Consider the following 83,707-nt stretch of genomic DNA (forward strand, 5'->3'; position numbering starts at 1 on the left):
AGCTGGTCGAGCGGACGCGGGCCGTTGCCGGGGCCGACTCCGGCGCCCGGGCCGTTGGCGTTCATGTCATAACTCATGGGGTCCACTATAGTTCAGCGGCGTCGTCAGGCCGGAGGATATGTGGATAACCTCTTGGGCTCACTCGAGCGCCAGCGTCGCCAGCAGGGCCGCGTGATCGGAGCCGGCGATCCGCTTGACCTGCATCTGCCCGGCGATGATCCCCCTGTCCACGACCACGTGGTCGATGCCGGCGAAGGCGGGAGGCACGACGCGGTCGGCCGGCCAGGTGAACGTGAAGCCGTGTCCGGCCTGCCGCGCGGCGTCGGAGAACCGGTCGCCGAGGAACTCGCGGAACGGCGTGTGGTCGTACGTCGCGTTGAAATCGCCCATGAACACGTACGTCGAATCCGTGTGCGAGCGCATCAGCGCCAACTCGTCGAGCGAGCGCTTCCACTGGCGCCAGTAGCCGGGGACGGGCGCGGTGGTGTGCACGGAGACGAACCGGACGTGTTTCGCGCCGCCGGAGAACGCGACGGTGCCGCCCGGCATGAACGAGGCGCTGGAGGTCACGTCGTCGTCGGCCGGATCGGCGAGCGGCGTCGCGGACCACAGGCCGTTGCCGTACACGCCGTCGGAACTGGAGACCTGCGAGTACGGCAGGTAGTCCTCGATGCCGGCGGCCTTGAGACGGGAGACGAACGCGTCGGTCGTCTCCTGCAGGGCGAGCACCTCGACGCGCTGGTCGCGCACCGTGTCGACGATCGCCTGCGCGTCGGCGCGTCCTTTATATACGTTGAACGTCATCACACGCGCGTATGCGTCGTCGGTGATCGGATTGGGCTGCGCGACGGCGGACATCGCGCGGCCGGGCAGTTTCTCCTGCGTGTGGAAGAACGGGTACTGCCACCAGACGTTGAGCGCGAGCAGCGCGATCGCGACCACGGCGGTCACGACGCGGCGGGAGACGAACGCGAGGATCAGCGCGAGCGCGGACAGGAGGATGAGCCACGGCGCGGCCGACACGATGATCGGCACGTAGGGCAGCTCCTGCAGGTCGGACGGCAGGGCCCGCGCGAACGTGCCGACGACCGCGAGGATCGCGAGGATCGTCGAGAGCACTCCAAGCACAAGGTGACGGCGTTTGCCGTCGCGTCCACCGTATCCGTTCATATTGCGCTTCCTTACCGAGGTCTTTCTCGCCGCGGCCGCGCCGCGCGAGGTGCCGCGCGGCTTCCCGGAGCCGCGCGACGAGCCTGTGCGGGCGCGGTCACGGGCGTCGGCTTCGGCGCGGGCGATCAGTTCGTCCCTGCCGGAGTCGAACCTCGCCGACGAGCGGGACGAACGGGACGAACGGGTTGGGCGAGGCGAACCCGCCGAACGGTATCCGCCGGACCCACCCGTCGAACGCGACGCGCCGCGTCTGTTTCTTCCCGCCGATCGCCCTGCCACCGCACCTCCTTGCATCTTCGGTCACATTACCGTGCACGCGATGCCCGCGGACTCGTTCCGCAGGACGATTTCACAGTTCGATCGCACGCGGGGCACGACCGCAGGGAGGCGCGCGGGATGCGCGTTGACCGCACCCCGTGTACAATGGACCGCTGTCGCCTCGGTAGCTCAGGGGATAGAGCACCGCTCTCCTAAAGCGGGTGTCGTCAGTTCGAATCTGATCCGGGGCACCACAACCCCTTGGAACCAGTGAGTTCCAAGGGGTTTCTGCTTATTCGGCGCTGTCGTCCGGGGTGTGATGGGGTGTACTGACCGCAGTATCTTGCCTGACAGCAAACCCAGCTCACTGCAATCCAGTGAATCATCCATCGCGGCCGTTCCCCGAGGACCTGTCATGTCGGGAGGATTGGTTCGATGCTCTCGTTGGCTTTCGCCCAGCACGATCAGAGCCTGCCGGCGATTCTTTCGTCCATTCCCTCGACAGTTTCGGGCATGCGCGCGAGTACGAGGCCGGCGATGTGGCGGGCCGTGTCCACGACCCTGTCCGGGTCAAGCCCGTGTCTGGACGCCAGCGCGGCCCAGTCCTGGGGTGTGGTCCATTCGGCGAACTGGTGCTCCGGAAGGACGTGTCCCCGTCCCCGTCGCGCGTGAACACGCCCACAAGACGGTCACCGTCCCATGCGTACGATCTTCTGCTCATCGCCCCGGCTCCCGTTCTATGGCGTATTCGATCGGGAACACATGACTGCGTATTCCGAGCGCATCGAGCACGGCGCGCGCGTCGGCGATCGGCACCGGTTTCTCGCCGAGCATGTCGGTGACGACGTCCACGGACACACAGGCCATGGCGGCGAGACGGACGGCATCCAGACCCCGCTCCCCCATGCGCTGCGAGACCGCTTCCGCGACCTTGTTCATGTCCGACAGGTAGCGCAACGGATTCGACTCGACGACTATTCGCGCCCCCTCCGGGGGTTGCAGCCGGTCGTACTTCTCCAGCGACTCCCGTGGAAATCCCATCGGATCACGTCCCATGCCTGTATCGCCCGTCATACACCGTATCGTACCCGTCAGGGACGGCGTCCATCGGAGCACTCGATCAGCTACAATGTATATACTATGATATACATATCGTTTATGTTGAGAGGTGATGGACAATGGCCACACTGACCCTCAGTAAGTGGGGCAACGCCCAAGGCGTGCGTCTGCCGAAGGACATGCGAGAACAAGTGGGTATGACCGATGGTTCTCGCGTTGAGGCCACCGTCAAGGATGGCGCCATCGTGCTTCGCCCGATTCACACCAACATCAGAATCGTTCGAGTTCCGCGCCTTGCCGAGGTGTTCCGCGACCGCACCGAGGAATACAAGACGACCGAAGAACTCACCGGACCAGCCGTAGGCGGGGAGGCGCTGTGACCTCGTGGCGTTATGGGGACGTGCTCCTCGTTGATCTCGATCCTGCCAAGGGACATGAGCAAAAGAAGCGTCGGCCCGTCATCGTGGTGAGCAACGATGATTTCAATCGCAATTGCAGTCTCACCGTCGTTATTGCGATCTCGCACGGCAGGGGCGACTTCGAACTGCACCTGCCCGTCACCGCGGTTCGACGCGATGACGGCGATGGTTGGATCGACGGTTACGCGCAAGTCGAGCAGATCCGCGCTCTCGACCTTGCAGAGCGCAACCCCGTACACATCGGACGACTCAAAGATGACGACATGGACCGCATCACCGGGCTCCTCATCAGCTGCTACATCCAGCCCGAAATGATGGTCATCCCGAATTACGCGCAGCAGGGTTAGCGCAACATCCTCCCCACACGCACCGCGATCACACGTCCACGGCAACGCCCCGGTCGGCCAGCCATCGCCTTGTCTCATCCGCGCCCGTGAAGCGGATCGCGCGCAATCCCGCCGCACGGGCGCCGTCCACGTTGTACGGCGAATCGTCCACGAACACGGTGCGTTCGCGGACAAGCCCGAATCGCGAGACAGCCAGATCGAAGATCCCGCGATCCGGCTTTTTCAAGCCTTCGATTCCCGAGACCACGACGCCGTCCAGCAGTCCGACGAGCTCCGGGAACCGGCGTTCCATCACCGGCCAGGTGTCCCGACCCCAGTTGGTCAGCCCCCACACGCCGACGCCGCGCGCCTTGAGATCGGCGATCAGCGGCATCATGCCCGGCATCGTCCCGACCAGCGTGCGGTCGATATGCCGGGCGTATGCACGCATCATCGCGCCGAGACGCAGGCCGTACTCCTCCTCGTACGCGTCGCACAGCCGGTCATAATCCATGCCGCCGTCGTGCAGGTCGTCGAAATACATGAATCCGCAACGATCGTCGTCGGCGAGGAAATCGTCGATCGACTCCTGCGGGAACAGCCCCTCCAACGCGAGACGCGGACGCCAATCCACCAGCACGCCGCAGAAATCGAAGATCACATCGTCGATCGTCGACTCATGCGGCGAGCCGCTCGTCCGCGCGACACTGTTCACGCCATCCATGCCACCACCCATCCATCCACCATCCTTCAACCGGTCTGACCGGGCGAACGCCGGCAGCGGCGACAACCGCTCTACGCCACTACGACGCGCCCGTCACTGCATATCACCGCCCATCACCGCACGTCACTGCATGTCGAGCGGCTCCTTGTCCGTCGGCGCGGGGAAGGCGTCGTCCAGCGCCGCGAGCTCGCCCTCCGTCAACTCGACCTCCCGCGCACGCAGGTTCGCGAGCACATGGTCGGCGCTTCCGGAACATGGGATCGCGATGACGTCGTCACGGCGCAACACGAACGCGAGCAGGATCTGCATCGGCTCCACGCCGTGCGCTTCGGCGATGCGTCGCACGACCGGCGAGGAGAGCAGACCGTCACGCAACGCGCCCGCCTGCGCCAGCGGGCAGTAGGCCATGAGCGGCACGCCGTGCGCGTCCATCCAATCCAGCAGCGAGAACTCGACACCGCGCGAACCGAGATGGTACAGGTCCTGATTCACCGCGCAGGCGTCGCCGCCCGGCACGCCGAACAGCTCGCGCATGTCATCGATGTCGAAGTTGGAGACGCCCCAGTTGCGGATCAGCCCATCGGACTTGGCCTCCTCCATACACGCCACGGTCTCGGCCAGCGGGATCGAACCGCGCCAGTGCAGCAGGTACATGTCGAGGTAATCAGTGCCGAGCCGGTCGAGCGACGCCTCCAGACTGCGCCGCAGCCGGCCGCGGCCCGCGTTGTGCGGGTAGACCTTGGACACCAGGAACAGCCGCGACCGGTCGTATCCGACGATCGCGCGCCCGGTGAGGCTTTCCGCCCGGCCGTCCGCGTACATCTCCGCGGTGTCGATCAGCGTGATTCCCGCGTCGAGTCCGGCGCGCAGCGCCTCGACCTCCCGCCGTTCGGACCGTCGTCCCTCGGCCAGATGCCACGTCCCCATGCCGAGCCGCGGCATCGACGTGCCGTCATGCAGCGTCACCGTCTCCTTGAATGCCATGTTGCTCCCCATGTTCGTTTCGCCGATCGTCGCAGATTGCCACCAATCGACGACCGGATACGTTTGATCCCGATCATAGGACAAGTTTCCGCTCCTCCACCCTGCGACGCCTGTCTCGTGGATCACAAGACGGACCCGACATGGGACGAAGCCGGATCGGATGGCGAGACATCGGATGAACGCACCGATTCCACACACCTATACGGATTCCCGTTCCACGATCGTCGTAGGTAGCAGCTCTACGTGATAGTCGGGCACACAAGTTCCATCCATCATCGAAAGCAGCAGCCGCGCCATGGTCTCGCCGTGGAGCGCTGAATCCTGATGGACCGTGGTCAGCGGCGGTTCGCAGAGCGCAGCCAGAGGAGCATCGTCAAACCCCGTGACGGCGATGTCATCGGGCACACGGTAACCGAGACGTTTCAATGATCGGACCGCTCCTACGGCGATGCTGTCGTTGGCGCAGACGATCCCGTCAATACCGTCCAGCATCGGCCGCAGATCACGGACCGACTCCTCACCACTGCTCATCTCCCAGTCCCGCGCACGACGGACAAGGGTTTCGTCGAACCGACCGCTCATCGCCTCACGGAAGCCGCATAGGCGTTTGGCCGCGGCGGGAGAATACTCCGGCCCCGCGATGTAAGCCAATCGGCTCCTCCCCGCAGCAAGCAGATACCGTGTGATGTCCCGTTGGCCTTCCATATTGGTGAAATCGACGGCCGGATACGGCAGCACGGAGTCGCGGCCGCTACCCGATTCCGAACGCACGGCCGGCCGATCGACCCGGCAGAACGCACGTGCCAGCGAATCGTTTTCGATCAGGGAGAACAGCAGGTACCCGTCCGCGAAGTCGCTGTATGCGAACCGCATGATCCGACGGGTCGATTCCTCAGTATTGGCGATGAGTGTGACCATCTGGTAGCCCGCTTCGCCAAGCGTCTGGTTGGCGCCGGCGATCGCCTCGGAAACGCTGTGCTGCCCTATCGTCTCGTTGGATTCGATCTGGATGATCATCGCCACCGTCGACGTCCGCTGCCTGACAAGCGCGCACGCCGCGTTGTTCGGCGTGTAATGCACGACGGCGATGGCCGAGGCGATGCGTTCGGCCGCCGACTGCGACACATACCGGTTGCCGTTGAGATACCGGGATACCGTGCCATAGGAGACGCCCGCCAGACGTGCCACATCATGAATGGTCGCACGCTTGCGCCCCCGCTGCGTATCCTGCGATTCCACCGGCGTATGCCGTGGTTTCCCTTGGGCGGTGGGCTCACTGGCACCGTCGTCTCCTATGTACATGAAAATTCTCCGATCCCGGGCTCCATCGCCCTGTCTGTTCCACATCTTAACACCGTTCCTTCGATTGTTGTGATCGTTTACAACCTGCGCTATCATTGTCTGTAATCGATCACAGAGCGTTGATCGAGACGACTCAACGGAGAATCGAACATACATTGCACTCGACAACCCGGAGACTCAACGAAGAGAAAGGCAGTCACATGAAGTTCACTACGAAGAAGGCCGTCGCCGTGATCGGCGCCGCGGCCATGTTGGTATCGGTCGCGGCCTGCGGAGGGAGCGCGGGCGATTCGGATTCCCAGTCGTCCTCAGGAGGCAAGACCGAGATCACCGTCTGGGGATGGGAGCCGACACTCAAGCAGGCGACGGCGGCCTTCGAGAAGAAATACCCCGACATCAAGGTCAAGGTCACGAACGTCGGCACCTCGGCGCAGACGCAGACCGCGCTGACCAACGCCAAGCAGGCCGGCTCCGGCCTGCCCGACGTCACGCAGCTCGAATACCACTCCATGCAGCAGTATGTGTATGAAGGCGTCCTCAAGGACATCACCGACAAGACCAGCGGCTATGAGAGCTTCTACAACGAAGGCCCATGGAAGGACGTGCAGGCGGGCGGCAAGGTGTACGGTCTGCCGATGGACTCCGGCCCCAACGCATTGTTCTACAACAAGGAGATCTTCGACAAGGCGGGCGTGACCGAGGCGCCCAAGACCTGGGAGGAGTACTACGAGGCAGCCAAGAAGATCCACGCGCTCGGAGACAACTATTACATCACCTCCGACGCCGGCGACGCCAGCCAATCCACCACCTTCTTCTCCTATCTGTGGCAGGCCGGCGCCGATCCGTTCAAGGTCGACGGCGAAAATGTATCGGTCGATCTGAAGAACAACGACAAGGTCAAGACCGTCACCGACTACTGGCAGAAGATGATCGACGAAGGCCTCATCGACACCAAGACCACCTCCTGGAGCGACGATTGGAACCGCGGTCTGGGCGACGGCACTATCGCATCCCTCGTGATCGGCGCATGGATGCCGGCGAACCTGCTTTCCGGCGCCCCGAACGCCTCCGGCAAATTCCGCGTCGCCACCACCCCGCAGTGGAATGAGGGCGATGACTCCAATGGCGAGAACGGCGGCTCCATGCTCGGTGTCGTCGAAGGCACCAAGAACGAGGACGCCGCGTGGAAGTACATCGAGTTCGTCAACCACGACGCCGAGGGCATCAAGGCACGCACCGACGCCGGAGCGTTCCCCGCCGACAAGGCCACTCTCTCGAGCGACGACTTCCTCAAAGGCTCCGATGAACTGACCGAGTACTTCGGCGGGCAGGAATACGCCAAGGTCCTCGCTGAGGCCGCCGGCCAGAAGGTCCCCGACTTCCAGTTCCTTCCCTACTGGGGCTGGGCGCAGACCTCCTTCGGCGACTACTTCGGTCAGGTGTACAGCTCCAAGAAGGGCACGCTGAGCGATGCGGTCGCATCCTATCAGAAGGCCATCGTCGAGCACGGCAACCAGCAGGGCTTCACCGTCAAGGAGAGCTGAGCGTCCACGGTTGGTGATCCGCAACGATCGCACCAGTGTGAACTACCCATGGACAATGGTGGGGCCATTATACTCGTAATTAGATGAATACTTCGCGTTAAGCATATTTCATAAATGTGTGGAATATTGACATGGGTCTATGTTTGAATTGATGTCACTATTTCAGTTGTGTAAAGACACTCAATTTAATCCAATTGATTGCAATTTGGGTGCGGTTTGAAAGATGAAGCTTCGATAGAATTCGACTAACATAGCGTTTGACTGATTTGGTTTCCAGAAATAGTTTTTTTGCTATGTCGTCATTACTGAGTCCTTGTGCAATTAAGGCACATATGTCACGCTCTCTAGTAGTAAGACTCTTGAATGATTCAATAAATATATTTTGCTGGTCTTGAAAAATGAATTTGCTTTGTTGATATTCTACTAGTTTCTTTGTTATTCGTGGAGTAAGAATTTTACCATTTCCAAAAACAGCTTTTATCGATTCCATTAATTGTGATTTACTTATGTCTTTCAGTAGGAAGCCGCTGGCTCCGGCGTCGAGTCCGCCGAAGGCGTAGTCGTCTTCGTCGTAGGTGGTGAGGATGAGGATTCTGATGGTGGGCCAGTGTTCGGTGATGTGTCGGGTTGCTTCGATGCCGTCCATGTCGGGCATGCGCACGTCCATGAGGATCACGTCGGGCAATGGTTGGTGATCGGCGTCCAACTGGTTGAGTGCGTCGATGGCGGTTTGCCCGTTTTCCGCCGAGGCGATGACAGTGATGTCGGTCATGTCGTCGAGCATGAGCCGGAAACCGAGCCGTGCCAGTTTCTGGTCGTCCACAAGCATCACGCGGATCATGGTCGGACCTTCCTTTCAATCGGCTGTTTCCCGGTCGGGGGAATGACCGCTTTGACCTGCCATTCGATGCCATCGACCGGCCCATATGCGAACGTGCCGCCAACGTCCCGTACGCGCTGTGACAGTCCGGCCAATCCGGTGCCGTCATCGGGTGCGACGGCTTGCGCCGCACCGGTGGCTCCGTCGTTGCGGATGATGACGGTGACTCCGTTGGGCTGGTGGTTCCATGAGACGTTGAGATGCGTGACGTGTCTGCAGTGGCGGATGGCGTTGGTTATGGCCTCGCGTGTCACGTCGAAGCAGAGGTCCGCCTGGGGTTCGTCGTCGGCACGGATGCCGGTTTCGGTGAATACAGTGATGATGTCGAGCGTGCGGGCGTGTGCGAGGATCGGACGGATGTCATCCCATGAATGCATGCTCCGGGAACCCGGCCTGGCGGGATCCTTGTCTTCGTCGATCGTGTCGGTTTCGGTCAACGCGCGCACGGCCTTGCGCGTGTCCTCCAGGCTTTCCCGTGCGATCTCGTTGATGCCTTTCAGAGCCTCCTCCACGCGCGAGTCGCCGGTCTTACCGGTCAATCCTTCGGATAGGGCGATGATCGCGGTCAACCCGTGCCCCACGCTGTCGTGCAATTGTCCGGCGATGCGCGAACGACGCACGGCGGCGTCACGCTGCTTGGCGGCGGTCTGCGCGCGCCGGTGTTCCAGGCCGGCGGCGGCCGTGGCGTTCCTGGCTTGGACCATGCCGCGGCGTGCCAGGGCGATCGCGCCGGCGAGGGCGAGCAGGAGGATGCGGCCGGGCCATTCGCCAAGGAACCGGCTGGCGGGCCATGACATGAACGTCGCCAAAGTTACGGTCAACGTCGTCGCGAGGGATCCGATGTACATGCGGCGTTCCCCGGCCGTGCGCATGAACGCGTAGAACGCCGCGACCAGCTGGACCAGCAGGATCGAGTCCGCATGCCAGAAGGACAGGGCCAGGGTCAGGATGAGCTGCGATGCCAACGTGACGGATGGGGCCCGGTAACGGAACACCAATGCCAGGCATGACAGGAGCTGGAACAGCAGCAGCATTATGAATCCGCCGGTCTGCTTGGCGAGTGTGTACATCGGATCCAATGGGGTGCCGATCATGCGCTCCCACGTGAGCATCGCCATCTCGACCGCGAGCACGCATAATGGCATGGCTATGGCAGTGACCCTGCCGACGTTCACCGTTTGTCGCTCCATACGATCCACTGTGCCACCTCGTCGGGTCATCGGCGTATTCACTGTGCGAGGCAGTCCGCGCCGGGCATCAGGCAGCCGAGCATCGTGACCGAACCGGTGAACAGCACAGTGGACACGATGATGATGGCCAGCCATACGAACGGCGAGAGCAGCGCCCCGATCCATGCGGCGACGCGGCCGCCATGCTCCCATCCGTGTCCGTCGCGGACGGTGATCCACGCGATCAGCACGCCGGGCAGGGACAGGAACAGGCCGAGCAGCAGGAAGCTGATAATCGAATCGTTCGGCGTGTTCGCGGCTGGCAATGGCCGGGGCGGGTTCGGCCGGCCGGGTTCCGGGATGGGCGGTGGCGCCGGCAGGGGCTTGCCGGATGACGGTTCGTGATGTGTGGGAATGTCCATGAGTGCCGATCCTTTTGAGTGTCATGGGAGCTTGTTGATGTTGATGGTGCCGTTGTCGCCAGGCAATGCACTGATGGAGACCTTGACGGTGCCGTCGTCGGCCGTGTAGTCGTATACACCGGCCTGTTCCTCCTCGGTGGCGTTGCGGGTGAAGCCCGCGTCCTTGATCTTTCGCGTATAGTCCTTCGCCTCGGCGATGGTCCATGACACGTCGATCAGATAGCCGTTGTCGGTCTCGTCCCTGATACGGGTCGTCACCCGATCGGGTTCGGGCACCCGGCCGGCATACTGGCCGTCCGGCCAGGAACCTTGGACGGAGCCACACGCCGCCAGCCCGAACAAGGCCGTCAAAATCAGCAAGAACGCGAGCAGCATGGATGCCGGGGCGCGCCTCGGCATTGCCGTGTATCGGACAGGCATTATCATCCTCCTTTTCCGAATCTGATGCCGTCAACGGCTTCTGATCGCGTCGGCCACGCTGCGGCGCAACGCGGGCCGGATCTGCATGTACTGGATGAGGAACAACGCCAGCCAGCAGGCCGCTCCCGCGCCGATCACACCAGCCCACGGGATCCCGGCCACTGGAACGCCGACGAGCGTGATGGAGCGTGTTGCGAGCACGAGCGAGCTGACGGCGACCGGGATGAGCGCGAGGACGACCGCGCCGGCGGCCAGGTGCAGGCTCTGCCACAGGATCATGCGCGTCACCCGGCGCGGCGACATGCCGATGCTGCGCAGCAGCGCCTGATCGGCGACCATGCCACGGTTCGACAACGCGATGACGGCCAGGCTCGTGGCCAGGGACACGATGCACAGCATCGCGATCATCAGCAGCGAGTCCGCGTAGTTCAGGCTCGTCGGATGGCCGCCCAGGGCCAGTATCCGCCCGTAGGACCGCGCGCAGGTCAGCAGGGTCGTGGACAATCCCAAGGCCAGTGCGAGCGGGGCGATGATGTTCATACTGGACACGGCCTTCGCCTTGGCGGCACGGGCCGCGAGCACGCCGGTCGCCGACCCGCACAGGCGGCACACGGCGCGTCCCGCATCCAGCAGGATTGGGACCAGCACGCCAGTGAGGACGTACATGCCGAACGACGCGATGATCCCGGCCCATAATGCGCTGTTGAACGTCTGGCCGGCCTCCTGCCCGAACGCGTGGGCGCGCGGCATGCCCATGCCGGAGAACGCCAATGCCAATGCCGCCGCCATGACGACCAGTCCCAGCGCGCAACGCGCCCAATACCGCCATCCACGTCTTCCAATCTGTGCGTCCCCGCCACGGATCGCCTCGATGGGACGAACCTTCGCCGCACGCATCGAGGGCACGAACGCGCCCAGCATGCACGTGGCCACGCCCAGCAGCAGCGAGCCGAGCCATGCCGTCGCGGACGGCGCGAACGCGGGAGGGACGAACGAGCCGAGCCCGCCGGCGAAGCTCTCCGCGGCCATCGCGTTGAACTCGGGAACCGCGAGCAGACTGGCCGGCATCGCGAGCAGTGAGCCGAGCAGCGAGCCGGTGAGGCTAGCCACGCCCACGAGCATCCACATGCCCGCGCGCACCTGACTCGGACTGGCGCCCATGAGACGCCATTGCGCGAACGTGCCGCGGATGCGGTCAACCGTGGCCGAACCGACCACCGTCAGCGAGAAGAACGCAAGCAACGCCACCACGACATAGATCGTGGCCGACACCATGCCGAACTCGGCCGGGTCCAGACCCGCCAGCCGGGCGGCCGATGCGAACGACGGCGACGAGGTCCACACGAACTGGTTCATGCACACGCCCACCAGCGTGGTCACCACCGCGACCACCATGATCGTGGGCACCCAACCCGCGAGATTATCGCGGAACACGCGAAGCACATACCTACCCACGACGGGCCTCCTGACCGTGCTGCGGCATGGCCGGCTCGAACGTGCGGCGCATGCCCTCGACGATCTGCCCAGCGGTCAGTCTGCCCGCGATGTGGGTGATTCCGCCGTCACGCAGGAAGACCACGCGGTCGGCCAGGGCGGCGGCGTCCGTGTCATGCGTGACCATGACCACGTTGGAACCCGAATCCGCCAGCTCGCGCAGCACCTGCAGCACGAGCTCGCTGTTCGCGGTGTCGAGCGCGCCGGTGGGCTCGTCGGCGAACACCACCGCCGGGCGCAAGAGCAGGGCCCGGCACAGGGCCACGCGCTGCTGCTCGCCGCCGGACAGGGCGCTCACCACGGTCCTCGCCCTCCGGCGCAGGCCGAACCGGGACAACAGCTGCGTGACCCGAATGTAGTCGGCCTTGCGATGGGCGAGCGAGAGCGGCAGCATCACGTTCTCCTCGACCGTCAGATACGGCACGAGGTTGTACTGCTGGAACACGAAACCGATATGCCCGCGGATGAACCGCGAACGACGCTCCTCGTCCAACGCGTAGATGTCGGTGCCGCCGATGACGACCCGACCCGAGTCGGGCCTGTCCAAACCGGACAACACGTACAACAAAGAGGTCTTACCCGCACCCGAAGGCCCGACGATCGCCGTCAACCCGGCACCGGGAATATCCAACGAGACATCATTGAGAATCACACTCGGACTGGAACCATCAGCGGAAACCACACGCTTGACCAACCCACGCGCCTGAACCAATAAATATGTATTTACCCCAATGAAGTCATTTGGTTGTTTTTTCATGGACGAGAATCCTTCCTACGAGAGTGCTACTGCCGACAGTATCCATAAAGACAAGTCAATCGTCTATGCCGGAGAGACGATTGACATCAAAAGATGTCAATCTGTCCGGGGAGATAACCGGAAAGCCCCACCATTGGTGTTTCATGCCGTCAATGCCATCAGGCAGGGAGGGGACGTACGGCAATGGATGGAAAAAGACATGTTTCTTTGGATGGGGATCGGTGGACTCGCGATGGTCCTCGGACTGGTCCTCATCGTGATCTCCGTACGCATCGGCAGGCGTCGGGCCGAACGGAGGTCCCGTTGCACCAGCGTCACCGAAGGCGTGGTGTCGCGGCTGATCGAACACGATGACAGCGACGGGGCACGCTGTGGAGTACGGCACACGGGACAGCGATTCACCTACTCATTCACTTGGACTTGGCGGCCTGCGAGTCGATCCACTGGTTGGCGGCGTCGACGGCCTCCTGCAAGGTGACGGCGGCGGCCTTGTAGTAGCGCGAGTCCTTCACACCGGAGTCGTCGAACAGCTGCTTGGCCTTCTCGTAGGCGGCCTGCAGCACCGGCTTGATCGCGGCCGCGGCACCGCCGAGCCGGTCGAGTTCGCCGAGCGATTCCTGCGCCTCGGAAAGCGTCGCCTCCAGCGCGCTTTTCGCGGACTGCAGGTCGGTGGCCGCGGAACCGTCAGTGCCGCCCTGCTGCGACTGCGCCTCCTCCTGCGCCTTGCGCTGGGCCTCCTGCGCGGCCTCGCGCTCGGCCTTCAACTCCGCGGCGCGCGTGCGCAGCCGCTGCGCGCCCGACTCCAGCTGGGAGGCGTACTGGCGCAGGTCCGATCCGAACGCGTTCGACGGGCAGACGGCCGGCGGATCCTCCCGCTTGGCCCCCGCGGCCACGGCCGCCGCGGACGCCTCGGTCCACTCGCTTTCGGCGGCCATGCACGCGTCGAACGCACGACGCTGGTCCACGACGAACAGGATCGCCGCGATGACGGCGAGCGCCACCAGCACCGCGATCACGCGGATCGTCCAGTTGCGCCCGCGGTTCCCGTTCCGACCGTCGCCGAGTCCTCCGCCGGCACCGCCGTCATACCCGGCGTCGCCACTCCGTCCGACGACGGGGAACACGACGGTCGGCGTGTTGTCGGATCGCTCACCGGATTCACTGGCCATATCCTCTTGACCTCTCTTCGGTCCCTTCCGGCCTGTCACGCCGGTCGACGATGACTACCACTCTATATCCCACTCCCCCGCCATACGGGTCTTCATCCCACATAACCGGACAACGCGCGACGCCGACAGGTCTTTCACTCGCAAGCATCGCCACCGCGTTCCGGAAGGCGTCGCAGACTGTCATGAAACGCCGACTGGAAACAGGCGGGTGCTGCTGGATTGTGGGGCAAATTGTGAGAGAATGGTAATGGGAGCTGTCGGTCTCCTCGGGGAAAGGCCCTGGGGTCGCACGTTCGAGTCGTGCAGGAGATCCTCGGCCGGGCGCAATAGGGCGGCCGGCAGAAGGGAGAAAGGCGACAGCCATGTCCGACGACAAGAACCAGTCACAGGTTCCATTCGATTCCCGGCCTTCCCAGCCAACGACGGCCGAGGAGACACAGGGCACGCAACCGCTGCAGCCGTTGCCGCAGCAGCCGATTCAGGAGACGCAGCCGTTGCCGACGCAACCGGCCCCGGAGGAGCAGCCCACGCAGGCGATTCCGTCGTTCGCGCAGCAGCCGACGAGCGTGTTCCCGCCCGCCGCCGACGCGACGCAGCCCATGCAACCCGCACAACCCGCGCAACCGCAGTATCCGGCGGCGAATGTTCCTCTCCCCTGCACCGCCGCGCCGACCGGGGCCGCGCCAGCCGCCCAATCGAACGGCGTTCCGAACGGCGCCGCGCCGTATCCGCCTCAGCCGGGTGTTCCGGGCGCTCCCGTTCCCGGCGCCCCGGGCGTCCCGTACCCGCCGCAGCCGAACGGGCAGCAGCCCTACTATCCGCGGGCCGGCAAGTGGAACGTCTGCGCGATCATCGGCTTCATCCTCGCGTTCCTGTTCTCGCTGATCGGCCTGATCCTGTCGATCGTGGGCCTGAACCAGATCAAACGCACGCATGAGAAGGGCCGCGGGCTCGCGATCGCGGGCATCATCATCAGCATCATCATGATGGTCGGCGGCGGCGTGGGCGCGTACTACACCGTCTCGCAGGCGATGAAGGTGGCGTCGTCCCAGTCCGCCACAGCGAAGGGCGGCACGAGCTCCGATCAGATCGGCGAGGACCTCGACAAGGGTCTCGACGAGCTCGAGCAGGATGATTCCGCCGGTCTGGACGGCACCGGCTCGGACGGCACGGATGGCGACTCCACGACCGACGGCACCGACTCCGGCTCCGACGACGCATTCGACTATCGCTACCCGTCGATGAGCGAGATGGTCGCCGATCCGACGTTCCAGAGCGAGATGCAGTCGTCGATCGGCTCGTCCTTCGACGGCACCGGCGCCACCGTGACCACGCGCGCCGAGGGCGACACGCTCGTCATCGACATCCACCTGCCCGCCCAGTACGACGCGGCCGCGAGCGAACTCGCCGCGCAACTGGCGTCCACCTCGGATCAGGCGATACAGCCGATGGCCGACAGCCTGCCCGACATGGTCAAGACCACCGGCCCGGCGCAGGCGCGCATGTACGTGCACACCGACGCGCAGACCATCTTCGACAAGACCTACACGGCCTCGTCGTCTTCCGCGCAGTAAGTGCGGCGGCACGTGCCGCAGGTCTCTCCCCCAGTCAGCTTCACTGACAGCCCGTCCCGCAATTACGGACGCGCTGCGCGCAGCTGACTGGCTCGCCTGTCGGCTCGCACGTTGCCTACAAACAGCTCTGCTGTTTGCTTCACGGCAACGTCCCGTCAGAGGGGGCCAAACCAGTTGAAGCCCTAGAAGCCGAGGCGGGTGCGGCCGAACTGGTCGAGCCAGCGCAGGATCGCGCCCTCGCGCAGCGCCCACGGGCAGATCTCGATCTCCTGGATGTTCAGGGCCTTCATGATCTCGTCGGCCACGACACCGCCTCCGACGATCTGCATCGTGCGCTCCGGGGTGATGCCCGGCAGGGCGACGCGCTGCTCGGGGGCGATCGCGGCGAGGCGCGGGATCCAATCCTCGAGCTGCTCACGCGTCATGATGAGCGTGTCCTCCCGTCCCGGCTGGCGCAACACGGCGCCGGCGAGCCGGGCGAGCGAACGGAACGTCTTCGACGTGCCGACCGCGTGGTTCGGGTGCTTCGACTTGGGGAACGCCTCGACCATCGGCTCGAGGATCTTGCGCACATGCCGACGCACCTCCTCGAGCTCCTCGGGCGTGGCCGTGCCCTCAGGCAGGTACTTGGTGGTCACGCGCCCCGCACCGGCCGGCACGGACAGCGCCACGGTCGGCTCCTCGTCGGAACCCATCGCGACCTCGAGCGAGCCGCCGCCGATGTCGAGCATGAGCAGTCGGCCGGCGTCCCAGCCGTACCAGCGTCGGGCGGCGAGGAACGTGAGCCTCGCCTCGTCGGTGCCGGACAGGACCGTGACGCCCTGACCGATGCGTTCCTCGATCTTGCGCAGCACCTTGTTGCCGTTCGGCGCCTCGCGCAGGGCGCTGGTCGCCATCGCGAGCAGCTGCGTGATGTCGTACTCCTCGGCGAGCTTCATGCTTTCGTCGATGGCCTCGAGGATCGCGTCGATGCCGGCCTTCTTGATCGAGCCGTCCTCCTTGAGGTACTTCATCAGGCGCACGGTGCGCTTCGTGCTGGCCTCCGGCTCCGGTCGGGCGCCGGGCGCGGCGTCGACGATGAGCATGTGGATGGTGTTCGATCCGATGTCGAGCACGCCGAGTCGGGTGGTGTGCGAGCGCAGGTTGACCATGTGGGTTGGATTCCTTCTTCTTGTTCTCTGATCAGATATGAAATCTTACTTCAGGGTCGGCAGCCAGCGGCCGAGACGGTCGAGGCCCTCGGCGAGCGCCTCGCGTGACGCCGCGTAGCTCAGGCGCACATGCGTGTCGGCGGTGGCGGCGCCGAAGTCGCGTCCCGGCGTCAGGGCGACGTGGGCCTCGTCGAGCGCGCGTTCGCAGAACGTCCATGCGTCCAATCCGGTGGAGGAGATGTTGAAGTACGCGTAGAACGCGCCGTTCGGCTCCACCTCGACCGGCAGTCCGATGCGCTTCAGGCCTTCGACGACGATATGACGCCGGGCGAGCAGCTCCTGACGTCGGCGTTCGCATTCGGCGAGGCTGTCGGGGGTGAAGCAGGCGAGCGCGGCGTGCTGGGTGGGCGTGTGGGCGCACAGGTAGTAGTTGGTGGCAAGGTCGTCGACCGCGTCGAGCACGGCGTCGTCGTCGGGGACAATGGCCCAGCCGAGCCTCCAGCCGGTCATGCCGAAGAACTTGGAGAAGCTGTTGCATACGATCGCCCCGTCGTCGCAGGCGAGGACGGACCTGACCTCGCTGCCGTCGGGTTCGCGGTCCGCGAGATCGAGGTAGGTCTCGTCGACGATGCGCCATGCGCCGTGGTCGCGCGCGTACGCGGTGACGTCCTTCAGGACGTCGAAGTCGATGGTGGTGCCGGTCGGGTTGGACGGCGACGTGATCATCACGGCCTTGGTGCGATCCGACCAGTGGGCGGCGACCAGTTCGCGGTTGAGATGGAAGCGGGTGGCGGCGCTGGTGGGCACGTCGACGACCCTGCCCTCGAAGCTGTTGACCAGTTCGCGGTTGCACGGGTAGGAAGGGTCGGCGACGATGACCTCGTCGCCCGGGTCGACGGTCAGGGCGGTGGCGAGCAGGAGCGCGGCCGAGCCGCCGGAGGTGATGACGATACGTTTGGGGTCGATGTCGAGGCCGTGGCGTTCGCGGTAGAAGTCGGCGATCGCGTGGCGCAGTTCGGGCAGGCCCATCGCGGCGGTGTAGGGCAGGGCGCGGCCGTCGTACTGTTCGCGCATCGCGTCGCGCACGGCCGGGGGCGCGCCGAAGTCGGGTTCGCCGAGGGAGAGTTTGATGACGCTCACACCGTTGGCGATCATCTCATCGGCCTTCGCGCCGAACACCATCGCGCGGAAGGGCTGCGCCTCGCGGGCGCGGCGGGACATCATGGGCTGCTTCGCTTCACCACTGGTCATACGCCCGTTGTATCGGCATGGCCCGACAGAACAGGCGCGACGACGGTAGGATGGGGATGTCCGCACGCGACCACTGATTCAAGGAGGAACGATGAGCAGGTTGAACGGCAAGCGCGCCGAAATCGAGGCGAACGGCGAGAAGGTGAACGTCGCGATCCTGGGCGCAGGTTCGATCGCGCGCACGATGGCGACGACGCTGGTGAGGATGGCCGCGGACGACCGCTACGCCGGATGGATCCACCCGTACGCGGTGGCGGCGCGCGACTACGATCGCGCCGAGGCGTTCCGCGGCGAATACGGCTTCGACCGTGCGTACGGCTCGTACGAGGAGCTGGCCGCCGATCCGCTGGTCGATCTCGTGTACATCGCGACGCCGCACGTCTTCCACGCCGAGCAGGCGATCCTGTGCCTGAAGGCCGGCAGGAACGTGCTGGTGGAGAAGTCGTTCACCGCGAACGCGGCGCAGGCCCGCGAGCTGCTCAAGGTGGCGGACGAGACCGGGTTGCTGGCCACGGAGGCGATCTGGACGCGCTACCAGCCGAGCCGCGCGATCATCAACGACCTCATCGCCTCGGGCGAGCTGGGCGACGTGCGCGTGGTGCGCGCCGACCTGAGCTATGAGAACCACGGCCGCGACCGCATCACCAACCCCGCGCTCGCGGGCGGCGCGCTGCTCGACGTGGGCGTGTACGCGCTGAACTTCATCGACATGGCCGTCGGCGCCGACCACGGGCGTTCGATCGCCTCCCTGAGCACCGTGATGACGCCGTACGAGTCGGGCGTGGACCGGTCGAACGCGACGATGATCGTCTATGACGACGGGCTGATGGCGGTGGCGACCAGCTCGCGCGCGGTCGCCTCGGATCGCGCCGGCGTGATCGAGGGCGACCAGGGCTATGCGGTGGTCGACAACATCAACAATCCGACCGGCATCGACGTGTACGGGCTCGACCACGCGTTGAGGCGCCACATCGACGTGCCGGCGCAGTTGACCGGCTACGAGTATGAGGTGGCGGCCGCCGCGAACGCGATCCTCGACGGTCGCGGCGAATGCGCCGAGATGCCCCACGCGGACACGCTGCGCATCATGGAGCTGATGGACCGCATCCGCGGGGAATGGGGATTGGTGTATCCGTTCGAACGGTGAACCGCCAGGAAGTCACCGACGTTTGGCGAGGGCCCAGCCGAGGAGGGCGAGCGGGACAGCGCAGGCGGTGAACGTGGCCGGCAGCAGCATGCCCATGTGCGGGCCGGCCGCGTCGAGCACGACGCCCGCCGCCGACGAGCCGATCGACGTGCCGACCGTGCCCGCCGTGGTGACCCAGCTCAGCCCCTCGGTGAGGCTTTCGGGCGGCACGAGGTCCTTGACGATGAGGTTGCCGGTGGTGAACAGCGGCGAGACGAACAGGCCGGTCAGCACCTCGACGGCGCCGAGCAGCAGCAGGTTGTCCATCGCGAGGCGGAATCCCACGTAACCGACCGCCAGTAGGCACAGGAACAGGATCATGTGCCCCCAATGGGAGCCCTTGAGGCCGCGCGAGCCGAAGACGATCGCGCCGATGCACGAGCCGAGCGCGAACATGGCCAGCTGCAGGCCCAGGAACTGCTCCAGCCCCATCGATTTGATGGTCGCGGTGATCGACACGTCGAACGCGGTGAAGCTCATGTTGAACACGATGAAAACCACGAGCAGGGGCAGCACGCCGCCGTAGAGCAGCACGCTCTTCGGCTTGGCGCCGGGCCTGCGCAGCGGGTCGAGGGTGAGCCGGTCGACACCGGTCGCGGCTGTGGCGGCTGTGGTGTCCCCGTCCGCGTCCCCCGCCTTCGTCTCGGCTTCAACGGGCACGTCGACGGACTCGGTCATGGCCGGCGGCTGTGTGGACTTCAGCGAGAAGAACACGAGACCGCCCAACCCGCAGGCGAGCGTCGGCACGAACAGCTGGCTGACCGGGTGCACGGAGGTGGCGAGCCACGCGGCGAGGATCGGGCCCAGGATGAACACGACCTCGTCGATCGCGGCCTCCATCGCGTACGCGGTGTTGAGCAGGGACTCGCCGTCGTCGACGCCGCGCAGCGCGTACGCCCAGCGGGTGCGCACGAGCGCGCCGAACGAGAACTGCGTCAGTCCCATCACGACGGCGAGCGCGAACAGCAGCGGGATCGGCACGCGCACGAGGGCCGCGAACGCGAAGGCGAGCATCGAGACGACCTGCACGGCGAGGGCGATGCGTCCGACGCGGCGCTGGCCGAACCGGTCGAAGGCGCGCGCGTAGAACGGGGTCACGCATGACAGGGCGAACACGTAGGCGGCGCTCATCGTGCCGGCGATCGTCCAGTTGTCGTACAGGTGGTTCAGGGCGAGCACGATGCCGAGGCTCATCATGGAGATCGGCAGTCGGGCGACGGCCCCGGAGACGCAGAACGCCTTCGCACCGGGGATGCGGAACAGGCGCGCGTAGGGGGATCCGGCCGTGGCGGCCGCGGGGGTCGAAGAAGTCGGGGAGGTCACGGGGGTCATGCTCACGCCCGCACCTCGCCCTCGTAGATGAAGACGTCCTCGCCATTGCCGGCGGGCTCGTCGGGGTGGTCCTTGGCGTAGCGTTCGGCGACGCGTTTCAACCCCTTGTGGTCGTAGAAGCCGACGTCGCAGCTGGAGTCGGTGTGCAGGTAGTAGCGCGGAACGCCTTCGGACGCGAGATAGGCGAGCATCCGGCGCCACAAGGTGCCTCCGACGCCGTGGCCGCGGGCGGCTGGCGCGACGAGGAACAGCTCGAGTTCGGCCGTGTCCCGCTCGTTGATGGCGAGCTCGTCCTCCATGCGGGTTTCGAGCGCGTGCCATGCGTTGGTGCGCGCGAGCGCCGTGACGCCTTCGGGCGTGGCGTTGAGTTCGGCGTCGACGTTCGCCAGCTCGTCGGCGGTGTCGTCGAACAGCGTGGGCCGGCCGGCCACGCGGGTGAGGGTGACGCCCATGAACGTGCCGTCGGCCCCTTCGGCGATGTCGCCGCGTGTGGCGGGTTCGAGGTAGTGGAGGGTGAAGTGGCGCGAGGTCATGCGCGCGATGGCGGGGTCGCCGGGTTCGTCGACGCCCCAGGTGAGGTAGAACTGTTCGACGATGGTGTCGATGTCGTCCCGGCGGATCGGCCGGTAGGTGACGGCCGTGGCCTTGACCCCGGATTCATCCTTGGGTGCGGCCACGATGCCGTCGGTTGCGGTTGCGGTGGTGGTTGCGTCGGTTGTCGCAGCCATGGTGCCTGATACTCCTTCATGGTTGGTCGTTCGGCACGTGCGCCCGCCCACACGTGCACGCACGAGGGTCGCGGCTTCCCCCGACGGGACGTTCACGGCGCGTTCCAGCCGCGGGACCCGCTGTCCCGCCCTCAGGGGCGGGATGGGTCTAGTCGTCGTCGGATTGCTCGGGAACTCCGGAGCTCAACTCGGCAATGATGTCCTGTTCTGTTTTCGCCTCGGCGTCCAGCTGTCGCAAGCGTTCGTCGGGCTCACTGACATAGTAGAGAGCCGCGTCGATGCTGTCCAGCGGCACGCCTTCGATCGCGCTGAGCAGAAGCCGGTACAGGTCGAGCTGCACGAGTTTTTCGGCGACCTGCTTGGCGCCGTGGGGCCGGTGGCCGGTCTTCCAGTCGATGATCGTGTAGCGCTTGGTCGCGTCGTCCGGATCGAGGCCGCCGACGAACACCGCGTCGAGCTTGCCGTTGGCGATGATGCCGTCGAGTTGCGGCAGGGCGGCGACGAGCTGGCGTTCCGCCCACGCCGGGGTGCGCGCGGCCCACGCCGATCCGGCGAGGCGACGCTGCCAGACGGCGAGGTCGCGTTCCACGGCGTCCGCCGGGCCGAGTGCGCTCTCGCGTTGTGCCAAGTCCTCGAGCAGCGCGGCGCGGGTGACGCCCGACGCGCCGCCGGCCACGTCCGACACACCGACCCCGGCCACGGCCGTATCAAGGAGCACGCCGGGGATCGCGGCGTCGACGAAGCGTTCGGCCCACGCGTGGAAGCGGGTGCCGGCGGACGCGGCCGGCGAGGCGACGGACGGGATCGGGCGGACGATGCCGCGCCAGTAGCGGCGTTCGTCCTTCTCCGTCATGCTCCCCGCCCTCGCCTGCAGGCTGGTGACCGACTGGCGCGAACCGGCAAGGATGCGCTGCGCACGGGCCTTGACCGTCTTGTCCACGTCGGTGTCGTCGCCCTCGCGGGAGGCCGCCATGAGGTCGGCGTCGGCGGCCAGCACCTTGGCGCGGGACAGCAGTGCGCCACCGCCCGGCAGGCTCTTCGAGACCTCGTCCAGCGCCCTGTCGAACGCCTTGGCCTGTCGCTCGGCGTCCGATTCTTCGGGCGTATCGGATGCATCGGATGCCTTCGCCTTATCGGAATCGGCGAGTTCCTTGGCCCGCTTGGACAGCCGCCCGCGGATCGAGCGCACCGCGTCGGCGGCGTCGGCGAGTCTGGATTCGACCGTCTCGCTCAGCGAGGCGGGCCAGGGCAGGACGGCGTCGCCGTCCCGGCGCTCGACCGGTTCGAGCATCGCCTCGCCCACGACCGCGTCCTCGAACTCCTGCGCCCGTTCCCCCACGAAGTAGCCATCCGGTGCCATGTCCCTGGACTGCATGCTCTCGGGCACGTTGTCGGGCTCCCACGCCACGTCATCACGGGAGTGCAGCGCGTCGTGCACCTCCAGCCAGAAGTTGGACGGCTTGGCACTACGCGAGCCGGATGCCACACCGTCGTCCGCGACGCGATCGAGGCTGTTGGCGCGCGAATACGTGAGCAGCACCTCCTCTTTCGCACGCGTCAGGGCGACGTACATGAGACGGCGTTCGTCGGCGTGCAGGCGCCGTCCGTACTCCTCGCGCTGCGTCAGATGCCAGGAGTCGGGGTCGACCTCGTCGACGCCGTCGCCGATGCCGCGCAGCGTGCCGTACACCTCGTCGTCGATCGCCTCGACGCCGTCCAGCTCGTCCAATGCGGTGATCGGGTCGACGTCGGCCGGCGCGTCGTGCGGGAACCGCGGCAGGATGCCGGCGTCGGCGCGCACGGGCACGGGGGCCGCGGTCGGGTCGTCGAGCCATGTGCGGGCCGTCTCCCGGTATTCGGGCGCCCGCCACGCGCCATCCGACGTGCCGCCGGGGTGGTTCTCGTCGAGTTCGACCTTCAGATGGTCGCCCTTGTTGCTGGGGAACCCGCCGTCGGTGAGCCCGACGACGGCGACGGCGTCCCATTCGAGGCCCTTGGACTGGTGGATGGTCATGAGCGACACGTCGGCGTGACGGTCGGCGTTCAGCGTCGAGGTCTCGTCCTCGATGCTCCTCAGCGCGTCGACCCACGCCATGAACCCGCGCAGCGTGGGGGTCGAACCGGCCGCGATCTCAGCGGTGTACGTGTCCACCAGATCGATGACCGCGTCCATCGGGATGTGCGCGAGCGTGGGGTTGACCCGGTCGGCGTCGCGCAGCGCCTGCGCGAGCACGGTGTCGACGTCCAGGTCGAGCGCGCGCACGGCCTCGCGCACCACGTCCGCGAGGGGGCGGCCGACCATGTCGTGCACGCGGCGCAGCACCGCCGAGGCGCGCAGCACGATCCGCTTCGCCTCGCCTGTGAGGACGGGCCGCTTGCCGTCACCGGGATCGAGGAGCCGCTCGAGGTCGCCCCTGAGCAGCACGTCCGGCAGGAACACGGCGTTGGCGACCTCGTTACGGTGCTCGCGCACGATCGCGGCCCACTCGCCGCGGGGCGCGTCCGCGGGGGCGATGCCGGCGGCGACGAGCGCGCGGTACCGGGTCTCCATGTTGAGCCGTTCGGCGGTCGACGACAACGCGGTGAGCGTCCTCGCGTCGAGGCCGAACCGCGGGGTCGCGAGCAAACGCATCAGCGAGGCCGAATCGGTGTGATCGGCGGCCACATGCAGCAGGGCGAGGACGTCACGCACCTCGGGGCGATCGAGCATCGCGGAATAGCCGACGACCACCGTGTCGAGCCCGGCCCGTTCGAGCGCCTCCTGGTATTCGGCGATATGCGCCTTGGTTCGGAACAGCACGGCCACGCTGCGCTTGCCCTTGTCCGGATTCCACGGGTCGGCCTTGTCCGCCGGCAGCGGCAGGTCGCGGTACACGCTGTGACGGCAGAAACGCACGACCGCGTCGATCTCCTGGCCGAGCGTGTCGTATCCGAGCATGCCGATCGTGCCGAGCGGCGCGTTGGCGCGTGCGACGAGCGGGGAGACGTCGACCTCGCGCATCAGCGAGCTGCCGGCGCGGCGCGGCGTCCCGCGCAACGGCAGGGTCAGGTCGTTGGCCGCATCGAGCAGCAGGCGTGAATTGCGTCGGGTGGCGCTCAGCGTGTACGGCTCGGCGTCGGACGGCATGCGGAAGTCACGCTGGAACATGCGGAACGCGCCCGGGCTGGCGCCACGCCACGCGTAGATCGACTGGAACGGGTCGCCGACCGCGCCGACCGAGGTCCCCTCGCCGTGGAACAGGGCGGCGAGCAGGGCGGCCTGCGTGGTGGAGGTGTCCTGGTATTCGTCGAGCAGCACATGGCTGAACCGATGGCGGTAGCGCTCGCCGATGGACGGGAACCGGGTGGCCAGCTGGTAGGCCGCGATGGTGAAGTCGCTGAACTCGGCCATGTTGAGACGGCGCTTCTCCGCGGCGTACGCCTCGACGAGATCGAGGAGCACGTCACGGGTCTCGGCGACGGCGACGAGGTTCGCGCAGGTGAACACGCACGCCTCGTGCTGGCGGCGCTGGTAGTCGTTGAGCTTCTCGGCCCACGTCTCGTCGGTGTCCTTCTTGCGGCGGGTCGGCGCCTTGAGCTTCGGCGCCTCGTCGGGGACGGGCTCGCCGCCGATGGCGTCGCGCACTCGTTCGGCGAAGGCGTTGTCCCATGCGCGCACCTTGGCGACGGCTTGGGTCATGTCGGTGACGTCGCCGCCGATCATCGAACTGCCGATCGCGTCGGACAGGGCCAGCACACGCGAGGCGAGGGTGTTGAACGCGCCGAGGTCGCGCCCGCGCAGCATGTCCATGTTCCGGTCGATGACGTTGGCGGCGATCTGGAGCGCGCCGGCCTCGCTCAACGGCTGCGTGTCGCGGTCGAAGCCGACGAGCAGGCCGTACTGCCGGACGATGGACTGGAAGAACGCGTCGTAGGTGAACACCGCGGGCTTCAGGAACATGGCGTCCCTGCGCATGGTCGTCACCGCGGCCGAGACGCGTTCGAGCAGTTCGCCGGCGGCCTTGCGCGTGAACGTCAGGCCGAGGATGCGTTCGGGGGCGACGCCGCGTTCGATGAGACTGGTGATGCGACGGGTCATCGTGAAGGTCTTGCCCGACCCTGCGCCGGCGACGACGAGCACGTCGTCGCCCATGGGCGCGTCGATGACGGCCGCCTGTTCCTCGGTGGGCGTGATGACAGGTGTGATGACGGGTTTTTCGGTGGCTTCGGACAGTGTGATGGATGCGTTCATGCTTGCCTCGTTTCGAATACGGTGTCGACCTCGCCGGCGCACGCGGGGCAGACGGTGCGCATGCGGCAGAACTGCAGATGGGTGTCGGTCGGGTGGGCGGTCAGATGCTCGGACCGGCTGGCGGCGGCTGTGTAGAACACGCGGGCGATCATCGTCAGCGACCACAGGGCCTGCGTGTCGTTCAGCGACGCGAAGGCGCGCCATTGCGCGTCGCTGACCTCGTCGAGCCCCTCGGGCTTGATCTCGGGCGCGAGCGCGGGCATGTCGAGCAGTTTGCCGATGCTCGGATAGTGGTAGCGCGGCGTGAACCCGTCCGCGTTGAGCGAGCCTCTGGTGAACAGCGGCGGCTGGTGGAACGCCTCGGGCGCCCAGCTGAGCGCGGGGGCGGCGCGGTGTTCGACGTGGAACAGGGCGCACTGGCCGATCACCGGGGCCGCGGCGAGCGCCTCGGTGCCGCGGAGACCGAAGGTGGCGCCCGATGTTCCGACCGGCCGTTCGGGGAAGGTGAGTCCCAGCTGGTAGCACACGAGCTGCAGGTCGTTGGCGATCTGTCTGGGACCGGGAACCTGCCCGGTCTTGTAGTCGATGAGCCTGATCCGCTCGCCTCCGCCCGGCATGACACGGGTCTCCTTGCGGTCGATGCGCCCGGTGAGGCGGACGATGAGGTCGTCGCTCATGCCTTCGGGCCAGCCGCCGACCAGCGTGCCCATGAGGAGGGCCAGCCGGTGCCGGTCGACCGGTTCGACGCCGGGCGTCGCGTTGTAGGCGGCGAGGATGTCGTCGAGGTCGAAGCGCGCGGCGAACGCCTCCTCGCAGGAGGCCTGTTCGAGCCGCCCCACCTGGAAGTTCTTCGCGTTGGCGCCGAGGTAGTCGTCCTCGTTGCTGGTGACGAAGTAGGAGGCGATGTTCGACAGGGTCTCGGCGGCGTGCTCGTCCTTGCGGATGGCGTTGTACCGGCTGGCGGGGTCGTCGATCGCGGACGTGTCGGGCTTGAGCTCGTCGTAGATGGCGGTGAGCCTGGCCGTGACGGCGGCGAGGCGATCGTCGCGCGCGGCCGCCGGCATGAGGTTCGGCCGGTCGAGCCCCTCCTCGCTGCCGCGCTGGGCGACCGCGTGGATGAGCGTGCCGAAGCTGGTGGCGACGCTGCCCGGACGGGGGCCGGCGAACGTGTTCTCGAGCATCCAGCACACCGGGCAGTCCCACAGCCGGTCCACCGACGACGGAGACAGGGACGCCATCGGATGGGACGCGGGCTCGTCCGGCCGCTCGGTGTGGGCGGCCGGCTCCCCGCCCACGCCCGACGCCTCCTCGATCCTGGTCTGCGGCGGGTACGCCCACTCGTCGGGGTCGGCGGATTCGACGCCGTGCTCGGCGAGCAGCGCCAGCGCCATGGCGGCGTCCCTGGCCTCGGCGGAGTCGGCCGGACAGGTCGCCAACACGATGCGCGCGGCGGCGACGACGCCCTTGGGGTCGGCGTCGAGACCGGCGAACTCGCCGCCCTCCCCCACTGCGGTGAAGCGCGCAGATTCGCGGTCGAAATGCTCCGGCAGGTAGCCGTAGAGGAAGTCGGATGGGGTCGTGTCATTGTTGGCGACGGCGCTGACCATCACGGTCTCGTCGGCGCGGGTGAGCGCCACCAGCAGGCTCTTCTTTTCGCCGGACAGCACCGACGCCAGCCGCGGATCGTGCGCGGGACCGCCCGCGGCGGGGCCGGTGACGCCCTGCGCGATGCCGCCGTACAGGATGATGTCGGCCAGATCCTCGCCGCCGAACATCGTGTTGCGTTCGGCGAGGTTGGGCCACACATCCTGCTGGAGGGCCGGCATCCACACGAATTTCCAGTGGCGTCCTGCGGCGCCGGCCGGTGTGGTGAGCGTGACGGCCTGCTCGATCGGCCCGATGTGGGCGAGGGAGTCGGCCTCGATCTGCATGGCGCGCACCTGCGCGATGAAGCGGACGATGTCATGGCCGGCGGTGCCGCCCTCGGCGTACTGGAACAGGCGCATCGCCGTGTCGAGTCGGTCGTTGGCGGCGCGCCCCTCGGCCGTGTTCTCGAGCGCGGCGCGCTGCCAGACGCGGGCCACGCCGGTGGCGTCCCACGCGAGGGCGAGCGTGAACTGCGGCTCCTCGCTGACGAGTTCGCCGAGGCCCTGCGCGACCTTGTCGACGAGCAGCCACAGGCGCTGGAACGCCTTGAGCTGCGGATCGGAGCCGACCACCTGACCGATGGCGGCGAGTGCCAAGTCGGCCGGGGCCTGCGGGTCGTCGAGCGCGAGCATCGCGTACAGCGCGTTCACGCCGAATGCGGGGGCGTCGGTCGAGGACGAGGGATCGATCAGCGAGTCGTCGACCGCGACCGGGGCGGACGCGGTCGACGCGGCCTTGGCGTGCGTCAGATCGTCCCATGCGCGGACCAGCGCGGGCAGGGTCGTTCGCGCCTCGTCGGCATCGGCGGTGCCGGCGATTGCGGCGTTCCCGTGGTCGTCGCCGTTCTCGGAGACGCCGCCGACGACGGCCGAGAGCGATTCGAGGGCCTTCATCGCGGAGTCGATGATCTCGACGCGCGCGGGACGCCCATCGCCGGGCCTCGCGCCGACGGTGATCAGCGGCCCGCCCATCAGCGTGGCGACGCGGGAGCGGGCGAACGCGGCGATCTGGCGCAGGGTCATGTCGGTGCCGTCAAGGCCCTGCCGGCGCAGTCGCGCGAGTTCGATCAGGGCGAACAGGCCCTGCACGAACGGCTCCTCGCTTAGGGGGCGGGTGACGGACGAGTAGCGTACGGGTACGCCGTCGCGGCGCAGGCGCTCGCCGAACGTGCGCACGGTGTTGTTGTCGTGGGCGATGACGGCCATGTCGTTCCATTGCGCGCGGCCGTCGAGCTTGGCGCGTTTGATGCGCCATACGACGTCGTCGAGCTCCTCGCGCGGCGAACGGTAGAGGGCCGAGGCGAACGATCCGTCCGAGCGCTCCTTGGCCTCGGGGTCCAATGGCGCGATGGGCCACGAGCCGTGCAGCTTCGGCGTCTTGCCGGGGCGGTCGGGCAGCGGCGTGGGATCGTCCAGCGGCGAGGGGATCGACAGGGAGACGCGCGCCGCGACGATGTCGCGGTAGGTGACGGGATGGGCGTCGGGTTCGTCCTCGGCGTCTTCGGCCGCGTCCGTGTCATCCTCCGGCTCCTCCGGCTCGATGCGGACGATCCGGGCGCCGAGCGATCCTTCGACGGCCTGTCTGAACAGGTACTCCGGGTAGGAGCCGCGGAAGGTCTGGACCGCCTCGTCCGGGTTGCCGACAAGCAGCAGCCCCGCGCCCGCGTCGGCAAGCGCCTCGAGGAAGCGCAGGCCGGCGAGCGTGGTGTCCTGGAAGTCGTCGATGACGAGCAGCTTCGGCAAGCCCTTGTCGGATGCGGTGCCGTCGCGCAGCACGGCCGCGCCCTCGACCAGCAACCGCGAGGCGTCGAGCCGGTACTGGCCCTGGTACGCCTGTTCGATGGCCGCGAGGTATTCGCGCCGCAGGGCGAACGCGAGTCGCCACTGCAGTTCGAGCCGTTCGCCGTACGTGCCTTCGGCGCGCGCGGCCTCGATCAGCTGGTCCTCCCATTCGGGGAACGCGCCGAGCTCGTCCATGCGCGCCAGCATGTCGCGCAGCTGGGCGACGAACGCGGACGAGACGCCGCGCTCGAACATGCCCGCGGTGGTGCCTTCCGCGGTATGGGTTTCTTCGGTCCCGTCATCGTCGGCGGCCCCGACCGCCTTCGCCCAGTCGTCGGACGCGAAATAAGCGCGCAACAGCCCGCACACCGCGCACGGCTCGCCGGCCTGCGCGTGCGCCAGATGCACGGCCATCACCCCGCGAAGCAGCGCGTCCTGTTCGGCGCCGTTGATCAGCCTCGGCGCGGACAGGCCGGCGGCGAACCGCGCGTCGGCGATCACGCGGAACGCGATCGCGGACAGCGTGGTCACCGGACGGGTCTGCGCGGACGCGCCGAGATGACGGACGACATCGTCGCCCAACCGGTCGGCGATGGTGCGGTTGGAGACCGTCATCATCGCCCCCGACCCGCCGAACCGGTCCAACGCGCCCAGCAACACGCGGAACGCGAACCGCGTCTTGCCGCCCCTCGGCGGCGCGTACGCCAGCAGGGCGCGCGACGCGGCATCGTCGCCGGCATTCTCCGCAGTCAATGTGTCCAGCGCCTCACGCGCGCTCATCGTCACAGTCGTATCGCTCATGGTTCCAGCCTAGATCCTTTCCTCCCGACCGACGCCTTCACTTGGGATAAACCGGACAGACGAATTGGTCAAACGTAAACGCGGGCGACTAAACTTGGCACAAGCGAGGAAGTCGGCGCATCGCCCACGACTTTGCGAACCTGTTGTAGCCATCCAAGGAGAGCCGGAATGGTCGATTATGACGCCGCGGTCGCGGCTGTGCAGGATCCGGACGCGGATCCCGTCTTCCTCGCGAAGATCGCATACGAAAACCCGGAGTTCGGCGCGAACGTGGCGGTGAACCCGCGCGCCTACCCCGGACTGATCCGCTGGCTCGCCGAATTCGGCGACGACCGTGCGCGCGAGACCGTCGCGCAGCTGGGGTACGCGGTTCCGGACAATCCCAGCGGCGCGGGTCAGACGGCGGGACAGACTGCGGCGCAGCCGGAACCCGTACGGTCCGAGTCCACGCGGTCCGCGACGTCCGGACAGTCCGCGACGTCGGACCGCCAGCCGCGATCCGTGCGATCCGAGCAGTACGTCGTCACCGGTCAGGGCACGGGCCAGACCACCGTGCAACCGGTCTCGTTCACCTCGCAGCCGACCGCGGCCTACGGGCAGGACGCCTACGTGCAGCCGGCGCGCAACCCGTACGGTTTCACCGCGGCGCAGGCGGCCACGACCACCGATCAGATGCAGATGGCGGAGATCGCCCGCAGCGCGCCCGAACTGTACGCCGATCTGGCGTGCAACCCGAATCTGTACCCGGCGCTGGTCGACTGGCTCGCCCAGCTGCATGATCCGGCGGTCGACGCGGCGCTCGCACGGCGTTCGTCGCGGTTCTGAGACGCTGCGGTCGAGTCGATCCGAATCAGAAAGGAAGCAACTGCCGATGCACAGGACGATCCCGTTCCCTCCCCCGCCCGAACCCGGCTGGTATGAGGACGACGCCGTCGGCCAGCCCGCCCAACCACCGGTCCGGGCCGCCGGCGCGGAACAGGAACACGAGGGGAACGTCCGGAGCGCGCAGACCGTCCACGAGCTGGTGGACGACATCGAGTCCGTGGCCGACGAACCGCTCGACGCGGAGGCGCTGGACGGCGACGGCTCGGTGGGTCCGATGCCCGTCACCGGTGCGGCCGACCGGTTCGATCGAACCGGTCAGGACAGCCAGTACAGCCAGAACGGTCAGGACGGCGTGTTCCCCAGCGGGTTCGACGGCGATCCCGAGGACGGCTCCGAAGGCGTGTATCCGGCCACCGTCGCCGGATTCCCGGCGCAGGCCCGACAGACCCCGCACACGCCGCACACCGTGCCGATGACGGTGCGCACCGCCGCCGATTCCGCCACGGCCCCTGTGGCCGACCCCGCGTTCACGGATGATCCGGTCACCGGCGACGCACGCAGCACCCTGCCGCGCCGTCAGGGTGACGGTCAGGGGACGGATGGCCGGCGGGCGGACGATGCCTCGGCCAACCCGTCGGCCGGCGACGCCGCCCGGTCCGATACGACAGGCCAACCGCATGCCTCGCCACGCCACGCCCGCACCTATTTGATGCGCAATGACGCCACCGGCCAGTCGATCGTCGTCGACGCCAGCATGCTGCTCGGACGCCGGCCGTCCAATCCGGTGCCGGACGGCGCGAAGGTCGTGCAGGTCGAGGACCCGACACGCACGATCTCGCGCAACCACGCGACGCTCACGATGGACGAGAACGACCGGCTGTGGCTCGACGACTGCGATTCGCTCAACGGCACGTACCTCGTCGTCGCCGGCCATGACGTGAAGGTCGATCCCGGCTCCCCCGCCGAGGTCGCGGCGCCGGCCGTCATCCGCCTCGGCGACCAGCTGTTCGAACTGCGCGAGATGGCCGTGCGCTGAGTACCGCGTGGGATCGGTCTCCGGCCGATGCCGTGTTTCCCGCGGCCCCTTGGGCCGCTCTTCTTCTCTCCCCAGTCAGCCTGCGGCTGACAGCCGTCCGCAATTACGGACGCGCTGCGCGCGCAGTTTGCTGGCTCGCCTGTCGGCTCGCACGTTGCCTACAAACAGCTCTGCTGTTTGCTTCACGGCAACGTCCTTTCAGAGGGGGCCAGACTCCTCCCAACGAACAGAAAAAGGGTTGTGTTCTTCCCACGTCAATGGGAAGAACACAACCCTTTTCGGTCTCAGTCAACCTTCAGTCAGTCAGCTAGACCTTTTCGGATCAGGCGTTCTGGTCGGCGTCCGAGGAGGCGTCGGCCGAACCGTCGGCATCCGAGTCGCCGGAGCCGGCGTTCGAGTCGTCACCGCCGAGATCGCCGAGGAAATCGGTGTGGTCGATGTGGTGCTCGTCGTCACCGTCACCGAAGCCGGCGGTGCCGCCCTGATCGTCGAGGAAGTCGTCGGGGTTGAAGTCCTCGCCGAGCTTCAGGTCGCCGAAGTCGATGTTGGAGAAGTCCACATCGCCCATGTCGCCGTCGCCGAAGTCGACGCCCTCGCCATTCGTGTCGCCACCCAGACCGAAGTTCGGGTAGATGGTGTCGCGGATCGCCTTGTCCGGCTCGACCACCGCGTTGCGGTAGCGGGCCAAGCCGGTGCCGGCCGGGATGAGCTTACCGATGATGACGTTCTCCTTGAGACCCTTGAGGTCGTCGACCTTCTGGTTCAGGGCGGCGTCGGTGAGCACGCGGGTCGTCTCCTGGAAGGAGGCGGCGGACAGCCACGAGTCGGTGGCCAGCGAGGCCTTCGTGATGCCCATGAGCTCCGGACGGCCGGAAGCCGGCTTCTTGCCGGACTTGACGGCGGCCTTGTTCACGTCGCGGAAGCGGCGCTGGTCCACCAGCTCGCCCGGCAGCAGGTCGGTGTCGCCGGAGTCGATCACGGTGACGCGACGGCTCATCTGGTGCACGATGACCTCGATGTGCTTGTCGTGGATGTCGACGCCCTGCGAGCGGTACACGTTGTGCACCTCCTCGACGATGTTCATCTGCGCGGCGCGCTTGTTGAGGATGCGCAGGATCTTCTTCGGATCCACGGAACCCTCGATCAGCTGGCGGCCGGTCTCGACGTGCTCGCCGTCCTTGACCAGCAGCGGCACGCGGCGGGAGACGCTGTACGTGATCGGCTTGATCGCGCCGTCCTCGGTCGGGGCGCCGGAATCGGCGTCCGGGGTGAGGATGACCTGACGGCCGCGGTCGTTCTCCGTCACCTTGATGGTGCCGGCGAACTCGGCGATCGGGGACTCACCCTTAGGAGTACGGGCCTCGAACAACTCGGTGACACGCGGAAGACCCTGCGTGATATCGGACGCGGAGGCGACGCCACCGGAGTGGAAGGAACGCAGGGTCAGCTGCGTACCGGGCTCGCCGATGGACTGGGCGGCGACGATACCGACGGCCTCGCCGACGTCGACCAGCTTGTTGGTGGCCAGCGACCAGCCGTAGCACTTGGCGCACACGCCGCGGCTCGACTCGCAGGAGAGCACGGAACGGCACTTGACGAACTCGACGCCGTGGGCGACCAGATCGTTGAGCACGTCCATCGACAGGGCGTCGTCGCGCTTGTACAGCACGGTCGTGCCGTCGGCCGGGTCGACGACGTCGGCCGCGAGCAGACGGGAGTACGGGCCGCCGTCCGCGTTCTTGACGAGGACGAGGTTGCCGTCGGCGTCGCGGTCCGCCACGCGGATCTGGATGCCCTGCTTGGTGCCGCAGTCCTCCTCGCGCACGATGACGTCCTGCGCCACGTCGACTAGACGACGGGTCAGGTAGCCGGACTCGGCCGTACGCAGTGCGGTATCGGCCAGACCCTTACGCGCGCCGTGCTGGGAGATGAAGTACTCCAGCACGGACAGGCCGTCGCGGTAGTTGGACTTGACCGGACGGGGGATGATCTCGCCCTTCGGGTTGGCCACGAGGCCACGCATGCCCGCGATCTGGTTGATCTGCATCATGTTTCCTCGCGCACCGGACTGGACGATGATGGCGAGGTTGTTCGACGGGTCGAAGTCGTGCTCGACGGCCTTGGAGACCTCGGCCGTGCACTTGCTCCACAGGTCGATGAGCTCCTGGCGACGGTCCTCCTCGGTGGAGAAGCCCATCTCGTAGTTCTCGTTGACCTTGGCGGCCTCCTCCTCGTAGCGGGCGACGAGCTTGGTGCGCTCGGCCGGCTCGATGACGTCGGAGAACGCGAAGGACACGCCGGACCACGGGGCTCGGGTGAAGCCGAGATCCTTCAGGGCGTCCAGCGAGGCGGCCACCTGCTCGGTGGGGTAACGCGTCGCGATGTCGTCGACGATCTTGGCGAGACGCTTCTTGCCGACCTGCTCGTTGACGAACGGGTAGTCGATCGGCAGCGTCTCGTTGAACAGCACACGGCCGTAGGAGGTGGCGAACAGTGCGGTGCCGTCGTGGAAACGCTCCTCGTGCACGGTCTCCTCGCCGTTCTGGGCGGCCGGATCGGCGACCTTGAGATCGCCCGGCTCCCAGCTGGCCGGCAGGGTGAACGTGCTCGGCACGCGGATCAGGACCTTGGCCTGCATGTCGATCTCGTGCAGGTCGAGGGCCATCTCGGCCTCGGCGAGCGAGGAGAACACGCGGCCCTGGCCCTTGGCGCCCTCCACCACGGTGGACAGGTAGTACAGGCCGAGGATCATGTCCTGGGACGGCATGGTCACGGTGTGGCCGTCGGCCGGCTTCAGGATGTTGTCGGAGGCCATCATCAGCGAGCGGGCCTCGGCCTGGGCCTCGGCGGACAGCGGCAGGTGGACGGCCATCTGGTCGCCGTCGAAGTCCGCGTTGAACGCGGCGCAGGCGAGCGGCGGCAGGTGGATGGCCTTGCCCTCGACGAGGATCGGCTCGAACGCCTGGATACTCAGACGGTGCAGCGTAGGCGCGCGGTTGAGCAGCACCGGGTGCTCGGAGATGACCTCCTCGAGCACGCCCCACACCTCGGAGTCGCCGCGGTCGACGAGACGCTTGGCGCTCTTCATGTTCTGCGCGTAGTTCATGTCGACGAGGCGCTTGATGACGAACGGCTTGAACAGCTCGAGCGCCATCGGCTTCGGCAGACCGCACTGGTGCATGCGCAGGGACGGGCCGACGACGATCACGGAACGGCCGGAGTAGTCGACTCGCTTACCGAGCAGGTTCTGGCGGAAGCGGCCCTGCTTGCCCTTGAGCATGTCGGACAGGGACTTGAGCGGGCGGTTCGAGGCGCCGGTGACCGGGCGGCCGCGGCGGCCGTTGTCGAACAGGGAGTCGACGGCCTCCTGGAGCATGCGCTTCTCGTTGTTGAGCATGATCTCCGGGGCGCCGAGCTCGATGAGTCGCTTCAGACGGTTGTTGCGGTTGATGACGCGGCGGTACAGGTCGTTCAGGTCGGAGGTCGCGAAGCGGCCGCCGTCCAGCTGGACCATCGGGCGCAGGTCCGGCGGGATGACCGGGATCACGTCGAGCACCATGGCCTCCGGCTTGTTGCCGGTGGACAGGAAGGCGTTGACGACCTTGAGGCGCTTCAGGGCCTTGGTCTTGCGCTGCTCGGACGCGTCCTTGATCTCCTCGCGCAGCTCGGCGGCGATGGCCTCGAGGTCGAGCGACTGCAGGCGCTTCTTGACCGCCTCGGCGCCCATGCAGCCCTCGAAGTAGTCCTCGTAGCGGTCCTGCATCTCGCGCCACAGGTCCACGTCGTCGATGATGTCGCCCGGCTTGAGCTTCTTGAACTTGTCGAACACGGCACCGAGGCGCGCGATCTGGTCGTCGTAGCGCTGGCGGATGGCCGCCATGTCGCGCTCGGCGGAGTTGCGCAGCTTGGCCTTGGCGGCGCCCTTGGCCTCGCCGGCCTCCTCGAGTTCGTGCAGATCGGCCTCGACCTTCTTGGCGCGATCCTCGATCTCGTTGTTGCGGCGGTGCTCGAGGGCGTTGATGTCCTGGTCGAACTCGGCCTGCAGGTTCGGCAGGTCCTCGTGGCGCTGCGCGTCGTCGACGGCGGTGACCATGTAGGAGGCGAAGTAGATGACCTTCTCCAGCTCCTTCGGGGTGACGTTCAGCATGTAGCCCAGACGGGACGGCACGCCCTTGAAGAACCAGATGTGGGTGACGGGGGCGGCCAGCTCGATGTGGCCCATGCGCTCGCGGCGCACGCGGGATCGGGTGACCTCCACGCCGCATCGCTCGCACACGATGCCCTTGAAGCGCACGCGCTTGTACTTGCCGCAGGCGCACTCCCAGTCGCGGGTCGGGCCGAAGATCTGCTCACCGAACAGACCGTCCTTCTCCGGCTTCAGGGTGCGGTAGTTGATGGTTTCGGGCTTCTTGACCTCGCCGTGGCTCCACCCGCGGATATCGTCCGCGGTGGCCAGGCCGATCCTCAGCTTGTCGAATGCGTTGACGTCCAGCACTTGTCTCTTTCGTCCTTACTTACGCTAATTGGCTAGTTGCGTTGTCTCGATTGACTCTTGACTCTTGGCTCGTGGCTCGTCCGGTACCGCTCACTGGTACTCGGGCTGCGGGGCGGCCTGGTCTTCCTTCGCGGCGGCGTCCGGGCGGGCGCCGATGTTGAAGCCGAGGTCGTCGGAGGCGCTGCTCGGATCGTCGTCCTCGTCCTTCATGTCGATGGCCTGGCCTTCGGCGTTCAGCACCTCGACGTTCAGCGACAGGGACTGCATTTCCTTCAGGAGCACCTTGAACGATTCGGGGATGCCCGCCGGCGGCAGGTTCTCGCCCTTGACGATCGCGCCGTAGGCGCGCACGCGGCCGTCGACGTCATCGGACTTGGTGGTCATCATCTCGTGCAGCGTGTAGGCGGCGCCGTAGGCCTCGAGGGCCCACACCTCCATCTCGCCGAAGCGCTGGCCGCCGAACTGCGCCTTGCCGCCCAGCGGCTGCTGGGTGATCATCGAGTACGGGCCGGTGGAGCGGGCGTGGATCTTGTCGTCCACGAGGTGGTGGAGCTTGAGCATGTACATGTAGCCCACGGAGATCGGACGCGCGAACGGCTCGCCGGTGCGGCCGTCGAACAGCGTGGCCTTGCCGTCCGGGCCGACCATGCGGTCGCCGTCGCGGTTCGGCAGCGTGGTGGACAGCAGGCCCTTGAGGACGTCCGGCTTGACGCCGTCGAACACCGGGGTCGCGACCGGGGTGCCCGGCTCGGCCTTCTCGGCGCCCGCGGGGACGAGCTTCTTCCACTCGGCCTCGAGGTCCGGGTCGAGGGAGATGTCCCAGCCGGAGTGCGCGATCCAGCCCAGGTGCAGCTCGAGCACCTGGCCCAGGTTCATTCGCGACGGCACGCCGAGCGGGTTGAGCATGATGTCGACCGGGGTGCCGTCCGCGAGGAACGGCATGTCCTCCTCGGGCAGGATGCGGGAGATGCAGCCCTTGTTGCCGTGGCGGCCGGAGAGCTTGTCGCCGACCGTGATCTTGCGGTGCTGGGCGATGTAGACGCGGATCATCTGGTTGACGCCGTTGGGCAGCTCGTCGCCGTCCTCCTCGGCGTCCTCGCGGGTGATCTCCTTGACGCCGATGACCGTACCGGTCTCGCCGTGGGGCACGCGCAGCGAGGTGTCGCGCACCTCGCGGGACTTCTCGCCGAAGATGGCGCGCAGCAGGCGCTCCTCCGGGGTCAGCTCGGTCTCGCCCTTCGGCGTGACCTTGCCGACGAGGATGTCGCCGGCCTCGACCTCGGCGCCGATGCGGATGATGCCGCGCTCGTCGAGGTTCGCGACCGCGTCCTCGCCGACGTTCGGCAGGTCGCGGGTGATCTCCTCGGCGCCCAGCTTGGTCTCGCGGGCGTCGATCTCGTACTCCTCGATGTGGATCGAGGAGAGGGTGTCGTCCTGCACGAGACGCTGGGAGATGATCACGGCGTCCTCGTAGTTGTAGCCGTTCCACGGCATGAATGCGATGAGCAGGTTCTTGCCGAGGGCCAGCTCGCCGTTCTGGATCGCAGGGCCGTCGGCCATCACGGTGCCGGCCTCGACGCGCTCGCCGTCGTGGACGATCGGACGCTGGTTGTAGCAGGTGGTCTGGTTGGAGCGCTGGAACTTGGCCAGCTTGTAGGAGCTGGTGGTGCCGTCGTCGTTCATCACGCGGATCATGTCGGCGGACACGTAGGTGACCACGCCGTCCTTCTCCGACTTGATGACGTCGCCGGAGTCGTTGGCGGTGCGCCACTCGGAGCCGGTGCCCACGAGCGGGCGCTCGGACTCGATCAGCGGCACGGCCTGACGCTGCATGTTGGTGCCCATCAGCGCTCGGTGGCCCTCGTCGTGCTCGAGGAACGGGATCAGCGAGGCGCCGAGGGAGACCATCTGGCGCGGGGAGACGTCCATGTAGTCGACCTGGCTGACCGGCACATCGACCGCCTCCTCCTCGCCGACTCGGGCGAGGGCCTCGTCCTGGACGAAGTTGCCGTCCTTGTCGAGCTCCTGGTTGGCCTGCGCGATGACGTGGTCGAGATCGCGGTCGGCGGTCATGTACTCGACCTCGTCGGTGACGTGGCCGTCGACGACCTTGCGGTACGGGGTCTCGATGAAGCCGAACGGGTTGACGCGGCCGAAGGTAGCCAGCGAGCCGATCAGACCGATGTTCGGGCCTTCAGGGGACTCGATCGGGCACATGCGGCCGAAGTGGGACGGGTGCACGTCGCGCACCTCCATGGAGGCGCGGTCGCGGGAGAGGCCGCCCGGACCCAGCGCGGAGAGACGGCGCTTGTTCGTCACACCGGACAGCGGGTTGTTCTGATCCATGAACTGGCTCAGCTGGGAGGTGCCGAAGAACTCCTTGATGGTGGCGTTCACCGGACGGATGTTGATCAGCGACTGCGGGGTGATGGCCTCGGCGTCCTGGGTGGTCATGCGCTCGCGCACGACGCGCTCCATACGGCTCAGGCCCGTCCTGAGCTGGTTCTGGATCAGCTCGCCGACCTGGCGGATGCGGCGGTTGCCGAAGTGGTCGATATCGTCGACGTCGACACGCAGGTCCACGTCCTCGCCGTTGCGCTTGCCCGGGAAGGTGGCCTTGCCGTCGTGCAGGGTGACGAGGTACTTGATCGTCGCGATGATGTCCTCGCGCGACAGGCTGCGGTCGTTGATGTCGGTCTCGAGGCCGAGCTTGCGGTCGATCTTGTAGCGGCCGACGCGGGCCAGATCGTAGCGCTTGGTGTTGAAGTAGAAGGAGTCGAGCAGGTTCTTGCCGGCCTCCGGGGTCGGGGTGTCGGCCGGGCGGATCTTGCGGTAGAGGTCGACGAGGGCCTCGTCCTGGGTCTGCAGCTGTTCCTTGTCGAGGGCGTCGAGCACCAGCGGGTAGTCCTTGAACGCCTCGCGGATCTCCGGCTTGGTCATGCCGATGGCCATGAGGAAGACGATCGCGGACTGCTTGCGCTTGCGGTCCACGCGCACCTGCGGCTGGTCCTTCTTGTCGATCTCGAACTCGAGCCACGCGCCGCGCGACGGGATGATCTTCGCGCCGAAGACCTCCTTGTCGGAGGTGCGGTCCTGCTGGCGGTCGAAGTAGACGCCCGGGGAGCGCACGAGCTGGGAGACGATGACGCGCTCGGTGCCGCCGATGATGAAGGTGCCGTGCGCGGTCTGCAGCGGGAAGTCGCCCATGAACACGGTCTGGGACTTGATCTCGCCGGTCTCGCCGTTCTCGAACTCGGCGTTGACGTACAGCGGGGCGGAGTAGGTGTAGTCCTTCTCCTTGCACTCCTGGACCGTGTGGCGCGGCTCCTCGAAGTACGGGTCGGAGAAGGTGAGGGACATGGTCTGCGCGAAGTTCTCGATCGGGGAGATCTCGTTGAAGACCTCATCGAGGCCGGAGGTGTGCGGCGTGGTGACGGTGCCGTTCTTCTCGTCCTCGGCGACGCGCGCCTTCCAGCGGTCGTTGCCGATCAGCCAGTCGAAGCTGTCGGTCTGCACGCCCAGCAGGTAGGGCACATCGATGGGTTCCTTGATGGAACCGAAGTTCACGCGGTCCGACGCCTTGTGCAGGTCGATGTCGTGCTGGTCGGCGCGTGCGGTGATGGTGGTGGTGTTCGTCTTGGACTCAGTAGCCAATGGACGTTCCTTATCGCTCGCTAGATCGTATGGTTTCCCCGGGAGCGCCGGCACGGCCACCATATGCCTGTGCGGGCGCTTCATCGTTGACGGCATGCCCGCAATATGACACGCCATATGCAAATAGATAAATGTAGTGGTAGGGGTGGACGCCATACCGCCGAGGCGCAGGTGCGCTGTACGACGGGGGCGAATCAGCACATATTCTTCACAAATCGGGCGATTTGTCGGCGAATGCGGGCGATTCCGCCCCTCACTGCACCTCGATCGTGACCGGCTGGCTCTTGACCTTCGGCGCGTTCTTGAGGCTCAGCACGCCCACGTACGTGCCGCGATCCACCTTGGGCAGGTCGTCCTGGTTCTCGACGCACTGGTCGGACGTGCGGCTCGCGTTCCATGTGATCGTCTTGACGTCCTTGTCGCCCTTGGCCATGAGGAGCGAGCGCGCCTCGGCCGGGCATGCGTCGGAGCGCCACACGGTCTCGCCGCCGGAGGTGATGGTGAGCACGCGCCCGGAGTCGGAGGCGTCGATCAGACAGGAGCCGGAACCCTCGTGCGTGATCGTCGCGACCCAGTCGAGCGAGCCGCCGACCGCGACCGTCGCGGTCTTCGCGGTCAGTTCGAGGCGCGTGTCCTTCGCCGAGCAGTTCTTCACAGTGGCGCTGTGATGCGGTTCGGGCGATGTGGAGCGTTCAAGCGTGGTGTGGTCGGCGTTGCCGAGGGCGACGTCGACGACGGCGCCAGCACCGCGGCCGAGGCTGTACACGGTGAATCCCAGCACGAACAGGACGACGACGAGCGCCGAGAACACGACGATGCGGCGACGGCGGTAGATCGCGCGCTGGCGCTTGCTGAGCTTTCGTTTCTTCTTGCCCGGCTTGCCGCCGGCCCTGTTGGGCCCACCCGACCTCGCCCCCGGACGACCCGCGCCGCCGGGATTCACGGTTCCGCCCATGCTGCTCCTCCTGACTGCCATAACGTCTCCCAGTGTACGGACGGATGCGCGCGATACGCGCGGGTCAAGTCGATTCTCCCGATTCCTCACACGCCACCCATACTCGGCTCCCCTTGTCAGGACGTTGCCGTGAAGCAAACAGCAGAGCTGTTTGTAGGCAACGTGCGAGCCGACAGGCGAGCCGGTATAACGCGCGCGTAGTGCGACCATAATTACAGGACGAGCTGGCCGCGAAGCGGACTGAGGGGTAGTCGATGCGACGCGCATTCTCAGTACGGGTTTTAACCCCGCGGCAGCCTCAGCGCCCCGTCGGGCAGGATCTCGATCAGCCCGTCCTCGTCAAGGCCCGCGATGCAGGCGTCGAGCTGGACGTGGTTCTTCCACAGCGACTCGACACGCTCGCGCGGCAAGGACTCCGCGGAATCAGCGGAATCGCCGGAATCGGTGGAACCCAGCTCTCGCAACGCTTTGAGCACGATGCCGCGCACCTGGCGGTCGGTGCCTTGGAACCGCTGGCGAGGCCTTGTGCGCCGCTCCCCCAGCCCCGGACGTCCGGCGGCGAGGAACGCGCAGTCAGTCGACACCGGGCAGCGATCGCACAGCGGGTTCTTCGCCGTGCACACCAGCGCGCCCAGTTCCATCACCGACTGGTTCCACACGACCGACGGCGGGGTCGCACGCGGGGCACGTCGTGAAACACCTCGTGAAACACCCTGTGAAACATCTCGTGAAACATCGTTCATACCATCATCGCCATCCGACGGCAGCACCTCGTTCGCGAGCGCGCGCTCCAAGGGACTCGCCGCTCCCCCGCGCGACTCCTCGCCACGGAACAGTCTGGAAAGCACGCGACGGATGTTCGTGTCGATCACGGCCACGCGCTAGCCGTACGCGAAGCTCATCACAGCGGACGCGGTGTAGTCGCCTACCCCGGGCAGCGCGGTCAGGGCGTCGTATCCGCGCGGCAGTTCGTCGCCGCATTCGTTTGAGACGACGCGCGCACTCCTGCAATCGCAGCGCGCGGCGCGGGTAGCCGAGCCGTCCCCACGCGGTGATCACGTCGGCCTTCGGCGCGGCGGCGAGCGCCCTGGCGTCGGGCCAGCGTTCCATCCATTGGGTCCAGTACGGCACGACGCGGCTCATCTGCGTCTGCTGGCTCATCACCTCGGAGACCAGTACGCCCCACGGGGTCGCGCGGCCGAAGCGCCACGGCAGGTCGCGCGCGTTCGCCTCCCACCACGCGGCGAGCCTGAGGCGGACGCGTTCGGCGCGGGTCGCCCGATCAGCCGGACCGGTATCGCCCGCCTCACCGGACGTCCCCACGCCGGTTCTTTCGATCCGACCATCAGCCCGACCGCTGTCAGTCCGATCACCGTTCCGCACCATTTCAACCTCTTTCGTCAAGGATCCCATTGTGCCGGTCACGCCGTACAGCCGCCGACGACACGACGCCCCGCCAACCCCTACGTCATCCCGTACTCGTTATGAGGACAACCCGGACATGAATCAGGGTCCGTTCAGGGCGACTACAGGCAAGTTAGCCGTCACCCGAACCGACAATGAAGTCATCGCGAAATCACGAAGAAGCGAAACGCGAGAGAAGGAGGCTCCCATGCATAACGCATCCACCCTGTCCATCGTGGTGCCCTCCTACAACGAGGAGGACTGCATCCCGCTGTTCCTCTCCGCGATGGCCGACACCGTCGACGACATCGACGCGGCCGCGCCCGGCATGCGCGTCGAACTGGTGTTCGTGGACGACGGCTCCCGCGACCGCACCGCCCAGCTGCTGCGCGAGGCGGCGAGCGGCACATGGCCGTTCGACGTCCGATGGCTGTCGCTGTCGCGCAACTTCGGCAAGGAGGGCGCATTGCTCGCCGGACTCGACGCGGCAAGCGGCGACCTCGTGGCCGTGATGGACGCCGATCTGCAGGATCCGCCGTCGCTCTTGCCTCGCATGGCCGCCATGCTGGCCGATGATCCGACGCTTGATTGCGTGGCGACGCGACGTGTCACGCGCGCCGGCGAGCCGCCGATCCGATCGGTGTTCTCCCGACTGTTCTACCGTCTCATGAACCTCGTGTCGCCGGCCGAGGTGCCCGACGGCGCGCGCGATTTCCGCATGATGCGCCGGTCCATGGTCGACGCGATCACCGCGCTGCCCGAACGCAACCGGTTCTCCAAGGGGCTGTATGCGTGGGTCGGATTCCGCACCGCGTGGATCGAATACCCGAACGCGAAACGCGCGGCCGGACGCACGACATGGAACTTCCTCACGCTGACCGGGTACGCGATCGACGGCCTCATGTCCTGTTCCACGATGCCACTGACCATCGCCTCCTACATCGGACTGCTGCTGTGCGCGGTCGCGTTCGGCGCCACCTGCTTCATCGCCGTGCGCGCGGCCCTGTTCGGCGATCCCGTGGCGGGCTGGCCGTCGCTCGCCTGCATCGTCACGTTCATCGGCGGGTTGCAGCTGCTGTGTCTCGGGGTGATCGGCCGGTATCTGGCGAAGACGTATCTCGAGACGAAGCGACGGCCGAGCTACATCGTGCGCGACGGCAACCTCGGGGGCAACTTCAGGGAACCGGCGTCGCGGTAGGCGCCGGCAACCGTCACAGGAAGTCCAGCCATGTCACGCCCACACCCCTCCTCATGCCGATCCCACGCAGACGTCATCTCCTCCCCCGTCCCGAACCGGATGCGCCCGCACCCGCGTCCCGCCCTTCCCGTCCCCTTCCCCGTATTGGCGTTGTGCTGCGCCGCCGCCGTCACGACGGCCAGCGCGCTGATGGGACGCGGACGATCCCTGTGGTTCGACGAACAGTATTCGCTGATCCTCGCTTCGAAACCGGTGCCGGAACTCATCAGGCTGACCGCCGTGGACGCCCATCCGCCGCTCTACTACCTGATGCTCAAGTCATGGATGCCGCTGGTGCAGGGGAACATCGACATGCTGCGCACGTTCAACTGCCTGTTGCTCGGGGCCGCCGTGCTGACACTGCTTGTCATGCTGCGCGACCTGTTCGGCGAGCGCGTCGCGTGCCTGTGCATGCCGCTGTTGCTCTGCGGCGGGTTCATGCTGCGTTACGGCTATGAGCTACGCATGTACGCGATGGCGATGTTGCTCGCCACGCTCGGCACCTATGCGCTCGTGCACGCCGCGGGCGTCACCGCGATCCGCCGTGCCGGCCAGCCGCGACCGGGACCGGCTGTACCGCCGCCCGAATCGCGCCGCCCGTCCGCCACCCTCGGCTGGTGGGCGGCGTACACGGTGATCGTCGCGTTGGGCATGCTGACGCTGTATCTGACCGCCTTCGTCTGGTTCACGCACGCGGTCTGGCTGGCCGTCCGTTCGGTGAAGGCGGTGCGACGGGACGAATCGGGAGGGACCCGAGCCGATGGCACATGGCATGGCTGGCGTTGGATGCTCGCCTACGTCGCGTCGATCCTGCTGTTCCTGCCTTGGATGCCGGCCGCGATCGGACAGGTCCGCGGCTCCTCCTCCGTACTGCCGCCGGTGACGCGCAGGATGAACATGTCCGGCGTGGCGAACGCGTTCGACGTGATGCTGCTCGGCATGACCGAGGACGAGATTCCCGTGCCGGCGTCATTGACGGTCGGGGCGATCGTGCTGGCGGCCATCGAATCGCTGGTCGCAGTGTACACGGCATGTATGTGCACACCGCGACGGACGGATGCGGGAAACGGGGCGGACCCTGGGAATCGGGAGGATCGGGCAAACGACATGGATCGCATGTCGGTGATGACGTTGATCGTCATGCTGTTCGTCGTACCGACAACGTTGCTCATACTCTGGTCGGCGATCCAGGAGACGGCGAACGGCGGATACGGCATGTTCTCGGTGCGCTATCTGAGCGTAGTCGCGCCGTTCCTCTACGCGACGCTGGGCGTATCGTTCGCCATGCCTCTCACCGAGGGCCGGGCATCGCCGGCACCATCGCCGGGCATAGCCGTACTCCGCCGAACCGCGACCTTCCGACACCTCACCCGAATCGCCTACGTAGTGACTCTGGTCACGCTCCTCGCCGGCGCCATCGTGTTCGGGGTGCGGGGCAATCACAGCTTCGATCGCGATGACACGCCCGGCTCGGCCACCCTGAGCCGGCAGGTCGAGTGCTCCGAGACGCATCCGGTGGTCGCGCAGGACGAATACACGTACATCGACGCGTACTGGTACTACCATGACTGCCCGGCCTACCGCTTCCTCGACGCCGACGACGTGCCGGCGCGCGGCGGATACGCGCCCCTACATGGGTCGGCCGCGCAACTGCGGTCTCTCGACGACCTCGACGCGACAGGGTTCACGCTGCTGTCATGGTCGACGACGCGCGACTATGACCGGTTGCTCGGCTCGGATAAGTGGACGCGAACCGGCATCCTGAAATACGATGCGAACGCGGCCATCACCTATCGGGAGTATCAGAAGTTCCCGGATCAGCGTCCGCCGGCGAAGTTCAACTGACGCCACGCCTCGTAGATCGCGATCGACGCGCAGTTGGTGAGGTTGAGGCTGCGCAGGCTCGGTCGCATCGGGAGCCTCACCTGTTCGGCCACATGCGGCCCGGCCATGATGTCCATCGGGTCGGGGATGTTGCCCGGCTCGGGGCCGAACAGGAGGATGTCGGTCGGACGGTAGTCGATCTCCGTGTACAGTTTCGTGGCGTGCGCGGTGAACGCGATGATGCGCGAGTTCGGCATCGACTCGACGAGGTTCTCGAAGTTCGGGTGCAGTACGACGTGCGCCATGTCATGGTAATCGAGGCCGGCGCGGCGCAGTTTGGTGTCGCGCAGGTTGAAGCCGAGCGGCTCGACCAGATGCAGGATCGTGCCGGTGACCGCGCACAGGCGGATCGCCGAACCGGTGTTGCCGGGGATGCGCGGGCTGTAGTAGCACAGATGGGGGGTGACGGTCTCCGTCTCGGCGGCCTTCTCGGCGGAGAGCATCGCGTCGACCACCGAGATCGGGTTGCCGTGCGCGTCGGTCACCAGTTCGTCCGGCCCGTAGTTCGACTTACGATAACCGTATTCGAACATCTTCTCGACCTTGTCCTCCGGGTTGGAGGAAGTCTCGCCCTCCGGCATGGTCTGGTTCTCGCTCATATTCCTGTTTCCGTCCTATTCCACCACGGGTCTCGTCTTGTCCATATCCGCTCCCTGTCACGGACGACTTCGTATCCGCCCCACGTCACGGCCGACAACCGAGCATAGGCCATCCTCTATCCACATGGGCTCCACATGGGTCCCACATGGGCTCCACACGGGCTCCCGGAACCACAACCCATCTACACACATCGTCACCCCGGAACCACAACCCCTACACCATCACCGAAACATAACCCCTTCACGTCACCAACGAACCACATCCTGATGTGGTCTGGTTTTTGTTCTGTGTTTTATCTCATTGATGGGAGACTAGGAACATGACCGGAAAGACCCGTTACAGCAAGGAATTCCAGGCGAGGGCGCTCAGGCTTCTGGAGGAGTCGCGCGCGAATCACCCGTCGGAGACGAGGGCCGTGGCCTCGGTCGCGTCGAGTCTGGGCATCTCGTCCGAGACCCTGCGTCGCTGGAGGAACAAGGCCGACCGGACGGCCGGGGCCGATGCCGCACGCGGCGCGGAGGAGACCGCCGCCGAGTTGAAGCGCCTGCGCGCCGAGAACGCGGAACTGAGGAAGGCGAACGAGATCCTGACGACGGCGTCGGCTTTTTTCGCGGCCAGGCTCGACCCGACACGGCGTTGAAGGCCGCGTACGTCGACGCGTACCGTGGCCGTTTCGGGGTCGGGCCGATCTGCAGGGTCCTGTCCGCCGGGATGGATTGCGGGTTCCTGACCGAACGCGGCTACAGGGCGTTCAGGGCGAGGCCGCCCAGCCGCATGGCCGCGCGGCATGAGGCGCTGGCGCGCGACATCGCCGCCATCCACGACGACGAGTTCATGCGCGTGTACGGGTACCGCAAGGTATGGCGCCAGCTCATCGTCCAGGGCTGGGATCCGAAGGAGGTCGGCAGGGACCAGGTCGCCCGCGTCATGCGCGGGCTCGGCATCCGGGGCGTCTGCGGCGGCAGGAGGCCTGTCACCACGATCCCCGCCAGGGGCGCGGGCGGCAGGCTCGACCTGGTCGAACGCAAGTTCGCCGCACGGGCGCCGAACCGGCTGCACGTGGCCGACATCACGTACGTGCGTTTGGCGGACGGCTCGTTCGCGTACGTCGCGTTCGTCACCGACGCGTTCGCGCGTCGGATCGTGGGCTGGGCGGCCGCCCGGACGATGCGCACGGAGGAGCTGCCGTTGCAGGCGCTGGACCAGGCCGTCATGTGGGCGCGCTGCCACGGGGGCGCGGACGGGTGCGTGCACCACTCCGACCACGGGTCGCAGTACATCAGCCTCGTGTACTCCACGCACGTGGCCGACGCGGGCATGCTCCCGTCGACCGGCACGGTCGGCGACTCGTACGACAACGCCCTCGCCGAGCGGACGAACAACACGTACAAGCGCGAGCTGATCTGGATCAACAGGCCGTACCGGACGGTCGGCGAGCTCGAGTACGCGACCATGCGGTGGGTGGCGTGGTACAACTCGAAGCGCCTGCATGCCTCTCTGGGCTACAGGACACCGGAGCAGGCAGAGAACGAGTACTATAGACACCAAGCGGCACAAGCCGTCTCACAGTAGAGACAGAACAAAAATCAGGCCACTTCAAACCGGTACGGGACCGGGCGGTGAAACGGATGCCGGAGACGGTCTTCCCTATTACGTCTTCCCTATTACCATTCCCCCGTTACGTCGTCATCGTACTAGGGGCACGCCGGCGTCACGCAACATCACGAACAGACGATTCGAACTGCACACGTCCTCGTAGGTGCAGTGGAGGATCAAGGTCACGCCCGCGGCATACAACACACGATCCCGTTCCTTCTGCTCATTGAGCACCTGTTTCGCGGTACGCCCACGGGTCATGGAGACATCCTCGTACTTGGCCATGCCGTCATATTCCAGGACGATCACACGCCCGTCGTACAGCTTCCATAAGAAATCCACTCGAAATCGACGTGCGGGATACGAGGGGTCACGGATCTCGACCTGCAACTGCGGCAGTGCGAATCCACCGATGATGATGGCCGCGCGAACCAACGACTCTCCCCCGTTCTCGCTTCTCCCATCGGCGTATCCGGCCAGCATCTCGATGGGAGCGCGATCCATATGCAACCCCTTACAGGAGTCACGAACCGACGTCATGTCCACGCCCTTGCGCGCCGCCGAATCGAACACGGCCAATGCGTAGCGGAACTGCATGCACAGGGCGCAGTCGATCAACGTCCGAACGGGATCGGTCACGGTAATGCCGTTCACCGGATGCTTATTCACCGACGGTATATACAACCGTCGTATCTCATACACCCCCGTGGCCGTCATCCCGAATCCCTGACCGTTGGTTGCCCCATGACCGCCGAAGTCCGATCCTGCCGATCGACTGACATTGCCGACTCCCATGGACAGACTGGACAGACGGGATCTATCGACGGTTCCGTCCCCATTGGCATCCGCCACGTATACGGCGTCATCATGAAGCGACCAGGAATGGTCGAATCCGTAGACGTCCGCGGCGGTCAACCCCGCGAACACCCATGTCGGATGCAATACCAGCAGTCCACGTACCACATGGAGCGAACGCTGACAGACGTTGAGCCGATGCCAGTAATCGGGAGACACATACAGGTTCCTGTACGGCGATACCAATTCCCCCGCCTTGTGCCTCCGCTTCAGAGCACGTCTCATGGCGTCCGTGTCCCCGATGGCGCAACGGCGCTCCTCTTGCGCACGCGTAATCGCCATGTTCACTCCCTTGTGCTGCTTCATGCCTTTCACGGTAGACGTGACGGAGGGAAATGGACAATCGACACAAGGGGATTCCGGATAACCCGGACGTTATGTGGATAACTCCGGGTACCTATACCGGACGGAAACAACACCCCTCCCCCATGCCAGACCCGTACACGTTGTACGGGGTTACCGGGTACCGGAATACTGGGGTTATCAGGGTTACGGAGGATACCGGGGTACCGGAGGTACCGGGAATACCGGTTGTACCGGGGTTACCAAGGTACCGGGATACCGGGGATACCGGGATCACCGGCGTACGGTCAACCGGGTATTCCCACCCAACATCCGAACAAACGTACGTTAATTACGGGTCAGAGTACGTTCATCCGGAGGTTTCCGTGGGCTATCCGGGCAACCGTACGTTAAGCGGGACTCACCGTACGGTTGCCCGGAAAAGTTGTGGGAATACCCGGATGAACGTACTCCGACACAGGATGGACTGGGCTGATCCGGGCCGATCCCAGCCGATTCCAGCCAACCCCGGCCAATCCGGTCCAAGCCCAGCCGACCCCGGCCGAGTCCGGCCGATCCGGTCCGACCCCGACCGACACCGGCCAATTCCAGCCGACCCCGACCGACCCCGGCCCGGGTCAGTTCTTGAAACTGTGGATCGGGGCGGGGATGCGGCCGCCGCGGGTGACGAACGCCTCACACGACGTCTGGTTGACGGGGATGATCGGCGCGTAGCCCATCAGGCCGCCGAAGTTCGCCATCTCGCCCACGCCCTTGCCCTCGACCGGGATGACGCGCACGGCGGTGGTCTTCTGGTTGACCATGCCGATGGCGGCCTCGTCGGCGATGAGGCCGGAGATCGTGGCGGCCGTGGTGTCGCCGGGAATCGCGATCATGTCAAGGCCGACCGAGCACACGCAGGTCATCGCCTCGAGCTTCTCGATCGTCAGGCACCCGTTGCCCGCCGCGTCGATCATGTTCTTGTCCTCGGAGACCGGGATGAACGCGCCGGACAGGCCGCCGACGTACGACGACGCCATGATGCCGCCCTTCTTGACCTGATCGTTGAGCATCGCCAGGGCCGCGGTGGTGCCGGGGGCACCGACCTGCTCCAGACCGATCTTCTCCAGTACCTCGCCGACCGAATCGCCGACGGCCGGGGTGGGCGCGAGCGACAGGTCGATGATGCCGAACGGCACGCCGAGACGGCGTGACGCCTCCTGCGCGACCAATTGGCCGACACGGGTGATCTTGAACGCGGTGCGCTTGATCGTCTCGCACAGGAACTCGAAGTCCTTGCCCCTGGCGGCGTCGAGCGCGCGGGAGACGACGCCTGGGCCGGAGACGCCGACGTTGATGACCACGTCGCCCTCGGTGACGCCGTGGAAGCCGCCAGCCATGAACGGGTTGTCGTCGGGCACGTTGCAGAACGCCACGAACTTCACGCAGCCGTACGAGTCGTTGTCGGCGGTGCGGTGCGCGATGTCCTTGATGATGTGGCCGAGCAGCTCGACCGCGTTCATGTCGATGCCGGTCTTCGTCGAGCCGACGTTGACCGACGAGCAGACGACCTCGGTCTCGCTCAGCGCCTGCGGCAGGGAGCGGATGAGCAGTTCCTCGGCCGGGGTCATCGCCTTGGAGACGAGCGCGGAGTATCCGCCGATCAGGTTGACGCCGACCTCCTGGGCCGCGCGGTCGAGCGCGTGCGCGATCTTGACGAAGTCCTCGGTGGTCTTGCAGCAGCTGGCGCCGACCAATGAGATCGGGGTGACGGTGATGCGCTTGTTGACGATCGGGATGCCGTAGTCGCGTTCGATGTCCTCGCCGGTGGAGACGAGGTCCTTGGCGTACGTGGTGATCTTGCGGTAGATGTTGTCGCAGGTCTCGTCGACGGACTCGCTCGCGCAGTCGAGCAATGAGATGCCCATCGTGATGGTGCGCACGTCGAGCTTCTCCTGCTCGATCATCTGGTTGGTCTCGTGGACCTCCATGATATTCAGCATGGTGTGTGTTCCTTTCGAGGCCGTCGATCAGATGCGATGCATCTTGGTGAAGATCTCCTCGCGCTGGCAGCGGATGCGCACGCCGATGTCGTCGCCGAGGTCCTCGAGGTTGCCGACCATGGCGCTGAACTCCTTGTCGGAGTTCGAGTAGTCGACGATCATCATCATGTTGAAGAATCCGTCGATGATGGTCTGCGAGATGTCGAGCACGTTGACGTGGTGGTTCGACAGGTAGGTGCAGACTCGTGCGATGATGCCGACGGTGTCCTGACCGACGACGGTGATGATTGCCTTGTTCATGGCGCTCCTGAAATCAGATGAAAAACGGGTGTTTCCAGTATAGGGAAACACCCGTTGCCGTGTGCCGGAGCGTCCAAGCCCCGTCCGAACAGTTCGGAACGGATCAGGCGGCCTTGGCGACGGTCAGCGAAAACGCCCATCGCTTGACCTTCAGCATCGACCGAAAGACCAGACGGACCAGCGGACCGCAGTAGAACAGCTGCAGTCCCAGCGCCATCGGGAAGTTCATCGCCCAAGCCTTGATCCACATGCCGAAGCTCGGCTCCTTGAACAACAGGGTGGCGATGAGGCTCATCACCGGGCACATGATGCAGGTGATGCAGATGGAGATCGCGTAGGTGATGAACTGCGGGCGATCGTCGGGACGCATGACGCTGAACGCCAGCTTGCGGGCGATGCGGCCCACGACGAATAGCTCAAGCACAAAGGCGATCGGTACCATGATCGGCAGCTCGTGAAGGGCCGCGACGAACGTCATGGCAGTCACGTCGCCCGTATTCAAGGCCACGTTGTACACCACCATGCAGTAGACCATCAGCGTGGCCATCATGGCGGTGAAGACGACATCCTGAAGCTTGTTCTGAGGCATGGAAAGACTCTCCTCTACTGTTTTCCTCTGCTTTTGCGGGATACATGCGAAAAATGCACGCGGATCGCATGCGGATCGCATAACAAAAACCGCATGGCCCCGTGCCGAAATAGAACAATTCGACACAAGGCCATGCGGTTTTCAAACAGTGGAGCAACTTAGCACGCCGTCAGATTCTTCGTAAGTCCGCCGGCGTGTCGGTTCAGGGTCTCACGCCTCGCGGCTAGCACTCGGCGCGGCGAACGCGGCGAGGGCGCGCGGGGCGTGGAAGCCCTGACGCTCGAACTCGTCGGCGATCTTCTGGGCGACCTCCTGGGAGCGGCCCTTGTCGACGAGCGCGATGATGGAGCCGCCGAAGCCGCCGCCGGTCATACGCGCGCCGTAGGCGCCGTTCCTGCGGGCCACGTCCACGGCCACGTCGAGCTCGGGCACGGTGACCTCGTAGTCGGCGGCGAGGGAGTCGTGGGAGGCGTTGAACAGGCGTCCCGCGGCCTGGATGTCGCCCTTGGCGAAGGCGCGCACGAAGGAGCGCACACGCTCGATCTCGGTGACGACGTGGCGCACGCGCTTCTTCATCGTCTCGTCGGGCAGGGCATCGAGGGTCTCCTTCAGGGCCTGGAACTGGTCGTCGGCCTTGGAGATGCCGTCGGCGGCGACGCGCAGGTTGGCGACGCCGAGGACCTTGGCGGCCTCCTCGCAGGTGGCGCGGCGCTGGGCGTACTGGCCGTCGTTCAGCTGGTGCGGGGCCTGGGTGTCGACGACGAGCAGCTCGAGGTTGTACTTGTCGAGGTCGAACTCCTGCTGGGAGACGTTCTCGAGCGGGGTCAGCTCCGGGCGGCAGTCGAGCAGCAGCGCGTGGCCGGCGGTGCAGCGCATCGAGGCGTTCTGGTCGAGGCCGCCGGTGGAGGCGCCGGCCATCTCGTTCTCGGACTTGATGGCGGCGTTGATCAGGGTCACGCGGCCGGCGTCGGAGTCGCCGTAGCCGAGGCCATACACGTCGTCAAGGGCGAGCGCGGTGGAGCAGGTCATCGCGGCGGAGGAGCTCAGACCACTCCCCAGCGGCACGCAGGAGGTGAACGCGGCGTCGAAGCCCTTCACCTTGGTGAAGCCGGCCTCGCGCAGGGCCCAGGCGACGCCCACCGGGTAGGCGGCCCAGCCGTCCACGCCGCGGGCCTTGAGCCCGTCGAGATCGGCCTCGGTGACCTTGTCCGGGGCGACGTCGGAGACGACGCGCACCTTGGTGTCCTCACGCGGCTTCAGGGCGATGAACGTGCGGTGCGGCAGCGCGATCGGCAGGCACAGTCCGGCGTTGTAGTCGGTGTGCTCGCCGATCAGGTTGACGCGGCCCGGCGCACCCCACACGCCCTCGGGCGCGGTGCCGAAGGTGTCGACGAACAGCTTGGTGGCCTTGGACACGCCTTCTTCGTGGGAAAGCGGCTCAATGAATTCAACATCGGTCATTGGTGTGTTTCCTTGTTTCCTTTTTCTTTTTTGATTGCGATTGCGATGGCGATCGGAGTCGGAACGGCCGGGCGGGCGCTCAGTCGGCGATGTCGATGTCGCCCAGCTCGTGGAAGCGCTTGGCGATGAGCTCCGGGGTGGTGTCGGAGATCCAGGCGGCCATGCCGGACTCGGAGCCGGCGAGGTACTTGATCTTGTTGGCGGCGCGGCGGAAGCTGAAGAACTGGAGGTTCAGACGGTAGTTCGCGCGGCGCGGGTCGTGGATCGGGGCCTGGTGCCAGGCGGCGATGTACGGCAGGTCCATGCCCTTGCCGTCGCCCTTGTCGAAGAACGCGTTGCCGCGCTTGAGCAGGTGCGAGTACATCGAGGCGAGGTCCCAGCGCTCCTGGTCGTTGAGCTCGTCGAGGGTGAGGACGTCGCGCACCGGGGCCACGTGGACCTCGAGGGGCCAGCGGGCGGCGGCCGGCACGTAGGCGACCCAGCTGTGGTTGCGCAGGACGACGCGCTCCTTGGCCTCGAGCTCGGCGTTCATCAGGTCCTTGAGCAGGTTGCCGCCGGTCTTCTCGTGGTAGGCCTCGGTGTGCTGGAGCTCCTTCTCCATCTTCGGGGCGATGAACGGGTAGCAGTAGACCTGGCCGTGCGGGTGGGCGAGGGAGACGCCGATCTCCTGACCGTGGTTCTCGAACGGGAAGATCTGCTCGATGCCGTCCATCTTGGAGATCTCGGCGGTGCGGAAGGCCCACGCCTCGACGACGGTGCGCAGGCGGGACACCGGCAGGTCGGCCGGCAGACCGTGCTCGTCGGGGTCGAAGCAGATGACCTCGCAGCGGCCGGCGGCCATCTTCTTCTCCCACAGCGGGTTGCCGTCGACGAAGGTGACGTCCTCGGAGCGGCCGGGCACGCGCACCATCGACGGGAAGCGGTTCTCGAAGACGACGACGTTGTAGTCGGTGTCCGGGACCTCGCCGTCCTGGTACGGGTCGCCGGGCTTGCGGGCGGCCAGCGGGTTGCCCTTCACGGTGGCGCCGGGGCCGGCGGTGATCGGGCGGTTCATGCGGGCGGTCGCCATCGGGATCCAGTCACCGGTCAGCGGGTCGCGGCGCATCTCGGGGGCCGCGTACGGCACCTCCTCGCCGGCGGCGTTCAGCTGGTTGCTGAAGCGGTACGGCAGGTTGCGCGGGTCCTTGAGCTCGCGGGTCTTCTTGCCGGAGACGTACTCCGGGTCGTCGTCCAGGTAGAAGAAGTCGCGTCCGTCGGCGAGCTTCGTCGGCGTGATGCGGATGTGCTCCTTGGCGTATTCACCGGGTTCGTAGGCTGCGAAATCGGTCATGATTACTTCTGCTCACTTTCCTGTGCGGGCTCGACCTGTTCGGCCAGGACGAGCTCATTGACCAGTTCCTTCGTTTTGGCGGCGGTATCGGGATCGAGCCCGTCGTCTGTGATGACCGTTTCCACCTGGTCGAACCGCGCGAACAACGACAGCGATGTGCAGCTCCACTTGGTGTGATCGGTCAAAATGATGGTCCGATCGGCGATGCCCATCATCGCCATATCGGTTGCGGCCTCCAACGAGTTGGGCATGAGGAAGCCGCGGGGGATCGACACGGAATGCGTGCCGAGGAAGACGGTGTTGACGCGCAGCGAGGCGATGACCTTGTCGGCGATCGGCCCGACGAGCGAGTTGGATCGCGTGGTCACGCCACCGGTGACGATGACCTCGACGTCCTTCGATTCGAGCGCCTGCACGAGTTCGGCGACGGGGATCGAGTTGGTGAGGATGGTGATGCCGCTGGCCTGCTGGCTTTCCAGCAGATGCTGCGCGAAGACGTAGGCCGTGGTGCCGCCTCCGATGGCGATCACGTCGCCGGGGGCCACGTATTTGACGGCCTCCTGCGCGATGGCGTCCTTCAGTCCGATGTCCATCTGCGACTTTACAGAGAACAGCGGTTCGCTCAGCAATGTGCTGGTGGTCACGGCGCCGCCATGGACGCGTTTGAGCAGCCCCTTGTCGGCGAGTTCGGCGATATCGCGGCGGATGGTCATCGCGGAAACGCCGAGTTCCTTACTCAGGGCCGTGATTCGCACGGCACCTCTGGTGCGAAGCCTGCTCAGTATCAGGTGTTGACGTTGTGACGATATCATACGAACATTATCGCACACAATCGCGCATTTACCAAACCGAGTTGTGCGTTTCGCGCGGGTTATTTTTGGTTTTGCAAACGTTAGCGAACAAAACGGCACATCGACGACGTAGTGGGGGTGATGGGGAACGATCTCTCCCCTGATCTCTCCCCCAGTCAGCCTTCGGCTGACAGCCCCCTCATCAGAGGGGGCCACGTCAAGGGGCCGAATGTTTCGTGGTCAGGCGTCGACGCCTACGGCTTCGGAGACGGAGGAGAAGCCGTCGCGGCGCAGCAGGTCGGCCAGGCCGCGCTTCAGCACCGTGATCTGCTGGGGGCCGCGGTACATGAGCGAGGAGATGAACATCACGAGGCTCGCGCCGGAGCGGATCTTCGCGTACGCCTGCTCGGGGGTGAACACGCCGCCGATGCCGGCGATCGCGAGCCGGTCGCCGAACTCGCGGTAGGTGCGGGCCACCAGCGCCTCGCTCGCGCGGGTGCACGGGCCGCCGGAGAGCCCGCCCTCCCAGTCGCGCGGGATCTCCAGACCGGCGCGGTCCTTGTTGAGGTTGGCGAGGGACACGCCCTGCACGTTGTGTTCCGTGAGCACTTCGAGCAGGTCGCGCATCTCATCCCACGGCTTGTTGAGCGGCATCTTGACGAGCGTCGGCTGCGGGCGGTCGATCCCGTCGAGCGCAGTGAACAGGCGGTCGAGGTTCTCGGGGCTTTCGGTGAACGGCTCGCCCGCGTGCGTGTTCGGGCAGGAGACGTTCACCTCGACCATCGCGGTGCGGCCGGCGGCGCGGCGCATCGAGATGCAGTAGTCCTCGATGCCCTCGTCGAGGTCGCCGCACTTGTCGTCGTTCGTGCGGGCGATCGAGACCGACACCTGCATGTCGTGCGCGTGCGTCCACGCCTTTTCGGCGCGGTCGATGACCTTGTCGGAGCCGATGTTGGCCAGTCCCACATGCACCATCATCGAATCGTATTCGGGCAGGCGGTGGAACCACGGCTTGGGGTTGCCCGCACAGGGCCGGGACGTGGTCGAGCCGACGGTCTCGAAGCCGAATCCGGCGTTGTCGAGCAGGACCGGCATGTCGCAGTTCTTGTCGAGTCCGGCGGACAGGCCGAACGGGTTGGCGAAGTCGACGCCCATCACCGTGGTCTCGAGGATCGGGTCGGTGTAGTTGAGCATCGTGCGCTCCGCCCACAGCAGCGGCGGGATGTGCTTGGTGACGCGGCAGAACTCGATCATGCGGTCGTGCGCCTCGTCCGGCGGCACGTTGAAGACGAAATTCGGCTTGATGACGTGCTTGTATCCGAAGGTGAAGAGGTCGGTCGTCGCCTTGTTGACGGCGTCGTGCCAGAAGCTATCCGAAACGTAACTCATGGTGACCATTGTCTCACCATTTCACGCCGGCGTCACGAAAACAACCGCAGCCGACGGTCGGTCGGCGACGGTCGACGGTCGGGAGACCGTCGGCCGGCCGAACGATCAGAAGGCGCCGCGGACGTACTGCTCGGGGTAGGGCGCCTTGGCGACCGGCACGCCGAGCTTGTCGGCGGCGCGAAGCGGCCAGTACGGGTCGCGCAACGCGGCGCGTCCGATCTCGACCGCGTCGGCCTTGCCCTTGACGAGCACCTTCTCGGCCTGCTTCGGCTTGGTGATGAGCCCGACGGCCGTGACCGGCACCTCGGCGCGCTTGCGCACCTGCGCGGAGAACGGCACCTGATACTCCGGCTTGACCGGCACGGTGACGCCGGAGACCATGCCGCCGGTGGACACGTCCACCAGATCGACGCCGTGGTCCTTGAGGATGCGGGCGAGCGCGACGGTCTGGTCGAGGTCCCATCCGCCGGCGGCCCAGTCGGTGGCGGAGACGCGCACCAGCAGCGGCATGTCGTCGGGGATCTCGGCGCGGATCGCGTCGGCGACCTCGAGGAGGAAGCGGATGCGCCCTTCGAAGCCGTTGCCGTATTCGTCCTCGCGTTCATTGACCAGCGGATCGAGGAACTGGGAGATCAGGTAGCCGTGGGCGGCGTGGATCTCGATCGCCTGGAACCCGGCGGCGACGGCGCGGCGTGCGGCCGCCGCGAAGGCGCCGACCAGCCCGTGGATCTCATCGACGGACAGGGCGCGCGGCTTGGCGTAGTCGCCGAACGGGATCGGGCTCGGGGCGACGGTCTGCCAGCCGCCGGCCTCGGGCGGCACGGTCTGACGATCGTATCCGACGGCGAAGCAGCCGGTCGACCCCTTGCGCCCGGCGTGGTTGAGCTGGATCGCGGCGACGGCGCCGGTGGCCTTGATGTCCTCGACGATCCAACGCCACGCATCGATCTGCCAATCGTCCCACAGGCCGACGTCACACGGCGAGATGCGTCCTTCCGGCGCCACGGCCGTCGCCTCGACGATGACCATGCCGAAGCCACCGAGCGCGCGGGATACGTAGTGCTGGTAGTGGAACGGGGTGGGGCGACCGTCGCGGCCGAACGCGGAATAGGTGTCCATCGGGGGCAGCCAGATGCGGTTGCGGATGGTGAGCCCCCTCAGGGTCATCGGCTCGAACAGGGCCGGACCGTCGGAGCCTGGCTTGGCCGCGAACGTGCCGAAGAACGCGGCGACCGGGTTCGGAGCGGGCGTGGGCGTATTGGCCTCGGAAGACGCGCCGGATGCACCGGGCGTAACGGGCGAGACGGTGTCACGGCCGGAATCGGACTTCGCCTTCTTGCCCGACTTGCCCTTGTCCTTAGTGTCTTTGTCCTTGGAATCCTTGTCCTTGTCCGGCTTGGAGTCCTTGGACGGCTTGTCCTTCTTCTTGCCGCCCTTGGAACCCTTGACGTCCTTGCCGTCCTTGTCACCCTTGCCGCCCTTGTCCGAGTCCGCGTCGGCGGAGGGCGTGGCCGGGCCCGCGGGCGCGACCCCGGAAACCGTCAGCCCGCGGAAGTCGAATCCGCTCGGGCTTTCGATGCCGCCGTTCGCCGAGTCCTCGCCGCCCGCGCTGGTCGTGTTGTCTGCCATTGATGCCCCTTCTCTCATGTCCTTGTGACCTATTTGACCGGACAGTGCCCGTCTGACCCCACGGATCGGCCGCATCGCCCCGGCCGCATGCCGCTCGGCCGCTTTTCGGTTGTGAACGTTCCTCATTCTAGTCCGTCGGCGTCGTGACCGATACGAAAGAACGCCCACCATGATGGTGGGCGTTCAGACTACGTACTTGACGGCCGAGCCGGCGATACTGGCCTACTGGGGGGTGCCGCCTTGGGTGGTGCCGCCGGTCGTGCCGCCCGCGGTCTCGCCGCCGGTGCCGTTCCCGCCGGTGCCGGTGGTGCCGCCACCGGTCGTACCACCGGTCGTAGTGCCGCCGGTCGTGCCTTGCGACGTGCCTGTGCCGGTGGTGCCGCCGGTGGACGTGCCGTCGCCGTCGGTGGACGTCGAGCTCTTCTTCTTCGTGGTCGACGAGGCGACCCCGTACGTGTACTTCGAACTCGGTGTGCCGTAGCTGTTGTCTATCGGTATGTTCGCCGCGTTGACGTAGTTCTGCATGAACTCACGCCATGCCGGCTCCGCCAGATACATGCCGTACCACGTCGAGTGGTAGACGCCGTTGATCGTCTTGTAGCTGAACGACTGCGGCACCTCCGCGTTGCCGATGGCCACGTAGGCGGACACCTGCGGAATGAAGCCCGCCGTCAGCATGTACGTGGTCTCGTTGGTACCGGTCTTGGCGAACGTCTTGCGTCCGTTGTCCAGCTGCGCCTTGACCGCGTTACCGCCGGAGCGCACGACGCCCTGGTTGAGCGCGTAGGCGGCGGTCTCGGCCACCTCCGGGTCGATCGCCTGATGGCAGTTGGCGGACGGCACCTTGTAGTTCTTGCCGGTGCTGTCGGTCATCTTGGTGATGGCGATCGGGGTGCACTCCACGCCCTTGGCGGCGATGGTCGCGTACACGTTGGCCATCGTCAGCGGAGAGGCCTGCACGGTGCCGATGACCATCGGCGGCTGGAAGGAGTTCGAGTCGTAGACGTCCTCCTTGCCCTGGATGGAGTTGTGGTAGCCCATCGCCTTGGCCGCGTCCGCGATCGGGCACAGGGTGATCTGCGAGGCCATCGCGGCCTGCGTGGTGTTGTGGGAGAGCACGAGGCCCTGCAGCGGCGTCTCGCTGGCGACGGTGCCGCCGCCGGCGTTCTCGACCTTCCACGGCAGTCCGCCGAAATAGTGGCCGTTGCAGCTGAAGCTGCGGGTGTTGACCGACGTGGTGGTGGACAGCGACTGGTTGATCGACTTGCCCTTCTGCATCCACGCGACCAGGTTGATCGGCTTCCACGTGGAACCCACGTTGAAGCCCCAGCCGCCGCCGTCGACCTGATCGACGGCGTAATTGACGGCCGTTCGGGTCGAATCGGTCTTCGCGCGGTCGGTGGCGTCGAAGGTGCGGTTGATGCCGAAGCCGAGCACCTCGCCCGTTCCCGGCTTGATCGCGGCGATCGCGACCTCGAAGCCGGTCGGATCGTCCGGCGGGATCGTGTTGCGGGCCGTCTGCATCGCGATCGTGTTCGCGTTGACGTCCATCGTCGTCACGATCTTCAGGCCGCCCTCCTTGAGCAGCTTGTTGCGCTCCTCCTCGGTGGCGCCGAACTCGGGGCTCTTGAGGATCTGACGGGTCACGTACTCGCAGAAGAACGCGGCGTCGCCGGCGACCTGGCATCCGGACTCGATGGTCTGCACGTCGAGCGTGTCCTTGAGCGGGGTGTTGACGGACTTCGTGTACGTGGCCTGGTCGATGAAGCCCTGGTCGAGCATGAGCTTGAGCACGGTGTTGCGCTCGTTCTGCGAGCGCTCGAGGTTCTCCTCGACGGTCGGGTCGAACCTCGTCGGGTTCTTGGTGATGGCCGCGATCGTGGCCGCCTGCATCGGGTTGAGCTTCGCGGCGGTGGTGTTGAAGTAGCGCTTGGCGGCGCTCTCGACGCCGTAGAGGTTGTGGTTGCCGAACTGGGCGATGTTGAGGTACCCCTGCAGGATCTCGAGCTTGGAGTACTCCTTCTCCATCTGCACGGCGATGAGCATCTCACGCAGTTTGCGGGCGATCGTCTGCTCGGAGGCATGGTATTCGGCGATCGGGTCGTCGTTCTCTCGCGCCTGCATCGCCAGCACGTTCTTGACGTACTGCTGGGTCAGGGTCGAACCGCCCTGCGTGTCGCCCTTCTTGACGAACGTCTGGAAGAAGGCGCGCATCGTACCCTGGATGTCGACGCCGTGATGCTGGAAGAACCTGCGGTCCTCACGCGCGACGACGGCCTGCTGCATGGCCTTGGAGATCTTCTTCAGGGGCACGACGGTGCGGTTGTCGGCGTAGAAATCGGTGAGCTCCGTCTTGGCGTCGTTCGCGTACATCACGGACTTCTGTGGCAGGGAGGTCACGTCGAAGTCGACGCCTTCCACCTTCAGCGACGGCGCCACGCTTTCGGCGACCGAGTTGGCCGCGAACACGGCCGGCGAGAACATCGTGGCCACCACGATGCCGCCGCCGACGCACAGCATGATATATGTCAGCAGGAGCGTGAACACGCGTCGAACGGTGAGTGAGGACTTCTTTTTGGGCATGCGGCCCATTCTAAGTGGCCGGGTGGTCCGGGTGCGCGGTCATATTGCGGCCATAGTCAATTGTTCACAGTAACCGCACTCTCTGGACGCCGCCTGAAAGAAGGCTTATCGTGCCGCGGGGCCCGTCAGCGGCGGGATCGCCTGATCAGCATGCCGGGCTGGTAGATGATGATCGAACGGCCCTCGCGCGCGATCCAACCGCGGTTGGCGAAGTCCATCAGCGCCTTGTTCACGGTCTCGCGCGACGAGCCGACCAGCTGGGCCATCTCCTCCTGCGTGAGGTCGTGCGGGACCCTCAGCCCCTCCTCGACCGGCTCGCCGAAGCGCGACCCCAGATTGATCAGGGTCTTGGCAAGACGCGCGGGCACGTCCATGAACACCAGATCGGAGATGTGCTCGTTGTTCGTGCGCATGCGGCTGGCCATCACCTGCAGCATGTCGATCGCGACGCGGGGATGCTGGTCGAGCCAGTGGAACAGCGCGTCGTGCTCGAGCCAGACCACGCGCGTGCCGTGGCGCATCGCGAGCGCGGAGGCCGTGCGCGGGCCGCCGTTCGGGTCGAAGACGGGGATCTCGCCCAGCACCTCGCCGGGCGCGTGGATGGACAGCAACTGGATGCGATGGTCGCTCGACTCGCGGATGAGCTTGACCCGGCCGCTTTCCAGCAGGTACATGCGATGGTCGGTGCCGCCTTGTTCGAAGATGGCGTCGCCCTTGTCGTAGACGGCCTGGTTGAGATACGGGATCAGCTCCTCGGCCTCCTGAGGCGAAACCTGTTTGAACAATGCCGTGTGCAGCAGGACATTCTCCTGATCGGGCATCGCATTCGGTTTCTCCGCCACCACGCATCACTCCCTTGTCGGACTATGGCAAACATCACCGGCTTCGTTTCCGCAACATTGTACCGCACCGAGGGCGGGGTGGCCGTGAGCGGTCACAGGGAGATGGGCGCGGACGGATCGGCCGAGGTGGTCGGATCGGCCGGATTTGCCGGATCGGCCGGATCGGCGAGAGAGGCGATGAGCCGCGCGATGATCGCCCCGCGTGTCAGGCCGGTCTGGCTTTTGAGCGGGTCGACGCGTTTGACGGCCGATTTCACGGCCTTGTCGCTCAGCTTCTCGCCGCTCGTGTTGAGCACGCGGGTCATCTTCGCCGCGTCGATGTCGTAGGCCATCGTCACATGGTGCAGGACCGCGCCGGGGGCTACCGTCACGGCCGGGCTGACTCCACCGGCCGCACCGGCCCCACCGGCCCCGGACGCCGGGAACCGCCGCTGCGCCGCGCCGCCGATCTTGCCGTGCGACGAGGCGATGTCGTTGAGCCCGGAGAATCGCACGTCGAGGCCGAGGCCGGCGAGCGCGTCGACGAGCCAGCGGTCGCACAGCCGGTACGAGTCGGCCACGTCGATCCCGTCGACGAACCACAGCGGCGCGTACAGGGAGTAGGTGATCGTGTTGCCCGGTTCGATGAACATCGCCCCTCCCCCGGTGCATCGGCGCACGACCTCGATGCCCTCGGCGCGCGCCACGTCCTCGTGCACCTCGTCGGGGATCGACTGGAACCGTCCGACGACCACGCACGGACCGCTCCACTCCCAGATGCGCAATGTGGGCGGTCTCAGGCCCGCGGCGACCTCGTGCGCCCAGCGCTCGTCGACCTCCATCTGCTCCGCCGGGGACCGTGGCGTGTCGTGTATGACCACAAGGTCCCGGCGCAGGCGCTTCCAGCGTCGGGCGAAGTCGGCGGACTCCCGGTCGGCGGACCCGCGATCGGCGGTGACGGACATCGCGTCGTGTGAGGAAGCTGCGACCGTAGCGGTCGGGCTGAACGCAACGGTCGGACCGGATGCAACAGTCGGATCGACCGAGACGGCCAAGCCGGCCGCGGCAATCCCGGCGTCCCGTCCGATCGCGGCATGGCCGCCGGCCTTGTCGGCCGCCCGGCGGAACGCCGTCACGATCGCGGCGGCGTCGCATCCGATGAGCCGCGCGGTCGAATGCCGCTTGATTGCGCGGTCGATTGACCGTTCGAGCGATTCCGGTTCTCCTGATCCGATGTTCCCTTCCGCGGTCAATGTCTCTTCGATGTCCCCGATCAGCGCGTCGGATTCCGCGTCGGACGGCGCGTCGATGAAGAAGTCGCCGTCGATATGGACGGAAGGGGCCGAGTGAAAACTTCCGGACGGACGCGCCGGGAGAGCGTCCTCGTAGGGGTCCGAGACCCGAGACTTGTCGTATTGGATGGTGACAGCGACCAGCTTGCCGCCCGGCACCTTGTATTCCCCTCGATGGTTCCCTCGCATGGTGACCATCATAGGGGTGTCCATAGGCCGAACACCGCCTGTGGACGCCCGAAGCGCGCGGGTAACGTTCAGTCACATGACTGATAACACCGCAACGAAGAAGTACCGGATCGCCGTCATCCCCGGCGACGGCATCGGCAAGGAAGTAACCCCGTGGGCGCAGAAGGCGCTCGAGAAGGCCGCACAGGGCGTGGCCGAATTCGAGTACGAGCACTTCGACCTCGGCGCCGAACGCTACCTCAAGGACGGGGCGATCCTGCCCGAGGAGGAAGAGGAGCGCATCAAGGCCAACGACGCGATCCTTCTGGGCGCCGTCGGCGACCCGCGCATCAAGGCCGGCATCCTCGAGCGCGGCCTGCTGCTGAAGCTGCGCTTCGACCTCGACCAGTTCGTCAACCTCCGCCCGTCCAAGCTGTACAAGGGCGTCACCTCCCCGCTCGCCAACCCCGGCGACATCGACTTCGTCGTCGTGCGCGAGGGCACCGAGGGCCTGTACTGCGGCGCCGGCGGGGCCGTCCGCCGCGACACCCCGAACGAGGTCGCCACCGAGGTGTCCATCAACACCGCGTACGGCGTCGAGCGCGTGGTGCGCTACGCCTTCAAGCTGGCCATGAAGCGCCGCAAGCACGTCACCCTCGTGCACAAGAAGAACGTGCTCGTCAACGCTGGTGACATGTGGCAGCGCATCGTCGACAAGGTCGGCAAGGAGTACCCGGAGGTCACCCACGACTACCAGCACGTCGACGCGGCCACCATCTTCCTGGTCTCCAACCCGTCGCGCTTCGACGTGATCCTGACCGACAACCTGTTCGGCGACATCCTCACCGACGAGGCCGGAGCCGTCGTGGGCGGCGTGGGCTACTCCGCGTCCGGCTGCATCAACGCGACCGACGAGTTCCCGTCCATGTTCGAGCCGATCCACGGCTCCGCGCCGGACATCGCCGGCCAGAACAAGGCCAACCCGACCGCCGCGATCCTGTCCGCCGCGATGCTCCTCGAGCACCTCGGCTTCGACGATGCCGCGAAGAAGATCCACACCGCCGTCGAGGCGGACATCGAGGAGCTCGGCTCGACCGTCCGCTCCACCGATCAGGTCGGCGAGGACATCCTCAAGCGCATCTGACCCTGTGTGGATGGTTGGGTGGGTATCCCATCACCGGGATACCCACCCAACCATCCACAAGGCCCGGTCACACGTCCCAAGCGTACGTTTGACCGGGCCTTTTTCACACCTATCCGGGGGAACGTACCCTGGGCAGAGGTAAGTGTACGTTCCCCCGGATGTCCCCCGGGAATACCAGACCAAACGTACGCCCAGCAACAGGTACCGTACGTTCGTCCGGATGGGCCACGGGAATACCCGGAGAAACGTACGGAGGTTTCCCGGACGGGAACGGGGGTTCGATGTCTGGTCCTCGGACCCCACCCGGACACCGGAACCCGGTTACTGGCCGAGGCCCATCACGTCCAGACACCAGGCGTTTTCGTAGGAGACCTGACGCCACTGCTTGTAGCGGCCGGAGGTGCCGCCGTGGCCAGCTTCGACCTCGATCTTGGCGATCGCGTCGAAACCACGGTCCTGCATCGCGGCGAGCCACTTCAACGGCTCCACGTACAGCACGCGCGTATCGTTCATCGACGTGGTGATGAACACACGCGGGAACCGTGTGCCCCTTTCGGGCAGGTTCTCGTACGGCGTGTACGACTTCATGTACCGGTACACGTCCTCGTCGTGCAATGGGTCGCCCCACTCGTCCCATTCGGTGACGGTCAACGGCAACGACGGGTCGAGGATCGACGTCAGGGCGTCGACGAACGGCACGTCCGCCTCGATGCCCTGATACGCCTCCGGCGCGATGTTCGCGATCGCACCCATCAACAGGCCACCCGCCGAGCCGCCGTTGGCGACGGTCCTGCGAGGATCGGCCAGATGCGCCTTCTGCAACGCGATCGTCGCGTCGACGAAATCCTCGAACGTGTGCTTCTTGTTGAGCCGTCTGCCCTGCTCATACCACGCGCGGCCCAATTCGCCGCCGCCGCGCACATGCGGTACCGCGTACAGCACGCCGCGGTCGAGCAGGCTCAGACGCGCCACCGAGAACGTCGGATCGGACGAGATCTCGTACGCGCCATAGCCGGTGATGAACATCGGAGCGTCCTGTACGGGGATGTCGCGACGCCACACCAACGAGACGGGGATGCGCTCGCCGTCGCGCGCGGTGATCCACACGCGGCGCTCCATGTAGTCGCGCGGGTCGAAGCCGCCCAATACGGTCGCGCGCTTGAGCAGCCGGTCCTCACCGGTGACGGGATCGAACTCGTGCAGCTCGCCGGGGCGCGTGTAGCTCGTGAACGAGTAGCGCATGCGCGGCGCGTCGTACGACGGGTTGCCGCCGGTGCCGATCGAATACAGGCGGCGCGTCTCGCCCGGCAGATGGTCGTCGCTCGCGCCGTCGGACGACGCCGTGTGATCCGGCGGATCCAGCTGACCATCCGCCCACAGACGCTCGCCGTGGTCGCCGGTCGTCTCGCCCCGGTCGTCGGCGATCGTGTCCCAGTCGTTCTCGAGCGACGGCGGCAATAGTTCGGTGAACCGCCACGGACGCCCGGCGAGGAAGTCCTCGGCCGCGAGATCCTTCGGCATGACCGCGACGTGCGGCAGGCCGTCCGCCCGGTAGGCGAGCGACACGAAATGACGGTGGATCGAGATGCCCTCGATGCCCAAGCCGTGCAACCCCTGCAGGATCGCCGGATTGGCGGGGTTCACGTACGCCTTGGTGATCGGCTGGCACGAGTTCGGCACGAGGCTCTCCCCCGCGTCCGCCCCTTCGCCAGGGACGCCCGTGACCTCGTCGCCGCGCTCGCAACCGTACGGCGAGCCCTGCGCGACGACCACGCCTTCGCCGAGCGAATACGGCGGCTCGTGGTCGCGCATGTCGATCACGTCGATCTCGAAGTTCGGGTTCTTCGCATTGTGGTAGACGACGGCGAGCGGGATATCGGCGCCGTTCTCGCCCGCGCCCTCGAAGCAGGCGAAACTCACGTCGTATTCGACGTCGGTCTTGCGCGGGATGAACGGCTTGAACTCGCCCTCGGGGCGGTTCACCGGCAGCATGAGCACCTCGGTGGTGGTCTTCGACCCGGTGCCGATCACGATGTTGCGCTCGTCGAAGCTCAGGCCGACGCCCACCCAGAATCGCTCGTCCTCCTCGCGGAAGACGCACTTGTCGGACTCGACCGGCGTGCCGACCCGGTGGCGCCACACGGCGCACGGACGCCACGCATCATCCAGTTCGACCCAGAACACGTATTCGCCGTCCGGCGTGAAGCAGGCCCCGCCGACGCCCTCGAACACCTCGGGCAGGTCGGCCTGGGATGCATGGCCCGGTTCGAGCGCGACCGGCTTGCCGAGGTCGCGGATGCGGAAGTCGTAGCGTTCGTCACCCTCGGTGTCGACGCCGTAGAGCATCCAACGGCCGTCACGGCTCAGATCCATGCCGCCCAGACGGAAGAAGTCGTGTCCGGCCGATTCCTCGTTCGCGTCGAACACGACGTGCTCGCCGGGCAGGCTACCGGGCGCGCCGAGCGGATCGACCTCGGGCGGGGTCCAGTCGTCCTGACCCTTGACGGGGATGCGGCACTGGACCGCGTACTGCTTGCCCTCCTGCGTGCGGGCGAAGTACCAGTAGCCGTCCATGCGCACAGGCACCGACATGTCGGTCTCCTGCACATGGGACTTGAGCTCATCGAACAGGGTGTTGCGCAAACCCTCCAGATGGGCGTTGCGGGTCTCGCACAGATCGTTCTGCGCCGCGACGTAGTCGCGCGTGCGCTTCGAGTCCTTGTCGCGCATCCACTCGTACGGGTCGAGGAACAGGTCGCCGTGATGCTCGCGACGCACGTAATCCTTGACCGCCTGCGGCACCAGCGGCGGGATCGTCAGGTCCGGCGACTCCGCTTCGACGACCTCCATGCGCGCGGCCGTCGCCTCGGCCGCCCACGCCATGTCTCGGATCGAGTCAAGCTGTTCGGGGTCCGTCTGACGCCCTTCGGGCGCGACGGCCCGCGGCTCCGTTGCCGTGGTGGTGTTCTTCTCTTCAGTCATACAGGCGATTATAAGCCGGACACACTGACCGCACGGGCGCGGCGCCCGCCTACAGGGCGTGCTCCTTCAGGTACGGCAGCATCGTCTTCATGAGGTTCGCGCCGGTGGGGCCGGTGAACACCGGCACATCGGTGACCGGGGTCGGCTGGGAGGCGGTCATGCCGCCCGCTGTGATCCCGAACGGCATCGCCTCGCGCGGGCTCAGCTGGCGGATCGCGATGGCGAGCACGCGCCCCGGATACCTCCGGGCGATCGTCGCGTACGTAGTCGGGTCCTTCTGACCGTCGTCGCCGACGAGGATGAACTTCATATCGGGGAAATCGCCCATCAGCTGCTCGGCGAACTCGAGCTTGTGCTGCGGACCGGTCGGGATGAACGTCTTGGGACGCGGGTCGAGGTCGCGCAGCAGCAGCGGCCCCTCGGGGAACCCGTGGTTGGCGATGAAGTGGCGGATCGACCCTTCCACGTTCCACGGCGAGGTCGACAGGTAGAAGAACGGCGCGTCCGGGAACAGGTCGGCGAGCTTGGTGAACAGCACGCTCATGCCCGGCACGGACGCCTTCTTCTCCGGGTCGAGGAACAGCAGGTTCCATGCGGCCTTCCACAGGACCGGCGCCTGCGTGATCATGATCGTGTCGTCGACGTCGGAGATGATGCCGACCTTCGCGCTCTTGGGGATCGTGAACAGGCTCGCGGTGACCGGCTTGCGGCCCCTGACACGGTAGGAGACCGTGTGCACGCCGGAGGTGAGCTTGTGCTCGGCGACCAGATCGAGGTATCCGGACGTGTCGGACAGCGCGTATTCGCTGTCGACGTCCGGCTGCGCATCGAGCGCGTCGTAGCGCTCGGAGGCGCCGACCTGCACGGTTTCGAGGGGGACGTCGTCGATGCTGATTCTGACCTGCGTGTGCGGCGAGGGGATCGCGAGCATGCCCTTGAATCCGCGCATGGCGAGACCGGACTGGCTGTGCGCGCCCGCGTACACGGTGCGGCAGATCAGTCGCGAGTAGTCGTTGGTGCCGTATCCGACGTACGGATCGACGCGGGGGAACCAGTCGAGGTCGTGTGCGGCCTTCGTCGCCGCCTTCACCCACACGCTGAACACGCGGGTGATGACGCGTCGGACGATACGCTCATACAGCGGCTGTATCTCGATGCGCTCGCGCCTGGATGCGGCGTCGAACGTCGTGACGACGTGACGGGCCGGAATCGGCACCGTGGGCATGTCGTCGGCCGAGATTCCGCCGTCGCGGCCGTTGTGGCCACGCTGGCCGTTGTGGCCGTTCTGGCCGTCGCGCGACCGGTTCCCCTCGCGGCTCATCGGATGACCTTCAGGTATTCCTCCGCGGTGAGCAGCTCCGGCTCGTCGTCCTCGAGCTCCACCTTGAGGATCCAGCCCTCGCCGTACGGATCGGAGTTGATGACGCTCGGATCGTCGGCGACGGCCTGATTCACGTAACGGATCGTGCCCGCGACCGGGGCGATCAGCGGCTCGACGGCCTTGGAGGATTCCAGTTCGAGGATCTCGTCGCCGGCCTCGACACGGGTGCCGACCTCGGGCAGGTCCACGTACACCAGCTCGCCGAGCTTCTCGGCGGCGTAGTCGGTGATGCCGAGCACGGCGGGTTCCAGCGTGGTGTCGACCCACACATGGTCGTCGGAATATTCGAGGTGCTCGGGCACGTCGAGGTTCAGCGGCTGGTCGTCATCAAGTTCATCGTTCATGGCTACAAGGGTAGCAGGGATTCAGCGCACCGGGCTGGACGGCTGGGAGCCGACGACCTGGACGATCGCGCCGTCCGGGATCGTCGTGTAGATCCAGTTGGCGTCGGCGTCGTACATGTTCACACATCCGTGCGAACCGTGGTTGACCGGGTCGCCGGAGGCGATCGCGGAGTAGTTCCACGGCGCGGAGTGGAAGCCCTCGCCGCCGTTGAAGTAGGTGACCCAGCGCACGTTCGGGGTGACGTAGTCCTCGCCGCGCATCGTCTGCGTCTTGTACTTCAGATACACGTAGAACGTGCCGTTGTCGGTCTGGGTGGAGCCCTTGCCGGTGACGACGTTGAACGTCTTGATGACCGCGCCGTTCTGGTAGACGGTCACCGTCTGCGAGCTCTTGTCCACGACGAGGCGGTATTCGCTCTTCTTCTGCTTGGTGTCGTACTTGGTGACGTCCGCGGCGACCTGCACGGTGCCGCCCTCGCCCTTCTCGAGCGCGGAGACGACCTGCGTGGCGGCCGCGTCGGTGTCCTTGACGGTCACGCCGTTGACGCCCTTGGTCTGCGCCTTGATGACGACCGTGCCGTTGCCGTCGACGATGTCGACCTGCGAGACCATCTTCTGGTTGAGCTGTTCCGGCAGCTGCTGCGCGAGGTACTGCTTGACCGCGTCGGCGTCGTACGAGATCGTGATCTCGCCCTTCTCCGGCTCGCCGGTGGGCTTGATCCACTTGGCGACCTCCTCGGCCGGCAGCGTGAACTGCTTCGTGTCGCCGTTGGTCAGCACGACCGGGGTGGTCAGGCGCTGGTTGGCCTGATCGGCGGCCTGCTGGGCCGTGGCGAGCGTGATCGGGGTCTCGGTGGCCTTGTCCACGACGCTGACGGTCGCGGCCGTGCCCGGCTCGGCGATGGCCTGCTCGACGGCGGCCTTCACCTTCGTGGTGTCGGGCGTGGAGCCGCCCCGGCCCTCGGTCGCGACGAAGGCGTGCGATTCGGCGCTGTAGGCGATCGACGACGGCACCGCGCGGCCGGATTCGTCGATCAGCCGCGAGGCGAGGTAGTCGCTCATCGTGAAGTCGTTGGTGGTGGCGGTCAGCGTGACGCCCTTGTGGCTGAACGGGTTGACGCGCACGAGGTCCTCGAGGAGGTTGGATGCCGCCTTGGCGCCCAGCAGCTCGTCGACGGTCGCGTCGATGTCGACGTCCACGCCGAGGTCCTTGAGCGAGGCGGTGACCTTGCTACCGCTGGTGGTGTCGTTCACCGTGATCGCGGAGTCCTTGACGGCGGTCGAGACGGTGGAGGCGAGCTCGTCGCGGTTCTGGCCGGTGACGCTCACCGCGCCGAACCTGACGCCCGGGGCGACGCGGTCGGAGAAGTACCAGCGCGCGGTGAAGAACGCGCCGACCAGCGCGGCCAGCAGGACTCCCACGACGATCAGGGTGATGACGAGGCCCTTGTGGGACTTCTTCGCGGTCGCGGTCATGCCGGTCATATCGATGTTCCCGTCGGTGGCGTCCGTGTTCATGGTCGTGTTCGCGTTCGGCTGAGCGCCGTCGGCGCGCACACGGCGCGACGCCCCGTAGGACGCGGCCGCCGAGGCGCCGGACGCCGAGAGACCCGGCATCGGCACCGCAGCCGCGGCGCCCCCGATCGGGGCCATGCGCTGCGTGGACTCGAAGTCGCCGCGCATGGCGCCGTACTCCGGCTTCCAGTCCGACATGCGTTGCGTCTGCTCGTCAGTCATTACCGATTCCTTACTTCCCGTGGCTTTCCGTACTTCGTGTTTCGTGCTCCCGACGATTCCCGTCGTGCTTCCCGTATGGAACTGCTCCCGACTGTACAACAACGTCATCCCATCCGGCAGGGGAATTTCCGCGAAATTCCGCGAAATATCGGCGATATCGCGCGATATTCACCGAATGGAAACACGACCGTGACATAGCTCACAGTGAAATATTTGCTTTTGATCGGTCTATTCGTGGGGTTCTCTGCGGTAGCTCACAGCTCGTGCCCGAGCCACTCCTCGATCATGTACCGCGCGATCGTGGCCTTGCCCGGCGCGCTGACCTGTTCCGAGATGATCGCGGCCATGTACTCGTCCGGCGTGAACCAGCGGGCCTCGACGGTCTCGACGTTGTCCACGCGCACGTCGGTCGTCAGCGCGTGCGCCTTGAACGCCATCATGAGGGACGCGGGGTACGGCCACGGCTGGGACCCGAGGTACTTGACCTCGCCGAGCGTGATGCCGACCTCCTCCATCGCCTCGCGGCGGGCGGCGTGCTCGAGGTTCTCGCCGGCCTCGACGAAGCCGGCCGACACCGAGTAGAGCGTCGGGTTCTTCCACGCGGCGTTGTGCTGCATGAGCGCACGGCCGGCGGAGTCGACGATGATCGTGATGACGGCGGGCTCGACGCGCGGGAACAGCAGCCGACGGCCGTCGGCCTCGGACGTGCAACGCTGCGCCCAGCCGCCGTTGGCAGCCTCGACGGGCGCGCCGCAGGTCGGACAGTGACGCTGGCGGTTGTGCCAGATGCTCAGGGAGATGGCGGTCGTGGCCTGTCCGGCCTCACGCGCGGAGGCGTGCGGCGCGAATCCGCGCAGGTCCACCCAGTCGAACCGGTCGAGGGCCTGCTCGAGCAGCCCCTTGCGCGTCTGCGGGCCGTCGGCCGCGTTCGTCTCGTCGAACGCGTCGTCGGCGCCGTGCGCGGCCGACGCCCCGGAGGCGACGCCACGGCCGCGGCCCGCGCCGTTGGTGCCGTCGTCCGTGCCGAACGTGGCCGGACGGGATGTGACGCGCGTGATGTCGACGGCGATGACGTGCTCGTCGCGACGCCCGCCGTAGCTGCCGAGGAACATCGCGACCGCGTCCGGGTTGGCCTTGAGCTCGGCGGCCATGTACGCGCCGGGCAGCGTGGCGAGGCGCAGCTTGACGTTCTCGTAGTCGACGAGTTCGCCCTGGCCGCGCGGCACGGCGATGAGGCCGCCGCGCGTCAGGATGACCTTCGTGGCCGGTTCGGCCAGGGTCGCGTCGATGAGATCCGGCTCGCCGCGGCGATCGGTCTGATAGTCGATATCGCCCTGCGCGAGCGGCAGGAACGGCAGCGCCTGCGTCAGCGCAAGCGGGTTGAAGGAGATGCTCATGGGCGGCTCACGCATCCTTCACTGCGCGGGCGACGAGGTCGACCAGCGCACGGGCGACCGTGTCCGGGTGCTCGACGGCGCTGAAGTGGCCGCAGTCTGGGATCGGGGTGAAGACGGCGTTGTCGCCGATGCGTTCGGCCAACGGGCCCATCACGCTCGGGTTGCTCGTCGGGTCGAGCTCGCCGGAGACGACCGCGACCGGCACGTCCATCGACTCCGGGACGCCCGCGAGTTCGGGCCGGCCGTAGGTCATGCGCTGGCGCCACGCGAGTCCCGCCGGGTTCTGGTCGTTGATCCACGCGGTCATCCGGTCGATGAACGGCTGGCTTTTCTTCACGGTGGAATCACCCTCAGCAGGCTGGGCGAAGTGCATGACCGGCTTGACGCTGTCCGTGGCCTCGCATGCGTCGGAGGTCTTGAGGCGCGCCTCGCCGCCGACGCCGTCGGAGGAGGCCATCGTGTCGCACAGGGCGATCGCGGCGACCGCCTCGGGGTGCAGCCGGTACAGGTCGGTCACGAGGTAGCCGCCCATCGACAGGCCGGCCCACACGGCCTTGTCATGGCCGGCGGCGCGGATCAGGTCGACGTACGACTCGGCCATGCGGTCGAGCGCGTCCGGGTACGAGCCGTTCGCGGCGCGACGGCCGGACTCCTTGTCGCCCGGCGCCGGGGACTCGCCCGAGCCCGGCATGTCCGGGGCCCAGATCGGGAAGGGCTCAAGGCCATGTTCGTCAGCGAGCGCGGCGATACGGTCGGCGCATTCGAGCCACATGCGGCCGTCGACCGGGTAGGCGTTGACGAGGACGAGCGGGGTGCCGGCCCCCGCGCGAAGGATGCGGTTGTGGATGGTGAAGGTCATGGTCACGCCTCCGGTGTGTGGTTCATATCGGTCATATTGGTCATCGTTGTCATCTCGGGCAGGCTATCTCAGGCAGGATTATCCGCCTCATCGGCCTCATATGGAGGCCCATTCCAGGGCCTTGCGGACGATGCGGTCGTGGCCGTTGGTCATCTGGGCGAGGAACTTGTCGAGCATCTCGGAGTGGGGGTTGACCCATTCGACGTCGAGCGTCTCGTCCTGCGGACGGCAGTCGCCCGCGATCGGCACGATGTAGCACAGCGCGATCGCGTGCTGCCTCGGATCGAAGTATTCGGACAACCCCGGCGTCGGGAAGAACTCGGCGACCGTGAACGGCTGGAGGTTGATCGGCAGCACCGGCAGGGCGATGTCACCCAGATCCTTGGCGACGTTGCGGGCGATCGCCTCGCGCAGCGTCTCGTGGAACAGCACGCGCCCGGAGATCAGCGCGCGCTCGATCGACCCGTCCTCGGTGACGCGCAGCAGGGAGCCGATCTGCGCGATGCGTCCGAACTCGTCGGTGCGCACCGGCACGATCTCCACGTAGGCGATGGGCATCTGGCTGCGGGCGCGGTTGATGTCCGCCGGATCAAGCCATCCGGGCGGGTTGCCGTGGCCGGAACCGCGGATGAAGTCCTCCGGGGTCACATGGTCGAATTCACCGCGGGGGCGGTCGGCGTCGAAGTCGCCCTCCTCGGGCACCTCATCATTCATCACTGGCATGCGTCCCATTATCGCGCGTTCGCGTGACCGGGCAATGATCCGAATCACCTGTCGGCGCAAGTCCTTGCCTTTGTTGTCCCGTGCTGGTTTGCTGGTGGGTATGTGTGCGCACGACCCCGCGCGCACGGGAGCGATCGCATATCGCGCATATCACGTACACACGTACATAAGGAGCTTCACCATGGCAACCACCACCCTCACCTCCGCCGAGTTCGAGAAGACCATCAACGACAACGACATCGTGTTCGTCGACTTCTGGGCCACCTGGTGCGGCCCGTGCAAGGCGTTCGGCCCGATCTTCGAGGCCGCAAGCGACGAGGCGGACAACAAGGGCATCGTCTTCGCGAAGGTCGACATCGACCAGAACCAGGACCTCGCCGCCGCCGCGGGCATCCAGGCCGTGCCGACGCTGATGATCGCCAAGCAGGGCCAGATCGTGTTCCAGCAGGCCGGCGCGCTGCGCGCCGAGGACCTCGACGACCTGATCGCGCAGGCCAAGAAGCTCGACCTCGCGGCCGCGCAGGCCGATGCGTCTGCGCAGGAGGCCTGATTCACCTTCCGCGTGGACGTTCCATCTCCACTCGTCTCGACTATGATGATGCGCAGTGAATCATAGGGGGTAATGGAGAGTTATGACGAATCCGAAGCAGACGGAGAACACGCCGGACGGCATTCCCGATCCGGCGGACAAGCCGAGCATCAACAGCGGCATCGATGCGAACAACGTGCGGTTCAACGGCTCCTCGCTGCTCAATCCGCAGGGTGACGACGACTGGGACATTCCCGCGCTGTCATTCCCCAACATCGACGAGCATAGCGGCGTCCCCTCGCCCGAGGAGGTCAAGCGGAGCCTGACCTTCCCGTCGGTGCCGTCGTCCGCGCCGGCGATCGGCACGCCCATTGCGACGCCCGCGCCGATGCCGGCCTCGATGGCCCCGGCGAGCCCGGCGATTGCGTTCCCGGCCGATTCCGGTTCGGAGACGACCGTGCTGCCGCCACTCAACATCAACGTGCCCGCCAGCGGGCGTCCTTCCGCCACCGGATCGGCCCCAAGCCCGGTGATCGCTCCCGGTGCGGTCGATCTGGGCAAGGTCGCGGATGGCGGCAATCAGGCGTTCGAGAACCTCGAAGACGTCTCGGATGAGCCGACCGAAGCCGATGAGATCGACGAATCGTACGATTCGGCCGATGCCGACGCCAACGGCGGATCCGACGGCTCGGGCCGCGGAGGCGATCGCGGACGCGACGGCGAATCACGCGGCGCAAGCCGCACGGTCAGCCGCAAGCCGATCATCATCGGCGTCGTGGTCGCCGCGCTCGTCGCGGCGGCGGTCGGCGGCACGGTCTTCTTCCAGCGGTACCGCAGCCAAAACGCGTTCAACGAGGCGATCTCCAGCTGCGAAACCGCCTCGAACGAAGTGAACACCGCGAACGACACGCTCGCCGAAGCGCTGCGGAAGGCCGACGAGGCCAGTAAGCTCAGCATCGACCAGGTGTCCGACGCCACCACGATCAGCAAGCTCAAGACCGCCGTCTCCGACGCCAGCGGCGCGGGCAAGGTGGTCGCCTGCGATGCGAGCCTGTCGACCAGGGAACTCACCAGCCGCGCCGAGGAGAACTCGAAGCTCGCCGACACGCTGAACAGCCACATCAAGACGGTCGACTCGGCGCTCAAGGCCGTCACCGACAGCCAGCAGGAGAAGAACGACGCCGACGTCAAGGCGGCGAAGGACACCCTGCAGCAGGCCGTGACCGACGCGCAGACGCTGATGACGAAGAGCGAGGGCGCGGTGGCGGACGACTCCACCCGTCAGACCCTGCAGTCGGCCATCGACGCGGCGAACAACCTCATCAACGCCAGCGATCCGAAACTCGAGGATCTACAGAGCTCGCTGACGGCGCTGCAGAACGCGACCAACGCGGTCAACGACTCGATGAGTTCGTACTCGAGCAGCCGCAGCTACTCCAGCAACTCCAGCGGCACCAGCAACAACCGCTACACCGGAAGCACGGGATCCACCTCCAGGCCGAACACGTCCGGTTCCGGCAGCGGTGCCGGCACCGGATCGACCGGTTCCGGCTCTGGTTCCGGCAGCAACTCGGGCAATAACTCGGGCAATAACTCGGGCAACAGCGGTTCCGGCAACGGCACCGACTCCGGCAGCAATGGCGGCGAGACCGGCGGCTCCGGCAACGGCGGTACCGAATCCGGCGGTACTGGCAACGGCGGCGAGACTGGCGGCTCCGGCTCGGGTTCGGGCGGCAACGGCACTGCCGAGTAGACCGCCGTTCATCCCCGATCACGACTGCCCCGCGACTTTTCGAGCATATGCATTCTGTGCGCATGTTGCATCGGAAGGACGCGGGGCAGTCGGCGTTCCGCGCATAGTAGGCATGGTCGGCATGGGTCGGCATAGTTATCGCAAAGCCGAAGGAGTTAGCAATTCTTCTTCCCTGTGGGGTAGGATGGTCGGCAGTATAAAGGTCCGGCTTCACCACGGCGATGTCATCGTATACCGCAGCATCGCCGCAAGCCGGTCATGGGATGTGCCAGAGGCTTACCAAGGCTAAGGAGCGTAATGGCGAATCATCGCAGGAAAACGCCTACCCTGAAATCATTGAGCAGGCGACAGTGGATCCGTATCATCGCCGTGATCGCGGCAGTGGCCATGCTGGCGGGCGCGGCGGTGGTGTCGCGCAACTTCTACCAGCAGTCGCAGCAGGTCGCACCGGTCACCGAGTTCTCCGCCACCGACAACGCGTCGACCGTCTCCCGTGGCGGCGCGCGTGGCTCGCTCGGTGACGACACCTCGTACGTGACCGTCAAGATCAACGGCAAGTCGCGTACCGTGCTCGGCACGGACTTCACCGACGTCAAGTCGGTGCTTGAACAGGGCGACATCGTGCTCGACCCGAGCGACGAGGTGACGCCTTCGCTGACGACGAAGGTCACCGAATCGACCGTCATCACCATCGAACGCGCGGGCGCCACGCTCGAGACCAACGACACGGACATCGCGTTCAACACCGTCAAGAAGGAGACCGCCGCGCTGCCGAAGGGCACCGAGAAGGTCCAGCAGGAGGGCAAGGTCGGCACGATGGAGACCACGAGCCTCGTCACCCGCGCGGGCGGCAAGGTGGTCGAGTCGAACGTGTTCGCCTCGTACGTGAAGACCGCCCCGACCGACAAGATCGTGCTCGTCGGCACCGGTTCGACGTCGTCGTCCTCGTCGTCCACCGCATCGTCGTCGAGTTCGCTCGGCACCACGGTCCCGGCCTCCGAGATGCAGACGTGGGCGCATGACTACCTGATCGCCAACGGCTACACGGAGAACGACTTCACCGCCGCCGTGTACATCATCAACCACGAGTCCGGTTGGAACCCGCGCGCCACGAACCCCTCCTCCGGCGCGTACGGTCTGCCGCAGGCGCTGCCCGGCTCCAAGATGGCCTCCGCGGGCGCGGATTGGGCCACCAACTACCAGACGCAGTTCAAGTGGTTCGTCGGCTACTGCAACTCCCGCTACGGCGGCATCACCGGCGCCTACAACCACTGGCTCAGCGCGCACAGCTACTGACCTGTGTTCCATATTGAGTCCCAGGGATCCTCGCACACCGCGGGGATCCTTTTTCTTTTACTCTTCTGTCCCCTTTTTGATCACTGCCTCTCCCCTCCTCCCTCCTTCTCAACGCCACTGCATGAGGTCCATTGTCACAACGTGATCCCAAACGGCTTTCCGATCATGTTGTGACAAGAATCCTTGTCACAACATCACGAAATCACTCCGAATTTCACGTTGTGACAACAACACCAGCCGATCAAGCCCCTAGTCGATAACCGCTCAAACTCAAAAGCGCGGAATTCCGCCATTCCTGTGATCTCTGAATGACGAAGATCGGCGGCACTGGGCGGTGCTCTTGTCACAACTTGCATGAATCACCCGAAATAACACGTTGTGACAACGAAACTTGTACACAACGTGCGATAGACACCCGGATTGAGCACGTTGTGACAATCGACCAACAGATCAAGCAGTTCCGATCACCCGTTCAAGCCGACGATTCATCGAAATCGCACGGATCTCCGGTGTACGGAGGAGTCCGAGGGCTCATCCACCCGGGAAGGGCTTCGTCCACAGGGGCGCGTTTCGCTTCACTTGAGCGGAATCGGACGGATACGGTGTCGGGATGGATACACAGACAACCATCCCCATGAACGAAAGCCTCATCCAACGCAAACGCGCCATGATCGAGCGCTGCACCGCTGCGGCGAAGATCCACGGACAGCCGATGCTCTTCGGCATGACCACCTCGCTGATCCTGCAGGGCGTGCCGCTGCCGACGTGTGATCTGGATGCGGAGGCATTGCATACGGTGTGCAGCTCGACGAGCAGACGTATTCGTCGCCGGAATCCCCCGACGCATCCGCACGTGTGGAAGCAGTTCGGTTCACAGCATCTGGTACGCATCAACAAGCTCGTCGTCGCCCTCAATCTGTTTCTGACGTGGGCGCAGATGGCCGATCACATGGATCTTGAGCAACTGGTGATTCTCGGCGATTCGATCATCACCGCCGTCGAGCGGAATCAGCCCGCGCCCATGAGAGGCAACGGTACGATCATCCGCGACCGGCTCATCGACACCGTACTCGGACTTGATCCATTCAGGGGCAAAAGGACATGCGCGCTCGCGGCGTCGTTGCTGATGCCGAATGTCGCCTCGCCCAAGGAGTCGGAGATACGGCTCTGCCTGTTGCGCCATGGACTCCCGACGCCCGAGACGAATCATGTGGTGCCGAACGCCTCGTTCAGGTCCGGTGCAGCGATGACGCTCGATCTGGCATGGCCGGACGAGCACGTCGCTGTCGAGTACGACGGCGATCAGCATCGGACGGACAAACGGCAATGGAGGCGGGATCAGGAGAAGAGGGAGCTGCTGCGCAGCCGCGAGTGGACGGTCATCATCGCCGCGGCGGACACGATTTCGGATGAGGCGTCGTGTGCGGAATTCGCCTGGCGCGTGGCGCGGGCGCTGATCACGAACGGCGCGACGTTCAGGCTGCTGCCGTCGCCGAAACCGTTGCGGCAGGTGGCGAGGGAGCAGTCGCGGGAGATGTCGCGGGGATCAAGGCCCCGGTCATGACTCAGTGCTCGGAACTCTCGGAGGCACCGGAGGTTTCGGAGTGGTATTGGGCGATGACCTTGAGCAGGTAGGCGGCGGCGAACAGGCCGAGGGTGACGGCGAGCAGCACGGGCAGGGCGACGCCGGTCTGGGCCAGCGTGCCGCGCACGGCGTTGGAGACGGCGTTGCCGGATGCGTTCGCGTTCGAACCGTTCGAGCCGGCCGCGGTGTTCTGCGAGGCGTTGGTCACGGTGCCGTTCGTCGTGGAACCGGCGGTCGTGGTCGAGCCGCCGTTCGGGCCGGAGCCGTTCGAGGAGCCGTTGCCGTTGGATCCGTTGCCGCCATTGCCCGTGGAACCGTTGCCGTTTGGCACGCTGTTGAGCGAGTCGTTCAGCGACTGCTGGAAATCCTTGTGCCACTCCTCGCGCGCGGCGACCCATTCAAGGTGATTTTGCTTGATGAGGTCGTGCTCGGCCTTCAGATCGGAGTGCAGCTGGTCGAGATGCTGCTGGCTGTCGACCATGTCCTGATGGATGATCTCGTGGCGCTCGTGCGCGCGGTCGTAGGCGCCGTCGACGGCGTTCTTGATGTCGTCGTGCGTCTGCTGGGCGTCCTGCCATGCCTGCTCGTGATGCTGACGCAGGGCGTCCGCGTCCTGATGGATCTGGTCGTGCACCTGCCCGGCGTGTTCGATCTCGGTGTCGATGTCCTGCTTGATCTGCGTGTTGGTGTTGTGGATGTGCTCAAGCGTGCCGCCGAGATCACGCGATCCGGAGCCCGCCGACGTCGGGGCGGAGATGGAGGACGGAACGCCCGGGTTCAAGGTCGAGGGGGCCGCCGCCATCGCCGAGGACGGCACCGCGAACGCCAGTCCGCAGGCGCCGATCAACGCGACCGATGCGGCCGTCATGCGCCTGATCGCCCTGCTCTTCACCGTTACATCGTTCATCGTTCGCGATGCACCCATCGTGATCACACCCCATCCTCAATCGGCCGACCATCCGCCGCTATATTCCGGTTTCACATCCTAGGAGCGATCGATATGAGGGGCAATCGACAGTGCTAGACAAGATGTCCATATATGCCGGAGGCGCCGGGCCCTCCTCGCGATGGTCGGGCCGACCGTTACGGGTACACCCGAGACCCGTCGGGTACTCCCCGAGCCCCGTTCCGCAGGCCCCATCGACGAATACCCCCTATACTGTCCACAAGAGCAGGATCTCGTGCATGACACGATACCCCCGAACTACACCATCACGGCAACGTCGCAACGGCACTGCGGCATCACCGAAAACAGGCGGATGCTCGACCGGCAACCGGCGTCGGCGTGTCTCATCAAACGATGCACCCGTTCTCCTGACGGGAGTTGACAAATTCCCGGATTCATGCGGTTGTTCGCGCTAACGATAATGAGCCGACCACCCCACCCCCCGTCGACGGGGTACATACCACCATACGAACCGGCAATAAGGGGGAGCATACGGGGGTGTATGGTAGGGGGACTATACGCGTACAGGCGGAAACCACGGACGAATCGCGACACGCGGCGATTACGCCGCAGAGCACGCAAAGGATGCGCGGGCGAAACCCGATGCAGCCGAATCACAACCCGCAACGCAGGAACAAGAAGAACAAGGAACGCTTGACATGAAGAAAACCATCGTGGCCGTTCTGGCCACCATCATCGCCACGCTCGGCCTCGGCCTCGCCGCCGGCACCGCCGTCGCGGAACCGTACGGAGCGAACGTCACCGTCTCCGGCACCACGGCGACCGTGACGTTCCAGTCCGGCACGTTCGAACCGAACGAGACCGTCACCGTGACGTGGGACGACAACGTCATCCGCGATGTCCAGCAGATCGGCGCGCGCACATTCAACGCGAAGTCCGACGGATCGCTGTCGCTGCGCTACATCTTCCAGCCCAATCAGGCGGGACAGACCGTCACGGTGACCGTGTCCGCCGCGTCCGGCACGCACTCCGCCACCGTGACGCTGCCCGCCACCGGCGCGGGCGATCAGTCCGGTGACTCGTCCGCCTCCGGTTCCGGCACGACCGGTTCCGACACGACCGGCGGCGTCTCCTCCATCACGGCCGGCGCGACCGTCGCCAAGACCGGCGCCGCCATCGCCCCGTATGGCGTGGCCGCCGTGCTGCTGGCCGCGGCCGGCGTCGCGCTGTTCGCGGTGCGCAAGACGAGCCGTCGCTGAAAACCTCACATGATGGAGGGCCGGAACACACAGTTCCGGCCCTCTTTCGTTAGAATCGGAAATCACCATCGCATCGGGAAGGGCGGTCGACCATTATGCAGATCCTGTTCGTGTGCACCGGCAACCAGTGCCGTTCCGTCATGGGCGAATACCTGATGAGGACCGGGCTCGCGGCGCGCGCGGGACGGTCGGCGGACGGGACCGACGGCAGGGCCGAAGACGGGACCGACGTGCGCAGCGCCGGGACCCTGCAATACCCACCGCATCCCGCCGACCCGATGGTCGTCGAACTGCTCGCCGCGGACGGCATCGACGCCACCGCGCACCGCTCGACGCCATTGTCAGCCGAGCTGAGCCGAGCCGCGGACCTGATCCTGTGCTTCGAACGCGAGCAGATCGCCGACCTGCTCGCGCAGAACCCGCTCGCCGCGCGGCGGACGTTCCTGTTCGACGATTTCGTCAACGTGTGCGCGAGGTTGCGGGCGGATGCCGTGGCGATTCCGGGCGACTCCCCCGCCGACCGGCTGCGCGAGGCGATGGCGTCCGCGCCGATGGTCCGCCCGTTCCTGCCCGAGGCGGCCGAGACCGAGGACCCGCACGGCAAGTCGCGCGAGGTGTTCGTGCGCGTCCACGGCGAGATCGCCCGAGGTGTGAACACCATCCTCGACGCCGTGGCGTGAGTCTAGGCGAGAGTCACGAGACGGCCGGTTCGGCGGCCGGTTTGACGGCCGGTTTGACGGCATCAGCCATACACTCCGTCACCATACGTCACGAAGTCAATCCCAAGTCAATTTCAAGTATCTGGATGTTAGATTTCTCTTACATTTTATAAGTCAAATATGTTAGAATTAACGAACAATACGGAAGATGTTCGGTAAATCTAACATAGGACGACGATGGGAATATCAAGCAACATCCGATCCATCAGACAGCTGACGGTGGCGTTGCGTGACGCCCGCGTGACGAAGCGCATCACCCAAGCGGAACTGGCCGAACGGACCGGACTGACCCGTCCGTGGATCAGCCAGTTCGAGCAAGGCAGAATCAACAACGCCAGCATATCCCGCATATTGCTGCTCTGCCGCGAGCTCGAAGTGAACCTGACCGTCTCATACGGCACTCCCGCCGACGCACCGGAGCGACCCGACACCACACGGGGCAACGACACGACCGCGACCGAACCGTCCGGCGAGACCTACGTCACGGGCTCGAAAGCGACCGACCGACCGATCGCCCGGCAGTCGGGCCAACCGGGGAATCCCACCAAGCATTTCCAGCATTTCCAAGCTCCCTCTCCCGAACAGATGGCCGACATATCCGCGCAATTGCAATCGCTTGCGAATTTCCCGACGGCCCCCTATCTCGCCGCCTTGCGCAACCTTTCCTCCGAGGAGCCGACGAGTACCGTTTCGATGGCCGACGAGTCGATGACCGACGAGTCGGCAAAGGAACCCACACCGGACGATCCGAGCGATACGTCGCAGCGAACGCCAAAGGAGCGCAATGACGAAGATCAAGAGTCTTGACGTCCTGCTCAACGGGCGCCACATCGGAGAACTGCGTGAGGACGCGACCGGCAGGCACAGCTTCATCTACGATCCGACCAGTCCCGATTCGATGCAGCTCTCGCTGTCCATGCCCCGCAAAGCCGATCCATGGGAGGGAGCTCCGATCGAGGCGTACATCGACGGCATCCTTCCCGACGATCCGGCGATACGACAACGCATCGGACGGCTGTACGGCGTCAATCCACGCAACCCGTTCGCCCTATTGACCGCAGTGGGACTGGACTGCGGCGGCGGAGTCCAATTCGTCGTGCCGGACACGGAGGAAAACACCGATGGCCCTGTACCGACGGATGGGCGAATCACCCCCATCAGCGAGGAGCGCATCGGGCAACGACTGCTTGCCATCGCCGGCGATCAGCAGGCATCCTGGCAGAGCGGGGAGGAGCACTGGTCCCTGAACGGCGCTCAGGACAAACTCGCCCTTCGGTACACGAATGGGCAATGGTATGAGGCCGAGGGGTCCGCCGCCACCACGCATATCATCAAGCCGGGCATACATGGACTGAGAGAACAGGCGTTCAACGAATATCTATGTATGAAAACCGCCGAAAAGCTGGGGTTGCCCGTCGCCAGAACCGACTACCGGGTGTTCGGCGGCGTCCCGGCGATCGTCAGCGAGCGCTGGGATCGCGTCATCGACGATACCGTCGTCCCTGCCACGGTGAGGCGGATCCATCAGGAGGACTTCTGTCAGGCGATGAGCGTCATGACCGATCGGAAGTACCAATCCGACGGAGGCCCCGGGGCCGTTGACATCGTGCGATACATGAACGGCAACGGGTTTCCGGAGGAGGATACGGACACATTCGTCAAAGCGCTGATGTTCAACTATCTGATAGGGGGATCCGATGCGCACGCCAAGAACTATGCGATCCTCGAACCCGCGCATGAACCTCCTCGACTGGCCCCGCTCTACGACATCGCGTCCCTGTTCGCCTACGACACCCGGCGCAGGGAGAGGAAACTGGCGATGAGCATCGGCGGCGAGTATCGGTGGGAGCGCATCGAACTGCGCCACTGGGAGAGGTTCTTCGAACAATGCGGCGCGACTCCGGCAGACCGGGAACGGTTCGCCGGCATGCTCGCCCAGCTCGCCGTGCGGACGGTTCCCGCCTTTGCGCAGGCGTCCGCCGAAGCATTGGCATGGGCGAGGGTTCTTCCGGGATCCACCGGGGAGGACGCGAACGACAAGACGACGCTCGTCAACCGTATGGGAACGGCCATCGTCGCGCAGAGTGCGCGCGTGCTGGGCTGGTTCTCTTGAACCTCGTTCCGTCGCCGGATC

At 66.0% G+C, this 83,707-nt stretch carries 62 protein-coding genes, 1 tRNA gene and 2 pseudogenes (1 of these 65 cut by a window edge); 20 read left to right on the top strand and 45 right to left on the bottom strand.

Annotated features, from left to right (window positions below; all coding sequences use genetic code 11):
* Both xseA and CSQ85_RS04195 read right to left on the bottom strand, forming a co-directional pair.
* Positions 1–77, bottom strand: partial view of an exodeoxyribonuclease VII large subunit gene (gene xseA, locus CSQ85_RS04190; protein WP_150382963.1) — the start only. 1,207 nt of this gene lie to the left of the window's left edge; 77 of the gene's 1,284 nt are visible here — the first part of the coding sequence; its start codon is at positions 75–77; its stop codon lies beyond the left edge, outside the window.
* Positions 78–138: 61 nt separating this feature from the next.
* A complete protein-coding gene (locus CSQ85_RS04195) occupies positions 139–1,107 on the bottom strand; it encodes an endonuclease/exonuclease/phosphatase family protein (protein WP_395956295.1) in 969 nt (322 codons plus the stop codon).
* Positions 1,108–1,606: 499 nt separating this feature from the next.
* Here CSQ85_RS04195 and CSQ85_RS04200 point away from each other — a divergent pair.
* Positions 1,607–1,682, top strand: a tRNA-Arg gene (locus CSQ85_RS04200).
* A 463-nt stretch (positions 1,683–2,145) separates the two neighbouring features.
* Here CSQ85_RS04200 and CSQ85_RS04205 read toward each other — a convergent pair.
* Complete coding sequence (locus CSQ85_RS04205; protein ID WP_150382964.1) at positions 2,146–2,502, bottom strand: hypothetical protein; 357 nt, start codon at positions 2,500–2,502, stop codon at positions 2,146–2,148.
* A 104-nt stretch (positions 2,503–2,606) separates the two neighbouring features.
* Here CSQ85_RS04205 and CSQ85_RS04210 point away from each other — a divergent pair, with 104 nt between their 5' ends.
* Together CSQ85_RS04210 and CSQ85_RS04215 are read left to right on the top strand one after the other, a co-directional pair.
* Positions 2,607–2,867, top strand: a complete 261-nt coding sequence (locus tag CSQ85_RS04210) for an AbrB/MazE/SpoVT family DNA-binding domain-containing protein (protein WP_150382965.1) — start codon at positions 2,607–2,609, stop codon at positions 2,865–2,867.
* Positions 2,864–3,253 (top strand): type II toxin-antitoxin system PemK/MazF family toxin, encoded by a 390-nt coding sequence (locus tag CSQ85_RS04215; protein WP_107040766.1) that lies wholly within the window; start codon positions 2,864–2,866, stop codon positions 3,251–3,253. The genes CSQ85_RS04210 and CSQ85_RS04215 overlap by 4 nt, the downstream gene beginning before the upstream one ends.
* Positions 3,254–3,281: 28 nt before the next feature.
* Here CSQ85_RS04215 and CSQ85_RS04220 read toward each other — a convergent pair whose 3' ends face one another.
* From CSQ85_RS04220 to CSQ85_RS04230, 3 genes are all read right to left on the bottom strand, one after another.
* On the bottom strand, positions 3,282–3,968 hold the full coding sequence (locus CSQ85_RS04220) for an HAD family hydrolase (protein ID WP_150382966.1): 687 nt from the start codon (positions 3,966–3,968) through the stop codon (positions 3,282–3,284).
* Positions 3,969–4,079: 111 nt separating this feature from the next.
* Positions 4,080–4,940, bottom strand: coding sequence for an aldo/keto reductase (locus CSQ85_RS04225; protein WP_150382967.1), 861 nt, complete (start codon positions 4,938–4,940; stop codon positions 4,080–4,082).
* Between the two features lie 198 nt (positions 4,941–5,138).
* Positions 5,139–6,179 (bottom strand): LacI family DNA-binding transcriptional regulator, encoded by a 1,041-nt coding sequence (locus CSQ85_RS04230; RefSeq protein ID WP_223846840.1) that lies wholly within the window; start codon positions 6,177–6,179, stop codon positions 5,139–5,141.
* Positions 6,180–6,442: 263 nt separating this feature from the next.
* On the opposite strand from CSQ85_RS04230, the gene CSQ85_RS04235 reads away from it, so the two are divergent.
* The gene (locus CSQ85_RS04235) at positions 6,443–7,786 is read left to right on the top strand and encodes an ABC transporter substrate-binding protein (protein WP_150382968.1); all 1,344 of its coding nucleotides are present in this window, start codon (positions 6,443–6,445) and stop codon (positions 7,784–7,786) included.
* A 157-nt stretch (positions 7,787–7,943) separates the two neighbouring features.
* Here the strand turns inward: CSQ85_RS04235 and CSQ85_RS04240 are convergent, their stop codons facing one another.
* The 7 genes from CSQ85_RS04240 to CSQ85_RS04270 form a co-directional block, all read right to left on the bottom strand.
* The gene (locus CSQ85_RS04240) at positions 7,944–8,627 is read right to left on the bottom strand and encodes a response regulator transcription factor (RefSeq protein ID WP_190972881.1); all 684 of its coding nucleotides are present in this window, start codon (positions 8,625–8,627) and stop codon (positions 7,944–7,946) included.
* Positions 8,624–9,856 (bottom strand): sensor histidine kinase, encoded by a 1,233-nt coding sequence (locus tag CSQ85_RS04245; RefSeq protein ID WP_223846824.1) that lies wholly within the window; start codon positions 9,854–9,856, stop codon positions 8,624–8,626. Before CSQ85_RS04245 ends, CSQ85_RS04240 begins: the two co-directional genes overlap by 4 nt.
* Before the next feature lie 38 nt (positions 9,857–9,894).
* A complete protein-coding gene (locus tag CSQ85_RS04250) occupies positions 9,895–10,257 on the bottom strand; it encodes a hypothetical protein (RefSeq protein ID WP_150382970.1) in 363 nt (120 codons plus the stop codon).
* Positions 10,258–10,278: 21 nt separating this feature from the next.
* Complete coding sequence (locus tag CSQ85_RS04255; protein WP_150382971.1) at positions 10,279–10,677, bottom strand: DUF6591 domain-containing protein; 399 nt, start codon at positions 10,675–10,677, stop codon at positions 10,279–10,281.
* 30 nt (positions 10,678–10,707) lie between these two features.
* Positions 10,708–12,132 carry an FtsX-like permease family protein gene (locus CSQ85_RS04260; protein WP_150382972.1) on the bottom strand — a complete coding sequence of 475 codons (1,425 nt, stop codon included), beginning with the start codon at positions 12,130–12,132 and terminating at the stop codon, positions 10,708–10,710.
* Positions 12,125–12,823 (bottom strand): ABC transporter ATP-binding protein, encoded by a 699-nt coding sequence (locus CSQ85_RS04265; protein ID WP_223846825.1) that lies wholly within the window; start codon positions 12,821–12,823, stop codon positions 12,125–12,127. Before CSQ85_RS04265 ends, CSQ85_RS04260 begins: the two co-directional genes overlap by 8 nt.
* A gap of 515 nt (positions 12,824–13,338) precedes the next feature.
* Complete coding sequence (locus CSQ85_RS04270) at positions 13,339–14,097, bottom strand: hypothetical protein (protein WP_150382974.1); 759 nt, start codon at positions 14,095–14,097, stop codon at positions 13,339–13,341.
* Positions 14,098–14,459: 362 nt separating this feature from the next.
* Between CSQ85_RS04270 and CSQ85_RS04275 the strand changes: the two genes are divergently transcribed.
* Positions 14,460–15,671 (top strand): DUF4190 domain-containing protein, encoded by a 1,212-nt coding sequence (locus CSQ85_RS04275; RefSeq protein WP_150382975.1) that lies wholly within the window; start codon positions 14,460–14,462, stop codon positions 15,669–15,671.
* A gap of 182 nt (positions 15,672–15,853) precedes the next feature.
* Here CSQ85_RS04275 and CSQ85_RS04280 read toward each other — a convergent pair whose 3' ends face one another.
* Both CSQ85_RS04280 and CSQ85_RS04285 read right to left on the bottom strand, forming a co-directional pair.
* Positions 15,854–16,822 carry a Ppx/GppA phosphatase family protein gene (locus CSQ85_RS04280; RefSeq protein WP_150382976.1) on the bottom strand — a complete coding sequence of 323 codons (969 nt, stop codon included), beginning with the start codon at positions 16,820–16,822 and terminating at the stop codon, positions 15,854–15,856.
* 45 nt (positions 16,823–16,867) lie between these two features.
* A complete protein-coding gene (locus tag CSQ85_RS04285; protein WP_223846841.1) occupies positions 16,868–18,043 on the bottom strand; it encodes an aminotransferase class I/II-fold pyridoxal phosphate-dependent enzyme in 1,176 nt (391 codons plus the stop codon).
* Between the two features lie 121 nt (positions 18,044–18,164).
* Between CSQ85_RS04285 and CSQ85_RS04290 the strand changes: the two genes are divergently transcribed.
* Positions 18,165–19,220: a Gfo/Idh/MocA family protein gene (locus CSQ85_RS04290; protein ID WP_150382977.1), complete on the top strand. Its 1,056-nt coding sequence runs from the start codon at positions 18,165–18,167 to the stop codon at positions 19,218–19,220.
* A gap of 12 nt (positions 19,221–19,232) precedes the next feature.
* On the opposite strand, the gene CSQ85_RS04295 is transcribed toward CSQ85_RS04290, so the two are convergent.
* The 4 genes from CSQ85_RS04295 to CSQ85_RS04310 form a co-directional block, all read right to left on the bottom strand.
* Positions 19,233–20,591, bottom strand: a complete 1,359-nt coding sequence (locus CSQ85_RS04295) for an MFS transporter (RefSeq protein ID WP_150383062.1) — start codon at positions 20,589–20,591, stop codon at positions 19,233–19,235.
* 2 nt (positions 20,592–20,593) lie between these two features.
* Positions 20,594–21,319 (bottom strand): GNAT family N-acetyltransferase, encoded by a 726-nt coding sequence (locus tag CSQ85_RS04300; protein ID WP_150382978.1) that lies wholly within the window; start codon positions 21,317–21,319, stop codon positions 20,594–20,596.
* Between the two features lie 148 nt (positions 21,320–21,467).
* Positions 21,468–25,550, bottom strand: coding sequence for an ATP-dependent DNA helicase (locus CSQ85_RS04305; RefSeq protein WP_150382979.1), 4,083 nt, complete (start codon positions 25,548–25,550; stop codon positions 21,468–21,470).
* A complete protein-coding gene (locus CSQ85_RS04310; protein WP_150383063.1) occupies positions 25,547–29,758 on the bottom strand; it encodes a PD-(D/E)XK nuclease family protein in 4,212 nt (1,403 codons plus the stop codon). Before CSQ85_RS04310 ends, CSQ85_RS04305 begins: the two co-directional genes overlap by 4 nt.
* Before the next feature lie 189 nt (positions 29,759–29,947).
* Here CSQ85_RS04310 and CSQ85_RS04315 point away from each other — a divergent pair, with 189 nt between their 5' ends.
* Both CSQ85_RS04315 and CSQ85_RS04320 read left to right on the top strand, forming a co-directional pair.
* Entirely contained in the window at positions 29,948–30,604 is a 657-nt protein-coding gene (locus CSQ85_RS04315) for a variant leucine-rich repeat-containing protein (RefSeq protein ID WP_150382980.1), read from the top strand.
* Between the two features lie 46 nt (positions 30,605–30,650).
* Entirely contained in the window at positions 30,651–31,640 is a 990-nt protein-coding gene (locus CSQ85_RS04320; RefSeq protein WP_190972882.1) for an FHA domain-containing protein, read from the top strand.
* Positions 31,641–31,962: 322 nt separating this feature from the next.
* Here CSQ85_RS04320 and CSQ85_RS04325 read toward each other — a convergent pair whose 3' ends face one another.
* From CSQ85_RS04325 to CSQ85_RS04340, 4 genes and pseudogenes are all read right to left on the bottom strand, one after another.
* Positions 31,963–36,135, bottom strand: coding sequence for a DNA-directed RNA polymerase subunit beta' (locus CSQ85_RS04325; RefSeq protein ID WP_150382982.1), 4,173 nt, complete (start codon positions 36,133–36,135; stop codon positions 31,963–31,965).
* 90 nt (positions 36,136–36,225) lie between these two features.
* On the bottom strand, positions 36,226–39,789 hold the full coding sequence (rpoB, locus tag CSQ85_RS04330) for a DNA-directed RNA polymerase subunit beta (RefSeq protein ID WP_150382983.1): 3,564 nt from the start codon (positions 39,787–39,789) through the stop codon (positions 36,226–36,228).
* Positions 39,790–40,042: 253 nt separating this feature from the next.
* On the bottom strand, positions 40,043–40,765 hold the full coding sequence (locus tag CSQ85_RS04335) for a hypothetical protein (RefSeq protein WP_150382984.1): 723 nt from the start codon (positions 40,763–40,765) through the stop codon (positions 40,043–40,045).
* 260 nt (positions 40,766–41,025) lie between these two features.
* A pseudogene (locus CSQ85_RS04340) lies at positions 41,026–42,130 on the bottom strand (A/G-specific adenine glycosylase).
* Between the two features lie 226 nt (positions 42,131–42,356).
* Here CSQ85_RS04340 and CSQ85_RS04345 point away from each other — a divergent pair.
* Positions 42,357–43,346 (top strand): glycosyltransferase family 2 protein, encoded by a 990-nt coding sequence (locus tag CSQ85_RS04345; protein ID WP_150382985.1) that lies wholly within the window; start codon positions 42,357–42,359, stop codon positions 43,344–43,346.
* A 189-nt stretch (positions 43,347–43,535) separates the two neighbouring features.
* Positions 43,536–45,230, top strand: coding sequence for a glycosyltransferase family 39 protein (locus tag CSQ85_RS04350; RefSeq protein WP_150382986.1), 1,695 nt, complete (start codon positions 43,536–43,538; stop codon positions 45,228–45,230).
* Here CSQ85_RS04350 and CSQ85_RS04355 read toward each other — a convergent pair.
* Entirely contained in the window at positions 45,203–45,868 is a 666-nt protein-coding gene (locus CSQ85_RS04355; RefSeq protein WP_223846827.1) for a tRNA (cytidine(34)-2'-O)-methyltransferase, read from the bottom strand. The genes CSQ85_RS04350 and CSQ85_RS04355 overlap by 28 nt on opposite strands.
* A 320-nt stretch (positions 45,869–46,188) precedes the next feature.
* Here CSQ85_RS04355 and CSQ85_RS04360 point away from each other — a divergent pair.
* Positions 46,189–47,410: pseudogene (locus CSQ85_RS04360) on the top strand (IS3 family transposase).
* Between the two features lie 145 nt (positions 47,411–47,555).
* Here CSQ85_RS04360 and CSQ85_RS13020 read toward each other — a convergent pair.
* From CSQ85_RS13020 to CSQ85_RS04425, 12 genes are all read right to left on the bottom strand, one after another.
* Positions 47,556–48,134, bottom strand: a complete 579-nt coding sequence (locus tag CSQ85_RS13020) for a hypothetical protein (RefSeq protein ID WP_146143729.1) — start codon at positions 48,132–48,134, stop codon at positions 47,556–47,558.
* Between the two features lie 1,106 nt (positions 48,135–49,240).
* Entirely contained in the window at positions 49,241–50,605 is a 1,365-nt protein-coding gene (locus CSQ85_RS04370; protein ID WP_150382988.1) for a PFL family protein, read from the bottom strand.
* 27 nt (positions 50,606–50,632) lie between these two features.
* Positions 50,633–50,905 carry an ACT domain-containing protein gene (locus CSQ85_RS04375; RefSeq protein WP_043165110.1) on the bottom strand — a complete coding sequence of 91 codons (273 nt, stop codon included), beginning with the start codon at positions 50,903–50,905 and terminating at the stop codon, positions 50,633–50,635.
* Between the two features lie 103 nt (positions 50,906–51,008).
* Positions 51,009–51,494: a DUF2798 domain-containing protein gene (locus tag CSQ85_RS04380; RefSeq protein ID WP_150382989.1), complete on the bottom strand. Its 486-nt coding sequence runs from the start codon at positions 51,492–51,494 to the stop codon at positions 51,009–51,011.
* A gap of 210 nt (positions 51,495–51,704) precedes the next feature.
* Complete coding sequence (gene galK, locus CSQ85_RS04385; protein ID WP_150382990.1) at positions 51,705–52,955, bottom strand: galactokinase; 1,251 nt, start codon at positions 52,953–52,955, stop codon at positions 51,705–51,707.
* A 79-nt stretch (positions 52,956–53,034) separates the two neighbouring features.
* Positions 53,035–54,285, bottom strand: a complete 1,251-nt coding sequence (galT, locus tag CSQ85_RS04390) for a galactose-1-phosphate uridylyltransferase (RefSeq protein WP_150382991.1) — start codon at positions 54,283–54,285, stop codon at positions 53,035–53,037.
* Between the two features lie 2 nt (positions 54,286–54,287).
* Complete coding sequence (locus CSQ85_RS04395; protein WP_107040729.1) at positions 54,288–55,097, bottom strand: DeoR/GlpR family DNA-binding transcription regulator; 810 nt, start codon at positions 55,095–55,097, stop codon at positions 54,288–54,290.
* A 219-nt stretch (positions 55,098–55,316) separates the two neighbouring features.
* Positions 55,317–56,465, bottom strand: a complete 1,149-nt coding sequence (locus tag CSQ85_RS04400) for a quinone-dependent dihydroorotate dehydrogenase (RefSeq protein ID WP_150382992.1) — start codon at positions 56,463–56,465, stop codon at positions 55,317–55,319.
* A gap of 105 nt (positions 56,466–56,570) precedes the next feature.
* Entirely contained in the window at positions 56,571–58,094 is a 1,524-nt protein-coding gene (locus CSQ85_RS04405; RefSeq protein ID WP_395956266.1) for an NADH:flavin oxidoreductase/NADH oxidase, read from the bottom strand.
* 222 nt (positions 58,095–58,316) lie between these two features.
* Complete coding sequence (locus CSQ85_RS04415) at positions 58,317–60,677, bottom strand: transglycosylase domain-containing protein (protein ID WP_190972883.1); 2,361 nt, start codon at positions 60,675–60,677, stop codon at positions 58,317–58,319.
* 125 nt (positions 60,678–60,802) lie between these two features.
* A complete protein-coding gene (locus CSQ85_RS04420; protein ID WP_150382994.1) occupies positions 60,803–61,522 on the bottom strand; it encodes a Crp/Fnr family transcriptional regulator in 720 nt (239 codons plus the stop codon).
* An 89-nt stretch (positions 61,523–61,611) separates the two neighbouring features.
* Complete coding sequence (locus CSQ85_RS04425; protein WP_150382995.1) at positions 61,612–62,979, bottom strand: lipoate--protein ligase family protein; 1,368 nt, start codon at positions 62,977–62,979, stop codon at positions 61,612–61,614.
* Between the two features lie 76 nt (positions 62,980–63,055).
* Between CSQ85_RS04425 and CSQ85_RS04430 the strand changes: the two genes are divergently transcribed.
* A complete protein-coding gene (locus tag CSQ85_RS04430) occupies positions 63,056–64,102 on the top strand; it encodes a 3-isopropylmalate dehydrogenase (RefSeq protein WP_150382996.1) in 1,047 nt (348 codons plus the stop codon).
* 321 nt (positions 64,103–64,423) lie between these two features.
* On the opposite strand, the gene CSQ85_RS04435 is transcribed toward CSQ85_RS04430, so the two are convergent.
* From CSQ85_RS04435 to CSQ85_RS04465, 7 genes are all read right to left on the bottom strand, one after another.
* Positions 64,424–66,952, bottom strand: a complete 2,529-nt coding sequence (locus CSQ85_RS04435; protein WP_150383065.1) for a S9 family peptidase — start codon at positions 66,950–66,952, stop codon at positions 64,424–64,426.
* Positions 66,953–67,133: 181 nt separating this feature from the next.
* Positions 67,134–68,309 carry an App1 family protein gene (locus CSQ85_RS04440; RefSeq protein ID WP_190972891.1) on the bottom strand — a complete coding sequence of 392 codons (1,176 nt, stop codon included), beginning with the start codon at positions 68,307–68,309 and terminating at the stop codon, positions 67,134–67,136.
* 92 nt (positions 68,310–68,401) lie between these two features.
* Positions 68,402–68,809 (bottom strand): glycine cleavage system protein GcvH, encoded by a 408-nt coding sequence (gcvH, locus tag CSQ85_RS04445; protein ID WP_107040724.1) that lies wholly within the window; start codon positions 68,807–68,809, stop codon positions 68,402–68,404.
* 21 nt (positions 68,810–68,830) lie between these two features.
* Complete coding sequence (locus tag CSQ85_RS04450; protein WP_223846828.1) at positions 68,831–70,546, bottom strand: L,D-transpeptidase; 1,716 nt, start codon at positions 70,544–70,546, stop codon at positions 68,831–68,833.
* 254 nt (positions 70,547–70,800) lie between these two features.
* Complete coding sequence (nudC, locus tag CSQ85_RS04455) at positions 70,801–71,943, bottom strand: NAD(+) diphosphatase (RefSeq protein WP_150382998.1); 1,143 nt, start codon at positions 71,941–71,943, stop codon at positions 70,801–70,803.
* Positions 71,944–71,950: 7 nt separating this feature from the next.
* Positions 71,951–72,802 (bottom strand): alpha/beta fold hydrolase, encoded by an 852-nt coding sequence (locus CSQ85_RS04460; protein WP_150382999.1) that lies wholly within the window; start codon positions 72,800–72,802, stop codon positions 71,951–71,953.
* A gap of 96 nt (positions 72,803–72,898) precedes the next feature.
* Positions 72,899–73,525 (bottom strand): NUDIX hydrolase family protein, encoded by a 627-nt coding sequence (locus CSQ85_RS04465; RefSeq protein ID WP_150383000.1) that lies wholly within the window; start codon positions 73,523–73,525, stop codon positions 72,899–72,901.
* Between the two features lie 181 nt (positions 73,526–73,706).
* On the opposite strand from CSQ85_RS04465, the gene trxA reads away from it, so the two are divergent.
* The 3 genes from trxA (at position 73,707) to CSQ85_RS04480 (ending at position 77,103) form a co-directional block, all read left to right on the top strand.
* On the top strand, positions 73,707–74,075 hold the full coding sequence (trxA, locus tag CSQ85_RS04470) for a thioredoxin (protein WP_150383001.1): 369 nt from the start codon (positions 73,707–73,709) through the stop codon (positions 74,073–74,075).
* Positions 74,076–74,157: 82 nt separating this feature from the next.
* On the top strand, positions 74,158–75,807 hold the full coding sequence (locus CSQ85_RS04475; protein WP_150383002.1) for a hypothetical protein: 1,650 nt from the start codon (positions 74,158–74,160) through the stop codon (positions 75,805–75,807).
* A gap of 297 nt (positions 75,808–76,104) precedes the next feature.
* Positions 76,105–77,103: an aggregation-promoting factor C-terminal-like domain-containing protein gene (locus tag CSQ85_RS04480; protein WP_150383003.1), complete on the top strand. Its 999-nt coding sequence runs from the start codon at positions 76,105–76,107 to the stop codon at positions 77,101–77,103.
* 531 nt (positions 77,104–77,634) lie between these two features.
* Here CSQ85_RS04480 and CSQ85_RS13025 read toward each other — a convergent pair.
* Positions 77,635–77,829, bottom strand: coding sequence for a hypothetical protein (locus CSQ85_RS13025; protein WP_190972894.1), 195 nt, complete (start codon positions 77,827–77,829; stop codon positions 77,635–77,637).
* Between CSQ85_RS13025 and CSQ85_RS04485 the strand changes: the two genes are divergently transcribed.
* Positions 77,828–78,667 (top strand): hypothetical protein, encoded by an 840-nt coding sequence (locus tag CSQ85_RS04485; RefSeq protein ID WP_223846829.1) that lies wholly within the window; start codon positions 77,828–77,830, stop codon positions 78,665–78,667. The two genes, CSQ85_RS13025 and CSQ85_RS04485, sit on opposite strands and share 2 nt — an antisense overlap.
* Before the next feature lies 1 nt (position 78,668).
* On the opposite strand, the gene CSQ85_RS04490 is transcribed toward CSQ85_RS04485, so the two are convergent.
* Entirely contained in the window at positions 78,669–79,595 is a 927-nt protein-coding gene (locus CSQ85_RS04490) for a hypothetical protein (RefSeq protein WP_150383004.1), read from the bottom strand.
* A 698-nt stretch (positions 79,596–80,293) separates the two neighbouring features.
* Here CSQ85_RS04490 and CSQ85_RS04495 point away from each other — a divergent pair.
* From CSQ85_RS04495 to CSQ85_RS04510, 4 genes are all read left to right on the top strand, one after another.
* Positions 80,294–80,854: a hypothetical protein gene (locus tag CSQ85_RS04495; RefSeq protein ID WP_150383005.1), complete on the top strand. Its 561-nt coding sequence runs from the start codon at positions 80,294–80,296 to the stop codon at positions 80,852–80,854.
* 95 nt (positions 80,855–80,949) lie between these two features.
* The gene (locus CSQ85_RS04500; RefSeq protein ID WP_150383006.1) at positions 80,950–81,534 is read left to right on the top strand and encodes an arsenate reductase/protein-tyrosine-phosphatase family protein; all 585 of its coding nucleotides are present in this window, start codon (positions 80,950–80,952) and stop codon (positions 81,532–81,534) included.
* 216 nt (positions 81,535–81,750) lie between these two features.
* Positions 81,751–82,380: a helix-turn-helix domain-containing protein gene (locus CSQ85_RS04505; protein ID WP_150383007.1), complete on the top strand. Its 630-nt coding sequence runs from the start codon at positions 81,751–81,753 to the stop codon at positions 82,378–82,380.
* Positions 82,358–83,686, top strand: coding sequence for a type II toxin-antitoxin system HipA family toxin (locus tag CSQ85_RS04510; protein WP_150383008.1), 1,329 nt, complete (start codon positions 82,358–82,360; stop codon positions 83,684–83,686). Before CSQ85_RS04505 ends, CSQ85_RS04510 begins: the two co-directional genes overlap by 23 nt.
* Positions 83,687–83,707 lie beyond the last annotated feature (21 nt).

The organism is Bifidobacterium rousetti, assembly GCF_008698235.1.
Lineage (GTDB): Bacteria > Actinomycetota > Actinomycetes > Actinomycetales > Bifidobacteriaceae > Bifidobacterium > Bifidobacterium rousetti.

Bases quoted from the DNA above. Each gene is read 5' to 3' on its own strand.
- CSQ85_RS04480 (WP_150383003.1), top strand. From the start codon at position 76,105: ATGGCGAATCATCGCAGGAAAACGCCTACCCTGAAATCATTGAGCAGG.
- CSQ85_RS04320 (WP_190972882.1), top strand. From the start codon at position 30,651: ATGCACAGGACGATCCCGTTCCCTCCCCCGCCCGAACCCGGCTGGTAT.
- CSQ85_RS04270 (WP_150382974.1), bottom strand. From the start codon at position 14,097: ATGGCCAGTGAATCCGGTGAGCGATCCGACAACACGCCGACCGTCGTG.
- CSQ85_RS04440 (WP_190972891.1), bottom strand. From the start codon at position 68,309: ATGCCCACGGTGCCGATTCCGGCCCGTCACGTCGTCACGACGTTCGAC.
- CSQ85_RS04430 (WP_150382996.1), top strand. From the start codon at position 63,056: ATGACTGATAACACCGCAACGAAGAAGTACCGGATCGCCGTCATCCCC.
- CSQ85_RS04425 (WP_150382995.1), bottom strand. From the start codon at position 62,979: ATGCGAGGGAACCATCGAGGGGAATACAAGGTGCCGGGCGGCAAGCTG.
- CSQ85_RS04505 (WP_150383007.1), top strand. From the start codon at position 81,751: ATGGGAATATCAAGCAACATCCGATCCATCAGACAGCTGACGGTGGCG.
- CSQ85_RS04295 (WP_150383062.1), bottom strand. From the start codon at position 20,591: ATGACCCCCGTGACCTCCCCGACTTCTTCGACCCCCGCGGCCGCCACG.
- CSQ85_RS04285 (WP_223846841.1), bottom strand. From the start codon at position 18,043: ATGTCCCGCCGCGCCCGCGAGGCGCAGCCCTTCCGCGCGATGGTGTTC.
- CSQ85_RS04315 (WP_150382980.1), top strand. From the start codon at position 29,948: ATGGTCGATTATGACGCCGCGGTCGCGGCTGTGCAGGATCCGGACGCG.
- CSQ85_RS04370 (WP_150382988.1), bottom strand. From the start codon at position 50,605: ATGCTGAATATCATGGAGGTCCACGAGACCAACCAGATGATCGAGCAG.
- galK (WP_150382990.1), bottom strand. From the start codon at position 52,955: ATGACCGATGTTGAATTCATTGAGCCGCTTTCCCACGAAGAAGGCGTG.
- CSQ85_RS04355 (WP_223846827.1), bottom strand. From the start codon at position 45,868: ATGAGCGAGAACCAGACCATGCCGGAGGGCGAGACTTCCTCCAACCCG.
- trxA (WP_150383001.1), top strand. From the start codon at position 73,707: ATGGCAACCACCACCCTCACCTCCGCCGAGTTCGAGAAGACCATCAAC.
- galT (WP_150382991.1), bottom strand. From the start codon at position 54,285: ATGACCGATTTCGCAGCCTACGAACCCGGTGAATACGCCAAGGAGCAC.
- CSQ85_RS04475 (WP_150383002.1), top strand. From the start codon at position 74,158: ATGACGAATCCGAAGCAGACGGAGAACACGCCGGACGGCATTCCCGAT.
- CSQ85_RS04345 (WP_150382985.1), top strand. From the start codon at position 42,357: ATGCATAACGCATCCACCCTGTCCATCGTGGTGCCCTCCTACAACGAG.
- CSQ85_RS04435 (WP_150383065.1), bottom strand. From the start codon at position 66,952: ATGGAGGTCGTCGAAGCGGAGTCGCCGGACCTGACGATCCCGCCGCTG.
- CSQ85_RS04250 (WP_150382970.1), bottom strand. From the start codon at position 10,257: ATGGACATTCCCACACATCACGAACCGTCATCCGGCAAGCCCCTGCCG.
- CSQ85_RS04350 (WP_150382986.1), top strand. From the start codon at position 43,536: ATGGGACGCGGACGATCCCTGTGGTTCGACGAACAGTATTCGCTGATC.
- CSQ85_RS04255 (WP_150382971.1), bottom strand. From the start codon at position 10,677: ATGCCTGTCCGATACACGGCAATGCCGAGGCGCGCCCCGGCATCCATG.
- CSQ85_RS04495 (WP_150383005.1), top strand. From the start codon at position 80,294: ATGAAGAAAACCATCGTGGCCGTTCTGGCCACCATCATCGCCACGCTC.
- CSQ85_RS04275 (WP_150382975.1), top strand. From the start codon at position 14,460: ATGTCCGACGACAAGAACCAGTCACAGGTTCCATTCGATTCCCGGCCT.
- CSQ85_RS04240 (WP_190972881.1), bottom strand. From the start codon at position 8,627: ATGATCCGCGTGATGCTTGTGGACGACCAGAAACTGGCACGGCTCGGT.
- CSQ85_RS04235 (WP_150382968.1), top strand. From the start codon at position 6,443: ATGAAGTTCACTACGAAGAAGGCCGTCGCCGTGATCGGCGCCGCGGCC.
- CSQ85_RS04500 (WP_150383006.1), top strand. From the start codon at position 80,950: ATGCAGATCCTGTTCGTGTGCACCGGCAACCAGTGCCGTTCCGTCATG.
- CSQ85_RS04310 (WP_150383063.1), bottom strand. From the start codon at position 29,758: ATGAGCGCGCGTGAGGCGCTGGACACATTGACTGCGGAGAATGCCGGC.
- CSQ85_RS04465 (WP_150383000.1), bottom strand. From the start codon at position 73,525: ATGCCAGTGATGAATGATGAGGTGCCCGAGGAGGGCGACTTCGACGCC.
- CSQ85_RS04510 (WP_150383008.1), top strand. From the start codon at position 82,358: ATGACGAAGATCAAGAGTCTTGACGTCCTGCTCAACGGGCGCCACATC.
- gcvH (WP_107040724.1), bottom strand. From the start codon at position 68,809: ATGAACGATGAACTTGATGACGACCAGCCGCTGAACCTCGACGTGCCC.
- CSQ85_RS04280 (WP_150382976.1), bottom strand. From the start codon at position 16,822: ATGGTCAACCTGCGCTCGCACACCACCCGACTCGGCGTGCTCGACATC.
- CSQ85_RS04335 (WP_150382984.1), bottom strand. From the start codon at position 40,765: ATGGCAGTCAGGAGGAGCAGCATGGGCGGAACCGTGAATCCCGGCGGC.
- CSQ85_RS04450 (WP_223846828.1), bottom strand. From the start codon at position 70,546: ATGACTGACGAGCAGACGCAACGCATGTCGGACTGGAAGCCGGAGTAC.
- CSQ85_RS04290 (WP_150382977.1), top strand. From the start codon at position 18,165: ATGAGCAGGTTGAACGGCAAGCGCGCCGAAATCGAGGCGAACGGCGAG.
- CSQ85_RS04225 (WP_150382967.1), bottom strand. From the start codon at position 4,940: ATGGCATTCAAGGAGACGGTGACGCTGCATGACGGCACGTCGATGCCG.
- CSQ85_RS04300 (WP_150382978.1), bottom strand. From the start codon at position 21,319: ATGGCTGCGACAACCGACGCAACCACCACCGCAACCGCAACCGACGGC.
- CSQ85_RS04405 (WP_395956266.1), bottom strand. From the start codon at position 58,094: ATGGCAGACAACACGACCAGCGCGGGCGGCGAGGACTCGGCGAACGGC.
- nudC (WP_150382998.1), bottom strand. From the start codon at position 71,943: ATGAGCATCTCCTTCAACCCGCTTGCGCTGACGCAGGCGCTGCCGTTC.
- CSQ85_RS04205 (WP_150382964.1), bottom strand. From the start codon at position 2,502: ATGACGGGCGATACAGGCATGGGACGTGATCCGATGGGATTTCCACGG.
- CSQ85_RS04305 (WP_150382979.1), bottom strand. From the start codon at position 25,550: ATGAACGCATCCATCACACTGTCCGAAGCCACCGAAAAACCCGTCATC.
- CSQ85_RS04245 (WP_223846824.1), bottom strand. From the start codon at position 9,856: ATGGAGCGACAAACGGTGAACGTCGGCAGGGTCACTGCCATAGCCATG.
- CSQ85_RS04485 (WP_223846829.1), top strand. From the start codon at position 77,828: ATGACCACCTCGCTGATCCTGCAGGGCGTGCCGCTGCCGACGTGTGAT.
- CSQ85_RS04460 (WP_150382999.1), bottom strand. From the start codon at position 72,802: ATGACCTTCACCATCCACAACCGCATCCTTCGCGCGGGGGCCGGCACC.
- CSQ85_RS04220 (WP_150382966.1), bottom strand. From the start codon at position 3,968: ATGGGTGGTGGCATGGATGGCGTGAACAGTGTCGCGCGGACGAGCGGC.
- CSQ85_RS04380 (WP_150382989.1), bottom strand. From the start codon at position 51,494: ATGCCTCAGAACAAGCTTCAGGATGTCGTCTTCACCGCCATGATGGCC.
- CSQ85_RS13025 (WP_190972894.1), bottom strand. From the start codon at position 77,829: ATGCCGAAGAGCATCGGCTGTCCGTGGATCTTCGCCGCAGCGGTGCAG.
- CSQ85_RS04415 (WP_190972883.1), bottom strand. From the start codon at position 60,677: ATGCCCAAAAAGAAGTCCTCACTCACCGTTCGACGCGTGTTCACGCTC.
- CSQ85_RS04375 (WP_043165110.1), bottom strand. From the start codon at position 50,905: ATGAACAAGGCAATCATCACCGTCGTCGGTCAGGACACCGTCGGCATC.
- CSQ85_RS04395 (WP_107040729.1), bottom strand. From the start codon at position 55,097: ATGATATCGTCACAACGTCAACACCTGATACTGAGCAGGCTTCGCACC.
- CSQ85_RS04210 (WP_150382965.1), top strand. From the start codon at position 2,607: ATGGCCACACTGACCCTCAGTAAGTGGGGCAACGCCCAAGGCGTGCGT.
- CSQ85_RS04400 (WP_150382992.1), bottom strand. From the start codon at position 56,465: ATGAGTTACGTTTCGGATAGCTTCTGGCACGACGCCGTCAACAAGGCG.
- CSQ85_RS04490 (WP_150383004.1), bottom strand. From the start codon at position 79,595: ATGAACGATGTAACGGTGAAGAGCAGGGCGATCAGGCGCATGACGGCC.